The sequence below is a fragment of the Paracoccus lutimaris genome, assembly GCF_003337565.1.
In the GTDB taxonomy this organism is placed as follows: domain Bacteria; phylum Pseudomonadota; class Alphaproteobacteria; order Rhodobacterales; family Rhodobacteraceae; genus Paracoccus; species Paracoccus lutimaris.
On record NZ_QPJL01000009.1, the window covers coordinates 55,440 to 156,596 of the forward strand.

At 64.8% G+C, this 101,157-nt stretch carries 103 protein-coding genes, 2 tRNA genes and 1 riboswitch (1 of these 106 cut by a window edge); of the genes, 54 read left to right on the forward strand and 51 right to left on the reverse strand.

Annotation, left to right across the window (positions count from 1 at the left end):
- Positions 1 to 191 carry the end of an NAD(P)H-dependent flavin oxidoreductase gene (locus DFP89_RS09935; protein ID WP_114349234.1) on the forward strand. 877 nt of this gene lie to the left of the window's left edge, so 191 of the gene's 1,068 nt are visible here — the last part of the coding sequence; its start codon lies beyond the left edge, outside the window; the stop codon is at positions 189 to 191.
- Here DFP89_RS09935 and DFP89_RS09940 read toward each other — a convergent pair.
- From DFP89_RS09940 to DFP89_RS09965, 6 genes are all read right to left on the reverse strand, one after another.
- Positions 188 to 808 carry a glycosyltransferase family 29 protein gene (locus DFP89_RS09940; protein ID WP_114349235.1) on the reverse strand — a complete coding sequence of 207 codons (621 nt, stop codon included), beginning with the start codon at positions 806 to 808 and terminating at the stop codon, positions 188 to 190. The two genes, DFP89_RS09935 and DFP89_RS09940, sit on opposite strands and share 4 nt — an antisense overlap.
- Positions 805 to 1,851 (reverse strand): glycosyltransferase family 4 protein, encoded by a 1,047-nt coding sequence (locus DFP89_RS09945; protein ID WP_114349236.1) that lies wholly within the window; start codon positions 1,849 to 1,851, stop codon positions 805 to 807. Before DFP89_RS09945 ends, DFP89_RS09940 begins: the two co-directional genes overlap by 4 nt.
- On the reverse strand, positions 1,844 to 3,037 hold the full coding sequence (locus DFP89_RS09950) for an MFS transporter (RefSeq protein WP_114349237.1): 1,194 nt from the start codon (positions 3,035 to 3,037) through the stop codon (positions 1,844 to 1,846). The genes DFP89_RS09945 and DFP89_RS09950 overlap by 8 nt, the downstream gene beginning before the upstream one ends.
- 63 nt (positions 3,038 to 3,100) lie before the next feature.
- A complete protein-coding gene (locus DFP89_RS09955) occupies positions 3,101 to 4,021 on the reverse strand; it encodes a glycosyltransferase (protein WP_114349238.1) in 921 nt (306 codons plus the stop codon).
- A 108-nt stretch (positions 4,022 to 4,129) separates the two neighbouring features.
- Positions 4,130 to 4,912 carry a 5'-nucleotidase, lipoprotein e(P4) family gene (locus DFP89_RS09960; protein WP_114349239.1) on the reverse strand — a complete coding sequence of 261 codons (783 nt, stop codon included), beginning with the start codon at positions 4,910 to 4,912 and terminating at the stop codon, positions 4,130 to 4,132.
- An 86-nt stretch (positions 4,913 to 4,998) separates the two neighbouring features.
- A complete protein-coding gene (locus DFP89_RS09965; RefSeq protein ID WP_114349332.1) occupies positions 4,999 to 6,249 on the reverse strand; it encodes an MFS transporter in 1,251 nt (416 codons plus the stop codon).
- A gap of 126 nt (positions 6,250 to 6,375) precedes the next feature.
- On the opposite strand from DFP89_RS09965, the gene DFP89_RS09970 reads away from it, so the two are divergent.
- Positions 6,376 to 6,963: a glutathione S-transferase family protein gene (locus tag DFP89_RS09970; protein ID WP_114349333.1), complete on the forward strand. Its 588-nt coding sequence runs from the start codon at positions 6,376 to 6,378 to the stop codon at positions 6,961 to 6,963.
- On the opposite strand, the gene DFP89_RS09975 is transcribed toward DFP89_RS09970, so the two are convergent.
- From DFP89_RS09975 to DFP89_RS09995, 5 genes are all read right to left on the reverse strand, one after another.
- A complete protein-coding gene (locus DFP89_RS09975; protein WP_114349334.1) occupies positions 6,939 to 8,138 on the reverse strand; it encodes a BaiN/RdsA family NAD(P)/FAD-dependent oxidoreductase in 1,200 nt (399 codons plus the stop codon). The two genes, DFP89_RS09970 and DFP89_RS09975, sit on opposite strands and share 25 nt — an antisense overlap.
- A complete protein-coding gene (gene holA, locus DFP89_RS09980; protein WP_114349240.1) occupies positions 8,135 to 9,163 on the reverse strand; it encodes a DNA polymerase III subunit delta in 1,029 nt (342 codons plus the stop codon). The genes DFP89_RS09975 and holA overlap by 4 nt, the downstream gene beginning before the upstream one ends.
- Positions 9,160 to 9,648: an LPS assembly lipoprotein LptE gene (gene lptE, locus DFP89_RS09985; protein ID WP_114349241.1), complete on the reverse strand. Its 489-nt coding sequence runs from the start codon at positions 9,646 to 9,648 to the stop codon at positions 9,160 to 9,162. Before lptE ends, holA begins: the two co-directional genes overlap by 4 nt.
- Positions 9,635 to 12,172, reverse strand: a complete 2,538-nt coding sequence (gene leuS / locus DFP89_RS09990; RefSeq protein WP_114349242.1) for a leucine--tRNA ligase — start codon at positions 12,170 to 12,172, stop codon at positions 9,635 to 9,637. The genes lptE and leuS overlap by 14 nt, the downstream gene beginning before the upstream one ends.
- Before the next feature lie 65 nt (positions 12,173 to 12,237).
- Entirely contained in the window at positions 12,238 to 12,777 is a 540-nt protein-coding gene (locus DFP89_RS09995) for a DUF3576 domain-containing protein (protein ID WP_114349243.1), read from the reverse strand.
- A 325-nt stretch (positions 12,778 to 13,102) separates the two neighbouring features.
- Between DFP89_RS09995 and DFP89_RS10000 the strand changes: the two genes are divergently transcribed.
- From DFP89_RS10000 to rpsO, 4 genes are all read left to right on the forward strand, one after another.
- Entirely contained in the window at positions 13,103 to 14,089 is a 987-nt protein-coding gene (locus tag DFP89_RS10000) for a porin (RefSeq protein WP_114349244.1), read from the forward strand.
- A 75-nt stretch (positions 14,090 to 14,164) separates the two neighbouring features.
- Positions 14,165 to 14,818 carry a YggS family pyridoxal phosphate-dependent enzyme gene (locus tag DFP89_RS10005; RefSeq protein WP_114349245.1) on the forward strand — a complete coding sequence of 218 codons (654 nt, stop codon included), beginning with the start codon at positions 14,165 to 14,167 and terminating at the stop codon, positions 14,816 to 14,818.
- A gap of 234 nt (positions 14,819 to 15,052) precedes the next feature.
- Entirely contained in the window at positions 15,053 to 15,931 is an 879-nt protein-coding gene (locus tag DFP89_RS21025; protein WP_281271204.1) for a calcium-binding protein, read from the forward strand.
- Between the two features lie 143 nt (positions 15,932 to 16,074).
- The gene (rpsO, locus tag DFP89_RS10015) at positions 16,075 to 16,344 is read left to right on the forward strand and encodes a 30S ribosomal protein S15 (RefSeq protein ID WP_114349246.1); all 270 of its coding nucleotides are present in this window, start codon (positions 16,075 to 16,077) and stop codon (positions 16,342 to 16,344) included.
- Between the two features lie 203 nt (positions 16,345 to 16,547).
- On the opposite strand, the gene DFP89_RS10020 is transcribed toward rpsO, so the two are convergent.
- From DFP89_RS10020 to DFP89_RS10070, 11 genes are all read right to left on the reverse strand, one after another.
- A complete protein-coding gene (locus DFP89_RS10020; RefSeq protein WP_114349247.1) occupies positions 16,548 to 17,510 on the reverse strand; it encodes an NAD(P)H-dependent flavin oxidoreductase in 963 nt (320 codons plus the stop codon).
- An 87-nt stretch (positions 17,511 to 17,597) separates the two neighbouring features.
- Entirely contained in the window at positions 17,598 to 18,653 is a 1,056-nt protein-coding gene (locus DFP89_RS10025) for an aldo/keto reductase (protein WP_114349248.1), read from the reverse strand.
- 49 nt (positions 18,654 to 18,702) lie between these two features.
- Positions 18,703 to 18,798: transfer RNA gene (locus tag DFP89_RS10030), tRNA-Sec, on the reverse strand.
- Between the two features lie 132 nt (positions 18,799 to 18,930).
- Positions 18,931 to 20,892: a selenocysteine-specific translation elongation factor gene (selB, locus tag DFP89_RS10035; protein WP_114349249.1), complete on the reverse strand. Its 1,962-nt coding sequence runs from the start codon at positions 20,890 to 20,892 to the stop codon at positions 18,931 to 18,933.
- Positions 20,889 to 22,226 (reverse strand): L-seryl-tRNA(Sec) selenium transferase, encoded by a 1,338-nt coding sequence (selA, locus tag DFP89_RS10040; RefSeq protein ID WP_114349250.1) that lies wholly within the window; start codon positions 22,224 to 22,226, stop codon positions 20,889 to 20,891. The genes selB and selA overlap by 4 nt, the downstream gene beginning before the upstream one ends.
- Positions 22,226 to 23,134, reverse strand: a complete 909-nt coding sequence (fdhE, locus tag DFP89_RS10045; protein WP_114349251.1) for a formate dehydrogenase accessory protein FdhE — start codon at positions 23,132 to 23,134, stop codon at positions 22,226 to 22,228. The genes selA and fdhE overlap by 1 nt, the downstream gene beginning before the upstream one ends.
- Before the next feature lie 44 nt (positions 23,135 to 23,178).
- Entirely contained in the window at positions 23,179 to 23,865 is a 687-nt protein-coding gene (locus tag DFP89_RS10050; RefSeq protein WP_114349252.1) for a formate dehydrogenase subunit gamma, read from the reverse strand.
- Positions 23,865 to 24,854: a formate dehydrogenase subunit beta gene (gene fdxH / locus DFP89_RS10055; protein WP_114349253.1), complete on the reverse strand. Its 990-nt coding sequence runs from the start codon at positions 24,852 to 24,854 to the stop codon at positions 23,865 to 23,867. The genes DFP89_RS10050 and fdxH overlap by 1 nt, the downstream gene beginning before the upstream one ends.
- A complete protein-coding gene (fdnG, locus tag DFP89_RS10060; protein ID WP_114349254.1) occupies positions 24,851 to 27,934 on the reverse strand; it encodes a formate dehydrogenase-N subunit alpha in 3,084 nt (1,027 codons plus the stop codon). Before fdnG ends, fdxH begins: the two co-directional genes overlap by 4 nt.
- A 164-nt stretch (positions 27,935 to 28,098) precedes the next feature.
- Positions 28,099 to 29,175, reverse strand: a complete 1,077-nt coding sequence (locus DFP89_RS10065) for an FAD-binding oxidoreductase (protein WP_114349255.1) — start codon at positions 29,173 to 29,175, stop codon at positions 28,099 to 28,101.
- Positions 29,175 to 30,416, reverse strand: a complete 1,242-nt coding sequence (locus tag DFP89_RS10070) for an aromatic ring-hydroxylating oxygenase subunit alpha (protein WP_114349256.1) — start codon at positions 30,414 to 30,416, stop codon at positions 29,175 to 29,177. The genes DFP89_RS10065 and DFP89_RS10070 overlap by 1 nt, the downstream gene beginning before the upstream one ends.
- A 234-nt stretch (positions 30,417 to 30,650) precedes the next feature.
- On the opposite strand from DFP89_RS10070, the gene DFP89_RS10075 reads away from it, so the two are divergent.
- From DFP89_RS10075 to DFP89_RS10115, 9 genes are all read left to right on the forward strand, one after another.
- On the forward strand, positions 30,651 to 31,655 hold the full coding sequence (locus tag DFP89_RS10075) for a TAXI family TRAP transporter solute-binding subunit (RefSeq protein WP_114349257.1): 1,005 nt from the start codon (positions 30,651 to 30,653) through the stop codon (positions 31,653 to 31,655).
- A 57-nt stretch (positions 31,656 to 31,712) separates the two neighbouring features.
- Complete coding sequence (locus DFP89_RS10080) at positions 31,713 to 33,788, forward strand: TRAP transporter permease (protein ID WP_114349258.1); 2,076 nt, start codon at positions 31,713 to 31,715, stop codon at positions 33,786 to 33,788.
- Between the two features lie 380 nt (positions 33,789 to 34,168).
- Positions 34,169 to 34,615: a protoporphyrinogen oxidase HemJ gene (hemJ, locus tag DFP89_RS10085; RefSeq protein WP_114349259.1), complete on the forward strand. Its 447-nt coding sequence runs from the start codon at positions 34,169 to 34,171 to the stop codon at positions 34,613 to 34,615.
- A 133-nt stretch (positions 34,616 to 34,748) separates the two neighbouring features.
- Entirely contained in the window at positions 34,749 to 36,020 is a 1,272-nt protein-coding gene (gene rho, locus DFP89_RS10090; protein WP_114349260.1) for a transcription termination factor Rho, read from the forward strand.
- A gap of 16 nt (positions 36,021 to 36,036) precedes the next feature.
- Positions 36,037 to 37,296, forward strand: coding sequence for a tRNA uridine-5-carboxymethylaminomethyl(34) synthesis GTPase MnmE (mnmE, locus tag DFP89_RS10095; RefSeq protein ID WP_114349261.1), 1,260 nt, complete (start codon positions 36,037 to 36,039; stop codon positions 37,294 to 37,296).
- An 8-nt stretch (positions 37,297 to 37,304) separates the two neighbouring features.
- Positions 37,305 to 39,164 carry a tRNA uridine-5-carboxymethylaminomethyl(34) synthesis enzyme MnmG gene (gene mnmG / locus DFP89_RS10100; RefSeq protein WP_114349262.1) on the forward strand — a complete coding sequence of 620 codons (1,860 nt, stop codon included), beginning with the start codon at positions 37,305 to 37,307 and terminating at the stop codon, positions 39,162 to 39,164.
- Positions 39,161 to 39,745 (forward strand): 16S rRNA (guanine(527)-N(7))-methyltransferase RsmG, encoded by a 585-nt coding sequence (rsmG, locus tag DFP89_RS10105; RefSeq protein ID WP_114349263.1) that lies wholly within the window; start codon positions 39,161 to 39,163, stop codon positions 39,743 to 39,745. The genes mnmG and rsmG overlap by 4 nt, the downstream gene beginning before the upstream one ends.
- A complete protein-coding gene (locus DFP89_RS10110) occupies positions 39,738 to 40,514 on the forward strand; it encodes a ParA family protein (protein ID WP_114349264.1) in 777 nt (258 codons plus the stop codon). Before rsmG ends, DFP89_RS10110 begins: the two co-directional genes overlap by 8 nt.
- Before the next feature lie 9 nt (positions 40,515 to 40,523).
- Positions 40,524 to 41,399, forward strand: a complete 876-nt coding sequence (locus DFP89_RS10115; protein ID WP_114349265.1) for a ParB/RepB/Spo0J family partition protein — start codon at positions 40,524 to 40,526, stop codon at positions 41,397 to 41,399.
- 123 nt (positions 41,400 to 41,522) lie between these two features.
- Here DFP89_RS10115 and DFP89_RS10120 read toward each other — a convergent pair whose 3' ends face one another.
- Complete coding sequence (locus DFP89_RS10120; RefSeq protein WP_114349266.1) at positions 41,523 to 42,068, reverse strand: nucleotide exchange factor GrpE; 546 nt, start codon at positions 42,066 to 42,068, stop codon at positions 41,523 to 41,525.
- A 4-nt stretch (positions 42,069 to 42,072) separates the two neighbouring features.
- Positions 42,073 to 43,125, reverse strand: coding sequence for a heat-inducible transcriptional repressor HrcA (gene hrcA / locus DFP89_RS10125; protein ID WP_114349267.1), 1,053 nt, complete (start codon positions 43,123 to 43,125; stop codon positions 42,073 to 42,075).
- An 84-nt stretch (positions 43,126 to 43,209) separates the two neighbouring features.
- Here hrcA and rph point away from each other — a divergent pair, with 84 nt between their 5' ends.
- From rph to DFP89_RS10195, 14 genes are all read left to right on the forward strand, one after another.
- Positions 43,210 to 43,923 (forward strand): ribonuclease PH, encoded by a 714-nt coding sequence (rph, locus tag DFP89_RS10130; RefSeq protein ID WP_114349268.1) that lies wholly within the window; start codon positions 43,210 to 43,212, stop codon positions 43,921 to 43,923.
- On the forward strand, positions 43,920 to 44,525 hold the full coding sequence (rdgB, locus tag DFP89_RS10135) for an RdgB/HAM1 family non-canonical purine NTP pyrophosphatase (protein ID WP_114349269.1): 606 nt from the start codon (positions 43,920 to 43,922) through the stop codon (positions 44,523 to 44,525). The genes rph and rdgB overlap by 4 nt, the downstream gene beginning before the upstream one ends.
- Positions 44,518 to 44,892: a RidA family protein gene (locus tag DFP89_RS10140; protein WP_114349270.1), complete on the forward strand. Its 375-nt coding sequence runs from the start codon at positions 44,518 to 44,520 to the stop codon at positions 44,890 to 44,892. Before rdgB ends, DFP89_RS10140 begins: the two co-directional genes overlap by 8 nt.
- Complete coding sequence (gene hemW / locus DFP89_RS10145) at positions 44,893 to 46,077, forward strand: radical SAM family heme chaperone HemW (protein WP_114349271.1); 1,185 nt, start codon at positions 44,893 to 44,895, stop codon at positions 46,075 to 46,077. It begins immediately after the preceding gene.
- A gap of 4 nt (positions 46,078 to 46,081) precedes the next feature.
- Positions 46,082 to 46,435, forward strand: coding sequence for a YbaN family protein (locus DFP89_RS10150; RefSeq protein ID WP_114349272.1), 354 nt, complete (start codon positions 46,082 to 46,084; stop codon positions 46,433 to 46,435).
- A gap of 91 nt (positions 46,436 to 46,526) precedes the next feature.
- The gene (gene gfa, locus DFP89_RS10155; RefSeq protein ID WP_114349273.1) at positions 46,527 to 47,111 is read left to right on the forward strand and encodes an S-(hydroxymethyl)glutathione synthase; all 585 of its coding nucleotides are present in this window, start codon (positions 46,527 to 46,529) and stop codon (positions 47,109 to 47,111) included.
- Positions 47,112 to 47,222: 111 nt separating this feature from the next.
- Positions 47,223 to 48,350, forward strand: a complete 1,128-nt coding sequence (locus DFP89_RS10160; RefSeq protein ID WP_114349274.1) for an S-(hydroxymethyl)glutathione dehydrogenase/class III alcohol dehydrogenase — start codon at positions 47,223 to 47,225, stop codon at positions 48,348 to 48,350.
- A gap of 75 nt (positions 48,351 to 48,425) precedes the next feature.
- Positions 48,426 to 49,067 (forward strand): ATP-dependent Clp protease proteolytic subunit, encoded by a 642-nt coding sequence (locus DFP89_RS10165; protein WP_114349275.1) that lies wholly within the window; start codon positions 48,426 to 48,428, stop codon positions 49,065 to 49,067.
- Positions 49,064 to 49,582 carry a GNAT family N-acetyltransferase gene (locus DFP89_RS10170; RefSeq protein ID WP_114349276.1) on the forward strand — a complete coding sequence of 173 codons (519 nt, stop codon included), beginning with the start codon at positions 49,064 to 49,066 and terminating at the stop codon, positions 49,580 to 49,582. Before DFP89_RS10165 ends, DFP89_RS10170 begins: the two co-directional genes overlap by 4 nt.
- Before the next feature lie 2 nt (positions 49,583 to 49,584).
- Positions 49,585 to 50,424: an S-formylglutathione hydrolase gene (fghA, locus tag DFP89_RS10175; protein WP_114349277.1), complete on the forward strand. Its 840-nt coding sequence runs from the start codon at positions 49,585 to 49,587 to the stop codon at positions 50,422 to 50,424.
- 182 nt (positions 50,425 to 50,606) lie between these two features.
- Positions 50,607 to 52,424, forward strand: coding sequence for a methanol/ethanol family PQQ-dependent dehydrogenase (locus tag DFP89_RS10180; RefSeq protein WP_114349278.1), 1,818 nt, complete (start codon positions 50,607 to 50,609; stop codon positions 52,422 to 52,424).
- Between the two features lie 99 nt (positions 52,425 to 52,523).
- The gene (locus DFP89_RS10185) at positions 52,524 to 53,150 is read left to right on the forward strand and encodes a c-type cytochrome, methanol metabolism-related (protein ID WP_114349279.1); all 627 of its coding nucleotides are present in this window, start codon (positions 52,524 to 52,526) and stop codon (positions 53,148 to 53,150) included.
- Positions 53,147 to 53,968: a substrate-binding domain-containing protein gene (locus tag DFP89_RS10190; protein WP_114349280.1), complete on the forward strand. Its 822-nt coding sequence runs from the start codon at positions 53,147 to 53,149 to the stop codon at positions 53,966 to 53,968. Before DFP89_RS10185 ends, DFP89_RS10190 begins: the two co-directional genes overlap by 4 nt.
- On the forward strand, positions 53,965 to 54,495 hold the full coding sequence (locus DFP89_RS10195; protein WP_181870301.1) for a PQQ-dependent catabolism-associated CXXCW motif protein: 531 nt from the start codon (positions 53,965 to 53,967) through the stop codon (positions 54,493 to 54,495). Before DFP89_RS10190 ends, DFP89_RS10195 begins: the two co-directional genes overlap by 4 nt.
- A 30-nt stretch (positions 54,496 to 54,525) precedes the next feature.
- Here DFP89_RS10195 and DFP89_RS10200 read toward each other — a convergent pair whose 3' ends face one another.
- Positions 54,526 to 55,074, reverse strand: a complete 549-nt coding sequence (locus tag DFP89_RS10200) for an SRPBCC family protein (RefSeq protein WP_114349281.1) — start codon at positions 55,072 to 55,074, stop codon at positions 54,526 to 54,528.
- Positions 55,075 to 55,285: 211 nt separating this feature from the next.
- On the opposite strand from DFP89_RS10200, the gene DFP89_RS10205 reads away from it, so the two are divergent.
- From DFP89_RS10205 to mobA, 7 genes are read left to right on the forward strand one after another with little or no spacing between them, the layout of a single operon-like run.
- Entirely contained in the window at positions 55,286 to 56,443 is a 1,158-nt protein-coding gene (locus DFP89_RS10205; RefSeq protein ID WP_245948646.1) for an ABC transporter substrate-binding protein, read from the forward strand.
- Entirely contained in the window at positions 56,440 to 57,408 is a 969-nt protein-coding gene (locus DFP89_RS10210) for a YVTN family beta-propeller repeat protein (protein WP_114349283.1), read from the forward strand. The genes DFP89_RS10205 and DFP89_RS10210 overlap by 4 nt, the downstream gene beginning before the upstream one ends.
- A gap of 29 nt (positions 57,409 to 57,437) precedes the next feature.
- A complete protein-coding gene (locus DFP89_RS10215) occupies positions 57,438 to 57,917 on the forward strand; it encodes a cupredoxin domain-containing protein (RefSeq protein ID WP_114349284.1) in 480 nt (159 codons plus the stop codon).
- 5 nt (positions 57,918 to 57,922) lie between these two features.
- The gene (locus DFP89_RS10220) at positions 57,923 to 58,639 is read left to right on the forward strand and encodes an ABC transporter ATP-binding protein (protein WP_114349285.1); all 717 of its coding nucleotides are present in this window, start codon (positions 57,923 to 57,925) and stop codon (positions 58,637 to 58,639) included.
- The gene (locus tag DFP89_RS10225; protein ID WP_114349286.1) at positions 58,636 to 59,469 is read left to right on the forward strand and encodes an ABC transporter permease; all 834 of its coding nucleotides are present in this window, start codon (positions 58,636 to 58,638) and stop codon (positions 59,467 to 59,469) included. The genes DFP89_RS10220 and DFP89_RS10225 overlap by 4 nt, the downstream gene beginning before the upstream one ends.
- Positions 59,466 to 60,056: a hypothetical protein gene (locus DFP89_RS10230; protein ID WP_114349287.1), complete on the forward strand. Its 591-nt coding sequence runs from the start codon at positions 59,466 to 59,468 to the stop codon at positions 60,054 to 60,056. Before DFP89_RS10225 ends, DFP89_RS10230 begins: the two co-directional genes overlap by 4 nt.
- A gap of 12 nt (positions 60,057 to 60,068) precedes the next feature.
- On the forward strand, positions 60,069 to 60,674 hold the full coding sequence (mobA, locus tag DFP89_RS10235; RefSeq protein ID WP_114349288.1) for a molybdenum cofactor guanylyltransferase MobA: 606 nt from the start codon (positions 60,069 to 60,071) through the stop codon (positions 60,672 to 60,674).
- 9 nt (positions 60,675 to 60,683) lie between these two features.
- Here the strand turns inward: mobA and DFP89_RS10240 are convergent, their stop codons facing one another.
- The 19 genes from DFP89_RS10240 to DFP89_RS10330 all read right to left on the reverse strand — a co-directional run bounded on the left by DFP89_RS10240 (position 60,684) and on the right by DFP89_RS10330 (position 77,200).
- Positions 60,684 to 61,415, reverse strand: a complete 732-nt coding sequence (locus tag DFP89_RS10240; RefSeq protein ID WP_114349289.1) for an ABC transporter permease — start codon at positions 61,413 to 61,415, stop codon at positions 60,684 to 60,686.
- Positions 61,412 to 62,185: an ABC transporter ATP-binding protein gene (locus DFP89_RS10245; protein ID WP_114349290.1), complete on the reverse strand. Its 774-nt coding sequence runs from the start codon at positions 62,183 to 62,185 to the stop codon at positions 61,412 to 61,414. Before DFP89_RS10245 ends, DFP89_RS10240 begins: the two co-directional genes overlap by 4 nt.
- The gene (locus DFP89_RS10250) at positions 62,182 to 62,862 is read right to left on the reverse strand and encodes a TenA family protein (protein WP_114349291.1); all 681 of its coding nucleotides are present in this window, start codon (positions 62,860 to 62,862) and stop codon (positions 62,182 to 62,184) included. The genes DFP89_RS10245 and DFP89_RS10250 overlap by 4 nt, the downstream gene beginning before the upstream one ends.
- On the reverse strand, positions 62,859 to 63,797 hold the full coding sequence (locus DFP89_RS10255; protein ID WP_114349292.1) for an ABC transporter substrate-binding protein: 939 nt from the start codon (positions 63,795 to 63,797) through the stop codon (positions 62,859 to 62,861). The genes DFP89_RS10250 and DFP89_RS10255 overlap by 4 nt, the downstream gene beginning before the upstream one ends.
- Entirely contained in the window at positions 63,797 to 64,753 is a 957-nt protein-coding gene (locus DFP89_RS10260) for a HesA/MoeB/ThiF family protein (RefSeq protein ID WP_114349293.1), read from the reverse strand. Before DFP89_RS10260 ends, DFP89_RS10255 begins: the two co-directional genes overlap by 1 nt.
- Positions 64,750 to 65,346 (reverse strand): thiamine phosphate synthase, encoded by a 597-nt coding sequence (locus DFP89_RS10265; RefSeq protein WP_114349294.1) that lies wholly within the window; start codon positions 65,344 to 65,346, stop codon positions 64,750 to 64,752. Before DFP89_RS10265 ends, DFP89_RS10260 begins: the two co-directional genes overlap by 4 nt.
- Positions 65,343 to 66,122 (reverse strand): thiazole synthase, encoded by a 780-nt coding sequence (locus tag DFP89_RS10270; protein WP_114349295.1) that lies wholly within the window; start codon positions 66,120 to 66,122, stop codon positions 65,343 to 65,345. The genes DFP89_RS10265 and DFP89_RS10270 overlap by 4 nt, the downstream gene beginning before the upstream one ends.
- Position 66,123: 1 nt before the next feature.
- Complete coding sequence (gene thiS / locus DFP89_RS10275; protein WP_114349296.1) at positions 66,124 to 66,321, reverse strand: sulfur carrier protein ThiS; 198 nt, start codon at positions 66,319 to 66,321, stop codon at positions 66,124 to 66,126.
- A complete protein-coding gene (locus tag DFP89_RS10280) occupies positions 66,305 to 67,282 on the reverse strand; it encodes an FAD-dependent oxidoreductase (protein WP_114349297.1) in 978 nt (325 codons plus the stop codon). The genes thiS and DFP89_RS10280 overlap by 17 nt, the downstream gene beginning before the upstream one ends.
- On the reverse strand, positions 67,282 to 68,094 hold the full coding sequence (thiD, locus tag DFP89_RS10285; protein ID WP_114349298.1) for a bifunctional hydroxymethylpyrimidine kinase/phosphomethylpyrimidine kinase: 813 nt from the start codon (positions 68,092 to 68,094) through the stop codon (positions 67,282 to 67,284). The genes DFP89_RS10280 and thiD overlap by 1 nt, the downstream gene beginning before the upstream one ends.
- A 74-nt stretch (positions 68,095 to 68,168) precedes the next feature.
- A riboswitch (TPP riboswitch) is annotated at positions 68,169 to 68,272 on the reverse strand.
- A 44-nt stretch (positions 68,273 to 68,316) separates the two neighbouring features.
- Positions 68,317 to 69,315, reverse strand: coding sequence for an SDR family NAD(P)-dependent oxidoreductase (locus DFP89_RS10290; RefSeq protein ID WP_114349299.1), 999 nt, complete (start codon positions 69,313 to 69,315; stop codon positions 68,317 to 68,319).
- Positions 69,312 to 70,478 (reverse strand): nucleotide sugar dehydrogenase, encoded by a 1,167-nt coding sequence (locus tag DFP89_RS10295; protein WP_114349300.1) that lies wholly within the window; start codon positions 70,476 to 70,478, stop codon positions 69,312 to 69,314. The genes DFP89_RS10290 and DFP89_RS10295 overlap by 4 nt, the downstream gene beginning before the upstream one ends.
- 72 nt (positions 70,479 to 70,550) lie before the next feature.
- Positions 70,551 to 71,339, reverse strand: coding sequence for a creatininase family protein (locus tag DFP89_RS10300; protein WP_114349301.1), 789 nt, complete (start codon positions 71,337 to 71,339; stop codon positions 70,551 to 70,553).
- Between the two features lie 10 nt (positions 71,340 to 71,349).
- Entirely contained in the window at positions 71,350 to 71,952 is a 603-nt protein-coding gene (locus tag DFP89_RS10305) for an NAD(P)H-dependent oxidoreductase (protein ID WP_114349302.1), read from the reverse strand.
- Positions 71,952 to 73,340: an FAD-binding oxidoreductase gene (locus DFP89_RS10310; protein WP_114349303.1), complete on the reverse strand. Its 1,389-nt coding sequence runs from the start codon at positions 73,338 to 73,340 to the stop codon at positions 71,952 to 71,954. Before DFP89_RS10310 ends, DFP89_RS10305 begins: the two co-directional genes overlap by 1 nt.
- 3 nt (positions 73,341 to 73,343) lie before the next feature.
- Positions 73,344 to 74,615 (reverse strand): cytosine deaminase, encoded by a 1,272-nt coding sequence (locus DFP89_RS10315; protein WP_114349304.1) that lies wholly within the window; start codon positions 74,613 to 74,615, stop codon positions 73,344 to 73,346.
- Positions 74,616 to 74,619: 4 nt separating this feature from the next.
- A complete protein-coding gene (locus tag DFP89_RS10320) occupies positions 74,620 to 75,453 on the reverse strand; it encodes an ABC transporter permease (RefSeq protein WP_114349305.1) in 834 nt (277 codons plus the stop codon).
- The gene (locus DFP89_RS10325; protein WP_425452658.1) at positions 75,450 to 76,208 is read right to left on the reverse strand and encodes an ABC transporter ATP-binding protein; all 759 of its coding nucleotides are present in this window, start codon (positions 76,206 to 76,208) and stop codon (positions 75,450 to 75,452) included. Before DFP89_RS10325 ends, DFP89_RS10320 begins: the two co-directional genes overlap by 4 nt.
- A gap of 2 nt (positions 76,209 to 76,210) precedes the next feature.
- The gene (locus tag DFP89_RS10330; protein WP_181870302.1) at positions 76,211 to 77,200 is read right to left on the reverse strand and encodes an ABC transporter substrate-binding protein; all 990 of its coding nucleotides are present in this window, start codon (positions 77,198 to 77,200) and stop codon (positions 76,211 to 76,213) included.
- A 157-nt stretch (positions 77,201 to 77,357) separates the two neighbouring features.
- Between DFP89_RS10330 and DFP89_RS10335 the strand changes: the two genes are divergently transcribed.
- The 3 genes from DFP89_RS10335 to DFP89_RS20515 are packed head-to-tail and all read left to right on the forward strand — an operon-like array spanning position 77,358 to position 78,599.
- Positions 77,358 to 77,753: a RidA family protein gene (locus DFP89_RS10335; RefSeq protein ID WP_114349338.1), complete on the forward strand. Its 396-nt coding sequence runs from the start codon at positions 77,358 to 77,360 to the stop codon at positions 77,751 to 77,753.
- The gene (locus DFP89_RS10340; RefSeq protein WP_114349307.1) at positions 77,750 to 78,352 is read left to right on the forward strand and encodes an HAD family hydrolase; all 603 of its coding nucleotides are present in this window, start codon (positions 77,750 to 77,752) and stop codon (positions 78,350 to 78,352) included. Before DFP89_RS10335 ends, DFP89_RS10340 begins: the two co-directional genes overlap by 4 nt.
- A gap of 28 nt (positions 78,353 to 78,380) precedes the next feature.
- On the forward strand, positions 78,381 to 78,599 hold the full coding sequence (locus DFP89_RS20515; protein WP_147273302.1) for a hypothetical protein: 219 nt from the start codon (positions 78,381 to 78,383) through the stop codon (positions 78,597 to 78,599).
- A 600-nt stretch (positions 78,600 to 79,199) separates the two neighbouring features.
- Here DFP89_RS20515 and aroQ read toward each other — a convergent pair.
- Genes aroQ through DFP89_RS10365 form a run of 3 tightly spaced genes read right to left on the reverse strand, consistent with a single transcriptional unit; the run spans position 79,200 to position 82,232 of the window.
- Positions 79,200 to 79,634 carry a type II 3-dehydroquinate dehydratase gene (gene aroQ, locus DFP89_RS10355; protein WP_114349310.1) on the reverse strand — a complete coding sequence of 145 codons (435 nt, stop codon included), beginning with the start codon at positions 79,632 to 79,634 and terminating at the stop codon, positions 79,200 to 79,202.
- Positions 79,635 to 79,672: 38 nt separating this feature from the next.
- Positions 79,673 to 80,374, reverse strand: a complete 702-nt coding sequence (locus tag DFP89_RS10360; protein ID WP_114349311.1) for a response regulator transcription factor — start codon at positions 80,372 to 80,374, stop codon at positions 79,673 to 79,675.
- Positions 80,367 to 82,232 carry a PAS-domain containing protein gene (locus DFP89_RS10365; protein ID WP_114349312.1) on the reverse strand — a complete coding sequence of 622 codons (1,866 nt, stop codon included), beginning with the start codon at positions 82,230 to 82,232 and terminating at the stop codon, positions 80,367 to 80,369. Before DFP89_RS10365 ends, DFP89_RS10360 begins: the two co-directional genes overlap by 8 nt.
- 120 nt (positions 82,233 to 82,352) lie before the next feature.
- On the opposite strand from DFP89_RS10365, the gene DFP89_RS10370 reads away from it, so the two are divergent.
- The 8 genes from DFP89_RS10370 to DFP89_RS10405 all read left to right on the forward strand — a co-directional run bounded on the left by DFP89_RS10370 (position 82,353) and on the right by DFP89_RS10405 (position 92,649).
- Positions 82,353 to 84,329, forward strand: coding sequence for an AMP-binding protein (locus DFP89_RS10370; protein WP_114349313.1), 1,977 nt, complete (start codon positions 82,353 to 82,355; stop codon positions 84,327 to 84,329).
- 2 nt (positions 84,330 to 84,331) lie between these two features.
- Positions 84,332 to 85,141 carry an ABC transporter ATP-binding protein gene (locus DFP89_RS10375; protein WP_114349314.1) on the forward strand — a complete coding sequence of 270 codons (810 nt, stop codon included), beginning with the start codon at positions 84,332 to 84,334 and terminating at the stop codon, positions 85,139 to 85,141.
- 10 nt (positions 85,142 to 85,151) lie between these two features.
- Positions 85,152 to 86,132, forward strand: a complete 981-nt coding sequence (locus DFP89_RS10380) for a branched-chain amino acid ABC transporter permease (RefSeq protein WP_114349315.1) — start codon at positions 85,152 to 85,154, stop codon at positions 86,130 to 86,132.
- 182 nt (positions 86,133 to 86,314) lie between these two features.
- Positions 86,315 to 87,391, forward strand: coding sequence for a branched-chain amino acid ABC transporter permease (locus DFP89_RS10385; RefSeq protein ID WP_114349316.1), 1,077 nt, complete (start codon positions 86,315 to 86,317; stop codon positions 87,389 to 87,391).
- Positions 87,392 to 87,435: 44 nt separating this feature from the next.
- Positions 87,436 to 88,716 carry an ABC transporter substrate-binding protein gene (locus DFP89_RS10390; RefSeq protein ID WP_114349317.1) on the forward strand — a complete coding sequence of 427 codons (1,281 nt, stop codon included), beginning with the start codon at positions 87,436 to 87,438 and terminating at the stop codon, positions 88,714 to 88,716.
- A gap of 56 nt (positions 88,717 to 88,772) precedes the next feature.
- Complete coding sequence (locus tag DFP89_RS10395; RefSeq protein WP_114349318.1) at positions 88,773 to 89,597, forward strand: ABC transporter ATP-binding protein; 825 nt, start codon at positions 88,773 to 88,775, stop codon at positions 89,595 to 89,597.
- 37 nt (positions 89,598 to 89,634) lie between these two features.
- The gene (locus tag DFP89_RS10400) at positions 89,635 to 90,852 is read left to right on the forward strand and encodes a phenylacetate--CoA ligase family protein (RefSeq protein ID WP_114349319.1); all 1,218 of its coding nucleotides are present in this window, start codon (positions 89,635 to 89,637) and stop codon (positions 90,850 to 90,852) included.
- Positions 90,853 to 90,882: 30 nt separating this feature from the next.
- Positions 90,883 to 92,649: a peptidoglycan-binding protein gene (locus tag DFP89_RS10405; RefSeq protein WP_114349320.1), complete on the forward strand. Its 1,767-nt coding sequence runs from the start codon at positions 90,883 to 90,885 to the stop codon at positions 92,647 to 92,649.
- Between the two features lie 147 nt (positions 92,650 to 92,796).
- Here DFP89_RS10405 and ykgO read toward each other — a convergent pair whose 3' ends face one another.
- On the reverse strand, positions 92,797 to 92,922 hold the full coding sequence (ykgO, locus tag DFP89_RS10410; protein ID WP_017998967.1) for a type B 50S ribosomal protein L36: 126 nt from the start codon (positions 92,920 to 92,922) through the stop codon (positions 92,797 to 92,799).
- 81 nt (positions 92,923 to 93,003) lie between these two features.
- Positions 93,004 to 93,078, reverse strand: a tRNA-Val gene (locus tag DFP89_RS10415).
- 175 nt (positions 93,079 to 93,253) lie between these two features.
- Between DFP89_RS10415 and DFP89_RS10420 the strand changes: the two genes are divergently transcribed.
- The 4 genes from DFP89_RS10420 to DFP89_RS10435 are packed head-to-tail and all read left to right on the forward strand — an operon-like array spanning position 93,254 to position 95,690.
- Entirely contained in the window at positions 93,254 to 94,117 is an 864-nt protein-coding gene (locus DFP89_RS10420; protein WP_114349321.1) for an N-formylglutamate amidohydrolase, read from the forward strand.
- 18 nt (positions 94,118 to 94,135) lie between these two features.
- Positions 94,136 to 95,029: an SPFH domain-containing protein gene (locus tag DFP89_RS10425; protein WP_114349322.1), complete on the forward strand. Its 894-nt coding sequence runs from the start codon at positions 94,136 to 94,138 to the stop codon at positions 95,027 to 95,029.
- Positions 95,026 to 95,289 (forward strand): hypothetical protein, encoded by a 264-nt coding sequence (locus DFP89_RS10430; protein WP_114349323.1) that lies wholly within the window; start codon positions 95,026 to 95,028, stop codon positions 95,287 to 95,289. The genes DFP89_RS10425 and DFP89_RS10430 overlap by 4 nt, the downstream gene beginning before the upstream one ends.
- Positions 95,211 to 95,690: an NUDIX hydrolase gene (locus DFP89_RS10435; RefSeq protein ID WP_114349324.1), complete on the forward strand. Its 480-nt coding sequence runs from the start codon at positions 95,211 to 95,213 to the stop codon at positions 95,688 to 95,690. The genes DFP89_RS10430 and DFP89_RS10435 overlap by 79 nt, the downstream gene beginning before the upstream one ends.
- A 6-nt stretch (positions 95,691 to 95,696) precedes the next feature.
- Here DFP89_RS10435 and pyrF read toward each other — a convergent pair whose 3' ends face one another.
- Positions 95,697 to 96,389 (reverse strand): orotidine-5'-phosphate decarboxylase, encoded by a 693-nt coding sequence (pyrF, locus tag DFP89_RS10440; protein WP_181870303.1) that lies wholly within the window; start codon positions 96,387 to 96,389, stop codon positions 95,697 to 95,699.
- Positions 96,390 to 96,545: 156 nt separating this feature from the next.
- Here pyrF and clpB point away from each other — a divergent pair, with 156 nt between their 5' ends.
- The 3 genes from clpB (at position 96,546) to msrQ (ending at position 100,841) form a co-directional block, all read left to right on the forward strand.
- Positions 96,546 to 99,173, forward strand: coding sequence for an ATP-dependent chaperone ClpB (clpB, locus tag DFP89_RS10445; RefSeq protein WP_114349326.1), 2,628 nt, complete (start codon positions 96,546 to 96,548; stop codon positions 99,171 to 99,173).
- A 145-nt stretch (positions 99,174 to 99,318) separates the two neighbouring features.
- Positions 99,319 to 100,215 (forward strand): protein-methionine-sulfoxide reductase catalytic subunit MsrP, encoded by an 897-nt coding sequence (gene msrP / locus DFP89_RS10450; protein ID WP_114349327.1) that lies wholly within the window; start codon positions 99,319 to 99,321, stop codon positions 100,213 to 100,215.
- Positions 100,215 to 100,841, forward strand: coding sequence for a protein-methionine-sulfoxide reductase heme-binding subunit MsrQ (gene msrQ, locus DFP89_RS10455; protein WP_114349328.1), 627 nt, complete (start codon positions 100,215 to 100,217; stop codon positions 100,839 to 100,841). The genes msrP and msrQ overlap by 1 nt, the downstream gene beginning before the upstream one ends.
- A gap of 63 nt (positions 100,842 to 100,904) precedes the next feature.
- On the opposite strand, the gene DFP89_RS20520 is transcribed toward msrQ, so the two are convergent.
- On the reverse strand, positions 100,905 to 101,157 hold a 253-nt coding region (locus DFP89_RS20520; protein WP_220269828.1), incomplete at its 5' end, for a hypothetical protein.

Below are 101,157 nucleotides of genomic sequence, written 5' to 3' on the forward strand. Positions count from 1 at the left end.
ATGCGGTGGCCGGCTATCCCCGCGCCTATGATCTGGGCAAGGCGCTGAACGCGGCCGCCAAGGCGGCGGGACAGACCGGATATGGCGCGCAATGGTCGGGCATGGGGGCCGCGCGCGCCCGCGCGATGCCGGTGGACCGGCTGATGGCGGCCTTGGCCGATGAGCTTGGCGCGGCCAGATCCGCGCTTTAGTCGCGGTTCAGCTGCAGGCGCGGATCGGCATGGATCAGGGCGTCGGCCCATGCCGCCTCGGCGCCGAAATCATGGGGGACCTGATCGGCGGTCCTCCGGCCCGACAGGCTTTGACTGGCGAAAAAATCGAACCCGTAGAGGTCCAGCCGCGTCATCGCGGAGCGCGCCAGCAGGTCGATCAGCATCGCGCCGGTGGTGGGCGGCGCCGCCAGCCTGAGCTTCAGCGCCTGATAATCGGGCTGGGGATGCAGGTAAAAGCCGGGGCTGGTCGCGGTCTGCCAGTCCAGCCGCTTGCGCTTGGGCGACATCCACAAGACGCGACCGGGGTTGATCCGGTCGCGGTCGGCATCGCCCAGCCGGACCGCCAGTCCCAGCCAGTCGGTGCGGGTGCCGTGGCTGGTCGCGGCCGGCATCGGCGCGCGGTTGATGCGGATGACCAGATCGGCGGCGTCGATTTCCGTGCCATGCTCGGATTCCGTCAGCGCGCGGGCATTGCCGATCAGGGCGATGCGCTTGCCCGCCAGATCCGCGAGGATCTCGGATTGAGGCACCGAGAGGCTTTGCAGCGCCGTTTCGTCGCGCAGGGTGCGGGCGATCAGAAAGCCAAGGCGGGTCACGCCAGCAGCTTCCGATAGACCTCGACAATGGCGCGGGCCTCGCCCTCGATGGCGTGGTTGGTTGCGACATGCTCGCGGGCGGCGCGGCCGGCGGTCTCGCGCCCGGCGTCGTCGTCCAGCCAGCGCGCCAGCGCCGCCGTCAGGGCGTCGGCGTCGTCGCGGGGCACAAGGCTGCCGGTTTCCCCGTCGCGGATCAGGGTTTCATAGGCCCCGACCCGGGCGGCGACGGTCGGAACGCCGCAGGCCATGGCCTCGAGGGGTGTCAGGCCGAACCCCTCCCACCGCGCGGGGGCGGCGAACAGGTCCAGCGCCTGATAGGTGCGCACAACCTGCTCCCACGGGATTTCGCCAAGGAAACGGATGCGGTCCGAGAGGCCGGCGGCGGCGATTTTAGCCTGCAGATCGTCAAAGAACTGCTGGTTGTCCTGAGTGACGCGGCCGGTAAAGACCAGTTTCGCGCGCGGGCGATCGGGAAACAGGCGCAGGGCGGATTCGACCAGCAGATCGACGCCCTTTTGCGCCCGGATGCGGCCAAAGCAGCCGATGACGATGTCGTCAGGCTGATAGCCCAGCTCAGCGCGCAGCTCGGCGCGGTCGGCGGCGGGGTGAAAGACGCCCAGATCGACCCCGTGCAGGATGACCGTCGCCGGGCGCTCAAGATAGCTGGCGGCCTGCGGCGAGGTGGCGATCAGCGCGTCCTGCTGACGCACCAGCCAGCGGGTAAAGCCGGTATGGCGGCGCTGCGCGGCCGAGGTGAACAGCAGCCGATACCGCCGCCGCAGCACGCGCCGCAGGATCAGCCCCAGCGCCATTTCGGTATTGCGCCGCGCGTGCCAGACCCGCCAGCGGTCGCGCGGCAGGGTGGCGGCGCGGGTCAGCGGAATATGCGGCAGTTCCGGCGGCAGGCCGGGGCCGGTGGTGGTGATGCCGATCATCCGTGCCTGCACCGGGATCAGCCGCACCACGGTTGCCGTCACGCCCGACAGGCGGCGCTTCAGGTTCGGGGCGACGACCTCGATCTGGTCGGCGGAGGGATCAGGCATCAGGCGTCTCGGGCGTCAGGAAATACAGCACGAACCCCACCGTAAGCGGAATCAGGAAAAAGAGGAACAGGGTCGAATAGGCCTCGGGCGGGGGACCGCCGGCGCTGGCCGCGCGATAGATTGGCCGCGAGGCGAATTGCAGCACCGCCGCCCCGCCAATCGAGAACATGTTGAGGAAGGTGACCCCCCGTCCCACAAGATGCGGTGGCAAAAAGGCGCGACCATGGGCCAGAACCACGGTAAAGGAGGCGCCTGCCAGCCCGATCAGCGCCAGCATGGTGATCGCGGGAATGACGCCGGCATCGGGCGCCAGCCACAGCCCGGCCATGACCAGCACCGCCATGCCATTGACGATCAGCGCCAGCCGCCGGACCGAGCCGGCCAGCCGCGTCGCCGGGCCGACCAGAAAGCTGCCGATGACCATCGCCAGCCCCATCGCCAGCGTGGCATAGCCGATCAGCGTCTCGGAGGCGCCATAGACCTCGGCCATGTAGGGGCCGGCCCACAACCCGCGAATGGCGGCAGAGGCGGCGTAATTCACCGAAAACAACGGCAGGATGAACCACAGCGCCCGCAGCCGCAGGATCTCGACCAGCGAGCCGCGCGGGCCGGTGCTGCCCAGCCGCTCGGGGTCGCGCACGAAGATCAGGATGGCGATGGCAACCGCCAGCGTCGCGCCGGCCAGCACCCAGAGCGTCGGCCGCCAGCCGATGGCCGAGATCACCCAGACCAGCGGCGAGGCGCCAAGGATATTGCCCAGTGAGCCAAAGCCCACCACCGCACCGGTCAGCGCCCCGAAGGCCGAGGCCGGATAGTTCCGCGCAAAGATATACGAACTGCCCATCAGCGCCGGCGCGCAGCCAATGCCCATCAGCGTCATCGCGACATGCAGATGCCATGGCGCCTGCGCCAAGGCAAAGACCGCCGCCCCGCCCGCGCCGCCAAGCGCCAGCAGGGTCGAAACCGTGCGGCGCGGCCCGATCCGGTCGAACGCGGTTCCGATGGGCAATTGCATGGCGGCAAAGGCAAAGAACCAAAGCCCCGACGAAATCGCCAGATCGTCCGGTCCTGCGCCCAGTTCGGCCTGCAAGACCGGCGTCAGCACCGCCAGAAAGGCGCGGTAGAACTGGCTGAGCGTATAGGCCAGAATCAGGCTGACGATCCCCGCCGAGAGCAAGGCGCGCATGCGATCCCCTTGTGACATCAGGTTGCGCCGAGACTTGTCCATTCCCGGCGATGAAACAATCCCTTAGCTGCGTCCCATCAGGACCGCCAGCCACAGTGCCAGTTGCGACACCCGCCCCTGCCGGAAAAACCCGCCGCGCCGCATTGCTTTGACGCGGGTTGCAAGGCCGCCCTGCAGCCCGGCGAAATCCTGCAAAAGCGCGCGGTTTTCCGGGGTCAGGCGATGGTGCGACGCTTGCAGGGCAGCCAGATTGGTGCGGCTCCAGCCGCGATAGGTGCCATTGAGCATCCGTCGCAACCCGCCCAGACGCGAGCGCAGCCGCTGGTTGGCGCCGACCAGATTGGCGTCATGCTGGCGATAAAGCAGCGAGGGGAGCGAGTCATAGATCACCAGCCCGCCGGCCCCCGAAATCAATTGGTAAATCCACCAGTCATGCATGACCACCGGCCCGGCCTCGGCATGGGCGGCGGCGACCAGATCATAGGCCGGGCGGTTCAGCATCAGGGTATTGCCTTGCACGAGGTTCTGCATCAGCGCATGGCGAAACGATGGCGGATGACGCGGAATCGGCGACAGCGACAATTGGCGCAGATCGGCATCGCAATTGACGACGCGGCTGCACCAAAGCGCGGGCCGGTCGCCCGGCAGGGCGGCAATGCCAAGGGCCAGCTTGCCCTCGTCCCAGACATCGTCCTGATCGCAAAAGGCGACGTGGGTGGCGTCCGCCGGGACATAATCCAGCAGCGCGCGGAAATTTTCTGCCGCGCCCTGACGCGGGCCGGGCAGGACCCGGACCTGACCGGGGTTCAGCCCGGCTGCGAATGCCTCGATCAGCGCGGCGCTGCCATCGGTCGAGCCGTCATCCCCGGCGATCAGCCGCCAGTCGGCATGGGTCTGTCCGGCCAGGCTTTTCAGCTGGGCCGGCAGGTATTCGCGGCCCTGATAGACTGCCATCAGAATGGCGACATGCGCCTGATCGGCCATTCCCTGCCCCGGTTGGTCGGCGGCTTTGGCCCGCCCTGCTGATCCTCATAGCGCCGGGGGCCGGGCAGCGAAAGCCGCCCGGCGGTTTTTCGGGGTATGTTCGGCGGCTTACTTGACCACCAGTTCCGCGTCCCATGCGGTCAGGGGCGCCGTGCTCCAATCGCCATAGGTGGCGTTGGGGAAAACGATCCAGTCGGCGCCGAAATGCGCGGCATTCTTGTCCACCTCGGCGCGTTTCACATCGGTCGGGGCCTTGCGGAAGACGCCGTCGAAATCATGCAGCGTATCGCCCAGCAACAGGACGATCTGGTGATCCTTGCTGACCACCGCGCGGCGCTCGGCCTTGCTGGTGCCGTAAAGCAGCACATGATCGTCCGAGACCTGCGGGAAGCCCAGTTCCTTCAGCGTGGCGATGGTCGCGGCCTTGTTCTCGGGCTCGCCAAAACGGTCCGAGATGTAATAGATCGCCACCCCGGCCTTGTCGGCAAAGTCAAAGAAATCCAGCGCGCCGGGGATCGGGACGGGCTTGCCGCGCAGCTCCCAATCGCCCCATGTGTCCCATGTGTCATAGATGTGGCATTTCTGCATATCGCGCACCAGCAGCGCCGAATTGTCGATGGCGGTTTCGTCCAGATCGCTGACCACGGCCAGTTTCGACGGGTCGCCCGCCTTGGCAATCGCCGCCTGCAGATTGGCGCGGGCCAGCGCATAGGCCTGCAATTGCAGGGCGCGAACCTCGGCCGATTGCTGCTGATAGCGCAGCCCCATGGCGAATTCCTGAACCGGGCAGGTGGCGGCGGGGGCCGCATCCTGCGCCAGCGCGGGCGCGGTAAGGCTTAGCGTGGCGATGGCAAGGCTGATCGAGACTGCGGACCTGAATGCATTCGGCATCTGGCTCTCCCTTTGTGATGCCGGCGCGGGATGCGCCGGCAGGGAAGGCTAGTTTTTATTGATTGGCCGGTCAAAACAAAATGCGATCAAGCAGTTGCGACGCGGGCCGGGGCTTCGCGGATGGGCAGGTGGATCAGCGCGCTGAAGGCGCCGACGCCCACGCCGACCCACCAGACCAGCGTGTAATCGCCGTAGATGTCATACATCTTGCCGCCCAGCCACACGCCCAGAAACGACCCCAGCTGATGGCTGAGAAAGACGAAACCGTAAAGCGTGCCCATATAGCGCAGCCCGTAGATATAGGCGACCAGACCCGAGGTCAGCGGCACCGTGGCCAGCCACAGCCCGCCCATCACCAGCGAAAAGATGATGACGCTGGTCGGCGTGATCGGCATCAGGATGAACGCGGCCGAGGCGATGGTGCGCAGCGTATAGACCCCCGCCAGCAGGTATTTCTTGGTATAGCGCTTGCCCAGCCAGCCCGCAAAGATCGAGCCAGCGATATTCGCCATCCCGATCAGCGATATCGCCACCGCCCCCAGCGCCGAGGTGCTGGTGATGCCGATGCTGGCCAGCGTGCCCATGGGACTGATCGGCCCGCACATCTCGGTGATCATGGCCGGGAAATGCGCGGTGATGAAGGCCAGCTGATAACCGCAGGAGAAGAAGCCCGCAAAGATCATCAGGTATGAGGGGTCGGTAAAGGCGCGTTTCAGCACCGTGCCCATGCTTTCATCGAGCTCGCTTTTGCTGGCGGGCTTGGTGTCGCCCAGCATCGGCAGAAAGAACAGGCAGCTCAGCACGATCACGCCAAAGATGATGAAGACGGTCTGCCACGGGTAAAAGGCCAGCAGCCCCTCGGCCAGAGGTGCGCCAAAGACCTGCCCGGCCGAGCCGGCGGCAGTGGCGATCCCCAGCGCAAGACTGCGGTTTTCGTCGCTGCTCGCGCGGCCGATCACCGCAAGGATGACGCCGAAACCGGTGCCGGCGATGCCAAAGCCGACCATCACCTCAAGCATCTGCATGGTTTCGGGCGTGGTCGCATAGGCGGTCAGGATCAGCCCGGCGGAATAGAGGAACGCCCCGATGATGATCGACCAGCGGTCGCCCCAACGCTCGCCCAAAGCGCCGAATATCGGCTGGCCAATGCCCCATGCCAGGTTCTGGATGGCGATGGCCATGCTGAACTCGGCCCGTGGCCAGTCGAATTCGGCGGCAATCGGGATCTGAAAGACCCCGAAACTGGCCCGCAGGGCAAAGTTGATCAGCAAGATGATCGAGCCGCCGATCAGGATCGGGGTGAAAAGTGATGCGCGCGTTCCCTGACTTGCCGACATGACATGCCCCTCGTTGATCTCCGGCTGCAATTCCTGCGCCCGCCGACCGGCGGCGTCAATGGTGCCGATTGCCTGAATCGTGCCGGATCGCTAGCCTTGGGCGAAACGAAAAATGCGGGGGCACGCATGTATCAGGTGATCGGAACCGGCAAAAGCCGCGCATTGCGGGTGCTGTGGATGCTTGAGGAACTGGGCCAGCCCTATGAACATGTCGCCGTCAATCCGCATTCCGAAGGGGTGACGCCCTTCAACCCGGCGGGCAAGGTGCCGGTGCTGGTGGTGGACGGCACGCCCATCACCGATTCCACCGCAATCCTGACCTATCTGGCGGATCGCCACGGTGCCCTGACCCATCCCGCCGGCACGCTGGAGCGCGCGCGTCAGGACAGCCTGACCCAGCTCATCCTTGACGAATTCGACGCGGCTTTGTGGCTGGCGGCCCGCCACAGCTTCATCCTGCCCGAGGAAATGCGCCTTGCCGCGATCAAGAACACGCTGCGCTGGGAGTTCGAGCGCAGCCAGAAGACGCTGATCCATCGCATGGCCGAGGATGGCTTCCTGATGGGCGACATGATGACCGTGCCCGACATCATCCTGACCCATTGCCTGACATGGGCGCTGAATGCGCGCTTTCCGATCACCGAGCACCGGCTGACGGAATATCTGGACCTGATGCGCGCCCGCCCGGCCTATCTGCGCGCTTCGGCCAGATAGGCGGCGGCACCCTGCCCCGCCCGGTGCCCGGTGGCCAGACAGGCGGTCAGCAGATAGCCCCCCGTCGGCGCCTCCCAGTCCAGCATCTCGCCAGCGGCGAAAACCCCCGGCAGGGCGCGCAATTCCAGGGCCGGGGTCAGGCTTTCGGCCTCGATCCCCCCGGCCGAGGAAATCGCCCGCGCAATCCCGAACGGCCCCTGATGACGCAGCCGCAGGCCTTTGACGCGCATGGCCAGCCGCTCGGGCTCATTGGGCAGGGGCTGGCCCCATTCCATCAGCAGCGCCGCGCGCAGGGGATCGCCCAGCACGCGCCGCAGCCGGCTGCCGACCGACAGCTTCGCGGGCATCTGGGCAAAACGCCGCGCCAGTTCCTCACCGCCCAGATCGGGGGCCAGATCGACGAACACCTCGGCCCCGTCCCGAATGGCGCGGGCGACCTCATAGATGCCGCCGCCCTCGATCCCCTGCGCGGTGACGACCCATTCGCCCCGGCTGACCAGATCGCCCGCCTGCAGGGCGACGCCCTTGACCGCCTGCCCGAAATGCCGCGCCATCTGCACCGACCAGTTGACGCGAAAGCCCATATTCGCCGGCCGGAACGGCGCGATCCCGACGCCCTTTTCCACAAGCCACGGCGCCCAGGCGGCATCCGATCCCAGCCTTGGCCAACTCGCCCCGCCAAGCCCCAGCACCACCACGCGCGGCTGCAAGACCTCATCCCCGCCCGGCGTCTCAAAGCGCCAGCCCGCACCCTCAAACCCGCTCCAGCGCCAGCGGCTGAGCAGCTCAACCCCCTGCCCGGCCAATCGCGCCAGCCATGCCCGCAACAGGGGCGAGGCCTTCATCCCAACCGGAAACACCCGCCCGGTCGAGCCGGAAAACAGCTCAACCCCCAGCCCGCGCGCCCAGGCCATGACCTCGGCAGGTCCGAATTCTTTCATGTCCAAATATCCCGGGGGGGGCCGCAGGCCGGGGGCAGAGCCCCCATAATGCGCCTGAAACACCTCCCAGGGCTCGTCCTTGGTCAGGTTCAGCCCCGATTTCCCCGCCATCAGGAATTTTCGCGCCGGTGTCGGCATGGCCTCAGCCACCACCACCCGCGCCCCCTGCCCGGCCAGAACCTCGGCCGCCATCAGCCCCGCCGGTCCCGCGCCGATCACCAATGCCTCGGTCACCGGCCCCCCCTCGGCATCATGCACAGCCGCAAAAGCATCCGCTCCATCAGCGCCATGGCCGGCGCCCGAGAGGAGGATCGCAGCGTCAGGTCGGTCTCGATCAACTGGTGCATGGCGTCCTCCAGCGCGCGCATGCCCCAATCCTGCGCCTGCCGGATCATGCGGTCGCGGCGCGGGCCAAAGACCGGCGGGCGCAGCCGCGCAAACCCGGCCCCCGGCCCCCCGGGATCCGAGGCGCCGGAATGCAGCGCCCGGAAATGGCGCAGGGCGGCGATGCACAGGGTCACCGGCGCGATCCCCTGCCCCTCGATGCGCCGCATCAGCCCGCCGAAATCCTTGGCGCGGCCCTCGGCCACGCAGTCGATCAGGTCATCCACCTCGGCCTCGATGGTGGCGGGGGCAAGGGCTGCGATCTCGGTCGGCGTCAGGGGCGTGTCGTCGCCATGCTTGTAAAGCCCGATCTTTTCCACCGTCTGGCGAAAATCGCCCGGATCCAGTGCCCGGCTGAGCGTCAGCAGATCGCGCATCGCGTCGCGCGGCACCTCGCGCAGACCGGCATCGGCAAGCCAGCGGTTGATCTCATCCTCGCCGGGGGGATCGTCATAGATGGGGGCGGTAACGGCATTTGGGTGCGGCTCAAACAGCTTGCGCAGCGCCGATGATTTCGCCAGTCCCCCGGCGGCCACGACCACCACCGCATCGCCCGTCCGCCAGTCCTCAAGCGCAGCGGCAACGGCGGGCGCGGCCGCATCGGGCGCGTCATCGACCAGAACCACGCGCTGGCCGGGAAAGAAGCCGACCGCCTTGACCGCATCCAGAAGCTGCGCCGGGTCCTTCCTCAGATCGGAACCGGGCAGACGGGTCAGGCGCATTTCTTCCTCGGCGCCGGGTCCGACCAGCGCCTTGACCGCCTCGGCGCGTTTCAGCGCCACGCGCATCGCGTCCTGACCATAGATCAGCAGCGCGGGGCGCGTCGGGTCGGGACGCGCCAGATAGCGGGCGATCTCGGCGCCCTTCAGGATCATTGCAGGGTCGCGGGATCGATGGCCAGAAGCCGCGTCACCACCTGATCGGCCAGCATCCGCGCCAGCCGGTCATGCGCGTCCTGTTCGGCCGACATGGTGGCGATGGTCGTCCCCGTCGTCGAATATGAGGTAAAGGTGCTGACCTGCCCGCGCGTGACCTCGGCCCCCGAGGCGGTCTCGGTCAGCACGAAATCGGCGGTGCCGTTCAGCGAATAGCGGGTCGTGACTTCATCGGTGGTGATCGCCTGCGAGACCACCGCGATGCGCAGATTATAGGCCAGCGCAAAGCGCGCCTGCTGATCCGGTCCCAGCCGTTCGGCGATGCGGCCGGCAAAGGTGAACTCGTCCGGGGTCGTGGGCGTGGCGGTGCGGATCTGGCCAAATAGCTTGCCGCCCGTGCCCCCCGGCCCATAGACCGGGGTAAAGCCGCAAGCGGCCAGCGCCAGCGCGCCCGAGAGCAGGATCCCGCGCCTAGACCACGACATTGACGATCCGCCCCGGCACGACGATCAGCTTTTTCGGTGCCGCGCCCTCCATGAAGCGCTGCACGGTTTCGTCCGCCAGCACGATGGCCTCGATCTCTTCCTTGGACATGTCTTTGGGCACCTCGATTTCCGCGCGCCGCTTGCCGTTGATCTGGATCGGCAGCACCACGCTGTCCGAGACCAGCATCGCAGCGTCGGCCTTGGGCCATGCGGCATCGACCACCATGCCCTGCCCGCCGGATTTCGACCAGACCTCTTCGGCCAGATGCGGCACCATCGGCGCCATCAGCTGCGCGAGGATGCGCAGCACGGCGCGGCGCGATTCGCCGCCCGCGCGCGATTTGCCGATGGCATTGGCCAGCTCGTAAAGTTTCGCCACCGCCTTGTTGAAGGCGAATCCCTCGATCGCCTTGGTCACATCGGCAATGGCGCGATGGGCGGCACGGGTCAGATCGGGATCGTCGCCGCCCTCGGGCGCGTCATCCGCCAGACGCCAGAGGCGCGACAGGAACTTGTTCGCGGCCTCGGCCCCGGCGGCGGTCCATTCCACGTCGCGTTCGGGGGGGCTGTCCGACAGCATGAACCAGCGCGCGGTATCGGCGCCGAAATTGGCGACAATGTTCACCGGGTCGACGACGTTCTTCTTGGATTTCGACATCTTGGCCGAGGGGATGATCTCGACCGGGGTGCCGTCGGCCAGCTTGCCGTCCTGAACATGCTCGGGCAGGTGATAGACCGGGCGGCCGCGATCATCGCGGGTCATGTAGATCTCATGCGTGACCATGCCCTGCGTGAACAGCGCGTCAAAGGGCTCGCTGGCGGTTTCCGGCAGGTGGCCGGTCTTGACCATCGCCCGGGCAAAGAAGCGCGAATAAAGCAGATGCAGAATCGCATGCTCGATGCCGCCGATATACTGGTCGACATTCATCCAGTAATCGGCATCGGCGCGCACCGTGGGTGTCGCGGCATGGGGCGCGGTGAAGCGCGCGTAATACCAGGACGAGTCGACAAAGGTGTCCATCGTGTCGGTTTCCCGCAGGGCGGCGCCCCCGCATTGCGGGCAAGTGGTCTGGCGCCATGTCGGGTGGCGGTCCAGCGGGTTCCCCGGCACGTCGAAGCTGACATCCTGCGGCAGCAGGACGGGCAGGTTTTCCTTGGCCTCGGGCACGGTGCCGCAATTGTCGCAATGCACGACCGGAATCGGGCAGCCCCAATAGCGCTGGCGCGAAATGCCCCAGTCGCGCAGGCGGAATTTCGTGACGCCTTCGCCATAGCCTTTGGCCTCGGCATGGCTGATTGCGGCGATGACGGCATCCTCGCCGGTCTGGTCGGCGGGGCCGGCAAAGCCGCGCACATAGGTCACGATCTCGGACTTCATCGGCACATAGGGGGCTTTCGCCACCAGCGCGTCGGCCTGTTCCAGCGTCATGCCGCGTTCGCCAAAGGTGGCGCGGATCGGCAACCCGTATTTCATGGCGAATTCGTGGTCGCGCTCGTCATGGGCGGGGCTGCCGAAAATGGCGCCGGTGCCGTAATCCATCAGCACGAAATTCGCGATCCAGATCGGCAATTCCCATGCCGGATCAAGCGGATGGCGCACGGTCAACCCGGTGTCGAAGCCAAGCTTGGGCGCGGTCTCGATGGCCTCTTCGGTGGTGCCGATGCGGCGGCATTCCTCGACGAAAGCGGCGACCTTGGGATCGGTGGCGGCCAGTTGCCTGATCAGCGGGTGATCGGGCGAGAGCGCCGCGAAACTGGCCCCCATCAGCGTGTCGGGACGGGTCGTATAGACCTCGATCGCGTCGAAACTCTCGGGCGCGCCGACGGTGGTAAAGCTGAATTGCAGCCCGCGCGACTTGCCGATCCAGTTGGCCTGCATCAGCCGCACCTTGTCCGGCCAGCCGGTCAGCCCGTCCAGCGCCGACAACAGCTCATCGGAATATTCCGAGATGCGGAAGAACCATTGCGTCAGTTCCTTGCGCTCGACCGCCGCGCCGGAACGCCAGCCCTTGCCGTCGATCACCTGCTCATTGGCCAGCACGGTCATGTCGACCGGGTCCCAGTTCACCTGCGCCGATTTGCGGGTGATCAGCCCGGCGTCGAGGAAATCCAGAAACAGCGCCTGCTGCTGGGCGACGTAATCGTCGTCGCAGGTGGCGAATTCGCGGCTCCAGTCGATGCTGAGGCCCAGCGGCTTCAATTGCCCGCGCATGGTGGCGATATTGGCATAGGTCCAGTCGCGGGGATGGCCGCCCTGCTCCATCGCCGCATTCTCGGCCGGCATGCCAAAGGCGTCCCAGCCCATCGGATGCAGCACCGAAAACCCCTGCGCCCGTTTGAAGCGCGCGACCACGTCGCCCATCGTGTAATTGCGCACATGGCCCATATGGATGCGCCCCGAGGGATAGGGGAACATCTCAAGCACGTAATATTTGGGCCGCTCGTCCCGGATGGCGCGGAACGTGCCCGCATCGTCCCACGCTTTTTGCCAGCGCGGTTCGCTGATTGCGGGATCATAGGGCATGGAAACCTCCGGGCGTCAGATTGCCCGCAGGGTTTAGCCGTTGCGCCGGGACAGGTCCAGCGGTGTCAGAGGTTCTTGTCCTGAACGCGCAATTGCCGGGCGCGGGTCAGAATCGCATCCTCGACCGCGCGCACGGTGTCGGGGGCGACGGCGCTGCCGCCCGCACCCTGCAACGAGACTTTCAGCGCGCGCGCGTCCAGCGACGGATCGCTGACCTTGATCGTGGCGCGATAAGAGCGACCACCGCCGGGGGGCGTGCCGTAGCCGGTGACGATGACGCCGGTAAAGGGATCGACCGACTGCACCGGCAGGAAGTTCAGCACTTCAAGGCTGGCGTTCCACAGATAGCGGTTCACCGCCACGGTATCATTGGGGTCGCGGCGATTCGAGAACAGGTCCCAGAAGGACGACTGCTCGGCCAGTTGCCCGCCATTGGCCTGCGTCTGGGTTCCGGCCTGATTGCCGCCGCCGCTGCTGCCAAGGCCCGAACCTGCGGATCCCGCCGAGCCTGCGGACCCGGCCGATCCCATGCTGCCACCAGAACAGGCGGCAAGTCCCGCAGTAACAAGCAGGGCAGCGGTTAGCCGTGCGGCGCATCTGATCATCTGGTGTCCCCCGGATCGTCCTTGCGCGAGCCATAGCGCAATTTCGACCCGTGCGACAAGAGAGGCCGCGTTTTCAGCCTCGCCCCGGCGGTTTTATTGCCGAGAGTTTAGATATTGCTCGCGCGCGCAAGGGCCGTATTTCCGGGCTGGGGCGGCTCATATCGGGGCCTGCAGGCGGGTGTGGCTCATGTGCATCACAGTGATGCCGATACAGGCCAGCGGGGTGCGATTCCGTTGCATTGACGAAGGGAAAGCGCGACACACGGCTCATACCCCAACCCGGAGTGCCCGGATGGGGCACACGAGAGAGACAAGAGGGAAAACCATGAAAAAGGTTCTTTTCGCAACCAGCGCCCTGGTCCTGTCGGCGGGCTTCGCCTCCGCTGAAGTCGCCCTGTCGGGTGACGGCCGTATGGGTATCATTTATGACGGCAACGACGCGCAGTTCTCGAGCCGCGCCCGCGTTCGCTTCAACCTGTCGGGCGAGTCGGATGCCGGCCTGTCCTTCGGCGCTTCGTTCCGTGTTGACCACGAGAACTACAGCTCGAACGCTTACCGTTCGGCCGCTCGCGGCACCGCCGGCGCCATCTGGATTTCGGGCACCTACGGCAAACTGTCGATGGGCGACACCGTTTCGGCTTCCGAGCGTGCGATCGGTGACCTGTATGAAGTCGGCTACACCGACGGCACCTTCGGCGGTGACGTCGAAGAAATCTCGTACCTGACCGGTGACGGCGAGAACCTCGGCCAGGGTCCGAACATCCTGTACGAATACACCATCAACAACATCTCGCTGTATGCTTCGGCCTCGGACGGCGTGAACACCCCCTGGTTCGACACCCCCGGTGACACCACCGATACCGACGCCGATGGCAACCCGGTCGACAGCGCCGACGTTGCATGGTCGGTTGCCGGTAAATACGAAGCCGAAAACTGGTGGGTCGCTCTGGGCTACGGCAAGCACGACGACGCCAAAGAAGTCGTCCTCGGCGGTGAAGGCACCTTCAACGGCTTCTCGGTCAAAGGTATCTTCGCGAAATACGACGACCGCTTCACCGGCGGCGCCGACGCTGAAGAGCTGAAGCACACCTACGGTCTGGGCCTGGCCTACCAGTGGGATGCGATCCTGCTCGAAGGCTTCTACCGCAAAGACAAGTTCGACTACGAAGTTGCCGACAGCGAGAGCTATGACTCGTTCGGCATCGGTGCTGAATACGACCTGGGCGGCGGCGCCATCCTGGCCGGCGGCATTGTTGACACCGACTACCTCGACGACACCGTCGCCGACTTCGGTATCAAGTTCTCGTTCTGATCCTGACGGATCCGAATATCGGAACAAGAAAGAGCGGGCCTTGCGCCCGCTCTTTTCTTTTGGGAATCATGGCCCATGGGACTGAATGAGATCAGGCGCCGCATGCTTGCGGCCGAAACCGCCGCCGGACGCAGCCCCGGCGATGTGACGCTGATCGCGGTCAGCAAGGTGCAGCCGCCCGCCCGGGTCGAGGCGGTGCTGAAGGCCGGACAGCGCGTCTTTGGCGAGAATTACGTCCAGGAGGCCGCCGGCAAATGGCCCGGCTGGCGCGGGGAATTTCCGGGGACCCAATTGCACATGATCGGCCCCTTACAGACCAACAAGCTGAATGCGGCGCTGGATCTGTTTGACGCCATCCACACGCTGGACCGCCCCTCTCTGGCACAGAAGCTGGCGCGGCAGGTGCAGGCGCGCGGGCATTGCCCGCAGCTTTTCGTGCAGGTCAATACCGGCGCCGAGCCGCAAAAGGCCGGCATCCTGCCCGCGGCCACCGACGCCTTCATCGCCGATTGCCGGGCGCTCGGGCTGACGCTGTCCGGCCTGATGTGCATCCCGCCCGAGGATCAGGACCCGGTGCCGCATTTCCGCATCCTGCGCGGCCTTGCCGGGCGGAACGGGCTCAGCGGCCTGTCCATGGGCATGAGCGCCGATTTCGAAGCCGCCATTGCCGAGGGTGCAACCCATATCCGCGTCGGCAGCGCGATCTTTGGCGCCAGGGATTACGGCTAGGCCCGCAAGGTGGGCAGCCCGAGATCGGGGCCCACGCGAATTGCCGCGCCGGTGCGGCAATCGGTCACTCTACCCAAGGTTGATGTTTGTGCTGGAAAACATGGGCTTTTCCCGTTATCTCTCGGGTTTAATTACCAGGCGGGGGTTAACCCTCAATTAACATAACGGATGCCGAATCGCTGTCTGATCGCTATTGTTATCCTCAGGGTTGCATGAATTTTGTGAGTATCCCCAATGCTGATGCTGGGTAGTCTGATTGGTCTGCTGTTCATGGGGCTAGCGGTCGATACGACCGCCCTCGGTCGCACTTCTGACGAAGATGACGACGATGAGGGCGGCGAGGGCGGCGAACGAGGGCTGACGGTGGATGGCACCGAAGGCGCCGACTGGATCGGTGGCGAGGACACCGACGATGTGCTGACCGGGCATGGCGGCAATGACGACCTGCATGGCGGGCTGGGCGGCGACACGCTGCGCGGCGGCGCCGGCACCGACTGGATCTATGGCGACGGCGAATACGGCGTCGGCGGCAATGATTTCATCGATGGTGGCGCGGATCAGGACTCGCTGGCCGGGCAGGGCGGAAATGACACGATCCTTGGCGGTTCGGCCAATGACACCATGTTCGGTGGCGAAGGCGACGACCTGCTGGAGGGGGGCGCAGGTACCGACTGGATCTCGGGCAATTCCGGCAATGACACGCTGATCGCGGGGGCCGGCGAAGACGATCTGGACGCGGGCGAGGGCGACGATCTGCTTTACGGCTCGGAAGATGACGACTGCGCCTGGCTGCATGGCGACGAAGGCGATGACACGCTGGTCGGCGGCGCCGGGGATTTTGTCGAGGGCGGCATCGGCAAGGATCGCTTCGTACTGGACGAGCCCGGCACCGGCAGCGTGCCGACCATCGGCGATTACAATGGCTCGGACGATCAGATCGAACTGCGCTATGAGGATGACGGCAGCGGCGTCGAGCCGGTGATTTCGCTGGACCGCGATGCCGAGGGCGCCGCCGTGATCCGCATGGACGGCGTGGCGGTCGGACGGTTGCTGAACGCGCAGGAGCTGGACCTGCATGATATCATCCTGACCGCGATGCAGCCCGCCGCGTAACGCGCAGAAAACCGTTTCAATTCCGGGGAAACCCTGCTAAACGCGCGCATCCGCTGGGCCGAATCCCGGCGGATTCTCCATGGGCCTTGCTGGACGACATCCCGGCCTGCGCCATAACCCTCTGACTCTGAAAGGAGCCCCCGATGTCGATTACGGTTGAAGAAAAGAACCGCCTGATGACCGAATTCGCCACCAAGAAAGGCGATACCGGCTCGCCCGAGGTGCAGGTCGCGATCCTGTCCTCGCGCATTGCCACGCTGACCGAGCATTTCAAGACGCACAAGAAAGACAACCACTCGCGTCGCGGTCTGCTGATGATGGTCGCACAGCGCCGCAAGCTGCTGGACTATCTGAAGCGCAAGGACGAAGCCCGCTATACCGCGCTGATCGGCAAGCTGGGCCTGCGCCGCTAAGACCGGCCAAAGGCAGAACTGACAACGCCCGTGACGCAGGTCGCGGGCGTTTTTCATATCTTCCGGCGCTTTTCACGGACCGAACGCTTTCGATGAAATCGGGGATCCGCCTGGGCATGCACCGGGCGGGGCAGGGCCTATGTCCGGAACATGCGCTTCCCTCTTTCGGGCGTTCGAGGAGGCGTCAGGCCTTCGCCTTTTCCTTACATCGCCGCCACGGCTCTTTTCGCCTCGGCATATTCCGCGGCCAGCCGGTCCACCATCGTGCCAACCGGGACCACCTCATGCACGGCGCCGATGCCCTGGCCGCAGCCCCAGATCTGGCTCCAGGCCTTGGGCTTCGCGCTGTTGAAATCCATCGCCGAGGCGTCGGCTTTCTCCAGATTGTCGGGATCCAGACCGGCATTGCGGATCGAGGGCGCCAGATAATTCCCCGACACCCCGGTGAACAGCGACGAGGTCACGATATCCATGGCGCCGCTTTCGACGATCATGCGCTTGTAATCTGGCTGGGCATTGGCTTCCTCGGTCGCGATGAAGGGGCTGCCGATATAGGCCAGATCTGCGCCCATCACCTGCGCCGCCAGCACCGCGCGGCCGGTGGCGATTGCACCTGACAGCAACAGCGGACCGTCGAACCATTCGCGGATTTCCTGGATCAGCGCGAATGGCGATTGCGGGCCGGCATGGCCTCCCGCGCCAGCAGCGACCGCGATCAGCCCGTCCGCGCCCTTTTCGATGGCCTTTCTGGCAAAGGCGTTGTTGATGATGTCATGCAGCGCAATGCCGCCGCAATCATGGGCGGCGGCGTTCACCTCGGGGCGGGCGCCCAGCGAGGTGATCCAGATCGGAACCCTGTGGCGGTGGCAGATCTCGATATCCCGCTCAAGCCGCGCGTTCGAGCGGTGCACGATCTGGTTCACCGCGAAAGGTGCCGCCGGTCGGTCGGGATTGGCCTGATTGTGGCGGTCCAGTTCCTCGGTGATGCGGGTCAGCCATGCCTCCAGCATCGACGGCTCGCCATCCTTTTCGCGGGCGTTCAGCGCCGGAAAGCTGCCGACGATCCCGGCCTTGCACTGGGCGATGACCAGTTCCGGCCCCGAGACGATGAACATCGGCGAGGCGACGACGGGAATGCGCAGATTGGCAAGGATGGGCGGCAGCATGGGTTCTCCTCCGAACGGGTCGGGGGCAGATTGCATGCCGCGCGCTGTCCTGCCAATGCTTCCGTGACGTCGGCCCGGAGGGTTGGCTCAGTAGGGCATCGGATGGTCGCGGTGGAACTGGCGGACGCGGCGCAGGGCGTCTTCGGGCAGGTGATAATCCAGCCCGGCCAGCAGATGATCCAGCTGCGCCAGATCGGTCGCGCCGATGATCGGGATCACCGGGAAGGGCCGCTGTCGGGTGAAACTGATCGCGGCATGGACCGGGTCAAAGCGCAGCTCGGCCGCCAGCTTGTGCCATGCGGTGACGGCATCCTCGGCCCGGCGGGTGCGGCGGCCACCGATATCGCCCTTGCCGCCATTGGCGCGGTCCACGGCAGCGCGGCTGCCGGCGGGTTCGGCCCCGCGCAGATATTTCCCGGTCAAAAGACCCCCGGCCAGCGTCGAATAGGCCAAAAGGGTCACGTCCTCATTCACCGCCACCTCGGCCAGATCAGTGTCATAGGGGCGGTAAAGCAGCGAATATTCGTTCTGGACGCTCACGACACGCGGCGCACCCAGACGTTCGGCCGTGTCGATCCAGCGCAATGTGCCCCAGGCGGATTCGTTCGACAGGCCAAAGGCACGGATCTTGCCGGCCTTATGCGCCTCGGCGATGGCGTCCAGCACATCGGCCATGTGGTCCAGCGTCCGCGCCTTGTCCTGACGCGAGGGATCATAGGTCCAGTTCTGGCGAAAGGCATAGCCGCCGCGCACCGGCCAATGCAGCTGATAAAGGTCGATGTAATCGGTCTTGAGCCGCGACAGCGAGGCATCGATGGTCTGGCGCAGGATCCTGCCGTCAAAACCCTCGCGCCGCAGGATGTCGCCGGGGCCGGTCGCCTTGGTGGCGATCTGGACGCCCGCGCGCCCGCCGCGCGCCGCCAGCCAGTCGCCGACGATTTCCTCGCTGCGACCGGCAGTCTCGCGCCGGACGGGATTGACCGGATACATCTCGGCCGTGTCAAGGAATGTGATCCCGGCATCCAGCGCCCGGTCCATCTGGCGATGGGCGTCATCGGCGTTCGTCTGGTTGCCATAGGTCATGGTCCCCAGACAGATCGCACTGACCGAAACGCCGCTGTTCCCAAGCATCAGGCTTTGCATCGCTGTCCTTTCCCACGGGCCAGGATCGCGGCCCAAATCGTGACCAAAATGGCGGAAGAGAGTGGGAGTCGAACCCACCCGGGACAGGCTCGCTGCCCCAACCGGATTTGAAGTCCGGCCGCCCCACCGGGGACGAATCTCTTCCATAGTCCCATTGTTTACAACGGGTTGTCTTTCAAAGGCCAGTCTTGAGACCGGCTGTTCCGCATCGCCATCCTGGCGGGCAGGGCGCGATGGCGCCTGTTTAGCACGGGATTTCGGCCAAGCGGAACCGGGATCATGCACCGCCATCCGGGGTCGCGGCAATGTCCTGCCGGGGGGCTGTATCCTCGGGGCTGAACAGGTCGATCCGGTGGGGGTTCACCCGGCGCAGATCGCCCCGGCGCAGGGTCAGGCCCAGCCGGTCAAAGAAGTCCAGAATCTGGATCGCCACCTTGCGCCCGTTCTGGACCCGATCCCGAAACAAAGGCGCACTGAACCAGCCATCCGGGGCCTGTGCGCCCAGTTCGCGGATGATGCCGATCATTTCAAGCGTGGTGGCGCGGGCAAAGAAATGGTCATGCGCGATCTGGTCAAGGCGTCCCTGCCGCGCGGCCATGCGCATCATGCGGCGGACCTCTTTTTCGTCAGCGCCGAACTCATGAGCGAAATCGCGCACGCGCGGCGGGCGAAAGCGTTCATCGCCGCCCAGATGCGGGGTAATGCGGGTCAGCAGCGCCTCATCCTCGGGGGAAAGGCGGGGCAAGTGGCCGGGCAGGCGCAGGAATGCGCCGTCCAGCGCGATGCGGCCCGCCTCGGCCTCGGTGCGGATGAAGGCGGCAAAGACATCCTTGGGCAGGCGGGGTTCCAGCATCAGGCGCAGGCGTTCGCGGCCAAGCCCTTGCAGATCGGCGTTTTCTTCGTGAAATACCGCCAGCTGGTCCAGCATCGCCTGACGCAGCGCCTCCAGCCGGGCAGGGGCAAGGGCGTGGCGGGTGCCGGCGATGGTGGCAATGCCCGAATCCGCCACGGCGCGGTCCAGCTGCGCCCCGGACAGCGCCCGGTCACGGGAAAAGCCGTCCAGATCGACCAGCGCCTGATCTGCCAGCGCGGCCAGCGCCCGGACCGGACCCGGCAGGGCCATGGCGCGCAGCGTCTCCAGCCGGGCGGGCCTTGCGCGGTGCCGGGCCGGGGCACGCAGGTCGATGACATGGCCGCCGCCGATGGTGCGCCGGGCCGAGACGTCGCGCAGGATAAAGCGGTCGCCCATCGCCGCCGCCACCGGCGCATCCAGCACGATCTGCGCCAGCCCGGTTTCGCCCGGCGCCAGCGGGCCTTGCAGGGGCACGATGCGGGCGCCGACCTCGGCCGCGCCCAGATGCAGCCGGGCGGGAAACCATGTGGTCAGGGGCTTTGGTTCCGTGTCCAGCACCCGCAGGCCGATATCGATGCGCTGGCTGGGCGCGTGCAAAGCCGGGTCCAGCGCAACATCCCCGCGCGAGATCGCCTCGCGGGTGATGCCGTCGCCGGCAAGGTTCAGCGCGCAGCGCTGCCCGGCCAGCCCCTGATCGGCCTTGCGGTTCTGGGCATGAATGCCGCGCACCCGCGCCACCAGCCCCGAGGGGCTGATCGTGACCTGATCCCCCAGCGCGACCCGGCCCGAAATCACCGTGCCGGTGACCACGGTGCCGGTGCCGGCAAGGGTAAAGCTGCGGTCGATGACCAGCCGGAAACGGCCATCGCTGGCACGGGCGGTGGTTTCCGCCTCGGCCAAAGCCAGCGCGTCGCGCAATTCCGATATCCCCGCCCCGGTCAGCGCCGAGACCGGCATGACCGGCACCCCCGCCAGCGAGGTCGGGGCCAGCGCCGCCGCGATTTCGGCGCCAAGCGCGGCGATGCGGTCCGGCCCGGCCAGATCGGCCTTGGTCAGTGCCACGATCCCGCGCGAGACCCCCAGCAGGTCCAGAATGGCCAGATGTTCGCGGGTTTGCGGCATGATGCCGTCATCGGCGGCGACGACCAGCAGCGCCAGATCGATGCCGCCCGCGCCAGCCAGCATGGTATGGACGAATTTCTCGTGACCCGGCACATCGACAAAGCCCGTGATCGCGCCCGCACCCAGATCGGCATAGGCAAAGCCCAGATCGATGGTGATGCCGCGGGCCTTTTCCTCGGCCAGACGGTCAGCGTCGATCCCGGTCAGCGCCTTGACCAGCGCGGTCTTGCCATGGTCGATATGACCCGCCGTCCCGACGATCATCCGCGCAACGCATCCAGCAGCGCCGCGTCGCCCGGCAGGCAGCGCAGGTCAAGGATCAGCGCGCCGTCATGGATGCGGCCGATGATCGGGGTCGAAAGCCCGCGCAGCCTTTCGGCCAGCGCCTCGGGCGCGGGGGTCAGGGCCAGTGCGGCGCTGGGAATGGTTTCGGTCGGCAGCGCGCCCGAACCGATCTGGCTGGCACAGGGGATGACGCGGACCTGACAGCCCAGCAGCCCGGCAACCAAAGGCGCAAGGCGTTCGGCCTGCGCGCGGATCTCGGCCTCGGGGCGGGAGAGCATGCGCAGGGTGGGCAGACGCTCGGCCAGCCGGTCGGGGTCGCGATACAGCCGCAGGGTCGCCTCGGTCGCGGCGATGCGGATCTTGTCCATGCGCAGGGCGCGTTTCAGCGGGTTCTTGTTGATCTTCGCGATGATCTCGCGCCGGCCAACGATGAAGCCCGCCTGCGGACCGCCCAGCAGCTTGTCGCCCGAGAATGTCACCACATCGGCGCCCTCGGCCACGGCCTCAGCCACGGTGGGTTCGGGCGAAAGGCCCCAGCGGCGCAGATCGACCAGCGTGCCCGAACCAAGGTCATTGACCATGGGCAACCCTGCCTCATGCGCGATGCCGGCAAGTTCGGGGGCGGGGACCTCCTTGGTGAAGCCTTCGATGCGGTAATTCGAGGTATGAACCTTCATCAGCAGGCCGGTCTCAGGGCCGATCGCCTCGCGGTAGTCCTTGGCGTGGGTGCGGTTGGTGGTCCCCACCTCGCGCAGGTGGCAGCCGGCCTGTTCCATGATCGCGGGCATGCGGAAGGCGCCGCCGATCTCGATCAGCTCGCCGCGCGAAACCACGGCCTCGCGCCCCCGGGCCAATGTGTTCAGGACGATCAGCACCGCCGAGGCGTTGTTGTTCACGACCGTCGCGTCCTCGGCCCCGGTCAGTTCGCACAAAAGGCCGCGCAGATGGCTGTCGCGTTCGCCGCGCCCGCCGCTGTCCAGATCGAATTCCAGCGCCGCCGGGGCCTGCATGGCGGCGACGGCGGCGGAAATCGCCTCATCCGCCAGCAGCGCGCGGCCCAGATTGGTATGCAGGACGGTGCCGGTCAGGTTCAGCACCGGGCGCAGGGCCGAGCGCGCCTGATCGGCCAGCACATTGCCGACCGCGCGCAGGATCGCGCTCGCGTCGGGCAGGGGCTGGGGTGGATCGCGCCGGATCTCGGCCAGCGCAGTCCGCAGCGCCTCGGTCACCGAGGCGCGGCCATGGGCGTCGATCAGCGCCCCGCATTCGCCCAAAAGGCGATCCACCGAGGGAAGCGCGCGCAGGCCGGACATCAATAGCCCGCAAGAAAGGGGTTAAAGCCGCCGCGCGCCCATTCGGTGTCGCGCATCATCAGGTCAAGGCCAAGGCTGGCGACATCGTCCGCGATGGGCTCCAGCGTCGGATTCTTGTTTTGATACATGATCTTGACCCATTTGCCGCATTCGCGGCAGCATTCGGCCTTGATCGTCGCCTCGCCGGTTTCGACCGAGCGATAGGTGATGCCCTTGGTCGAACCGCAGCAGGTGCATTTCACCCGCACCTCGTTCCAGAGCGTCTGGCAGGTGGCGCAGGAACAATAGCGCGCGCCCTCGGCCCCCATGTTCTCGGTCACCATCGAGGCGGCAGGGCGTCCGCCGCAGGCCGGACAGGTGCCGATGCGGATCGGGACCAGACGGTCGGCCGGCAAGGTCGCGGCCAGCATCGCGGCATGAACCTGTAGCGCGGCGGCGGCGAAAAGATGCGGGGCGACGCTGTCCTCGGGGATGGTGTCGGTCAGGACATTGGTCATCACCCAGTCGCGATCCGCAGGCGCGGCCTCGCGCAGCGCGGCCAGCGCCAGTCGCGCGGGTTCTGGCATCTCAAGACCCGCCAGCTTTTCGATAAGCCGGTCCAGCGCCGGCGCAAGACCCGCGCGCATGGCATTGCGGTCCATGGGCGGCATGCGGTTGGCGCGGGCCAGTTCGATCCGGTCGGCGGGCACCGGATCAGGCGCGGGCAATTCCCGGACCAGCGCGTCCTGCGCACGGCAGATACCAGCCAGAAAGCGCAGATAGGGCGCCAGATTGGCGTTATAGCCGGCCAGAAACTCAAGGCGTCCGGCGCGGGTGGCAAAGATGGTCCCCGGATCGGGCAGGCGCGCCAAGGGAACCTTGGCGATCCCGCCGATCATCGAGGGGTCGGGTTGCAGTGTCGTGGACATGACTTCCTTATGGGCCGAACCGGCCACCTGAGCTGGTTTTGAGGCTACTCTGCCGGGTCGCGCCGTTCACGTCCAGCCAGTTCGCGCAGCCATTTGCGATGGTGCCGCCAGGCCCAGCCGCCGGTCACCGTGCCCCGGGTCATGGCGCTGATCGTGCCTCGGGTCCAGATCGCCGCGTAGACATGCAGGATAAAGACCAGGATGATCGCCACCGCCGCCAGCGAATGCGCCAGCACCGCCCAGCGTCGAGCCGGGATCGAGACCAGATCCGGGAAATACTGCTGCCAGATCATCACGCCGGAAACGACCAGCGCCACGATCAGCCCCGACATCGCCCAAAAGACGAATTTCTGCCCGGCATTGTATTTGCCAAGTTCGGGCAGCTTTTCCTCATCCCCCTTGACCACGTCGCCGATCTTTTCGACCCAGGTCACATCCTCGGGCTTGGGCAGGTTCAGCCGCCAAAGCTGCAAGAACAGCACCAGGAAGCTGAAGAACAGCAACACCCCCAGGAAGGGATGCAGCCAGCGCGTCGTCTGGCCGCCCCCGAAAAGCCCGGTCAGGAAATAGAGATAGGGCGAAAACAGCGCCATCCCCGACAGCAGCAGCGCAATCAGGCTGAAAGCGGTCAGCCAGTGATTGGCCCGGGTAAAGCCGCGATAGCGGCTGACGACAACCGGATTGAACTCCTTGATCCGGTCGCCCGGTTGCGAATAGTAGCGCTTGCTCATCACGCCTCCTTGTCTTGCGCGGGCAGGCTGGGCTCGACCAGTTCCTTGGCCTCGCGGTCATCCTCGGCGGTGACCCTGTTGCCGCGCGACAAAAGCCCGTGCAGGACCGAACCGACCGCGGCCAGACCGATGGCGGCAAGGCCGACGGTCTTGGTCACGCCCTTCCAGCTTTCCACCACGCCCGAGATCTTGGGATCGGCGGGAAGGTTGGAATAAAGCTGCGGCTTGTCGGCATGTTGCAGCACATAGAAGACATGCGTGCCGCCGACGCCCTGCGGATCATAGATGCCGGCTTTGTCATAGCCGCGCGATTTCAGATCCTCGACCCGGGCATTGGCATGGGTGACCATGTCCTCCTTGGTGCCAAAGACGATGGCTTGGGTCGGGCAGGCCTTGGCGCAGGCCGGGCCCTGTCCCACCGCCACGCGGTCCGAACACAGCGTGCATTTCTTGCTGACATGCTGGGTCGGACTGATGCGCGGGATGTCGAAGGGACAGCCGGTGACGCAATAGCCGCAGCCGATGCAATTGTCGGAAATGAAATCCACGATGCCGTTGGAATACTGCACGATGGCGCCGGGTGCCGGGCAGGCCTTGAGGCAGCCCGGATCCTCGCAATGCATGCAGCCATCCTTGCGGATCAGCCATTCGAAATCCCCGGTCTCGGGGTTTTCGTATTCGTTGAACCGCATCAGCGTGAACATCTGGTCCGACAGGTCGGCCGGGTTCTGATACGAGCCGGTGTTGAAGCCGATCTCGGGATGGGTGTCGTTCCATTCGGCGCAGGCCGACTGGCAGGCCTTGCAGCCGATGCATTTGCTGACATCGATCAGTTTGGCCACCGGCGTCAGCTCGCGCGTGGGCGCCGGCAAGTCGGGCATGGCCGATGCGCGGACGACATCGCCCGGCCCCAGATTGACCGGCATCGGCTGGATCGGCGGGTTGGAAACCGCCGTGCGCGGGCTGTCCAGATTGGGATCCGTGGTCACGATACCGCCTCCCCCTTGATGGGTTCGATATTGACGAGGAACGCCTTGAATTCCGGCGTTTCCACGTTCGCGTCACCGACAAAGGGCGTCAGGCTGTTCGGCCCCCAGCCCTTGCGGGCCGCGCCCATGAAGCCCCAATGCAGCGGGATGCCGATGCAATGGACGGTCTTGTCGCCGCATTGCATGGGCTTGATCCGCCCGGTGACCAGCGCCTTGGCCTTGACCGATCCGCGCTTGGACCAGACCCGCACCCAGCCACCCTTTTCGATGCCCTTTTCCGCCGCCAGCTCGGCACTGAGTTCGACGAAGAATTCGGGCTGCAAGGCCGAGTTGATGCGGTTGTGCTTGGTCCAATAGTGGAAATGCTCGGTCAGGCGATACGAGGTCGCGACGAACGGGAATTCGTCGCTGGTCGCGAATTGCGCCAGATCGTCGGCAAAGACCCGCGCCACCGGGTTGCCGCGCAGTTCCGGGTTGAAGACGTTCGCGATCGGGGATTCGAACGGCTCCATATGCGTCGGGAACGGCCCGTCGCGCATCATGCCCCGCGTGAACAGCCGCGAGGTGCCCTCGGGGTTCATGATGAAGGGGCCGACTTCTTCGGGTTTCGCGGTGGGCGAAATGTCGGGGACGTCATAGCCCGTCCATTTCTCGCCGTTCCACTCGATCAGCTTGCGGGTCGGATCCCAGGGCTTGCCCTGCATGTCGGCCGAGGCGCGGTTATACAGGATCCGCCGGTTCATCGGCCAGGCATAGGTCCAGCCCAGATAGGCGCCGGTCTCGTCCGGGTCGGCATTGTCCCGGCGCGCCATCATGTTGCCATCCTCGTTCCACGACCCCGAGAAGATCCAGCACCCGGCCATGGTCGAGCCATCGTCGCGCAGCTGGCTGAAATTCGCCACCTGCTTGCCCTTGGCCGCCAGAAGCTTGGTCGGATCCTTGAGGTCATAGACATCTTCCAGCGCCCGGCCGTTGAGTTCCTTGGCCAGCTCCTCGGCCGAGGGCTCATGCGGGTCGGCATAGTTCCAGGTCAGGTTCAGGATCGCGTCGGGGAAGGGCCCGCCCTCGTCCTGATAAAGCTTCTTCACGCGGTTGAAGATGCCCGACATGATCCAGGTGTCGCGCTGCGCCTGACCGGGAGGGGTCCCGGCGGCCCAGTGCCACTGCATCCAGCGGCCCGAATTCACCAGCGAGCCGTCATCCTCGGCAAAGCTGGTGGTGGGCAGCTCGATCACCTCGGTCTGGATCGAGGCCGTGTCCACGTCGTTATGTTCGCCGTGGTTTTCCCAGAAATGCGCCGTCTCGGTCTCAAGCGGGTCCATGACGACCAGCAGTTTCAGCTTGCTGAGCGCCGAGGTCAGCTTGCCCCGGTTGGGGAAGGACAGAAGCGGGTTGAAGCCCTGGCAGAAATACAGGTTCACCTGCCCCTTATCCATCATCTCGAACATGCGCAGGATGTCGTAATTGGCCACGTCGAGCTTGGGCAGATAGTCGAAGGCCCAGTCATTCCCGGCCGTGGCGGCATCGCCCCACATCGCTTTCAGGAAGCTGACCATGAACTTCTGGTAGTTCTGCCAATAGCTGGTCTGGCCGGGCCGCAATGGCTTGAAGCCCTTCTTGCTCATATAGGTGGCCCAGTCGGAATCCTTTTCCGTCGGCATGTTCAGATAGCCGGGGATCAGGTTCGACATCAGCCCGACATCGGTCAGGCCCTGGATGTTGGAATGCCCGCGCAGCGCGTTCATGCCGCCGCCCCGCACCCCGATATTGCCCAGGATCAGCTGCAGCATCGCCATGCCGCGGATGTTCTGCGAGCCCTTGGAATGCTGGGTCCAGCCAAGCGCATACATCGAGGTCATGGTCTTGTCGGGGGCCGAGCATTCGCCGATCATTCCGGCGATATGCAGGAACCTGTCCCTGGGCGTGCCGCAGACCTGTTCCACCAGTTCCGGCGTATAGCGCGAGACATGCTCTTTCAGCAGGTTCCAGACGCAGCGGGGATGGCTCAGCGTCATGTCAACCTGGGCAAAGCCGTCCTCGCCCACGACATATTCCCAGCTCGACTTGTCATAGTCGCGCTTTTCGGCGTCATAGCCCGAGAACAGCCCCTCGCTCCAACCGAATTCGTCCTTCACAATGAAGGCGGCATTGGTGAAGTTCTTGACGTATTCCCACTGCACCTTGTCGTTCTGGATCATCCAGTTGATCGTCGCCATCAGGAAGACGATGTCCGAGCCGGGCCGGATATGCGCATAGTAATCCGAAACGGCGGCGGTCCGCGTGAAGCGGGGATCCACCACGATCAGCTTGGCGCCACGATGCGCCTTGGCCTCGGTCACCCATTTGAAGCCGCAGGGATGTGCCTCGGCCGCATTGCCACCCATGACGATGACAAGGTCAGTATTCCGGATGTCGGTCCAGGAGTTGGTCATCGCGCCGCGACCGAACGTTGGGGCCAGACTGGCCACCGTGGGTCCGTGTCAAACGCGTGCCTGGTTGTCGAAGCCGACGATCCCCATGGAGCGGACCACCTTGTAGGTCAGCCATGCGGTTTCGTTTGTCGTGGCCGAGGCCGCCAGAAAGCCGGTGCTGGTCCAGCGGTTGACGGTGACGCCCGCCTCGTTCTTCTGGATCAGGTTGGCGTCGCGGTCATCCTTGAGGGCGCGGGCAATCTTGTCCAGCGCCTCCTCCCAGGTGATTTCCTCGAACTTGTCCGAGCCGGGACGGCGGATGCGCGGCTGGGTCAGCCGGGTCTGCGAATGCACCGTATCTTTCAGCGCCGCGCCCTTGGGGCACAGCGAGCCGCGGTTGGTCGGATGGTCCGCGTCGCCCTCGATATGAACGATCTCGGCGGTCTCGCCGGCAGCAAGATCGCCCTTGGAATAGATCAGGATGCCGCAAGCGACCGAACAATAGGTACAAGTGTTGCGCGTCTCGGTCGTCGAGGCCAGCTTGAAGGCGCGCACATGCGCCTGCTCCGCCGCCTCGGCCCCGCCGAAGCCCATGGCCCCCAGCGATGTTGCCGCAACACCCGCGCCGGCCAGCCTTAGAAAGCCCCGACGCGAGAGGTCGATATTCATGATCCCCTCCTGCTGCCTGTCGAATAGATAGGTGACGAAAGAATGCGCTTGGCAGCGCCATCCTGTCAAGCTGGCAGGTCGGGGTTGTAACTACTTGGTAGCGCCACAACCCCCGGAATTGTTTTCGTTTTTACCGGATTTCGCCCTTGGCGGGGGAATGCCGGTCAGACCTCGACCGAAACCGCCCCGATCGGATGCGAGCAGCAGGCAAGGATATAGCCCTCTTCGATGTCATCGTCCGAGATGCCGCCGTTATGGACCATATGCACCTCGCCCTTGGTCTTGCGGATCTTGCAGGTGCCGCACAATCCAAAGGTGCAGCCCGAGGGAATGTTCAACCCATTGGCCTTGGCCACCGCCAGCACGGTGTCGGTTTCGTGGCATTTCGCCGTCACGCCCGAGCTTTCAAAGGTGATCTCGGCGCCCGTCGCCTCGTCGGGGATGACGTCGTCGATCACCGGGGCGTCGGCCTCGTTGCGGACCGGGGCGCCAAAGCTCTCCTGATGATAGCGCTCCATGTCGTAGCCCAGCGCCACCAGCATGTCGCGCACGGCCTGCATGAAGGGCTCGGGTCCGCAGCAGAACACCTCGCGGTCCAGGTAGTCGGGCGCCATCAGGCCCAGCATGATCTGGTTCAGCCGGCCGCGATAGCCGTGCCAGGTGCGGAACGGGTCGGATTCCTCGACCGAAAAGCGCAATTGCAGGCCCGGCACGCGATCGGCCATGCCCTCAAGCCGCTGGCGAAAGATGATGTCGCTGGGGCTGCGCGCGGCATGGACAAAGACGATGTCCGGCATTTCGCCCGAATCCCAGGCCCATGTGGTCATGGACATCAGGGGCGTGACCCCCGACCCGGCCGAGATGAACAGGTATTTCGGCGCCTCGTGCCGCAGGAAGCTGAAGATCCCGGCGGGGCCGTAAGCTTTCAGCCGCATGCCGGGGCGCAGATGGTCGATCATCCAGCGCCCGCCGGTGCTGCCCGGCTGGGCCTTGACCGTGACCGAGATCGACAGCGGCCGCGAGGGGCTGGAGCTGATCGTATAGGTGCGCTGGACGTTGCCGCCCGGCACCGGCAGGTCCAGCGTGACGAACTGGCCGGGCTGATAGTCGAACCACGCCCCCGAAGGCGCGCGAAAGGTGAATGTGGCGGTGTCCGAGGTTTCGGGCACCACCATCGCGCATTCCAGCGGCTCGTCATCCTTCCACGGCGTGTCGCCGAATGCCTTGATCAGCGTCGCCATTATTCCGCCGCCATGGCCGGACGCGGGGACAGCCGGTCGCGCATGGTGCGGACATACCAGTCGACGAAATGGATCACGCCCTCTTCCTGATTGGGGGAATAGGGGCCGGGCTCATAGGCGGGGGACAGGATGCCTTTCTGGTTTTCCTCGACCACGCGGCGGTCTTCGTCATTGGTGTTCAGCCAGACCTCGGTCAGGGCCTTCAGGTCGTAATCCTTGCCCTCGACCGCGTCCTTGTGGACCAGCCATTTGCTGGTGACCTCGGTTTCGGTCGGGCTGATCGGCAGCAGGCGGAAAACGATGGCATGGTCGGGCAGGAAGTGGTTCCAGCTCGACGGGAAGTGATAGAACATCAGGCTGCCGGCGTCGTTCCACGGGATCGTGCCCATGCGCCGGTTCACCGCCGCCTTGGTTGACATGGTGAAGCTTTCGGCATTGTTCAAAAGCGGCACGCGGGCGAACCGCCACTGCATCCCCGGATCGTTGACGAAACGCGCCGGCAGGCCCGCCTTGTCGCAGCGGTCCCAATGGGCAAGGATCTCGGGCGAGGCGGCATTCGGCCCCTCCATCACCGTCATCAGCGGATTGTCGGAATAGGTCCGGCAAAGCGAGGGGTGGCTGCCGCCGCAATGATAGCATTCGCGGTTGTTCTCGATCACCAGCTTCCAGTTGCCGTTCTCGACGATGGTCGAGGTAAAGGCGACCTTGGCATTGCTGACCAGATCCGAGGCACCGACATAGTCGTTCATGAAGCCGCCCAGACGGCTGAACTCCGGCGGCGTGTCGGCCAGGCAGATATAGACCAGCCCGCCATCGCTGCGGCAATGCACCGGCTTGAGGCTGAATTTCGAGGCGTCGAAATCCGCCCCCATGTCGCGCGCGAACAACAGCCGGCCGTCAAGGTCATAGGTCCATTGGTGATAGGGGCAGACCAGTTTCGGCGACGAGCCGTTTTCCTTGGGGCAGAGTTTCTGGCCGCGATGGCGGCAGACATTGTGGAATGCCCGGATCTGGCCATCGGCGCCGCGCACCACGAGGATCGGATATTCGCCGATCTGCAGGGTGGCGTGGTTGCCGGTCTTGGGGATGTCGCAGGCCGGGATCGCAAAGACCCATTCACGATACCACAGGTTTTCCAGATCGGCCCGATAGACGCCTTCGTCGCAGTAAAGGTCGTGGCTGAGCGAATAATCTTTCCGCCTTTGGTCAAGCTCGTTCAGGATTTCGGCTGTGTTCAGCATGGCTGGGATTCCGGTGGCTGGCATGATGGCTGTCCGGGCCAGAATTGCACGGGTTTCGCGAAAAGCAATTCATCAAATGCGACCACCCGATGACGGAATCTGACGCCGGCGCTTCACGCCGATGCGAGCGGGCAGCGCCGGGATACGTGGAATTGCCTAGACATAGAACGGTTGTCTAACCGGCTTTGCTGCGTCTAACCTCGACCAAGAACAACCATATCTAGGGGAGTATCCATGTTCACCAAACGCATTCTGGGTCTTGCGACCGCAATTGCGGTGACCGTCGGCGGCTTTGCCGGCGCGCAGGAGATGAGCTTTTTCCGTATCGGCACCGGCGGCACGGCAGGCACATATTACCCGATCGGCGGGTTGCTCGCGAACGCGATCTCGGCCCCGCCCGGATCGCGCGCCTGCGAGGATGGCGGCGCCTGCGGGGTGCCGGGGCTGGTCGCCTCGGCCCTGGCCTCGAACGGATCGGTCGCCAACGTGAACGCCATCGAGGGCGGCACGCTGGAATCCGGCTTTGTCCAGGGCGACGTGGCCGCCTGGGCGCAGACCGGCACCGGCATCTGGGACGGCAAGCCCGCCGCCGCCAAGCTGCGCGCCATCGCCAACCTCTATCCTGAATCGATCCACCTGATCGCCAGCAAGGATTCCGGCATTGCCTCGGTCGCGGATCTCAAGGGCAAGCGCGTCTCGCTGGACGAGCCGGGTTCGGGCACGCTGGTCGATGCGCAGATCATTCTGGACGGCGCCGGTCTGGGCGAGGCCGACATCACCCCCGAATATCTGAAACCCGATCAGGCCGCCGACCGCATGAAGGACGGCGCCATGGACGCCTTCTTCTTTGTCGGCGGCTATCCGGCCGGCGCCATCGCCGAGCTGGCCAGCCAGCACGAGGTGGTGATCGTCCCGATCGACGGCGAACTGGCCGACAAGATCACCGCGGACTACAAGTTCTTTGCCAAGGACGTGGTCCCGGCCGGCACCTATGAAGGTCAGGCGGCCGATGTCGCCACCATCTCGGTCGGCGCGCAGTGGATCACCTCGGCCGACCAGCCCGAAGAGCTGATCTATGGCATCACCAAGGCGCTGTGGAACGACAATACCCGCAAGCAGCTTGATGCCGGCCATGCCAAGGGCAAGGCCATCGTCAAGGAAAACGCCCTGAACGGACTGGGCCTGCCCCTGCATCCGGGGGCCGAGCGCTTCTACAAGGAAGCCGGGCTTCTGAAATAAGACCAAACGGGGCGCGGAGATGATCCGCGCCCTTTGCTTCAGCAGGGACGAAAAAGAATGACCGACAACAAGCGACCCGAACATTATGACGAGCCGGACCTGCTGACCGCCGATCAGCTGCAGGAAATCGAGGAGAAATTTGACCCCGAACTGCGGTTCAGGGATCTGTTGCGCCCGGTGGCCATTCTGGCCGGTATCCTGCTGTTTCTTCTGTCCTGTTATCACTATTACACCGCCGGTTTCGGGATTCCGCAGGCCGTCGTCCATCGCGGGCTGCATATGGCAGTGACGCTGTTCGTGGTCTTTCTGGCCTTTGCCGCCTGGGGCAAGGGCGAGGTCGCGCGCGGCCCGCTGGCCTTTCTGGGCCTGCCTTTGGTCGATTGGGTACTGGCCTTTGCCGGGGCGATCACGGCGCTTTATGTGCCCTGGATCTATGACGAACTGGCCTTTCGCGTCGGCAATCCGCTGACCATCGACGTGGTCATGGGCACGATCCTGATCGTGGTCCTGCTTGAGGCGGTGCGCCGTTCCATGGGCTGGCCGCTGCCGGTCATTGCCATCCTGTTCATGGCCTATGCCTATTTCGGGCAGTACATGCCCAGCATCTTCGTCCATCCGGGCGCCAGCTGGACCAATATCGTCAACCACCTGTATCTGACCAGCCAGGGCATCTATGGCACCGCGCTGGGGGTGATCGCGACCTATGTGTTCCATTTCGTGCTGTTCGGCGTCATGGCGACGCGGATCGGTCTGGGGCAGCTGTTCATCGACGTGGCCAGCGCCGCTGCCGGGCGCTATGCGGGGGGGCCGGCCAAGGTCTCGGTCCTGTCCTCGGCGCTTCTGGGGTCGATCTCGGGGTCCTCGATCGCCAATACGGTCACGACCGGCGCGCTGACCATCCCGGCGATGATCCGCGTCGGTTACCCGCGCCATTTCGCCGCCGCGGTCGAGGCCGCCTCGTCCACCGGGGGACAGATCACCCCGCCGGTCATGGGCGCCGTGGCTTTCCTGATGATCGAATATCTGGGCGTGCCACTGACCACGATCCTGACCGCCGCGCTGGTCCCGGCCTTCATGCATTTCTTTGGCGTGCTGGTTCAGGTCCATCTTGAGGCCAAGCGCCTTGGCCTGCGCGGGCTGCACCCCAGCGAGCTGCCCAATGCCTGGAAGGTGTTCAAGGCCGGCTGGCTGTCGGTCCTGCCGCTGATCATCTTGATCGGGGTGCTGGTCTCGGGGCGCACACCCTTTGCCGCCGCGTTCTGGTCGATCACCGCCTGTACCGCCGTCCTGATCATCCAGGAGGTCCGCGCCCGCGGCATCCCCGAGGGGCTGAAGGCCACCGCCCATGGCGTCTATGAGGGCTTTGTGCTGGGTGCCAAGCAATCGCTGTCGGTGACCGCCGCCGCCGCGCTGGTCGGCGTGGTGATCGGCGTGGTGACGCTGACCGGCGTCGGCTTCAAGATCGCCTATATGGTGACAGGTCTGGCCGCCGGCTGGGCGGAATCGGTCCATGCCGCGCTGGCTTTCCTGCCCTTTGAGGTGATGACGGTGCCCAGCTGGACGCTGCTGTTCACCCTGCTGCTGACGGCGGTGGTCTGCGTGCTGATGGGCTGCGGCATTCCGACGACCGCGAACTATATCATCATGGTCGCGGTGGCGGCGCCGATCCTTGGCCTGCTGGGCGTGCAGGACATCGTCGCGCATTTCTTCGTCTTTTATTACGGCGTGCTGGCGGATGTGACCCCGCCCGTGGCGCTGGCGGCCTATGCCGCGGCGGGGATCGCGAATGCCAATGCCTTCAACGCCGGCAATACCGCCTTCCGGCTGTCCATGGGCAAGGCGCTGGTGCCCTTTGTCTTTGCCTTCCAGCCGGCGCTGCTGCTGGTGACGGACGGCTTTACCTGGCCCGCCTTTTTCCTGGCGGCAGGGGGCGCGATGCTGGGTATCTGGGCGCTGTCCTCGGCCATCACCGGCTGGCTTTTCGGCCCGCTCTGGCGGATCGAGCGCGCGCTTCTGGTCATTGCCGCCATCCTGCTGGTGGCGCCGCATCTGATCGCGACGCTAATCGGCATCGCCATCATGGCGCCCATCGCGGCGCGCCAGCTGATCGCAAGGGGCAGCGCCACGGCATAACTCTGTGGATAAGACCGGGCGACTCAGGGGGCGGGATCTGTGGGGATCCCGCCCCCTTTTTCATGCCTGTGGATCAGACCCGTGAACAGGTCAGGAACGCTGACAATTTCTCCACATGTCGACAAGCCGAGCGATCTTGCCCACAGCCTGTGAGCGAATCCGCTTTCCACAAATTCATCCACAGGGATCATTCGTGCAAACATCTACAAAAAAACGAAAAATCGAGATTCTGGATTATTTCGGAAATTTATGCACAGCAGGGCCGGCTTGGGGATTTTTGCCGTGAAACACGGTTTTCCCGTCATCCACAGGCCCTACCACAACATCATCCTTCTTTATCTTCATCTTATTTTAAGAGAAGTACGGCACAGAGGTGCCCGATGACTGACTTTCTGAGCCTTGCTTACCCTTGGGTGAAATCCTTGCATGTGATGGCGGTGATTTCCTGGATGGCAGGGCTGTTCTATCTGCCCAGATTGTTCGTCTATCACGCCGAACGCGGCCAGAATGGCGGCGAGCCGGCGCAATCCTTCCAGATCATGGAAGAAAAGCTGCTGCGCATGATCATGAACCCGGCCATGGTCGTGACATGGCTTGCGGGTCTGGCATTGGTCCTGACGCCCGGAGTCGTGGTCTGGAGCGATCTCTGGCCCTGGAGCAAGGCAGCGGGCGTGCTGGGCATGACCTGGTTTCACATGTGGCTGGCCGGGCAGCGCAAGGCCTTGGCGCGCGGGCAGGGGCTGACGGGGCGGCGCTATCGGATGATGAACGAATTGCCGACGCTGCTTATGGTCGTGATCGTGGTTTCGGTGATCCTGCGGTTCTGAAAACCGGGCGGGAATTGACTCGCAGGGGAAAACTGCCTATGTCAGCCGCACCCGCCGTCCGGCGGGAATTTTCCTGATACAGTTTCCCCACGCGCCCCGACCCTGTCGGCGTGCCGCGTCCATAGGGCCAAGTATGACCGAAGAACGCCTTAACCTGTCCGATCTGAAAGCCAAAAGCCCGGCCGACCTGCTCTCCATGGCCGAGGAATGGGAAATCGAGAACGCCTCGACCATGCGCAAGGGCGAGATGATGTTCTCGCTCTTGAAAGAACACGCCGAGGACGGCTGGGATATCGGCGGCGATGGCGTGCTTGAGGTGGTTCAGGACGGTTTCGGCTTTCTCCGCTCGCCCGAGGCGAACTATCTGCCCGGTCCCGACGACATCTATGTCAGCCCCGACATGATCCGCCAGCACAGCCTGCGCACCGGCGACACGGTCGAGGGCGTGATCCGCGCACCCGGCGAAAATGAGCGCTATTTCGCCTTGACCAAGGTCGAAAAGATCAATTTCGAGGACCCGGACAAGGCCCGTCATAAGGTCGCCTTTGACAACCTGACGCCGCTTTACCCCAATGAGCGGCTGAAAATGGAAATCGAGGATCCGACGATCAAGGACCGCTCGGCCCGGATCATCGATCTGGTCGCGCCGATCGGCAAAGGCCAGCGTTCGCTGATCGTGGCGCCGCCGCGCACCGGCAAGACGGTGCTTTTGCAAAACATCGCGCATTCGATCGAAAAGAACCATCCCGAATGCTATCTGATCGTTCTGCTGATTGACGAACGCCCGGAAGAGGTCACCGACATGCAGCGCTCGGTCAAGGGTGAGGTGATTTCCTCGACCTTTGACGAACCGGCGAGCCGCCACGTCGCCGTGTCGGAAATGGTAATCGAAAAGGCCAAGCGTCTGGTCGAGCACAAACGAGATGTTGTGATCCTTCTTGATTCGATCACAAGACTTGGTAGGGCCTTCAACACTGTGGTGCCCAGCTCGGGTAAGGTGCTGACGGGTGGTGTCGATGCCAATGCCTTGCAGCGTCCGAAGCGCTTCTTTGGTGCCGCGCGGAATATCGAAGAGGGTGGTTCGCTGACCATCATCGCTACGGCGCTGATCGATACCGGTTCGCGCATGGACGAGGTGATCTTTGAAGAATTCAAGGGCACCGGCAACAGCGAGATCGTGCTGGACCGCAAGGTCGCTGACAAGCGTGTCTTCCCGGCTATGGATATCCTGAAATCCGGCACCCGCAAGGAAGAGCTGCTGGTCGATGCCAAGGATCTGCAAAAGACCTATCTGCTGCGCCGCATCCTGAACCCGATGGGCACGACCGATGCGATCGAGTTCCTGATCTCGAAGCTGAAGCAGACCAAGACCAATTCCGAGTTCTTCGATTCGATGAACGCCTGACGGCGCGGGGGATGCGGTGGACACGATCTTTGCCGAGGCTACGCCCCCCGGCCGCGGGGGTGTTTCCGTCATTCGCCTGAGCGGATCCAGGGCGCGCAGCGCCCTGGAATCCCTAGCTGGTGTGATTTCTGAACCGCGCAAGGCCTATTTGCGTGCCTTGCGGGACGGCGATGACCTGATCGACCGTGCCTTGGTGATCTGGTTCCCGGAAGGGGGCAGCTATACCGGGGAAGAGGTGGCTGAGCTGCATCTGCATGGTGCTCCGGTCATTGCTAATCGTCTGACAGAAGCCTTGTTGGCACGCGGTTTGCGCCGTGCTGAAGCTGGGGAATTCACCCGCCGGGCTTTTTTGAACGGGCGCATGGATCTGGCTGAGGCCGAGGGTCTGGCCGATCTGCTTTCTGCCGAGACCGAGGCGCAGCGCAAGCTGGCAATGCGCGCGACAGAGGGGGAATTGGGTCGTAAATCTGACGCATTGCGGGCAAAGCTTGTCCGGGCCGGAGCCCTGGTTGAGGCCAGCATCGATTTCGCCGACGAAGAAGTTCCTGAAGACGTTCCCGACGAGGTCTTCGCACTGATTGAAGAGGTTCGTAGCGAAATTCTAGGTATGCTGGCCAGCTATCCGGCAACGGAGCGGCTGCGGCACGGCTATGAGGTCGCGATCATCGGCCCCCCAAATGCCGGAAAGTCCAGCCTTCTCAATCGGATCGGTCAGCGAGAGATCGCGCTGGTGACTAACATCGCCGGCACGACACGCGATGTTCTTGAACTGCGGACTGACCTGCGCGGCCTTCCCGTGACATTCCTTGACACGGCCGGATTGCGCGATAGTGACGATCCCGTGGAATCCATGGGCATCCAACGCGCGCGGGAACGTGCGGAATCCGCCGATTTACGCATACATCTGGCTGAAAACGGCATGAGCGCCGAGCCGGTCAGGGATGGTGATATCCTTGTCCGTTCCAAGGCGGATCTGATTTCCGGGTCGGGGATTTCCGTTTCGGCACGGACTGGGGAAGGGGTCGCCGAGCTTCTGGATATGGTCTATGATCGCCTTCGTGTCCGGGCTGCCGATTCTGGTCTTGTCGGGCACAAAAGGCAGGCTGAGGCTTTGGTGCGGGCCGCGGCAGCGCTACAGGTGGATCGTCAGCTGCCACCGGAATTTCTTGCTGAATCCTTGCGTCAGGCGGCGCAATCTTTGGCGGTGATGGTGGGGCGGATTGGCGCCGAGGATTATCTGGACGAGATCTTTGCCTCGTTCTGTATCGGGAAATAGGGTTTCACGTGAAACATTACGACGTAATCGTGATTGGCGGAGGCCATGCTGGGCTTGAGGCCGCGATGGCTTCGGCCCGCATGGGCGCGGAAACTGCGTTGATCACGCTGAATGCAGCTGATCTGGGCACGATGTCGTGCAATCCGGCTATTGGCGGGTTGGGCAAGGGTCATCTGGTGCGCGAAATCGATGCACTGGATGGCGTCATGGGGCGCCTTGCCGATAGCGCCGGCATTCAGTTTCGCCTGCTGAACCGGCGCAAAGGCCCTGCAGTACAGGGTCCGCGCGCACAAGCTGACCGCAACCTCTATCGCGCCGCTGCCCAAAGGGCAATGGCGGCGCAGCCGGGCATCACTCTGATTATCGGCGAAGCTGCAGAACTCCTGCAAGACCAGGGCCAGATCACAGGTTTGATCCTTGCGGACGGCGCGGAAATTGCGTCGCGCCAGATCATCCTGACAACTGGGACCTTTCTGAACGGGCTGATCCATATCGGAGAGGTCACGCGGCGGGCAGGGCGTTGGGGAAATGATGCCTCAGTCCGGCTGGCAGAGTCGTTGCGACCGCTAAACCTGCCGCTTGGACGTCTGAAAACTGGCACGCCGCCGCGCATCTTGCGAGCAAGCATCGACTGGGACGGCCTTGAGCAGCAGCCCGGTGATGAACAGCCCGCGATGTTCTCATACCTGAATACAGGGCCCGAAGCCGCGCAGGTCAGCTGTGCGATCACCTATACGAACGCGGAAACCCACCGCATTATTCGCGATAATCTGGGTCGTTCGGCAATGTATGGCGGCCGGATCGACGGCATCGGCCCGCGCTATTGTCCCTCGATCGAGGATAAGATTGTACGTTTTGCCGATAAGGAATCGCACCAGATTTTCCTTGAACCTGAAGGGCTTGACAGCGATCTGGTCTATCCGAATGGCATTTCGACGTCGCTTCCGGAAGACGTGCAACTGGATTATGTGCGCTCCATCAGGGGCCTGGAGGAGGCGCAGATCATTCAACCTGGCTACGCGGTGGAATATGACTATGTCGATCCACGCGCGCTGACACCTGCGCTGGAGGTCAAGACATTGTCTGGGCTTTTCCTTGCCGGGCAGATCAATGGCACGACAGGATATGAAGAGGCAGCTGCGCAGGGGCTTGTCGCTGGTCTGAACGCCGCATTGCGTGCGCAGGGTAGGGCGGCGGTCCATTTCAGCCGCTCGCAAAGCTATATCGGTGTGATGATCGACGATCTGATTACGCGCGGGGTAAGCGAGCCTTATCGGATGTTTACCTCGCGCGCCGAGTTCCGGCTGTCGTTGCGCGCTGACAATGCAGATCAACGCCTGACTCCCTTTGGTATTGAATTGGGATGCATTGGGACACAGCGAGTTGAAGCCTTTGCAGACAAGATGCGAAAGTATCACGCCGCCCGAGATCGGGCCGAGACAACGAGCTTCACTCCGCGTGAACTTGAGCGTGTCGGCATTGACGTTCGGCAGGACGGAACCCGCCGCAGTCTGTTCGCGCTTTTGGCACAGCAGGATATTTCCCGCGAAACAGTGCTGTCCTTGGATGAGGTTCTGGCCGGGTTTGATGCAGAAACCATCAATCAGTTGTCTATCGATGCGCTCTATCATCAATATACAGATCGCCAGTCGAAGGATGCCGAGTTGCTGCGCAAGGAAGAGGCCGTCGCGATCCCAGCGGATTTCGATTATGGCGCGCTGTCCGGACTGTCTAACGAGCTGAAATCCAAGCTTAACCAGCATCGTCCGGCGACCATAGCGGCGGCCTCGGTTATCGAAGGCATGACTCCGGCGGCGCTGACACTGCTTCTTGCGATGATCCGCGCCGGAAAGCGCCGCTCAGCATGAGCGATGTTTCACGTGAAACAGAGGCGCTAGCCGGCTATGCCGCGCTGTTGCGCAAATGGAACCCGGCCATAAACTTGGTCTCGCCCACCACGCTGGACGAAATCGAATCGCGCCATATCGCCGACAGTCGGGCGCTGGTTGATCTTGCCGCCGATGCAACCGGCAGCTGGGTTGATTTGGGTAGCGGAGGGGGGTTTCCGGGTCTTGTCGTGGCGATCTGCCGTCCCGATCTGAGTGTTTCGTTGATCGAAAGCGACCAGCGCAAGGCAAGCTTCCTGCGTTCAGTGATTCGAGAGATGTCGCTGAAGAATGCCACGGTGATCGCGAAGCGGATCGAGGCTGTGGATCGGCTGGATGCCGCAAATGTCAGCGCCCGCGCGCTTGCCTCGCTTCCGCAGCTCATGGCATATGTTGAACGACATCTTAATGCGGCTGGAAGGGCGTGGCTGATGAAAGGCCGGAACTGGCAGAATGAAGTTGCCGAGGCCCGTCGCGATTGGTCCTTCGACCTCAAAGCGCATCCCAGCAACACTGATTCCGACGCGGCTGTTCTGGAAATTACGGGGATTACTCATGTCTGAGACAAGGATCATTGCCGTCGCCAACCAGAAAGGCGGGGTCGGAAAGACCACGACAGCCATCAATCTGGGTGCGGCGCTTGCCGAGGAGGGACATAAGGTTGTTGTCATCGACTTGGATCCGCAGGGAAATGCCTCGACCGGCCTAGGTGTGCCGCCCGAAGCGCGCAAGCTGACGTCGTATGACCTTCTTGCCGGCGATCAAGGGTTGATGGAATCTCTGCAAGACACGGCAATTGCCAATCTGCGCATCGTGCCGTCGAACAGTGATCTGTCCTCGGCCGATTTTCAATTGGCCAATCGGCCTGGCCGAACCCAGCTTTTGCGCCGCAAGCTCGCCGATCAGACGGCCATCGATTATATCCTGATCGACTGCCCGCCGGCGCTTGGTCTGCTGACGCTGAATGCGATGGTGGCGGCAGATAGCGTGTTGGTGCCCTTGCAAGCTGAATTCTATGCCCTTGAGGGACTTTCACAGCTTTTGATGACCGTGCGGGAAGTGCGGCAAAGCGCAAACCCGGATCTGCGTATCGAGGGTGTGCTGCTGACCATGGCTGACAATCGCAATAATCTGTCGCAGCAGGTCGAGGCAGACGCCCGCAACACCTTGTCCGGATTGGTTTATCGCACCGTCATTCCGCGAAATGTCCGCCTGTCCGAGGCGCCGTCGCATGCCATGCCGGTGCTGCAATACGATTCGAATTCCAAGGGCAGCGCCGCATATCGCGAACTGGCGAAAGAGTTCCTTTCGCGTCAATCCGTGGCCGCGTAGGGGGGAAACATGTCTGACAATAAACTGGAAAAACGCGGTCTGGGTCGTGGCCTTTCGGCGCTTATGGCGGATGTGGATCTGATCCCCTCGGAACGCCCCGCGCCGCGCCAGATCCTGCCGGTCGAGCAGTTGACCCCGAATCCCGATCAGCCGCGCCGGCATTTCGCCCCCGAGGCGTTGCAAGAGCTGGCCGATTCGCTCAAGGGTCGGGGCATGCTGCAGCCGCTGATCGTGCGCCCGCACCCCAGCGATCGCGGCCTTTACCAGATCGTCGCCGGCGAACGCCGCTGGCGCGCGGCACAGATCGCGCAGTTGCACGAAGTTCCGGTCATCGTTCGCGAGCTCAGCGACACCGAGGTGCTGGAAGTTGCGATTGTTGAAAACATCCAGCGCGCCGACCTGAATGCGATCGAGGAGGCCGCCTCATATCGTCAGCTGATGGACCGTTTCGGCCATACGCAGGAAAGGCTTGCCGATGCGCTGAACAAAAGCCGCAGCCATATTGCCAACCTTCTGCGGCTTCTGAACCTGCCCGAACAGGTTCAGGCCTGGTTGAAAGAGGGCAAGCTGACCGCTGGCCATGCACGGGCACTGATCACCGTCCCGAATGCTGTCGAACTGGCGCGCAAAGTCATCGAAAAGAACCTGTCGGTGCGCGAGACCGAGGAACTGGTGCGCCGTCTGGCCGAGCCCAAGACCGCGAAACCGGCAAAGCCGCGCACCGAAAAGGATGCCGATACCCGCGCGCTCGAGGGAGATCTGACTGCCCATCTCAAGATGAAAGTGGCGATCAATCATGCCGGGCAGGATGGCGGACAGCTGGTCGTGACCTATCGCGATCTGGATCAGCTTGATCGGTTGTGCAGCATTCTTGCCGGGAATTGATCGCAATATCTGGTGGAAGCAGATCTACAGACCACCATAATTAGTAGAATGCCCATCCATCAGCCAAAGAAAAACCCCGGAGAATTTCCGGGGTTTCTTCATATCCAGACCAGTTCTTGCTGGTCAGCTTGCCGGCATCGAGCTGACACCGACTTTGGCCGGGCGCAGCAGCCGGTCATGCAGCATGAACCCATTGTCCATCACCTGAATGATGCTGCCGGCGACGGTGCCGGGGACGGGGGCCTCGAACATCGCCTCATGGCGCTGGGGGTCGAATTTCTCGCCCAGTTCGGGGGTGATGACGGTGATGCCGTGCTTGGTAAAGACGTTCTTCAGCTCGCGCAGGGTCAGCTCGACCCCCTCGATCAGGGCTGCGGCGGCGGCGCGCTGGTCGTCGCCGGCACTGTCCAGCGCCCGGCTCAGCGCGTCATAGACCGGCAGCAGATCGCGGGCCAGGCGCGAGCCGCCATATTGCTCGGCGTCGCGGCGGTCCTTGTCGGCACGCTTGCGGGCGTTCTCGGCATCGGCCAGCGCGCGCATGAAGCGGTCGCGATACTCGTCCCGCTCGGCGATGATGGCTTCGATCTCGGGCGAGGCGGCGTCATCCGCCAGCGGATCAATGAATTCCTCGTCGTCCAGCGGGCTGCCGCTCGGGTTATTCCTGGTCATGTCCTCATCCTTTCCGGCCGGAGATCATCCGGCCGACCAGCTGCGCGGTGTAATCGACAATCGGCACGATGCGCCCGTAATTGAGCCGCGTCGGACCAATGACGCCAACCGCGCCTACAATCTTTCGGTCGGCATTCATATAGGGTGAAACCACCAGAGAGGAACCCGAAAGTGAAAAAAGCTTATTCTCGGACCCGATGAAAATCCGTACGCCTTCGCCTTGCTCGGTCAGTTCCAGAAACTCCGCGATATCGCGCTTGCGCTCAAGATCGTCAAACAGCGTGCGGATACGGTCCAGATCGGCCAGCTCATCCGCCAGCAGATTGGCGCGGCCGCGAACGATCAGCCGGTCGTTCGATTCGCCATCCCACATTGCCAGACCCGAGGCGATCAGCGCTGCCGCCACATCATCCAGCTGACGGCGCGCGGCGCGGACCTCATGGCTGATGCGCCCCCGCAGATCGGCCAGGGTGCGCCCCTCGGCCATGGCGTTCAGGAAATTCGCCGCCTCGCGCATGGAGCTGGCGGTATGGCCGGGGGGCGGGGTAAAGACCCGGTTCTCAACCCGGCCATCGGCAAAGACCAGCACCACCAGCGCGCGGTCGGGGGCAAGGCCGACGAATTCGATATGGCGCAGCGGCGCCTCTTGCTTGGGCATCAATACCAGCGAGGCGCCATGCGTCAGCGCCGACAGCGCCGTGCTGACCCGGTCCATCATTGCGCCGGTATCGCCGCTGTCCCGGCCCAGCGTCTCGTCGATCATCTCGCGGTCAGTGGCGGAAACCGGCCCGGCCTCCATTAGCCCGTCCACGAACAGCCGCAGTCCCAGCTGCGTCGGCATCCGCCCGGCCGAGACATGCGGGTGATCCAGCAGGCCCAGATGTTCAAGATCCTGCATGACGTTGCGGATGGTGGCGGCGCTGACCTTTTCGGTCATGTCACGGGTCAGGGTGCGCGAGCCGACCGGCTCACCCGTGGACAGATAGGCCTCGACCACGCGGCGAAACACCTCGCGTGAGCGGTCGTTCAGATCGGAAAGCTGGGCGTTCTCGGACATCGGCGCTCGTGCGGGCACTCTCGGGTTGCGAAAAGGGGTCTTGCACCTGTATCTGGACGGCAAAACCCCGGAAAGGAATGAATGATGCGCCCCTCTGGCCGGAATTTAAGTGATATGCGCCCGATTTCAATCGAAACGGGCGTGATGCGCCATGCCGAGGGCTCTTGCCTGATCGTTTGTGGCGATACCCGCGTGCTGTGCTCGGCCACCATCGAGGACAAGGCGCCGCCCTTTCTGAAAGGCTCGGGGCAGGGCTGGGTGACGGCGGAATACGGCATGCTGCCCCGCGCCACCAACACCCGCAACCGGCGCGAGGCTGCGGCGGGCAAGCAATCGGGCCGCACGCAGGAAATCCAGCGCCTGATCGGCCGTGCGCTGCGCGCCGGCGTCGATCGCCGCGCTCTGGGCGAACGTCAGATCGTCGTCGATTGCGACGTGATCCAGGCCGATGGCGGCACCCGCTGCGCCTCGATCACCGGCGGCTGGGTCGCGCTGCGCCTGGCGGTGAACAAGCTCTTGAAGGCCGGGATCATCAGCACCGACCCGATCATGGACCATGTCGCTGCGGTCTCCTGCGGCATCTATGCCGGCCAGCCGGTGCTGGATCTGGACTATGCCGAGGATAGCGAGGCCGGCACCGACGGCAATTTCATCATGACCGGTGCGGGCCGCCTGATTGAGGTGCAGATGTCGGCCGAAGGTGCGACCTTCTCGCGCGCCGAGATGAACCAGCTTCTGGATCTGGCCGAGGGCGGGATCGCCGAGCTGGTCCGCGCCCAGAAAGCCGCCACCACATGAGGAAGTTCACCGAAAGGCGGCTGCTGGTTGCCACGCATAACGCCGGCAAACTTGATGAGATTCGCGCGATGCTGGCGCCCCATGGCATCGAGGTCACTTCGGCTGGCGAAATGGGCCTGCCCGAGCCGGTCGAGACCGAAGACAGCTTTATCGGCAATGCCCGCATCAAGGCCCGCGCCGCCATGCTGGCGACCGGGCTGCCGGTGCTGGCCGATGATAGCGGCATTACCGTGGACGGGCTGGACGGCGCGCCCGGCGTCTATACCGCCGACTGGGCGGAAACGCCGAATGGCCGCGATTTCATGCAGGCCATGACCCGCACCTGGTCCGAACTGGAGGCGCGCAATGCGCCCGAGCCCCGCACCGCCCAGTTCCGCGCCACGCTGATCCTGATGTGGCCCGACGGGCATGAGGAAATCTTCGAAGGGGTCGCGCCGGGCCATCTGGTCTGGCCGCCGCGCGGGGCGCTGGGTCACGGCTATGACCCGATCTTTGTTCCCGAAGGCCATGACGTGACCTATGCCCAGATGCAGCCTTCGCAAAAGAATGCGATCAGCCATCGCGCCCGCGCCTTTCAAAAGCTTGAGGCCGCCTTTGCGTAGAATCTCGACCGGATCTCCCTTTGAAACTGCGCTGAGTTACAGCCGGGCCGTGGTCAAGGGTCCGTGGTGCTTTGTCTCGGGCACCACGGGTTATGATTATGCGGCGATGACCATGCCCGACAGCGCCGCTGATCAGGCCCGGAACGCATTCTCCACCATCTTCGCCACGCTGGCTGATGCTGGCTTTGCGCCCGGGGATATCGTCCGGGTGCAGTACACCATCACCGACCCGGCGCTGCTGGATGAGATCACGCCGGTTCTGGGTGACGCGATGAAAGATGCGTTACCAGCAGCCACGATGGTTGTCGCGGGCCTGATCCGACCCGAAATGAAGGTCGAGATCGAAGTCACCGCATTCAGGGAATAGATGCCCAACCAGCCCAGCCCCACCGCCGCCCTGACCGATGACTGGCGGGCAGGGGGATTCGCGCTTTACGTCCACTGGCCGTTCTGCGCCGCGAAATGCCCCTATTGCGACTTCAACAGCCATGTCGCGGCGAATATCGACCAGCCGCGCTGGCTGGCCGCCTATCGCGCCGAGATTGCCCGGCTAGGGGCGGAATTGCCGGGCCGGGTGCTAAACAGCATCTTTTTTGGCGGCGGTACGCCCAGCCTGATGGCACCCGAAACCGTCGCCGCCGTGATCGAGGCGGCGCGGGCGCAATGGCCCTTTGCCAATGACATCGAAATCACGCTTGAGGCCAATCCGACCAGCATCGAAACCGGCCGCTTTCGCGCCTATGCCGATGGCGGCGTCAACCGTGTCTCGATGGGGATGCAGGCGCTGAACGACGACGATCTGCGCCGGCTGGGCCGCATGCACAGCGTGGCCGAGGGGCGCGCCGCATTCGACATCGCGCGGGATTGTTTCACACGGGTCAGCTTTGACCTGATCTATGCCCGCCAGGATCAGGATCGCGTTCATTGGCGGCGCGAGTTGACCGAGGCGCTGGCCATGGCTGTCGATCACCTTTCGGCCTATCAACTGACCATCGAGCCGGGCACCGCCTTTGGCGCCCGCCACGAGAAAGGCGGTCTCAAAGGTCTGCCCGATGACGATATCTCGGCCGACATGTATCTGGACACGCAAGAGATCTGCGCAGCGGCCGGCATGCCCACCTATGAGATCTCGAACCACGCCCGGCCCGGTGCCGAAAGCCGCCACAATCTGGTCTATTGGCGGCAGGGCGACTGGGCCGCCGTGGGGCCGGGCGCCCATGGCCGGCTAAGCCTGCCGAATGGCCGCTGGGCGACCGAGGCGCATCGCGCCCCCGGCGAATGGCTGGCGGCGGTCGAGGCGCGCGGCAATGGCGACAGCCTGCGCGAGGTGCTGACGCTTTCGGACCGGGCGATGGAATATCTGCTGATGTCCATGCGCCTGACCGAGGGGATGGAGGTCGCGCGCTATCTTGCCCATGGCCCGGAATTGCCGCAGGGTCGCGTGACGGATCTGATCGGGCTGGGGCTGGTCACGCAGGCGGGGGGGCGGCTGGCTGCGACCGCGACGGGACGCCCGGTGCTGAATGCGATCCTGCGGGATCTGGTGGATTAGTAAGATGCAGTTGTTCTGGTTGATCCTCGGCTGGGTGGCGGCGATTCTGGGCGCCATCGGGCTGTTCCTGCCGGTGGTGCCGACCGTGCCCTTCCTGCTGGTCGCGGTTTTTGCATTTACCCGCTCATCGCCGCGGCTGGCGGCGAAAATCATGCGCCATCCGAAATTCGGCCCGCCGATCCGCGCCTGGCGCAAGCGCGGCGTGATCGGGCGCGGCGCCAAGATCTGGTCGGTCACCGCCATGGCGGCGGGGGTCGGCTGGGCCTTCTGGCTGGGGCTGGACCCGCGCATCATCGCCGTTCAGGCGCTGACCTGCACCGCCATCGGCGCCTGGCTTGTGACCCGCCCCGAGGCGTGAAAGCCCGCGATAATACAACCTTTTGCCCACTTGTGTGCCCAAGGCCCCGGCGCGACCCTTGGCCATCGGTCGTCTATGGGGAGGCATGACCATGGCAGATACATCCGGGGTAAAGATTCATCCCGCCGTCGATAACGGCATCGCGGCAGGCCAGTCCGGCTTTGCCGGCGGCACGCTGCACTGCCTGTGCAGCAGCAATCCGGTGCGCGTGACGCTGAAAGGGCAGACCGCGCATAACCATGTCTGCGGCTGCACCAAATGCTGGAAACCCGCCGGCGCCGTCTTCAGCCAGGTCGCGGTGATCTCGCGCGATGCGGTCGAGGTGACGCAGGGCGCCGAAAAGCTTGAGGTGGTGAACCGTGACGCGCCGATCCAGCGCCATCGCTGCCGCGATTGCGGCACGCATATGTATGGCCGGATCGAGAACAAGGACCATCCGTTCTACGGCCTTGATTTCGTCCATACGGAACTGTCGGACGATACCGGCTGGTCGGCGCCGGAATTCGCGGCCTTCGTCAGCTCGGTCATCGAATCGGGCGTCGATCCGTCGCGCATGGACGGCATCCGCGCCCGGCTGCGCCAATTGGGGCTCGAGCCCTATGACGCGCTGTCGCCGCCCTTGATGGACGCGATCGCGACGCATATCGCCAAGCGAACTGGCGCATTGCCGGCTTGACCTTGCGGCGCGGAACGGCATCACCTTGGGGGCCGGGAAACCGGCCCCCGTTGGCATGAACCCAGCAAATGACTCCGGGCCGCGCGCCCGACCCAGCTAAGGAGAAAGCAGATGAGAACACGCGCCGCCGTCGCCCTTGAGGCCGGAAAACCGCTGGAGGTCATGGAGGTCAACCTTGAGGGGCCGAAGGCCGGCGAAGTCCTGGTCGAGATCAAGGCCACCGGCATTTGCCATACCGACGAATTCACCCGCTCGGGCGCCGATCCCGAGGGGCTGTTCCCCGCCATTCTGGGCCATGAGGGCGCGGGCGTGGTGGTCGAGGTCGGCCCCGGCGTGACCTCGGTGAAGCCGGGCGACCATGTGATCCCGCTTTACACGCCGGAATGCCGGCAATGCGCGTCGTGCCTCTCGGGCAAGACCAACCTGTGTACGGCGATCCGCGCCACGCAGGGGCAGGGGCTGATGCCGGACGGGACCAGCCGCTTCAGCATGCTGGATGGCACGCCGATCCACCATTACATGGGCTGCTCGACCTTCTCGAACTATACCGTGCTGCCGGAAATCGCCGTGGCCAAGGTGCGCCCTGACGCGCCTTTCGACAAGATCTGCTATATCGGCTGCGGCGTGACCACCGGCATCGGCGCGGTCATCAACACCGCCAAGGTGGAGATCGGCGCGAAAGCCGTGGTCTTTGGCCTTGGCGGCATCGGGCTGAACGTCATTCAGGGCCTGCGTCTGGCCGGCGCCGACATGATCATCGGCGTTGACCTGAACGACGACAAGAAACCCATGGCCGAACGTTTCGGCATGACCCATTTCATCAATCCCAGGAACGTCGAGAATGTCGTGCAGGAAATCGTCAATATGACGAAGACCCCCTTCGACCAGATCGGCGGCGCGGATTACAGCTTTGACGCCACCGGCAACACCAAGGTCATGCGCGACGCCTTGGAATGCACCCATCGCGGCTGGGGCCAGTCGATCATCATCGGCGTGGCTGCGGCGGGCGCGGAAATCAGCACCCGTCCGTTCCAGCTCGTCACCGGCCGGATCTGGAAGGGTACGGCCTTTGGCGGCGCGCGCGGCCGCACCGATGTGCCCCGGATTGTCGACTGGTACATGGACGGCAAGATCGAGATCGACCCGATGATCACCCACACCATGCCGCTTGAGGATATCAACAAGGGTTTCGATCTGATGCATTCGGGCGAGTCTATTCGCTCGGTCGTCCTTTACTGATCGTAAACGCCTGCTTAGTTAAAAGGACGGCGGGGACGGGCAACCGTTTCCGCCGTCAACCTGAAAGGACCGTTTATGGCTAAGCATTTTCACCTGGACGACGATGACGATGACGACGATGACGCGCCCGGCCGTCCGGACTCGCCCAAGGAAGAGGGGCTTGGCCTTCCCGAAGGGGACAAGATCGGCAAGCTCTACTTCAAGTCGCGCACGGTGATCGTCGCCGGTGCCATCAACGACAAGCTGGCGCAGCGCACCGTCGCCCATCTTCTGGCTTTGGCCGAGGACAGCGACGCGCCGATCAACATGCTGATCTCCTCGCCCGGCGGGCATGTGGAATCGGGCGACATGATCCATGACGTGATCAAGTTCATCCGCCCGACCGTGCGCACCATCGGCTCGGGCTGGGTGGCATCGGCCGGCGCGCTGATCTTTGTCGGCGCCGAGAAAGAGAACCGCTACTGCCTGCCCAATACCCGCTTTCTGCTGCATCAGCCCTCGGGCGGGATCGGCGGCACCTCGACCGACATGATGATCCAGGCCGAGCAGGTGCGCCAGATGCGCGACCGGCTGAACCAGATCTTTGCCGAGGCCACCGGCCAGCCGATCGAGCGGATCGAGGCCGACACCCAGCGCGACTTCTGGCTGAACACGCAAGAGGCGCTGGATTACGGCCTGCTGGGCAAGGTTATCCGTTCCGTGGACGAGCTGAAATGACCGGCGGCGGGACGAGCGATATCCTGATCCGTCCCGCCACGCCTGCGGATCATCCGGCGATCTGGGCGATCCTTGAACCCGTCTACCGCGCGGGCGAGACCTATTGCATCCCGCCCGACATTTCCCGTGACGAGGCGCTGGCGGACTGGTTCGCCGCGCCCTTCACCGCCTTTGCCGCCGAACTCGATGGCCGGGTGCTGGGCATCAGCCATGTCGGCCGCAACCGGCCCGGCCCGGCGTCCCATGTCGCCAATGCAAGCTTTGCCACGCATACGGATGCGCGCGGCAAGGGCATTGCCCGGGCGCTTGTCACCCATGCCAAGGACTGGGCGCGGGATCAGGGCTTTCGGGCCATGCAGTTCAATTTCGTCGTCTCGACCAATGCCGACGCGGTGCATTCCTGGCAAAAGGCCGGGTTCGACATCGTCGGCCGCCTGCCGGGCGCGTTCCTGCATCCGGTCCAGGGCTATGTCGATGCGCTGGTGATGTTTCACGATCTGACCAAGGGGGAATAGCCATGGTGCTGGCCTATGAGACCGTTTCCGAAAACCGCAGCTTTGGCGGTGTGCAGGGCGTCTATCGCCACCAGTCGCAGGCCACCGGCACGCCGATGACCTTTGCCATCTACCTGCCGCCCGATGCGGCACATCGCAAGGTGCCGGTGCTGTGGTATCTGTCGGGCCTGACCTGCACGCATGAAAACGCCATGGTCAAGGCCGGCGCGCAGGAATGGGCGGCCGAGGCCGGCATCGCGGTGATCTTTCCCGACACCTCGCCCCGTGGCGAGGGCGTCGCCGATGACGAAGCCTATGATCTGGGGCAGGGCGCCGGCTTTTACGTCGATGCGACCCAGGCGCCCTGGGCGCCGCATTTCAAGATGTGGCATTACATCACCCATGAACTGCCCGAGCTGGTCTTTGGCAATTTCGCGCTGGACCGCGAGGCGCAGGGCATCACCGGCCATTCCATGGGCGGCCACGGGGCGCTGACCATCGCCATGACCTTTCCGCAGCGTTACAAGTCGGTCTCGGCCTTTGCGCCGATTGCCAACCCTTCGGAATCCGACTGGGGCCGCAAGCAGCTCACCGCCTATCTGGGCGAGGACCGTGCCGCATGGGCGGGTCATGACGCCACGCTTCTGATGCGCGAAAAAGGCTATCCGGGCGAGGTCCTGATCGATCAGGGGACCAGCGACCAGTTCCTGAACCTGCTCAAGCCCGAGGCGCTGGCCCATGCCATGGCCGAGCGCCGTCAGCCCGGCGTGTTCCGCATGCAGCAAGGCTATGATCACAGTTATTTCTTTGTCCAGACCTTCATGGGCGACCACATCCACTGGCACGCCGAACGGCTGGGCTGAGAGCGGTTTTCGGAATGCGGCGGGATCGGGGAAATAATCCCATACCTATTGCCGAGTTATCCTAAGACTTTAGTCCCAAGGCCGGGCCGGTTGCGTTGACGCATATCCGGCCCGGCCCGAACCTTTCCCCGAGGATGACGGTGCGTCACGAGTCGCGCCTGTCCACGGGTGGGAGGAAGATCATGAAAAATCTGCTAAAGGGCGCCGGGATCGTATTGCTGTTGTCCGGTGGTTCGGCCTTGGCCAATGACAGCGTTCTGGCCGAAATCGCCAAGCCGCAGCAATGGGCGATCCAGACCGGCGACTATGCCAATTCTCGTTATTCGACGCTGGACCAGATCAACAAGGACAACGTCAAGGACCTGCGCGTGGCCTGGACCTTCTCGACCGGGGTGCTGCGCGGGCATGAGGGCTCGCCCCTGGTGATCGGCGATGTGATGTATGTCCATACACCGTTTCCGAACAATGTTTTCGCGCTGGACCTGAATGACAGCGGCAAGATCCTGTGGCGCTATGCGCCCCAGCAGGACCCGAACGTCATCGCGGTCATGTGCTGCGACACGGTGAACCGGGGTCTGGCCTATGCGGATGGCATGATCCTGATGCATCAGGCCGACACGACGCTGGTGGCGCTGGATGCCAAGACCGGCGCGGTGAAATGGTCGGTCAAGACCGGCGATCCCGCCATCGGCGAAACGAACACCGCGACCGTGCTGCCGGTCAAGGACAAGGTCATCGTCGGCGTCTCGGGCGGTGAATATGGCGTGCGGGGCCGGGTGACTGCCTATGCGCTGGCCGACGGCAAGGAAGTGTGGAAGGCCTATTCCACCGGCCCGGATGCCGAAATGCTGGTCGATCCCGAAAAGACCATGGTGCTGGGCAAGCCGATCGGCGCCGACAGCTCGCTGAAAAGCTGGGAGGGCGACCAGTGGAAGATCGGCGGCGGCACCACCTGGGGCTGGTATTCCTATGACCCCGACCTGAACCTGATCTATTACGGCACCGGCAACCCCTCGACCTGGAACCCGTCGCAGCGTCCGGGCGACAACAAATGGTCGATGACCATCATGGCCCGCGACGCCGATACCGGCATGGCAAAATGGTTCTATCAGATGACGCCCCATGACGAATGGGATTATGACGGCATCAACGAGATGATCCTGACCAACCAGCAGATCGACGGCAAGGACCGCAAGCTGTTGACCCATTTCGACCGCAACGGCCTTGGCTATACGCTGGACCGCGAAACGGGTGAGTTGCTGGTCGCCGAAAAATTCGATCCCAAGGTGAACTGGACCACCGGTGTCGACATGGACCCGGCCTCGGAAACCTATGGCCGTCCGGCCGTGGTGGCGCAATACTCGACCCAGCAAAACGGCGAGGATGAGAACTCGACCGGGATCTGCCCGGCGGCTCTGGGCTCCAAGGACCAGCAGCCGGCGGCCTTCTCGCCCAAGACCGGGCTGTTCTACGTGCCGACAAACCACGTCTGCATGGATTATGAGCCGTTCCGCGTCGCCTATACCGCCGGCCAGCCCTATGTGGGCGCCACGCTGTCGATGTTCCCGGCGCCGGACAGCCATGGCGGCATGGGCAACTTCATCGCCTGGGACAACACCACCGGCACCATCAAATGGTCGCTGCCCGAGCAGTTCTCGGTCTGGTCGGGGGCGCTGGCCACGGCGGGCGACGTGGTCTTCTATGGCACGCTTGAGGGCTATCTGAAGGCGGTCGATGCCAATACCGGGGCCGAGCTTTACAAGTTCAAGACCCCCTCGGGCATCATCGGCAACGTCATGACCTATGAGCATGGCGGCAAGCAGTATGTCGGCATCCTGTCGGGCGTCGGCGGCTGGGCCGGGATCGGTCTGGCGGCCGGTCTGACCAACCCCAATGACGGGCTTGGCGCCGTGGGCGGCTATGCGGCGCTCAGCGACTATACCGAGCTTGGCGGCCAGCTGACGGTCTTTGAACTGCCGGGCGCGCCCAGCGGCGGTTAATACTTTCGGCCCATAATCGCAAAACAACACAAGGAAAGAGCCGCCCCAGCGATAGACTGGGGCGGTTCTGTCTGAGGAAACGAGCAGCGGAGGAAAAATATGAAAGCCATCACCAGCCTTGCAGCGCTGAGCATCTGCGCCTGCATGGCCGGCGCAGCCATTGCGCAGGATCAGGCCAAGCCCGACATCCCGACCCCCGGGGTCGAAGAGGGCAGCGTCCCCGCGCCGACCGAGGTCACGCCCGGCGCCGAGGTCACTGCGGGCGGCAACAGCATCCTGCCCAACGGCATGGACACCACCGCCGACTATATGGAGAACGGCCGCTGGTATAACGCGGACGGCATCCCGACCTTCAAGATCGACGATGGCGTGGTCGATTACGCCGTATTCTCGGGCTATCGACGCTATCACGCCGAATGCCATGTCTGCCACGGCCCGGATGGCGAGGGCTCGACCTATGCCCCCGCGCTCAAGGATTCGGTGCTGCGGATCGACTATTACGAATTCCAGCGGGTCGTCGCCTCGGGCAAGCAGAACGTCAACGCGGCGGCCAATCAGGTGATGCCGGCCTTTGGCACCAACAAGAACGTCTGGTGCTATATCGACGACATCTATGTCTATCTGCTGGTGCGCGGCACCGATTCCGTCGCCCGCGGCCGCCCGGCGAAAAAGGCGTCCAAGTCCGACGAGTTCATGGCGCAGGAGAAATCCTGCATGGAAGGATGATCCGTCCTCTGGCCCTTGCCGCCGCCCTGACCTGCATGGCCGGGGCGGGTGCGGCGCAGGTCGCCGATCTGCGCGCGCATGACGCGCTGCGGGTCTGTGCCGATCCGGCCGCCGCGCCGATGTCGATGGAGGACGGCAGCGGGTTTGAAAACCGCATCGCCGAACTGATCGGGCAAAAGCTGGGCCTGCCGGTGCGTTATACTTGGTTTCCGCAAGGCACGGGCTTTATCCGCAAGACCCTGCGCGCGGGCGCCTGCGACGTGGTGATCGGCTATGCCCAGGGCGATGAGATGGTTCAGAACACGAACCATTATTATACCTCGGCTTACGGCATCGTGACGCGCAAGGATGGGCCGCTGGCCGGGGTCGATACGCTGTCCGATCCGGCGCTGAAGGATCAGCCGATTGGCGTCGTCGCCGGCACGCCCCCCGCGACCAACCTTGCCCGCGCCGGACTGGCCAAGAACATGCGCGGCTGGGACCTGTTCGTGGATCGCCGGGTGGAAAACCCGGTCGGCGACATGCTGGCGCAGGTGAAATCGGGCGATCTGGGTGCCGCCGTGATCTGGGGGCCGCTGGCCGGCCCGCTGGTCAAGCCGGACCCAGAACTGCAATTCACGCCCCTGCTGAAAGAGGCCGAGGGGCCGCGCATGTTCTTTCGCATCACCATGGGCGTGCGTCCCGATGAACAGGAATGGAAGCGGCAGTTGAACAGCCTGATCCGCCGTCATCAGGACGAAATCGACGCCATCCTGCACGATGCGGGCGTGCCTCTGATCGACGATTACGGCAAGGCGCTGAAGGAGGCGGGGGGATGATCCTGCGCCTTGCCCTGCTGGCCCTGATGCTGGCGGGCAGCGCCGGCGCCCAGCCCGTGCCCGAGCCGGACGGTTTTCGCGGCGAACCCTATCGCGCGCCGGTGCCCGAAACGCTGCAAGGCGCCGTGGTGATTGGCCCCGCGCAGGCCGTGGCGCTGCACCAGCAGGGCGTGCCCTTTCTTGACGCGATGCCGCGCCAGAAGCGCCCCGAGGGTCTGCCCGCAGGCACGATCTGGAATGCCAAGGCGCATCACACCATCCCCGGCGCTGTCTGGCTTTACGACACCGGCTATGACCGCATCTCGGCCGAGGAGCAGGACCGGCTGGCGCTGGGCCTGAGTCGCGCCACAGGCGGCGACAAGGCGGCGCCCGTGGTGTTCTTCTGCAAGGCCGAATGCTGGATGAGCTGGAACGCCGCCAAGCGCGCCGTCGCGCTGGGATATACCGGCGTGAACTGGTTTCCCGAAGGCAGCGACGGCTGGATTGCGGTCGGCGGCGAACTGGTCACCGCCGAACCGGCGCAATGACTCTCGCCGAACCGGCGCAATGATCCCGGTCTATTCGGCCTTGCCGAAACGTTCGGCCAGCGCGTCCAGCCCGGCCTGATAGACGCCGGTGACGGCGGCATTCGCCGCTGCATCATCCTGACCGGCGGGCGGCTCGTTATTGGGATAGCCGCGATAAAAGCCGCCCTTCCAGCTGACCAGCGCCTTGCCGCCCTCGTCCTTGACGCAGATCGTCGAGGCATAGTTCGAGACCGGCAGCACCGTCACCTCGACCTGCGAGATGTAATAGCCATAGCAGCGTTTCTCTGGCTGCAGCTTTGACAGCACCTCGGTGATGGTCGGATCGCCCGCATCGGCCTTGAGATGCAGGACGCGGGTGGATTTCTCAAGCTGATCGACCGAGCCGTCGCCGGTGATTTCCGTCTTTGCGACGGCGGGATGCCAGTTCATGTCCTCGAACTTGCCGATCACGGCCCAGACCTCGTCGGGGGTGGCGTTCAGCTTTTGCGTCAGCTCGACCTTCAGGCGCGGCGGGCCATGGGCAAATGCGGCGGTGGCCATGGCCAGCGTTGCTGCCAGAGCTGCGGTCAGTATCTTCATCCTTGCTCTCTCCTGCGCGGTGCGGGGCTGATGCAGACCATGCGCCGCGCCGCCCGGCACGTCCATCATACTAAGGTCGCGGGTGATTTGCCCCGGGTCCACCCGGGACCTTTGTCGGGTTGGCGACAGCGTATTTGCTCGCCATGATGGCCAGCGGGGGAGGGACGCGATGATCCGCATATTCACGATATTTCTCGCGGGGTTCTGCGCGATGGCCGGCACGGCGATGGCCCAGCAGGCACCCCAGACCACTGTGCGCGCCGCCGTCCTGCGCGTCGATCCGCCCAGCCTGCCGCCGATTTCGCGTCTGGATGCGCGTCCCGGCGATCTGGGCTTTGCCGGCGCGCGGCTGGCCATTCAGGACAATGACACCACCGGCCGCTTCATGGGTCAGGATTTCGAGGCGATCGAGGTCGCCGCCACCCCCGAAACCGCCGGCCCCGAGCTGCAAAAGCTGCTGGGTCAGGGCATCCCCTTCATCGTCGTGCTGGCCGACGAGGCGCAGACGCTGGCGCTGGCCGATCAGGCCGGCGATGCGGCGCTGATCCTGAACGCGCAGGCGCGGGGCGACAATCTGCGCGGTGCCGATTGCCGCGCTAATACCATCCATGTCGCGCCCAGCCATGCCATGCTGGCCGATGCGCTGGCGCAGTTCCTGATGTGGAAACGCTGGCCCGACTGGTTCCTGGTCGAGGGCAGCCACCCGCAGGACATCGCGCTGGCCGGTGCCTATCGCCGCGCGGCGGTGAAATTCGGCGCCAGGATCGTCGAGGAACGCACCTATGAGGATACCGGCGGCGGCCGGCGCACCGATACCGGCCATGTGCAGGTGCAGGCGCAGATGCCGGTCTTTACCCAGCGCGCGGCCGAACATGACGTGTTGATCGCCGCCGATGAGGCGGGGGTCTTCGCGCTGTGGCTGCCCTATCAGACCTGGGACGCGCGGCCGGTCGCGGGTTCCGCCGGGCTGGTCCCGCGCAGCTGGCACCCCGCGCTTGAGGCCTGGGGGGCGACCCAGTTCCAGAACCGTTTCGAGGAACTGGCGATCCGCCCCATGCGCGAAGAGGATTACCAGACCTGGCTTGCCCTGCGCATGATCGGCGAGGCGGCGACGCGCACCCAAAGCGCCGATCCCGCCAAGCTGCGCGAATTTCTGCTGTCCCCGGCCTTCGAGATCGCGGGCTTCAAGGGCCAGAAACTGACCCTGCGCGACTGGGACCACCAGTTGCGCCAGCCGATCCTTTTGACCACCGGGTCGGTCACCGTCTCGGTCAGCCCGCAGGACCAGTATCTGCATCAAAGCTCGGCGCTGGACACGCTGGGCATCGACCGCCCCGAAACCGAATGCAAATTCCGAGGCCAAGGATGATAGACCGCATTGCCCTTTCGACCCTTGCGCTGCTGGTGGCGGCGTCGCCCGCGGCCGCGAACCGCGTCTTTGTCAGCAATGAACGCGGCAATGACGTGACCGTGCTGGACAGCGAGACGCTGGAGGTGATCGGCACCTATCCGGTCGGCGCCCGCCCGCGCGGCATCACCATCAGCCCCGATGGCAAGGAATTGTATGTCTGCGCCTCGGATGACGATCTGGTGCGGGTTTTCGACCCCGAAACCATGCAGGAAACCCATACGCTGCCCTCGGGGCCGGACCCGGAACTGTTCGTGCTGCACCCCTCGGGCAACCCGCTTTACATCGCCAATGAGGACGACAATCTGGTCACCGTGGTCGACACCAAGACCCACAAGATGCTGGCCGAGATCCCCGTGGGGGTTGAGCCCGAGGGCATGGGCATCAGCCCCGATGGCAAGGTGGTGATCAACACCAGCGAAACCACCAATATGGCGCATTTCATCAACTCGGAGACCTTTGAAATCTTTGCCAATGTTCTGGTGGACAGCCGTCCGCGCTTTGCCCAGTTCAACGATCAGGGCAGCAAGCTTTACGTCAGCTCGGAAATCGGCGGCTCGGTCAGCGTGATCGACCCGGCGACGCAGGCGATCACCAAGAAGATCACCTTCCAGATCCCCGGCGTCCTGCCCGAGGCGATCCAGCCGGTCGGCGTGCGCGTGACCCGCGACGGCAGCCGCGTCTTTGTGGCGCTGGGTCCGGCGAACCGCGTCGCAGTGATCGACGGCGCCACCGATGAGGTGCTGGACTATCTGCTGGTCGGCCAGCGCGTCTGGCAGATGGGCTTTACCCCCGACGACAAGTTCCTGTTCACCACCAATGGCAATTCGAACGACGTTTCGGTGATCGATGTCGCCGCGATGAAGGTGGTGAAATCCGTGCCCGTGGGCCAGCAGCCCTGGGGCGTGGTCGTGGCCCCGAACTGATGCCGAACTGACCCCTGAAAGGAATGAACATGACCCGTTTGCTGATTGCCCTGACGATGGCCCTTGGTCTGGCCTTTCCCGCATGGGCCGATGATGACGACGCGGCCAAGGCCGGTGTCCACGAGGCTGGCGCCAAGTTCGATTACGGCTTTTCGGGGATGCTGGCGCGCGACAACCGCACCCAGTTGGCGGCCCTGACGCTGGCTTCCGGCAAGCCGGTGGCCAGCGCCGAATACAAGCTGAAATCGGGCGGCTATTACCGCATCGACATCAATGCCGATGGCAGTCAGGAACTGGCGCTGTCGGGGGGCGATTTCTTTCGCGCGGTCTGGATCGACGAGGTGATCATCAACGATATCGAGATCCGCCCCACCGGCATGCACAGCATCGAATTCGACGATGCCGGCACCGCCTCGGTCAGCTTTGTCGCCATCGTGCCGGGGCGCTATACGCTGTCGGTTCCGGGCAGCTCGGGGGAAACCCAGCAGGCGGTGTTCAACATCCAGTAACCGCGATGGGCGCCGCGCTTGAGATCGACCATGTCAGCCACAGTTTTGGTGGCTTTCAGGCGCTGTCCGATGTGTCGCTGTCGGTGCCGCGCGGCAGCTTCACCGCGCTGCTGGGTGTGAACGGCGCGGGCAAGACGACGCTGTTTTCGCTGATCACCCGGCTTTACAACAACACGTCGGGGCGGATCAGCGTCGCGGGGCATGACCTGCGCCGCCAGCCCGGCGCGGCGCTGGCGCGGCTGGGCGTGGTCTTTCAAAGCCGGGCGCTGGATGCCGATCTGACCGTGGCCCAGAACCTGACCTATCACGCCGCGCTGCATGGCATCCCCCGGCGTCAGGCGCTGATCCGCGCCGCCGAGGTGCTGGCGCAGGTCGGGCTGTCGGACCGGCTGCATGCCCGCGTCTCGGCGCTGTCGGGGGGCCAAAGCCGCCGGGCCGAGATCGCCCGTGCCCTGATCCATCGCCCGGAAATCCTGCTGCTGGATGAGCCGACCGTGGGCCTTGACGTGAAATCCCGGGCCGAGGTCGTGGCCCTGACCCGCGATCTGACCGCGCAGGGGGTCTCGGCGCTGTGGGCCACGCATATTCTGGACGAGATCCGCCCCGAGGATGGGCTGGTCATCCTGCATCAGGGCCGGGTGCTGGCCGATGGCACAGCCGCCCGGATCGGCGGTGGCGACCTGACGCGCCGTTTTCTGGACCTGACGGGGGACGCGGCATGAGCGACCGCCATAGCCCCCAGATTCTGACGCCGCGCATGTGGCTGACCGCCTTCATGGGCATCACCCGGCGCGAGGCGCTGCGCTTTGTCAATCAGCGCGGCCGGTTTCTGGCGGCGCTGGTGCGGCCCTTGGTCTGGCTTTTCATCTTTGCCGCCGGGTTTCGCGCCGTGCTGGGCCTGTCGATCACGCCGCCCTATCAGACCTATGTCCTCTACGAGGTCTATGTAACACCCGGCCTTTGCGCGATGATCCAGCTCTTCAACGGCATGCAATCCTCGCTTTCCATGGTCTATGACCGCGAGACAGGGGCGATGCGCACGCTGCTGGTCAGCCCGTTCCCGCGCTGGTTCCTGCTGGGGTCGAAACTGGTGGCGGGGGTGATCGTGTCGATCATCCAGGTCTATGTGTTTCTGGCCATCGCCTGGTTCTGGGGCGTCGATCCGCCGCTGTTCGGTTACATCACCGTGCTGCCGGCGCTGGTCCTGTCGGGGCTGATGCTGGGGGCGATGGGGTTGTTCCTGTCATCGGCCATCCGGCAGCTTGAAAACTTTGCCGGGGTGATGAATTTTGTCATCTTCCCGATGTTTTTCGCCTCAAGCGCGCTTTATCCGCTGTGGCGCATGGCCGAAAGCTCGACCCTTTTGCATGACATCTGCGCGGCCAATCCCTTTACCCATGCGGTGGAACTGATCCGCTTTGCCCTTTACGGCCAGATCAATCCCCTGTCTCTTGCAGCGGTGACGGGCTGTCTGATCCTGTTCTTTGCGGGTGCGGTCTTCATGTATGATCCGTCCAAGGGGCTCTGGGCCCGGCGAAAGGGGGGCGCGTGAGATATCTTCTTGTGGCATTCGGCCTGCTGGCCGGCGCGGCCCATGCCGAGGGGGGCGCCGATCCCGACTGGCCCTGCATCCAGCGCAAGCAGCCGCATCTGTCCTTGGGCCAGATGTGGACCGGCCCCGCGCCGGACGATGCGGTGCGCGAACTGGCCCGCAAGCCCGAGCTGGCCGCGCTGGCCGACCGGCTGGAGCAGCGCCGCCTGCCGCTGCCGCAGGCCGAGGCCGAGATCGCCGATTACGCGAAATCCGCCGACAACCAGCATCTGACCGCGCTGATGCTGGCGATCTTTGACCGGATCGAGCCGCATCGCGCCGCCCTGATGGACGGAATCGCCCGCTATGGCCGCAAGCAGGTCGATCTGGCCGCCCGGATCGAGGGGCACCGCCATGAGATGGCCCGGCTTGAGGCCATAGATCCCCCCGATTTCGACGCCATCGACGCGCAAGAGCAAAAGCTGGATTGGGACATGCGGATCTTTCAGGACCGCCAGCAGGCGCTGACCTATGTCTGTGAAACCCCGGTCATTCTGGAGCAGCGGGTCTTTGCGCTGGGGCGCGCGATCGCGGCCGGTCTGAAATGAGGCGGGCCTGAAATGCGGCGGGTTCCGGCGATCATTCTGGCTGGCGGGCTGTCGACGCGCATGGGCGGCGGCAACAAGGCTCTGCGGATGCTGGGGGGCGAGACCTTGCTGACCCATGTCATCCGCCGCCTGCAGCCGCAATGCGACCGGCTGGCGATCAATGCCAATGGCGAGGCCGATCAGTTCGACGATTACCGCCTGCCGGTGGTGCCTGACGATTTTGCCGGTTTCGCCGGACCGCTGGCCGGAGTTCTGGCCGGAATGGGCTGGGCCGCGACCGAGGGGGCGACAAGCGTCGTCAGCGTCAGCGTGGATACGCCCTTTATCCCCCATGACCTGCTGCACCGGCTGGGTGAGGCGCGGGGCCGCTCGGGTCTGGCGGTGGCGGCCAGTGCCGATCCGGTGACCGGCCTGCTGCGCGATCATCCGACCTGCGCGCTTTGGCCGGTGGCGCTGGCGGATCAGCTGCGGGCGGCGCTGGAATCGGGGCTGCACCGGATCGGGCAATTCGCCGCCGCCTATGACCCGGGGCGTGCGGTCTTTGACAGCCAGCCCTTTGACCCGTTCCTGAACCTGAACACGCCCGAGGATCTGGCCCGCGCGGCCCGGTTGGTCTAGCGGTCTGGTCTAGACGCCGTAGCGGCGCCAGATCCGGCTGAGCGCGACCGAGACCAGCCGCGCAAAGATCACCGTCATCACCGACAGGACCAGCAGGGCGGCAAAGACCAGATCGGTCTTCATGCGGCCATTGGCGTGGATCATCAGCGCGCCAAGGCCGCGCGCGCCGCCGACCCATTCGCCGATCACCGCGCCGATGGGCGCATAGACCGCCGCCAGCCGCAGCCCGGTCGCCAGATGCGGCAGCGCCGCCGGGATGCGCAGATGGCGCATGATCCGCCCGCGCGAGGCGCCCATGACCTGTGCCAGATCCAGCGCCGCCTGCGGCGTGCGGCCAAGCCCGTCCAGAAAGGCCGCCGCGACCGGGAAAAAGACGATCAGCACGGTCATGGCGATCTTGGGCGCCATGCCGAAGCCCAGCCACAGGGTCAGGATCGGCGCCAGCGCAAAGACTGGGATGGTCTGGCTGAAGGTCAGGATCGGGCGCAGGATGCCGGTCAGCCGCGCGGAAAAGCCCATGGCGACGGCCAGCGCCGCGCCGATGACCGATCCCAGCGTGAAGCCCAGCACCACCTCGGTCAGGGTGAAACCGGCATTGCGGGCGATCTCGATGCGGTTGAGCCAGAGCGCCTCGGCCACGGCTGCGGGGGCGGGCAGCAGAAAGGGCGGCATGCCGGCCAGCCAGATCAGCCCTTGCCACAGCGCAAGGACGGTCAGGATCAGGGCAAGGACGGTCTTCATGCCATCATGCCCCGCATCAGATCGGCTTGCAGCGCCAGCACCTCGGGCGCGTCATAGGGGCGGGCGGCGCCTGTGGGGCGCGGCGGCGGCGCGGGCCATTCGGTCAGCCCCTCTTCGCGCAGCAAAAGGATGCGGTCGCCCAGGCGCGCGGCCTCGGCCGGATCATGGGTGACCAGCAGCACGGTGCGATTCGCGAGCAGTCGGGCGGAAAGATCCTGCATCTGCGCCCGGGTCCGCGCGTCCAGCGCCGAGAAGGGTTCGTCCAGCAGGACCAGCGGCCGGTCCTCGAACAGGGTGCGGGCCAGGGCCACGCGCTGGCGCTGGCCGCCGGACAGGCTGTCTGGGCGGTGATGGGCGCGGTCGGTCAGGCCGACGGCCTCGATCAGGGCGGCGGCGCGGGAGGCCGGGTTGGCGGTGGGGGGCTCTGCCCCCGGCCCTTGCGGGCCCCCCCCGGGATATTTGGACATGAAAGAAGGGCTGAGCGTGCCGCGAAGGCGGGCGCCCAGCGTGACATTTTCGGTCACGTCGAGCCAGGGGATCAGGCCGGGGTCCTGCGCCATCAGGGCCACGGGCAGGTTGCGGGTGATGGTGCCCTGAAAGCTGACGCCGGTGTCGAGGCCGGCGACCAGCCGCAGCATGGTCGATTTGCCGACCCCCGAGGGGCCAAGCAGGCAGGTCCAGCCGCCCATCGCCAGCGCAAGGTCGACCGGGGCGAAGAGGGGCATCCCGTCGACCCAGGCGCGGCCTTGCAGGCGGGCGGCAAGCGTCATGCCTGCCCAAGTCCCCAGAAGCCCACCTCGAGCCGGGTGGCGGTGGCGAAGCGGTTGCCGAGCATGGCCCAGCGGGGGCTGGTTTCAGGCTCTGGTCCAAGGCGTTTCAGGATGGCGCTGTCCATGAGTTCCCCCGCAGCACGGCATGCCGCTTGATACTCGGGTCCCGCATAGCTGTCGATCCAGTCGCGATAGGGCGTGTCCGGTCCCGCCTCATGGGCAAGGCGCGCGCCGATTTCGCCGTAGCCCAGCACGCAGGGCATCAGTGCCGCCAGCAGATCGAGGAAATCGCCCGAATACCCGGCCTCGAGCACATAGCGCGTATAGGCGAGGTTGGCGCCCGCCTCGGGCGTGGCCTGCATCGTGGCAAGGTCGATTCCGGCCTTGGCGCAGGTCTGGATATGCAGCGACATCTCGTGATCCAGAAGCGTATGCACGGTGGCCGAGCAGGTGCGCATCTCGTCCAGATCGCCAGCCTTGACCACCGCAAGCGCCCAGGCGCGGGCGAAATGGATCAGGAACAGGTAATCCTGCACCAGATATTTCAGATAGGCGGCATGGGGCAGGGTGCCGTAACGCATCCCCTCGACAAAGCTGTGGCGGGTATAGGCGTCCCAGTCGGGGGCCGCCTGCCGCCAGCGGCTAAAGGCGTGGCCGTAGTCCGGATCGCTGCTCATTTCGCACCCAGATCGATGGCGAGGGCCGAGACGGGCAGGATCTCGTCGATCAGGCCTGCCTCTTTCAGGAAGGTCTCGAACCGGGCATAGCGGCCCTGATCCAGCGCCGCCGGGCTTTGCGAAAACCGGGGCAGGGTGTCCTTCCACGCCGCCGCGTTCAATTCGTCCTGAAGATCGGGCGCGGTGCCGGAGAACAGCTTCCATGCCTCGTCGGGATGGTTGACCATATATTGCGCGCCGCGTTCCACCGCATGCAGGAAGCGGCGGTTGGTGTCGGCGTCCATGTTTGCGGGGTTGGCGACGAAGATCAGCTCGTCATAGGTCGGAACACCCTGTTCCTCGACGAAGAAGCAGCGGCCCTCGGCCCCTTCCAGCCGCATCTGGGTCAGCTCGAAATTGCGATAGGCGCCGATGGTGGCATCGACCTGACCGGCGATCAGTGCGGGCGACAGCGACCAGTTCACGTTCACCATCTCGACATCCGCCATCGTCAGCCCGGCGGTTTTCAGCATGGCCGAGATCAGCGCGTCCTCGACCCCGGAAACCGAATAGCCGATCTTTTTGCCCTTGAGGTCGGAAAGCTGCTGCACCGGCCCGTCGGCCTTGACCATCAGGCAGTTCAGCGGCGTCGCGATCAGCGTGCCGATGCGTTTCAGGGGCAGGCCCTCATGCACCTGAAGATGCAATTGCGGCTGATAGGTGATCGCCAGATCGGCCTGACCGGCGGCGACCAGCTTGGGCGGGTCCGAGGGATCGGCGGGGGCGACGACCTCGACCTCGAGGCCTGCCTCGGTGAAGAAGCCCTTTTCCTGCGCGACGATGATCGGGGCATGGTCGGGGTTCACGAACCAGTCAAGGATCAGCGTCAGCTTGTCGGCGGCCAGCACCGGCTGCGCCATCAGGGCGAAGGCGGCGGCAAGGGTCAGGTGTTTCATCAATCGTCTCCGAGAGCCAGAAGGGTGATTTCGCCGGGCCAGCGCTGGGCCAGCGCCGCCGCCGCGCGCCATGAGCGCAGGCCGGAACGGCAGGCCAGAACCGCGCGCTGGCCGGGCTGCGGCAAGGGGCCGGCGGCGCCATAGGCGGGGATGCGCAGGGCCTCGGGCGTGGCCTTGCGCGGCGCCTCAGATGCCGGGCGCAGGTCGATGACCAGATCGCCGGGGGTGATATCCTCGCGCGCGATGAAACGGGGGCCGGGGGTTTCCGGCGCGCCGTCAAAGCGGAACTGGGTAAAGCGGCCGGCCTCATAGCGGGTGAATTGCCCAAGCGGCGAGGGGGTCAGTTCAAGGATCGTCTCAAGCGCCATCTGCGCCTGCAGACAGCCCAGCATGCCGACGACCGGCCCCATGACCCCGGCGCTGGCGCAGGTCTGGCCGCTGTCGGGCGGGTAGGGAAACAGCGCGCGCAGGCTGGGCGCGCCGCCGCAAAAGCCGCCGACATAGCCCGCAAGCCCCAGAGCCGAGGCCGAGATCAGCGGCTTTCCCGCCGCCAGACAGGCATCCGACAGTGTATAGCTGGCGGCATAGCTGTCGGCGCAATCCAGCACCAGATCGGCGCGGCGGATCAGGCCGGGCGCGTTCGCCGGGGTCAGCCGGTCGGGCAAAGCCAGCATCTCGACGCCGGGGTTGAGGCGCGCGACGGCCTGCGCGCTGGCGCGGACCTTGAGGCGGCCGATATCCTTCATGCGATAGGCGGGCTGGCGGTGCAGGTTGGTGTCCTCGACCCGGTCGGGGTCGATCAGGGTGATCGCGCCGATGCCGGCGCCGGCCAGATATTGCAGCACCGGCACGCCCAGGCCCCCGGCGCCGACGACCAGCACATGCGCGGCCTCGATCCGGTCCTGGCCATCAGTGCCGATCTGCGGCAGCACCATCTGGCGGATATAGCGGCTCATGCGGTCACCCTGAGCCAGTCGCGGATGCGGCTTTCGGGGTCGGGGTTCAGGGTGATGTCGGTCACCACTGAAGCGATATCGGCCCCGGCCGCGAAGGCCTCAAGCGCGCGTTCGGGCGTGACGCCGCCGATGGCGACCAAGGGCGTCGCACCGACCAGCCGACGCCATTCGCTGACCCGCTCCAGCCCCTGCTGTTCCCATTTCATCTTTTTCAGGATCGTCGGCCAGACCGGACCCAGCGCGATATAATCCGGGCCAAGCGCCATGGCGCGGTCCAGTTCCGCATGATCATGGGTCGAGATCCCCAGCCGCAGCCCGGCCTTGCGGATCGCGGGCAGGTCGGCCGTGTCCAGATCCTCTTGCCCCAGATGGATGAAATCGCAATCCAGATCCATCGCCGCCTGCCAGTGGTCGTTCACGACCAGCGTGGCGCCATGGTCGTGACACAGCGCCCGGCACAGGGCCAACTCGCCCAGCAGGCGGTCGGGCGGCAGGTCCTTGAGCCGGATCTGTACCAGCCGCACGCCCAAGGGCAGGGCGCGGCGCAGCCAGTCGGCGCTGTCGAAAATGGGATAAAAGCGCGGAAATGTCATGCCATGCCCCCTTGTCCCAGCGCCGCCATGCCAAAGACCGGGGTCGAGGGCGCGGCCATGTCGCGGGCCTCGATCGGGGTGGCTTGGTGGGCAAGCCGGCCGGCCTCGATCGCCAGCGCCATGGCGCGGGCCATCGCCACCGGATCGCCCGCCTTGGCGACGGCGGTGTTCAGAAGCACCCCGTCATAGCCCAGCTCCATCGCCTGCGCGGCGTGGCTGGGCAGGCCGATCCCGGCATCGACGACCAGCGGGATATCCGGGAAATGCGCCCGGACCGAGCGCAGACCATAGACATTGTTCAGCCCCCGGCCCGAGCCGATGGGCGCCCCCCAGGGCATCAGCACCCGGCAACCCGCATCGACCAGCCGGCCGCAGACCGACAGGTCCTCGGTGCAATAGGGAAAGACCTGAAAGCCGTCATCAGAGAGGATCCGCGCCGCCTCGACCAGCGCCACCACATCGGGGCAAAGCGTGTCGTCGTCGCGGATGATTTCCAGCTTGATCCACGGGGTTTCAAACAGCTCGCGCGCCATTTGCGCGGTGGTCACCGCCTCGCGCACGGAATGGCAGCCGGCGGTATTGGGCAGGACGGGGATGTTCAGGCCCTTGATCAGCTTGTGAAAATCCTGTCCTGCACCGCCTTCGCGGCGCAGGGATACGGTGGCGATGCCGGCCTGGGCGGCGTGAAACGCCTGCGCCATGATCGCGGGCGAGGGGTATTGCGCCGTTCCCAGCATCAGGGCGCTGTCGATCTGCGTGTCGTAATATACCGGCATCTCAGCCCCCCTGCATGGGGGCCACGACTTCCAATGCGTCGCCCTCGTTCAACGTGGTGGTGGCGCGGGCGGCGGCGGGCAGGAAGCTGCCGTTCAGGGCCGTCGCGACCTTGGCCGTGCCCAGCCCGATCTGGATCAGCGCGTCGGAGACGCTGGGCCCGGCCAGATCGCGGGCTTCGCCGTTAAGGGTGATCTTCATCCATGAACTCCGGTTTCTTGCCCGTGGTCAGGTAATCAGCGGTCATGCGGGCCAGGGCGGGGGCCAGCAGATAGCCGTGGCGGTAAAGTCCGTTTGCGAAAAGCGTGCTCCCGCGCCGGCGCAGGCGCGGCAGGTTGTCGGGAAAGGCGGGCCGCGCGTCCGAGCCAAGCTCAAGGATCTCGGCCTCGGCGAAGCCGGGATGCAGGGCATAGGCTGCGTTCAGCATCTCGACCGCGGAACGGGCGGTGACGCGGTATTTGCCGCCGGTTTCCAGCATCGTGGCGCCGATCATGTATATCCCATCCCCACGACCCACAACATATAGTGGTATGCGGGGATGCAGCAGCCGCACGGTGCGGGTCAGGTTCACCTCGGGGCAGCGCAGGACCAGCATTTCGCCGCGCACGCCGCGCAGGTCCGGCAACTGGTCGCGGGCGGCATATCCGCGTGCGTCGATGACCAGACCGCTGGGCGTGCCCTCGGTCTCGATCTGGATGCCCTGTTCGGCCAGCCGGTCGCGCAGGGTCAAAAGCGCGGCGCGCGGGTTCAGGTGCGCCTCGGTCGCGTAAAACAGCCCGCGCGAGAAGCGGCCTTCAAGCTCGGGTTCCAGTTCGGCGATGCCTGCGGCGTCAAGCGCGCTGTGGCTTTCGGTCAGCCGGGCAAAGCGGTCCAGTTCCGCCCGGTCGCGCGAGGGGGCAAGGACCAGCGTGCCGCGCCGGATGACCTCGGTCCCTTGGGCCTGCCACCAGTCGGCGGCGTCACGGCCAAGGCGCAGGACCACGGGTTCGGCGCTTTCACCCTCGCAATAGGGGGCCAGCATGCCGCCAGCGCGCCAGCTGCAGGCATGCGATCCGGGCTTGCCCGCCGGGTCGATGATCCGGGGCCGGATCCCGCGCGAGGTCAGTTCGGTCGCGATGGCAAGGCCCATCACGCCAGCACCAAGGATAGTAGTTTCAGTCATTATCTATCCCATATATTGTGGAAATGATGCACGGGACCATGGCCCAGCCCGACCGACAGATCGTCGGCGGCGGCAATGGCGCCCTGCAGCCAGTGATGCGCGCAGTTGACCGCCTGCGTCACATGCATGCCCTGCGCCAGCCCCGCCGCGATGGCCGAGGAGAGCGAGCATCCCGTGCCATGGGTGTTGCGGGTCTGCTGGCGCGGCGCGGTCAGGGTCAGGGGTTCCGGGCCGATCAGCAGGTCGGTGCAGATATCGCCGGCAGCGTGACCGCCCTTCATCAGCACATGCGTGGCACCAAGCGCCCGCAGCGCCTGACCCTGCTCGGCCATGTCCTCGGGGGTCTGGGCCGGATCGCAGCCCAGCAGGCGCGCGGCCTCGGGCAGGTTGGGGGTCAGGATGGTGGCCAAGGGCAAAAGCTCGGACCGCATCGCCTCCATGGCGTCATCGGCCAGAAGCGCATCGCCCGATTTCGCCACCATCACCGGGTCCAGCACCACCGCCAGCGGCCGCAGGGCAACGACCCGGCGGAGATGCCGGGAGACGGTTGTGATCACATCGACGCCGCCGACCATGCCGATCTTGACCGCGCGGATGTCCAGATCGTCGAATACCGCGTCGATCTGGGCCGCGACCATGGCCGGGCTGACCAGTTCGACGGCGGTGACGGCGCGGGTATTCTGGGCGGTGACCGCTGTGATCACAGAGGCGCCATAGACCCCCAGCGCCGAAAAGCTTTTCAGATCGGCCTGAATGCCGGCCCCACCGCCGCTGTCGGAGCCGGCGATGGTCAGGGCGATAGGGTGGGACATGGCCGGCCTTTCGTTGCGGGCGGGCCAGTCGGCTTTGGGGGGATGGGTGGCGGCCTGAGGGGGGCGTCCCGGGGCCGTGACACTCTACCCTTCCCTACGCCGGTATGACCCGGATCAGGTTCTATGGGTCGGTGCCTGGCACCTCTCAGCCCCGTACGAGGCCCCCCAAGTGTATGAGTTCTTATGCGTCAACTATGCCGGAAGGCCGGCATATGCAAGCGATTACAGATAGTAGCTGCGGAACCAGTCCACATATTCCGCGACGCCCTCGGGGACGCGGGTCTGCGGCGCATAGCCGGTCAAAGCGCGCAAAAGCGTGGTGTCGGCCCAGGTTGCGGGCACGTCGCCGGGCTGCATGGGCAGCATCTGCTTGATCGCCGGTTTGCCGGTCGCGGTCTCGATCGCGGCGATGAAGTCCAGCAGCTCGACCGGGGCGCCATTGCCGATATTGACGACGCGAAAGGGCGCGACGGGGGACAGGCTGTCCTCGGCAGCCACAGGCGCATCGCCCGGCACCGCGTCCATCAGCAACCGGATCGCGCGCACGAGGTCGGTCACATAGGTGAAGTCGCGGCGCATGTCGCCATGGTTGAAGACCTTGATCGGCTGGCCGGCCATGATCGCGCTGGTGAACAGCCACGGCGCCATGTCGGGCCGCCCCCATGGGCCATAGACGGTAAAGAACCTAAACATCGTCACCGGCAGGCCGAACAGATGCGCATAGCTATGCGCCATCGCCTCGGTCGATTTTTTGGTCGCGGCGTAAAAGGACATCTGGGCATCGGCCTTGTCCGTCTCGCGATAGGGCATTTCGGTATTGGCGCCGTAGGCCGAGCTGGTCGAGGCCAGCAGCATGTGCCGGGGCGGATGGGCGCGGGCGGCCTCAAGCAGCTCGAACGTGCCGATCAGGTTCGATTCCAGATAGGCGCGGGGGTTGTCGATGGAATAGCGCACGCCCGCCTGCGCAGCCAGATGCACGACGATATCGGGCTTGTGCTGCTCGAAGATCCCGGCCAGCACGCCCGGTTCCTCGACCCGCGCGCGGATCGGGGTGAAGTTCGGATGCGGGCGCAGGCGGGCTTCGCGCGCCTCTTTCAGGGCCGGGTCGTAATAGGCGTCATGGGCGTCCAGACCGATGACCTTGGCGCCCTCGGCCAGCAAAAGCTTGCACAGGTGATAGCCGATGAAGCCCGCCGATCCGGTGACAAGGACTCGCATCAGTCCACCCCGAACAGGTCGCGGGTGAACAGCTTGTCGGCCACGTCATCCAGTTCCGGCGTGCGGCGGTTGGTGATGATCAGGTCGGCCTGCTGCTTGAACTCGTTCAGGTCGCGGATGACCGGGCTGTGAAAGAAATGATCCTCGGTCAGCACGGGTTCATAGACGATGCAGGGGATGCCCTTGGCCTTGATCCGCTTCATGATGCCCTGGATCGAGCTGTCGCGGAAATTGTCCGAGCCCGCCTTCATCACCAGTCGATAGACGCCGACCAGTCTGGGCTGGCGGGCGATGATCTGGTCGGCGATGAAATCCTTGCGGGTGCGGTTCGATTCCACCACCGCCGCGATCAGCTGCTGGGGCACCTCGTTATAGTTGGCCAGCAACTGCTTGGTGTCCTTGGGCAGGCAATAGCCGCCATAGCCAAAGCTGGGATTGTTGTAATGCTCGCCGATCCGGGGGTCGAGGCCGACGCCGTCGATGATCTCGCGCGTGTTCAGCCCGCGCGCCACGGAATAGCTGTCCAGCTCGTTGAAATAGGCGACGCGCATGGCAAGGTAGGTGTTGGAAAACAGCTTGATCGCCTCGGCCTCGACCGGGCCGGTGAACAGGATGGGCATGTCCTTGCGGATCGCGCCCTCGGTCAGCAGTTCGGCCAGACGTTTTGCCGCCGGGCCATGGTCGCCGACCACGATCCGCGAGGGGTAGAGGTTGTCGTAAAGTGCGCGCCCCTCGCGCAGGAATTCGGGCGAGAACAGGATGCCGTCATAGCCGGTCTCGGCGCGCATGCGTTCGACAAAGCCCACCGGCACGGTCGATTTCACCACGATGGTGGCGTCGGGCGCGTATTGCCGGGCCTGCCGGATCACTGTCTCGACGCTGGAAGTGTCAAAGCGGTTCGAGCGCGCGTCGTAATTCGTCGGCGTGGCGACGATGACGAATTCGGCGCCGGTCAGGGCCTCAGCCGCGTCCTGGGTGGCGCGCAGGTTCAGGCTTTGCTCGGCCAGCCATTTCGAGATTTCGGCATCCTCGATGGGCGAGCGGCGGGCATTCACCTGCGCGACGCGCGTGGCGTTCACATCCAGCGCCACGACCTCATTGTGCTGCGCCAGCAGCACCGCGATGGACATGCCGACATAACCCAGCCCTGCAACAGCAATCGTCATGTGATACCTGCCAATTCTTTACGGTTCCGCCCGGCTTAGCATGGCTTTTGCGGCGGCAGAAGCGTCGAGGCGCTATTTCCAGCCGCTGGGCGCCTGCGGGATCGCCGCGTCCCGCACCTGCCTGAGCAGCGCGATCAGCCCCGCGACCTGATGCGTGGCGGTCATGCGGCCCTTTTCGGCAGAGGCCAGATGCGCCTCGCCCACGGTGCCGGCGGGGTTCAGGTCCGAGGATATCCAGCCATAGCTGACCGGCCCGGTAGGCGCGATCGCCGCCCCCTCGGCCGAAGATCGGAAATCGCGCGCGGCGCTCATGTCCACGCAACCCGGCTGAAACTCCAGCATCAGCGAGGTTTCGACATCGCCGCCATGGATGCCGAAATCGCGTTCCTGCGCGGAATAGATGCCGTCGGGCAGGCCAAAGCCCATCCATTGGCATTTGACCGCCAACATTCCCGCCTGCACCCGAAGCTCGCGGGTCAGGATCGAGACCAGATCCAGATTGCCGCCATGGCTGTTGACGATGACGATCTTGCGGATCCCGGCGCGGGCGACCGACAGCCCGATCTGGGTCCATGCCGCCAGCGCGGTCGGCGCATCCAGCGTCAGCGTGCCGGCGGCCCAGAGATGTTCGGTCGATTTGCCCACCGCCTGCACCGGCAGGATGCGGATATCCAGATCCTCGGGGCAGTCGCGGCGCAGGGTGGCCAGCATGCCTTCGGCGATCATGGTGTCGGTGCCGACGGGCAGGTGTGGCCCGTGCTGTTCGATCGCTGCCGTGGGCAGGATGGCGATGATCCGCGCCGGATCGATCCCGGCATATTCCGGGGCGCGGTACTGGGCCCAGTCCAGGCGGCGTGTCATGGGTGTCCTTTCACAGCGGCGCCAGCAGCCGGTCCATCTTGCGGTCGACATGGTCCAGATGCTGCGCCCGGCTTTTGGGGGTCGAGCTGTCCATCAGGTAATGCGCGGCAAAGACGCTGCGCCGGTTCGGCGAACACAGATAACCCACCCCGCGCAGCAAGGTGCGCTTGCCCGGCGCCCCGACCAGCGAGGTCAGCAAGAAGCTGGCGCCGCAGGTGGTAAAGACGCCCAGCCGGGTGATGTGCTGCAAGCCGGGGCGGATGTTCGTGCTTTGCGCATCGGGCATCAGAAAGGCCACCTCGGGCACCATCACCCGGTCCAGCCAGCCTTTCAGCATGGCGGGCGGGCCATACCACCAGGTCGGATAGACAAAGATCAGCGTATTGCACCAGCGCAGCGTCTCGACATCCCACGTGACCGGCAGGGTGTTGCGGGCCGGGTCCAGATAATCGTGCCATTCCTGCTGGCTCAGCACGGGCTGGAAATTCTCGGCGTAAAGGTTGCGCAGGCGCAGCTCGGCACCCGCCTCGCGCAGCTTGGCGCAGACAAGGCTGCAGATCGCCGCGTTGAAGCTGCCGGGTTCGGGGTGGCAATAGACGACCAGCGCACGCATCAGTGTCGCATCCTCGCATAATCATAGGCGCGGGAATAATCCCAGTCCGGCACGTCCCAGGCGATCATCTTGCCGGGATTGAGCAGCCCCTTGGGGTCGGCCTGCCGCTTGAAGTCCAGTTGCCGGGCATCGACGGTCTGGCGGCCGCCCTCCTCAAGCGTATAGCGATGCGGGTTGAAGACCATGCAGCCCATGTCCTCGTGGATGCGGATGATCTCGTCCAGCCGCGCCTCGGTCGAAAAGCGCACGAGGGTCAGGCCGGCCGCGGTCATCACGCCGGTTTCGCGCAGGAATTCCAGATGCTGGATCAGCTCATCGCCGAAACGGGCACGGATGGCACCCACCTTGTCCAGAAGGTCCGGCCCGGCATAGCGCACCTGCAGATAGGTGATCGAGGGATCCACCTTCAGCGCCCGCAGGGTGGTGTGGTTCCAGCCATATTCATAGGCCGGGCCGGGGTCGCGCGCCCAGTCATGGGCGTCAGAGCGATAGATCAGCCTTGCCCCCGGTTCATGGGACAGGAATGACAGGAAACCGTCCATGGAATGGGGCGCGACCATCAGCGCGATGACGCTGTCGGTGTCAGAGACATGGCCCCGGAAGCGCTGGAAATACCGCGCGGCGACCGGCGCCTCGCAGACCGTGGCCAGTTTCAGCAGGATGCCGTCCTGCAAGGCCAGCGCATGGGTCAGCGCGGCGGCGTGGGTGAAATCGTCCAGCGTCAGAAAGACATGCACCCAGTCATAGGCGGGCGCCAGCGGCATCTCGATTTCCGTCACCACGCCATTGGTGCCGTAGGCGTGGCTGACGCGGGCCAGATCCCTGCCGGTGAAGTCAAGGATGCGGGGCCGGGCCTCCATCGTGGCGACGCGGATGCGCAGGATATTGCCGTAATCGCGCAGCATCCCCCAGCGGACCGAGCCGACGCCCCCCGACCCCCCGCAGATGAAGCCGCCAATCGTCGCCGTCCCGGCGGTCGAGGGGAACATGCGCAGTTCCTGCCCAGACTGGTCGCGGGTGATGCGGTCCAGCTCGCGGATGATGGTGCCGGGCTGGGTCACGACGCGGCCGGGACTGATTTCCAGCACCTTGTCCATGTTCTGCATATGCAGGACGCAGCCCCCGGCCAGCGGCATGGCCTGCCCGTAATTCCCGGTCCCCGAGCCGCGCACCGTCACCGGCACGTCATGGGCGTGGCAGGCGGCCAGAACCTCGATCACCTCGTCCTGGGTTTTCGGCATGACCACGAAATCCGCGCTGAGATGGTCCAGCCGATCCTTGAGAACCGGCGAATACCAGAAGAAATCGCGGCTTTTCGCCCGCACGGCGGCGGGATTGTCGTCCAGATCAAGATGCATCAAAGCGGCCTTGGCGGCGGCGATATCCATGGGTCACCTCATCAGGTGGTCAAGCTCAGTATAGTCGGGCAGGTCTCGGTCGATCTGGCGCCCGGCGCGCAGCACGATCCGGTCGGATTGCGGGCGGGCGAACAGCTCGGACCAGTTCCGGGCGCGGCAGATCACCAGATCGGCGGGCGCGCCGGGGGCAAAGCCGGGCGCGGCAAATCCGCAGGCGCGGGCCGGGTTGGTCAGGAACGCGTTGGGCCAGTTGGCGCGGGAATGGTCCAGATGTGCGATGCGGGTCGCCTCGCGCATCACCTCAAGCATGTCCAGATCGCCGTAGGCATAGAACGGATCGCGGGTATTGTCCGAGGCAAAGCTGACATTGATCCCGCGCGCCGCCATTTCATGGACCAAGGTAATACCGCGCCAGCGCGGGGTGCGTCCGGCCTGACGGTCCTGCAGATACAGGTTGCACAGCGGCAGGCTGACGACATGGATCCCGGCGCGGGCGACCAGATCCAGCGTATGCAGCCATTCCGCATCCGGCTGCACCGCCAGCGAACAGCAATGCCCGACCGTGACCGGCGCGTCAAAGCCGGTCTCCAGCACGGTTTCGGCGATGACGCGCAGGCTGGCGGCCTCGGGGTCGCCTGTCTCATCGACATGGAAATCGGCATCGAGGCCCCGTTTTCCGGCATGGGCAAAGAAGGCCCGCAGCCGGTCGCGCAGCCGCGTATCGGGAAATGTCACGCAGCCCAGCACGCCCCGGCTTTCGGCGACCAGATCGGCCAGATCGGCGAATTCGCCGCCCCCCTCCGGGTCGATGCGGTCGATCAGCGTCAGGCAGGCGGCCTGCAGCTCGATCCGGCCGGCCCATTCGTCGCGCAACCGGGTAAATTCGGGAAAGCTGATCCGGCCCTGCAATGCGATGCTGTCCAGATGCGTGCGGATGGCGCTGGTGCCATGGGCATAGGCGCAGCGCAGGGCGAAATCCATCCGTGCGCGCACATCCGGGCCGGACCAATTGGCGGCCCGGTCGGCCTCGACCGTCGACAGCGCGCCGTCGAATGTGCCATCGGGATTGGGCGCGCGGGGCCAGATATGACCCTTGTCCAGATGGGTATGCATGTCGATGAAGGTCGGAAAGACCATCGCCCCGGCCATGTCGAGCTGCGGCAGATCGGGCGCGGGTGCGGCGATGCGCCCGCCGCGCAGGCTGATCGAGATGGTTTGCAGATCGCCCGTTTCCCCGATCAGGCAGGCCGGGGTGGTCAGGTTGGTCAGGGTCAGGTCGCCGCTGGGCAGAACGCGAAAATCCAAGCCGTCAACTTTCCCGCTTCAACGCGCTTTCGTGCCAGTGCCGCAGCGCCAGATGCGAAATCAGCGACAGCACGGCGAAAATCAGCACCCCCAAAGCGGCGATCAGCGCAAGGGCCGCGAACATGCGCGGGATGTTCAGGCGATACCCGGCCTCAAGGATGCGAAAGGCCAGCCCGGTGCCGATCCCGGCTGTGCCCGCGACATATTCCGCCACCACCGCGCCGATCAGCGACAGCCCGCCCGCGATCCGCAGGCCGCCAAGGAAATAGGGCAGGGCCGAGGGCAGTTGCAGATGGATCAGCCTTTGCCAGCGGCTGGCACCATAGATGTGGTAAAGATCGGCCAGATTGCGATCGACCGAGCGCAGCCCCAGCGAGGTATTGGACAGGATCGGGAAAAACGCCACAATCCATGCGCAAAGCAGCAGGCCGACGGTGCGGTTCTCGACATAGATGAAGATCAGGGGCGCAATCGCCACCACCGGCGTTACCTGCAAGACCACCGCAAAGGGATAGAATGACATCTCGGCCCAGCGTGACAGGCTGAAGATCACGGCAAGGCCGACGCCGCCGATCACCGCGACGCTCAGCGCCATCATGGCGATTTTCAGCGTGACCCAGGTGGCCGGGCCAAGGATCGCCCAGTCCTTGACCAGCGTCTGCGCCACCAGACCGGGGCCGGGCAGGATGTAATGCGGGATCTGGTTCCAGACCACGATCCGGTCCCAGATCACCAGCGCCGCGACGATGGTCAGGGCCGGCATCAGCCAGCGGCCGATGCGTTCGGCGCGGGCGCGGCGCAGGCGGGCGGTTTCCTCGGTGTCCAAAGCTTCGGTCATGCGTCACCTGTGGCGCGGGACAAGGCGGCCGAAACCGCGCGGCATTGCGCGGCATAATCGGCCGAGGTGCGGAATTCCTCGTCCCGGCGGGGGGCGGGGACGGTCAGTTCCTCGGCCACGCGGCCGGGGCGGGGGGCCATGACCACGATGCGGTCCGACAGATAGACGCTTTCAAAGACCGAATGGGTGACAAAGATTACCGTGCAGCCCAGCCGGTCGCGCAGCGCCAGCAGGTCGTCGTTCATCTTGTTGCGGGTGATTTCGTCCAGTGCCGCAAAGGGCTCGTCCATCAGGATCAGCCGGGGCTGCGTGACCAGCGCCCGGGCGATGGAGACGCGCATCTTCATCCCGCCCGACAGCTCGCGCGGATAGGCATTGGCGAAGCTGCCCAGACCCACCATCTCCAGCGCCTGCGCGATGCGGGGGCGGGCGTCGGGCAGGCTTTCGCCCCTTAGCCGCAGCGGCAGCCAGACGTTCTTTTCCACCGTCGCCCAAGGCATCAGCGTCGGTTCCTGAAAGACCACGCCCAGATCGCCGCTGTCATGCTTGCCCTGCCAGCTGACCTTGCCGGTAGTGGGCTGCATCAAGCCGGCGATCAGCCGCAGCGCTGTCGATTTCCCGCAGCCCGACGGCCCGAGAAGCGAGACGAACTCGCCCGTGGCCACCCGCAGGTTCATGCCCGAAAGTGCGGTGACGCCGCCGGCAAAGACCTTGCCGACGCCGTCCATCCGCAACAGATCGGACCCTTCTGTCACGCTTATTTCTTCATCTCCATGCCGACGCCCTTGCCGACGAAATCCAGCGTATAGGCCTTGGAATAATCCAGATCGGGCGAGATGGCGCCCGCCTCGGCCATGTCCTTGAAGAAGCCGTCGATATGTTCCTTGGTCATCACCCCGATGCCCTTTTCCAGCGCGTCGCCGGAATCGACGATGCCGTAGGCCTTCATCTGCTCGCGCGCGAAGGCCAGTTGTTCGTCGGTGATTTCGGGGTTGTCGGCCTTGATCCGGGCATCGGCCTTGCTGGCATCGCCGTAAAGGTAATTGTACCAGCCCTTGGCCGAGCCATCGACAAAGCATTGCACCACCTCGGGGCGGGTGGCGACGGTATCGGCCATGGTCTCGATCAGGGTGGAATAGGTGCCGTAACCCGCATCGGCCAGCAAAAGCGAGTCGGGCGTCCAGCCGGCCTCTTTCTGGACCATCAGCGGCTCGGACGAGACATAGCCCTGAATGGCGGTGTTCTCGTCAGCGATAAAGGGGGCCATGTTGAACGTATAGACCTCGCGCTGTTCGTCGGTGAAACCATGCGCGGATTTCATCCACAGGTAATACGAGGCAAAGCCCTCGTCGCTGACATAGATTTTCAGCTTTTTCAGGTCGTCAAAGGTCTTGCCCTTGCCGGGATGGGTCAGAAAGACCTGCGGTTCCTTTTGAAAGGTGGCGGCGACGGCGACGACCGGCACGCCTTCGGCGGCGGCGTTGAAGGTGGACAGCAGGTTGCCGGCCATGTTGAAGTCGATCTTGCCGGCCAGCATCATGGCGCGGTTGTTCACCTGCGGGCCGCCGGGCACGATGGTGACGTCAAGGCCGCATTCCTTGTAGGAGCCGTCCTCGACCGCCTGATAATAGCCGCCGTGTTCGCCCTGGGCGACCCAGTTGGTGCCGAAGCTGACTGCGGTCTGGGCCATGGCCGCGGGCGCAAGGCCAGAACCGGCCAAGGCAGACAGAATCAGGATGCGTTTCATGGTAACTCCTGTTGGGGCGCTGGAATTCCTGTTTGCTTTCGGGGGCATGGTGCATGGCCAATGGCCATTGCGCAACGAAAGCTTTCGCAGAATTGAGTCTTTTCAGCATGATCTGCCCATCTTGACCGTATCGGAGTGCTGGATCAGGATCGCGGCCATGCAGGCCCTGAACCCCAAAACCATCGCGGCGCCCTTTGGCCGCTATTCGCATGGCGTCACGACCCGAGGCGGCGGACGGCTGGTCCTGACCTCGGGGCAGTTGGGGTTGCGCCCGGACGGGGTGGTGCCCACGGGCGCGCTGGATCAGGCGCGGCAGTGTTTTGCCAATTGCGCCGCCATTCTGGCCGAGGCCGGTCTGGGTCCCGGCGACGTTCTGCGCATCAATGCCTTTGTCACCGACAGGGCGCATTTTCCCGACTATATGGCGGCGCGGGATGAATTCCTGACCGGGATCGAGGTGCTGCCCGCCTCGACCCTGGTGATCGTTTCGGGCTTTACCCGGCCGGAATTTCTGGTCGAGGTGGAATTGACGGCAATGGAAAGGCCCCGATGAAGAACGTGATTTTCGACCTTGGCGCGGTGCTGATCGAATGGGATCCGGCCTTCGCTTTCGCCGATATCTTCACCACCCGCGAGGCCGCCGAGGCCTGGCTTGAGCGCGTCGATTTCGACAGCTGGAACCGTTTTCAGGATGGTGGGCGCAGCTTTGATGACGGCGTGGCCGTCGCCCGCGCCGCCCATGGCGACGAGGCCCGCCACCTTGAGGGCTATCTGGACGCCTATCCTCTGACCATCCAGACGCCCGTGCCCGGCAGCTGGGAAATCGCCGAGGCGCTGCTGGCGCGGGGCGTGCCGCTTTATGCGATCACCAACTGGTCGGCCGAGACATGGCCGCATGCGCTGGCGCTTTATCCCCGGCTTGAGGCGATCTTCAACGACATCGTCGTTTCGGGGCAGGTCAAGCAGTTGAAGCCGGCAGCGGCGATCTATCGGCTGCTGATGGACCGCAACGGGCTGGAGGCCAGGGATTGCATCTTCATCGACGACAGCATGGCTAATGTCGAAGGCGCCCGCGCGGTCGGCATGGATGCGATCCATTTCACCGGCGCCGAGGCGCTGGGCCGGGAACTGGCGGCGCGCGGGGTATTTTGATGGCTGCAATGATTTGGGCTTCACGCATTTGATCGACGACGATTCAGTGCTGACAGGTGAGCTTGCGAACTGGCCTACGAAATCCGCACTGGCCGAGATCTTCAGGTCGGACGGATATCTGGTCGCATTCTCGCGCCGCGTGTCAAAAAACCTTGCCAATGCCGGGCTGAGACATCGTCTTGAGATATATTCCGGGACCGGTGAACTGGTCGCCGATCTGCATCACGATTGGCCGAAAGACTGGTAGGCTTGCGGTAAAACCGGCCAAAATCACCAGCGGGCGCAGATATTTTACCTTCACGCGCCCGGATTCACGTCCCAGTCACAGCGCGATCACGCCCCTTGTGGCAGAATCAATTCACGACGCGGCGAAAGGCACAGCCGCAGGGCCAGTTCTTCAGCCAGCGCGTCGGGTCTTTGGTTCATGAGGTGCGACGATGGTAACGAGTTTCCACAAGCCGACCTTCAGGGACGGGCAAGGGGCCGCGGCAGTCAGCCATGACCCCCTTGGTATCCCCGAGCCGATCAGCATCGGGCGCGATCGTCTTGCCGCGCTGGATGCGGCCTTCTGGGCACGTCCTGTCCGGGGCCGCGTCGTGAATGTCGATCTGCTCCGCCCGTCCCTGCCGGGGGCACAAAGCAATTTGAACAGCTATTTCAGCAACCGACGAGGCATGCTTCATCCGCCGTCGCCGGGGTGAGCGGGGAACGATATTTCATCCCCTTCGCGGATCAGGGCGCCCGGGGCCCGATGGCTCCTCAGTCCCCCCTCCCGGCAGATCCGGCCCGGGGCTCTGCGATCCGCCAAGCCATGCCGCCGCGCCCAGCAGGGCCGGCGGCATGCGCATTATGCCACCAGCTTCGCCGCGTGGCGCAGCGCCAGCTGATAGCCATGGGTGCCGAACCCGGCCATGACCGCATCGGCGCGCAGGCTGACATAGGAATGGTGGCGAAAGCTTTCACGCTTGTGGACATTCGAGATATGCACCTCGATCACCGGCCCGTCAAAGGTGTTCAGCGCATCCAGAACCGCGACCGAGGTATGGGTCAAGGCGGCCGGGTTGATGATGATCGCCTGCGCGTTCTGCCGCGCCTCGTGAATCATGTCGATGATCGCGCCCTCGTGGTTCGACTGGAAGAAGACGATTTCAACGCCCAGCTCCTGCGCCAGCGCGCGGCAATCGGCCTCGACATCGGCAAGGGTGGTGCTGCCATAGATTTCCGGCTGGCGCTGGCCCAGCAGGTTCAGGTTGGGGCCGTTCAGGATATAGACCGTGGGCATCGTATTCTCCGCAGATGTTGCGCGCAGCCTAGCGCGGGCTAGTCCAGTTCGGCCAGAAAGATATAGCCGGCGCCGTAGATGGTCTTGATCAGGCGCGGGTTCTTGGGGTCCTCGCCAAGCTTGGTCCGCAGGCGCGAGATGCGCACATCCATTGCCCGGTCAAAGCTTTCGCCGGCCGTGCCGCCCAGCGTCTCAAGCATCTGCGTGCGCGAGATCAGGCGGCGGGGATTGTCCAGAAACATCCGCAGGACCTCGGCCTCGGCATGGCTGATCGGGGTTTCCACCCCCTCGGGCGAGGTCAGCGAATAGCGGTCGAAATCTGCCGACCAGCCGGCGAAACGCACGCGCTGGCGGCCGGTATCGCTGTCGCGCTGGGGTTTGCGCAGCCGGGCGCGGATGCGGGCCACGACCTCGGCCGGCTCAAAGGGCTTGGTGATATAGTCGTCGGCGCCCAGCTCGAGGCCCGTGACCCGGTCCTGCACCTGCGCCCGCCCCGAGATGATGATGATCGCCGCGCCGGATTCGCGCGCCAGCCGGTGAACCAGCGCCAGCCCGTCGCGGTCGGGCAGGCCCAGATCGATCAGGCAGGCATCGGGCTGGATGCGGCGCAGCGCCGCCTCGAATTCGGTGGCGCGGGCGAATGCGGTGGTGCGAAAGCCGGCCTCCTCCAGCGCGGCGGAGAGCAGCCGGCGGATTTCCGGCTCGTCATCCAGAATGGCGATCAGGGGCGCGTCAGTCATCGGTCCTTGCCATGGCCGCAGCCAGTTCGATGTCGTCAAAGGGCTTGGTCAGGACCGGACAGTCAAGCCCCGACCTGCGCGCATCGCCGGGAGGCAATGCCGTCATCAGGATGCCCGGCAGGCCCAGCCCCAGCAGTTCCGTACCCGAGCCGTCGCCCAGCTGCAGGTCCGACAGGATCAGCGTCAGGCCGGGCAGATCGGTCAGGCCGCGCGCCTCGGCCACGGATGCCGCCTCGATCACCGAATGGCCCTGTGCGGTCAGCATCTCGCGGATATGAGTGCGGATGGCGTCGTCATCCTCGGCCAGAAGCACCAGATGCGGGCGCGCGGCGCGCAGCGGCAGGCGGATGGTGACCTGCGCGCCATGCCCGGTATTCGACAGCCGCAGGGTGCCGCCGGCCAGCTTGATCTGGTCATAGACCATGGGCAGGCCCAGCCCGGTGCCCTGACTGCCCTTGGTGGAATAAAACGGCTCGGTCGCGCGGGTCAGGGCCTCGGGCGAAAAGCCGGGGCCGGTATCGCTGACCGCGATTTCGAGCCAGCGCCCGGCGGGGCGGGCCTCGACGGTGATGCGGCCCGCGCCCTGCATGGCGTCGCGGGCGTTCAGGACCAGGTTCAACAGCGCGTCCTGCAAGGCGCCGGGGTCCAGCATGATCCGGCCCGGCAGTCCCTCGGCGCGGGTGGCCAGCCGGATGTTCATGCCCAGCGTCGGCTGGGTCATGGCCGCCAGCTCGTCCAGAGCCGCGCCCAGATCGACCGGCTGCGGGTGATATTCGCGCCGGCCGGTCAGCGCGGCGATCCCGTCCAGCAGCGTGACCCCGCGCCGGGCGGCGGCCAGCGTCGCCTGCACATCCTCGGCCTGTTCCGGCGCAAGGCCGGCGCGCGCCAGCCGCCCCTGCAGGCCAAGGATGATGGTCAGCAGATTGCCGAAATCATGCGCCATGCCGGAGGTGACCTGCGCCGCCACGGCGCGCTTTGCGGCATGGGTCAGGGCCTCGCGCGCCTGTACCTCGGCGGTGACATCGGTGGACAGGATATAGGCGCCCCGCCCGGCCTGATCGGGGGTCAGCGCGATGCGGATGCGCCGGCCCGAAGGCGGGTGGGTGATTTCAAACACCTGCGGCTGGCCGGCAAAGGCGCGGTCCATATGCGGGCGGATGCGGTCAAAGGTATCCCGCCCCAGCACGCATTCGGCGGTCTGGCCGACGATATCGGCGGCGACGCCCGGAAAGACCGCGAAAAGCTGGTTGTTGGAGAACGTATAGCGATAGTCGCGGTCCATATGGGCGATATGGGCGGGGACCATGGCGGTGACTTGCCGGGTGCGGGCCTCGGATTCGGTCAGGATGCGCTTGGCTTCCTCCAGCGCGGCATTGGTCGAGGCCAGCGCGCGGTTGGCGGCGGCCAGCCGTTCGGCATGGTCCAGCGCCAGTTCGGAAAGCTCTTCGGAGCGGGCGCGCAGCAGCTGTTCCTGACGCTTGATCTGGGTGATGTCGGTATAGACCGCGACCCAGCCGCCCTGCGACAGCGGCGCCCCCTCGACCGAGATCCAGCGGCCATCGGGGCGTTTTCGTTCCATGTAATGGGGCTGGAAGGTGCGGGCCTGTTCGACGCGCTCGCGCACGGCGGCCTCGGGATAGGCTTGCGGCCCGTATTCGCCGCGCCGGACCAGATAGCGGATCGTGTCCTCGAATGTGGCGCCGGGACGGGTCAGTTCGTCCGGCAGGTCGAACATCGCCTGATAGGGCCGATTGACCACCGCCAGCCGCAGATCCGCATCGAAAATCGAGATTGCCTGCTGAATCAGGTTCAGCCCGGAGCGGGTCAATGCGGTGTGCCGGTCGTCAGCCATGGCCATGATTAACATTGCCTCGCGGTTGTAACAATTCGTAGGATTCGGGAAAAACTGGCGCAAGGATTGCCGCGCTAATCTGCGCTTGCCGAGGGAAAGAGGAGCCCGCCGGCCAGGGGAGGTGACATGCAGAACCCGCAGGCGGCCGAGGCCGGATTGCAGTCGATTCCGGCGCTTCTGGCGCGCAATGCCGATCGCTTCGGCAATATGCCCGCTTACCGCGAAAAGGAATTCGGCATCTGGCAAAGCTGGACCTGGTTCGACGCCGCGCGGCAGATCCGCGATCTGGCGCTGGGGTTTCTGGTGCTGGGGCTGCGGCCGGGCGATCATATCGCCATCATTGGCCGCAACCGCCCGGCGCATTACTGGTCCATGGTCGCCGCCCAGATGTGCGGCGCGGTTCCGGTGCCGCTGTATCAGGACGCCGTGGCCGACGAGATGGCCTATGTGCTGGAAAACTGCGGCGCGCGTTTCGTCGTCTGCGGCGATCAGGAACAGGTGGACAAGGTGCTTGAGGTGGGCGAGCGCGCCCCCGGCGTCGAACACATCATCTATACCGACAAGCGCGGGATGCGGAAATACGACCATACCCGCATGAACGCCCTTGCCCATGTTCAGGCCGAGGGCCGCGCCGCCGAACCGCGTCTTGGCGCGGAACTGGACGCCCTGACCGCCGGTCTGGGCTACGACGATACCTGCGTGATGCTTTATACCAGCGGCACCACCGGCAAGCCCAAGGGCGTGGTGCTGTCGAACCGCAACATCATCGAGACCGCCCGCAACACCGCCGGTTTCGACAAGCTGCAGCAGCGCGAGGAAGTGCTGGCCTATCTGCCCATGGCCTGGGTCGGCGATTTCATCTTTTCGGTCGGGCAGGCCTATTGGGCCGGCTTTACCGTGAACTGCCCCGAGGGCGCGCAGACCATGATGACCGACCTGCGCGAGATCGGTCCCACCTATTTCTTTGCCCCGCCCCGCGTCTTTGAAGGCCAGCTGACCAATGTCATGATCCGCATGGAGGATGCCGGCGCCATCAAGCGCTGGCTGTTTCGCCATTACATGGATCTGGCCCGCCGCATCGGCCCGCAGATCCTTGAGGGCAAGCCGGTCGGGCTGCTGAACCGCATGCGCTATGCGGTGGGCGATCTGCTGATCTATGGCCCGCTGAAAAACACCCTAGGCTATTCGCGCATCCGCGTCGGCTATACGGCGGGCGAGGCCATCGGCCCGGAAATCTTTGATTTCTATCGCAGTCTGGGCATCAACCTGAAACAGCTTTACGGCCAGACCGAGGCTTCGGTCTTTATCACCCAGCAGCCGGACGGTCAGGTGCGCTCGGATACGGTCGGCGTGCCCTCTCCGGGGGTCGAGGTCCGCATCGCCGAGAATGGCGAGGTCTTTTACCGCAGCCCCGGCACCTTCGTCGAATATTTCCGCAATCCCGACAGCACCGCCTCGACCAAGGACGCGCAGGGCTGGGTGGCGACGGGCGATGCCGGTTTCTTCGAGGAAGCGACCGGGCATCTGCGCATCATCGACCGCGCCAAGGATGTCGGCAAGATGGCCGATGGCCGGATGTTCGCGCCCAAATATGTCGAGAACAAGCTGAAATTCTATCCCAATATCCTTGAGGCGGTGGTCTTTGGCGCCGGGCGGGATTTCTGCACCGCCTTCATCAATATCGACCTGACCGCGGTCGGCAACTGGGCCGAGCGCAACAACATCGCCTATGCCAGCTATCAGGAACTGGCCGGCCATCCGCAGGTCTATGAGACGATCCGCGAGCATGTCGAGGCGGTGAACGAATCCGTCGCCGCCGACCCGATGCTGTCGGGCTGCCAGATCAGCCGCTTTCTGGTCCTGCACAAGGAACTGGACCCCGATGATGGCGAGATGACCCGCACCCGCAAGGTCCGCCGCAACATCATCGCCGAGAAATACGCCGACCTGATCGCCGCGCTTTACGATGGCCGCGACAGCGTCAGCACCCGCACCGAGGTCACCTATGAAGATGGCCGCAAGGGCGAGATCCGGGCGACCCTGCGGCTTGAGGATGCGCGGGTGATCCCGACGCAAGCAATGCACAGGGTGGCGGCGGAATGAGCATGCAGGACGGCTACACCACCCCCGACGGCCGCCAGATCGGCCCCGTGCTTCTGGATCTGAAGAACATCACCCTGCGCTTTGGCGGCGTCGAGGCGATCAAGAACATCAGCTTCGACATCCGCGAGGGCGAGATCCGGGCGATCATCGGCCCGAACGGCGCAGGCAAATCCTCGATGCTGAACGTGATCTCGGGCTTTTATGTCCCGCAAGAGGGCGAGATCTGGTTCAAGGGCCATCGCCGCGGCCCGATGAAACCCTATGAGGTGGCACGGCTGGGGCTGGCGCGCACCTTCCAGAACATCGCGCTGTTCGACGGCATGTCGGTTCTGGACAATATCATGACCGGGCGGATGAACATGATGAAGGCCTCGCTGTTCAGCCAGGCGCTGTGGTGGGGCAAGGCCGAGCGCGAGGAAACCGCCAATCGCGAACAGGTCGAAAAGATCATCGACTTTCTGGAAATCCAGAACATCCGCAAGACTCCGGTCGGGCGCCTGCCTTACGGGTTGAAAAAGCGCGTGGAACTGGCCCGCGCCCTTGCGGCCGAACCGCGCATCCTGCTGCTCGATGAGCCGATGGCCGGCATGAATGTCGAGGAAAAAGAGGACATGTGCCGCTTTATCCTTGATGTGAATGACGAATTCGGCACGACGATTGCCCTGATCGAACATGACATGGGCGTGGTCATGGATCTGTCGGACCGGGTGGTGGTGATGGATTACGGCCGCAAGATCGGCGACGGCACCCCCGACGAGGTGCGCAACAATCCCGAAGTCATCAGCGCCTATCTGGGCGTGGCGCACGAATAGGGGGCGGGCGATGGAGTTTCTTTACGCAAGCGAGGTGCTCGTCAACGGCCTGATGGCCGGGGTGATGTATTCGCTGGTCGCGCTGGGTTTCGTGCTGATCTACAAGGCCTCGGGCGTCTTCAACTATGCTCAGGGGGTGATGGCGCTGTTCGCCGCCATGACGCTGGTGGGCATCATGGAGGGGCGGGTCCCCTTTGCCCATATGATCAACGCGGCCTTTGGCGTGCATGTCGAGAATTTCGGCTGGACGGTGCCGGGGCTGCTGGCGATCCTTCTGACTGCGCTGGTCATGGTGGGCCTTGCCATCGCCATCGAAAAGCTGGTGCTGAAACATCTGGTCGGGCAAGAGCCGATCATCCTGTTCATGGCGACCATCGGTCTGGCCTGGTTCCTCGAAGGGCTGGGCGACGTGATGTGGGGCGCCGATGTGAAGGTGCTGGATGTGGGCCTGCCGCAGGGCATTTCCGAAACCGTCGAGACGGTGACCAACAACTGGCTGGGATACGGCTTCTTCATCGACCGGCTGGACATCTGGGCGGCGGTGATCGCGGCGGTGCTGGTCGCGGCATTGGTCGGGTTTTCGCAATATACCAAGCAGGGCCGGGCCATGCGCGCGGTCGCGGACGACCATCAGGCGGCGCTGTCGGTGGGCATCAGCCTGCAATTCATCTGGATCATGGTCTGGTCCATCGCCGGTTTCGTGGCGCTGGTCGCGGGCATCATGTGGGGCACGAAATCGGGGGTGCAGTTCAGCCTGTCGCTGATCGCGCTGAAGGCACTGCCGGTCCTGATGCTGGGTGGCTTCACCTCGATTCCCGGCGCCATCGTCGGCGGGCTGATCATCGGCATGGGCGAGAAGCTGTTCGAATACTTCGTCGGCCCCATGGTCGGCGGCGCGACCGAAAACTGGTTCGCCTATGTGCTGGCGCTGATCTTCCTCGTCTTCAGGCCGCAGGGCCTGTTTGGCGAGCGCATCATCGAGCGGGTCTGAGAATGAAAAGATTCTATGCCTCCGGCGGGGATATTTGGACATGGAAGATGAGGGGCGCTGCTTTCCATCTTTCATGGGGAAATATCCCGCGGGGTTGCCGATTGGTTCGCCACCGGTTCGAGAAACATATCGGCAACGGGGGCGCGAAGCCCCCACGGCTAGCGTGATCGGCGGAGGGAACGATGTTCTATCGTGAGGCGGGCGACTTCAAGACAAGCTATCGCGACGATGGCCAGACATTCCCGATCCGTCTGGATCGCTGGGGCTATTACGCCGTCCTTGCCGTGGCCTTTCTGGTCGTGCCCTTCGTCATCGACAGCTATTGGGCCAATGCGGTTCTGGTCCCTTTCCTGATCTATGCCATCGCGGCCATCGGGCTGAACATCCTGACTGGCTATGCAGGGCAGGTTAGTCTGGGGACTGGCGGCTTCATGGCGGTGGGGGCCTATGCGGTCTACAAGCTGATGACCGCCTTTCCGGGCGTGCCGATCGTCATCCATATCGTTCTGGCCGGCGCCATCACCGCCATCGTGGGCGTGCTGTTCGGCCTGCCCAGCCTGCGGATCAAGGGTTTTTATCTGGCCGTGGCCACGCTGGCCGCGCAGTTCTTTCTGGTCTGGCTTTTCAACAAGGTGCCGTGGTTTTACAACTATTCGGCATCCGGCCAGATCACCGCGCCCGAGCGCACGATCCTGGGCTGGGCGGTGACGGGGCCTGCAACGACCGCTTCGGCCAAATACCTGATCTGCCTGACATTCGCCGTCGTTTTGGCCTGGATCGCGCGCAACCTGACGCGCGGCATGGTCGGGCGCAAGTGGATGGCCATCCGCGATATGGACATCGCCGCCGAGATCATCGGCGTGAACCCTCTGACCGCGAAGCTCTCGGCCTTTGCCGTATCCAGCTTTTTCGTCGGCATCGCGGGGGCGCTGCTTTTCTCGGTCTATCTGGGCGCGGCCGAGGCCAGCGAGGCATTCGGCATCAACAAGAGCTTCCTGGTCCTGTTCATGATCATCATCGGCGGGCTGGGCAGCATCTTCGGCAGCTTCGCCGGCGCGGCATTTCTGGTCCTGCTGCCGGTCCTGCTGAAAAACCTGCTGGTCGTGCAGCTTGGCTGGCCCACCGATCTGGCCGCCCATATCGAGCTGATGATCGTGGGCGCGCTGATCATCTTTTTCCTGATCGTCGAGCCGCATGGCCTCGCCCGGCTGTGGGCGCTGACGAAAGAGAAACTGCGGCTCTGGCCGTTCCCGCATTGAAAGACCGGCTAACCGGCACATCACCCTTGGGGAGGAGAACCAGGATGAAACTGAAACTTGCAACTGTCGCATTCGGCGCGCTGATGGCGGCGGGTCCGGCCATGGCCGATCTGGTCGTGCCGAACCTGTCCTATCGCACCGGCCCTTACGGCGCGAACGGCACGCAATATGCCGACGGGTTCAACGACTATTTCACCCTGCTCAATGAACGCGATGGCGGCATCGGCGGGGAAAAGGTCCAGACCCCGGAATGCGAGACCGCCTATAACACCGAAAAAGGCGTCGAATGCTACGAATCGACCAAGGGTTCGGGCGCGCTGGTCTATAACCCCTTGTCCACCGGCATCACCTATCAGCTGATCCCCAAGGTCTCGGCCGACAAGATCCCGCTTTACACGCCGGGCTATGGGCGCACCTCGGCCAAGAACGGCAAGGTGTTCGAATGGGTCTTCAACGCGCCGGCGAACTATTGGGACGGCGCCTCGGTCGCGGTGAAATACCTGCTGGACCAGAATGGCGGCGACCTGAACGGCAAGAAGATCGCGCTGGTCTATCACAACAGCGCCTATGGCAAGGAGCCGATCCGCACCCTGCAGGAACTGTCCAAGAAGCACGGCTTTACCCTGACCGAACTGCCCATCGACCCGCCGGGGCAGGAGCAGAAAAGCCAGTGGCTGCAGATCCGCCGCGACAAGCCCGACTATGTCATCATGTGGGGCTGGGGCGTGATGAACCAGACCGCCATTCAGGAAGCAGCCAATATCCGCTTCCCGATGGAAAACTTCATCGGCATCTGGTGGTCCGGCTCCGAGGTGGACGTGAAACCCGTGGGCGAGGCCGCCAATGGCTACAAGGCGCTGACCTTCCACGGCGTCGGCATGGACTATCCGATCTATGACGACATGAAGAAATTCGTCATCGAGCCGGGCAAGGCCTCGCAGGGCGGGCCGCATGTCGGCTCGGTGTTGTATTCGCGCGGCATGTATGCGGCGGTCGTCATCGCCGAAGCCATCAAGAAGGCGCAGGAACTTTCGGGCACCTCGGCGATCACCGCCGCGCAGCTGCGCGACGGGTTCGAGGCGCTGGACATCACGCCTGCGCGTCTGGCCGAGCTGGGCCTGCCGGACTTTGGCCCCGAGATCAAGATGACCTGCGACAACCACGGCGGCAGCGGCATGTCCCGCGTCCAGCAATGGGACGCCGCCGCCGGCAAATGGAACCTGATCACCGACTTTACCGAGCCGGACCAGGAAATCCTGACCCCGCTGATCACCGAAGACAGCGAGGCCTTTGCGAAGGAAGCCGGCATCACGCCGCGCTGCTGACGCGACTGCCCCGGCGGCGCCATACCCGCCGGGGCCTTTATCCAGGGGGACCGCCCATGTTCGACGCCATGCCCGACCGCGAGACCTTGCTTGAGGTCAACAATATCGAGGTGATCTACAATCACGTCATTCTGGTCCTGAAGGGCGTCAGCCTGTCGGTGCCCAAGGGCGGCATCACCGCGCTTTTGGGCGGCAATGGCGCGGGCAAGACCACGACGCTGAAGGCGATTTCGAACCTCTTGCACTCCGAACGCGGCGAGGTGACCAAGGGTGCGATCAGCTATCGCGGCGAGCCGATCCAGAACATGGACCCGGCCACGCTGGTCCGCAAAGGCGTCATTCAGGTGATGGAGGGCCGCCATTGCTTTGAGCACCTGACCATCGAGGAAAACCTGCTGACCGGCGCCTATACCCGCAAGGACGGCGCCGCCGCGATCCGGCAGGACCTCGAGATGGTCTATAACTACTTTCCGCGCCTGAAAGAGCGGCGCAGGTCACAGGCTGGCTATACCTCGGGCGGGGAACAGCAGATGTGCGCCATGGGCCGCGCGCTGATGTCGCGTCCCGAGACGATCCTGCTGGACGAGCCCTCGATGGGGCTTGCCCCGCAGCTGGTCGAGCAGATCTTCGAGATCGTGAAAGCGGTCAATGAGGGCGAGGGGGTGACCTTCCTTCTGGCCGAGCAGAACACCAATATCGCGCTGCGCTATGCCCATTACGGCTACATTCTGGAAAGCGGCCGGGTGGTGATGGACGGCCCCGCCGAGGCGCTGCGCGAGAACCCCGACGTCAAGGAATTCTATCTGGGCATGTCCGATCAGGGCCGCAAAAGCTTTCGCGACGTGCGCAGCTATCGCCGCCGCAAGCGGTGGCTGGCGTGATCGGGTGGCGGGACAGCGGGTGGTTAAGAGGAATCCCATGGCATTTTACGACGATCTGGAAACCCGCAGCGCCGATGAACGCGCCGACGACCTGAGGCGCGATCTGCCCGGGGCGATCGCGCGGGCCAAGACCGCGCCAGCCTTGGCGTGGATCCTGCAAGCCATCGACCCCGAGGCGATCACCACGCGCGAGGCGCTGGCGGGCCTGCCGGTGATCCGCAAGTCCGAGCTGTCAGAGGCACAGAAAAAGGCGCCGCCCTTTGGCGGTTTCGCCACCCGCCGCCCGCATGAATTCGAGCATGTCTTCCAGAGCCCCGGCCCGATCTATGAACCGGGCATGCGCGGGGCGGACTGGTGGCGGCTGGGACGGTTCCTGTTCGCGGCCGGGGTCGGCTCGGGCGATATCGTGCAGAACTGCTTTGGCTATCACCTGACGCCGGCGGGGATGATGTTCGAATCCGCCGCCCGCGCCGTCGATGCCGCCGTGCTGCCCGCCGGCACCGGCCAGACCGAATTGCAGGTCCGCGCCGCCGCCGATATCGGCACCACCGTCTATGCGGGCACGCCCGATTACCTCAAGCTGATCCTCGACAAGGCCGATGAGATGGGCGAGCGGCTGGCGCTGACGCGCGCCACGGTCTCGGGCGGGGCGCTGTTTCCGGCGCTGCGTCAGGCCTATGCCGATCGCGGCATCGCCACCACGCAATGCTATGCCACCGCCGATCTGGGGCTGATCGCCTACGAATCCCCGGCGATGCAGGGGATGATCGTGGACGAAGGCGTGATCGTCGAAATCGTCCGCCCCGGCACCGGCACTCCGGTCCCAGAGGGCGAGGTGGGCGAGGTCGTCGTCACCACGCTGAACGGCGACTATCCCCTGGTCCGCTTTGCCACCGGCGATCTGTCGGCGGTGCTGCCCGGCACCAGCCCCTGCGGGCGCACCAACCTGCGCATCAAGGGCTGGATGGGCCGCGCCGACCAGACCACCAAGATCAAGGGCATGTTCGTCCGGCCCGAACAGGTCGCGGCCCTGATCGCCCGTCACCCCGAGATCTCACGCGCTCGTGTCGTCGCCGACCGGGCCGGCGACATGGATGTGATGACGGTTCAACTGGAAACCGACGCCCAAGATGCGGCAAGATACGAGGGAACGGTGTTTGACGCACTGAAACTTCGCGGCCGGGTGGAACTGGTGGCGCCGGGTTCGCTGCCCAATGATGGCAAGGTGATCGAGGACCGGCGCCGCTACGACTGATCCCGGCGGCCCTTGCCGTGGGACTTTCCGATGCGCCTTGCCCTTGCCCTGACCGCCAGCCTGATCGCGGCCCTGACTGCCGCCTTGCCTGCGGTGGCCGAGAAACGCGCGGTGGTGATCGGCAATTCCGACTATCGCCACGCGCCGGATCTGGCCGGGGCCGATATGCGCCCGCTGGCCGAGGGGCTGGGCGCGGCGGGCTTTCGCACCGGCGACGGCACCGATCTGGATGCGGCGGGCCTTCGCACCTATCTGGGCACGCTGACCAATGCCGACCCGCAGCCGGGGGCGCGGATCGTGGTGCTGAACGGCCGTTTCCTGCACGATTCCGGCGAGACATGGTTTCTGGGCACCGAGGCGCAAGAGACTGGGCTGCTCAGCGCCGGGCTTCAGGGCGTGCCGCTGTCGCTGGTGATGCGGCTGATCTCGGACGGGCAACCGGGCGCGGTGCTGATGCTCGGGACGGATGGCCAGCAGATGCCGGCGCAGGCGGGGCTGGACAGCGGCGTCGGCCGGCTGGTGCCGCCGCAAGGCGTCGCTGTCATTACCGGCACGCCCGAGGCGATTGCCCGTGGCGCGGCCGAGCTGATGCGGGGCATGTCGGTGACGCGGGCGGTCGCGGTCGATCCGGCACTGCGGCTGGTCGCTGGCAGCCCGGGCGATCTGGTGGCGGTGCCGCGGAACACGACGCCCGCGACCGACGATCCGCTGCGCGACGACCGCGATGCCTGGGCCGCGGCTGCGGCTGCGGACAGCGTCAGCGCCTATGACCGCTATCTTGAACGCCATCCGCGCGGCATCTATTCCGCCGCCGCGCGCGAACGTCTGGCCCGGCTGAAAGCCTCGCCCGATACCAGCGATTCCGACCGCGAGGCCTGGGCGGCTGCGGCGGCTGCGGATACGGTCCCGGCCTATATGGGCTATCTGGGACGCTTCCCCTCGGGGCAATATGCGGCGGCGGCAAGGGCGCGGCTCGAGGATGGGCGGATCTCACCCGCGCCGCCGCAGATCCGTCCGCAACTGCCGCCAGCCCCCCCCGGATCCGAGGTCGAACGCGACATGGCGCTCAACAGCACCGAACGCGCCATGCTTCAGCGCGAATTGTCGCGGCTTGGATATGGTGCGGGGGCGGCGGACGGGGTCTTTGGCCAGCGCACGCGCGCGGCCATCGCGGCATGGCAAAGGGCCAACAAGCAGCCGGTGACCGGCTTTCTGACCCCGGCGCAGCGGCGCATCATCGGCCAGCAGGTTGCCCATCTCGATGGCGACAATGGCAGCCGCGACCGCGCCTATTGGCAGGAAACCGGCGCGCGCGGCGATGCCAGGGGTCTGCGCGCCTATCTGCGCCGCTATCCCAACGGATTGCAGGCCAAGACCGCGCGCCGGATGCTGGACGAGGTGACGGGCAGCGTGACGCCCGACCTGCCGCAGGGCGATCAGGCGACCTGGCGATGGGCGCGCCAGCAAGGTTCGGCCGCCGCCTATGAGACCTATCTGGAACGCTATCCGCGTGGCCAATATGCGGGCGATGCGCGCGACCATCTGCAAACCATGCGCGCCACGACCGAGGCCGCCCGCCGCGAAGAGGCCAATCTGCGCCTCGACACCACGACCCGCCGCCTGGTCGAGGAACGCCTGCGCATCGCCGGCATGCGCCCCGGCGCGGTCGATGGCGAATTCAGCGACCAGACCCGCGCGGCGCTGCGCCGCTATCAGGGCGCGCGCAACCTGCGCGTCACCGGCTTTGTCACCCAGGAAACCGTCTCAAGCCTTCTGGCCGACGTGCTCCTGCGCTGACGCACCGGCGCATTCTTTCATGCGCAAATATCCACGGGGGCCCGGGGGCAGTCAGCCCCCGGTGTCCTGATCCCGAAACTTCGCAGCCCTGAAAATGAAAAACGCCCGCATTGCGGGCGCCTTCGGGTCATCTGACTTGCCGGTCTCTCAGCCCTGACGGGCCTTGAAGCGCGGGTTGGTCTTGTTGATGACATAGATGCGGCCTTTACGGCGCACGATCTGGCAATCGCGGTGGCGGCTCTTGAGCGAGCGGAGCGAATTGCGAACCTTCATCGGTCTTCTCCTATCGCGGCGCATCGCAAGTCGCGCCTTGAAAACTAAATGCCCCCGGTTTAGCCCCGGGGGCGCGAATCATGGTGGGCGGTACTGGGATCGAACCAGTGGCCACTACGATGTCAACGTAGTGCTCTACCGCTGAGCTAACCGCCCACTGCCTGGTGATTCGACCGGCAAATACCGCCCGATCCCCGTGGTCGGCGTGTCTATATCCACGTCTTCCGGGGGTTTCAAGCCTCATTCGACTTGGTTCCGGGCCGCGATGGTTTATAAATCAGTAAGCCCTATTTGCCATGTCGCGGGCCCCCCCGCCGCAGCGGAGCGCGCAATGACGCTGGAAGAGCAGACCTTCGATCTGATCCGGCCCCCCGAATGGAAGGGCGGGGTGATTTTTGCGTCCCCGCATTCCGGCCGGCACTATCCGGCGTGGTTTCTGGCCGAATCGCGGCTGGATCCGCTGCTTTTGCGCTCATCCGAAGACGCTTTCATGGACCGGCTGATCGCCTCGGCGCCCGATCATGGCGCGGCGCTTCTGACGGCGCGGGTGCCGCGCTGCGTGATCGACCTCAATCGCGGCCCCGAGGAAATCGACCCGCTGGTGGTCAGCTGCGCCCCGCCCGTGGCGCTCAGCCCGCGAATCATGGCCGGGCTGGGGGTGATTCCCCGCGTCGTCTCGCAGGGGCGGGCGATCTATGACGGCCCTATGTCGCAGACCGAGGCCGAGCGGCGCATCGCCTGCTTCTGGCAGCCCTATCATCGCGCGCTGGCCGGCCTGATCGACGAGGCGGTGGCACGCTTTGGCGGCGCCATCCTGATCGACATGCATTCCATGCCGCGTGACGCGCTCGCGCATCTGCCGCGCCCGCGCCCGGATCTGGTCCTTGGGGATCGCAACGGCACCTCGGCCTCGCCCCGGATCACGGCGGGGGTGGCGGATGCCGTCATGGCCGAGGGATTCCGCCTGCGCCGCAACTCGCCCTTCTCCGGCGCCTATATCGCCGCAGCCTATGGCCGGCCGCGCGAAAATGTGCATGTCGTGCAGCTGGAACTGGACCGCTCGCTTTACATGGACGAACGGCGGATCCGCGAGCGCCCGGATTTCGAGCAATTCGCCGGCCGGTTCGCGGGCGTTATCGCCCGGCTGGCCCGGCTGCGCCCCGATCTGGGCGAGCGGGCGATTGCTGCGGAATGAGTGACGAAAGGAATTTGAATGCCCCCTGAAATTTCCGAGCTGCTGGGCCAGAACATCGCGCTGATCGTTCTGGCGGTGGTGATCTTTCTTGCCGTTCGCAGCGCCGTCCGCATCGTGCCGCAATCGGAAAAATACGTGGTCGAACGCTTTGGCCGGCTGCGCGCCGTGCTGGGGCCGGGGATCAACTTCATCGTGCCCTTCCTCGACCGGGTGGCGCATAAGATCTCGGTGCTGGAACGGCAGCTGCCGACCTCGCGGCAGGATGCGATCACGGCCGACAACGTGCTGGTGCAGGTCGAAACCAGCGTATTCTATCGCATCATCGAGCCGGAAAAGACCGTTTACCGCATCCGCGACGTGGATGCGGCGATCGCCACCACCGTCGCGGGCATCGTGCGTTCGGAAATCGGCACGATGGAGCTGGATCAGGTCCAGTCGAACCGCGCCCATCTGATCGAACGCATCCGCGAATCGTTGGCCAATGTCGTCGATGACTGGGGGATCGAGGTGACACGGGCGGAAATCCTTGACGTCAATCTGGACGAGGCCACCCGCGCCGCCATGCTGCAACAGCTGAACGCCGAACGCGCCCGCCGCGCCCAGGTCACCGAGGCCGAGGGCCGCAAGCGCGCGGTCGAGCTGGCCGCTGACGGCGATCTTTACGCCGCCGAACAGCAGGCCAAGGCCAAGCGCGTGCTGGCCGATGCCGAGGCCTATGCCACCAATGCCATCGCCGTGGCCATCCGCGACGGCGGCATCGAGGCGGCGCAATATCAGGTCGCCATGCGTCAGGTCGAGGTCCTGACCGAGGTCGGCAAGGGGCAGGGCAAGCAGACCATCGTGCTGCCCGCCTCGGCCATCGAGGCCTTTGGCGATGCCTTCAAGCTGTTTCGGGGCTTGAAGGCGGGATGAGCGGCTGGATATGGATCATCGCCGCGCTGGTTCTGGCGGCGCTGGAACTGGCGCTGCCCGGCTGGTTCTTCCTGGGCGCGGCCATCGCGGTCCTGCTGATGGGGTTGGCGCTGCTCTTGGGTCTGTGGACCGGGGGCCTGCCGATGGCGCTGGTTGTCACCGCGATCCTGACCGGGCTGGCATGGCTGGTCCTGCGCCGCATCTTTGGCGCCAATCGCGGCGAGGTGACGATCTGGGACCGCGACATCAACGACAACTAGGCTTTATCGGCGCCAAGCTGGTCCTGACCCATCGGGGCCGGCTGCTGACCTGTCTGCGCGACGATTACGACTGGATCCCGTTTCCCGCCCATTGGGACCTGCCCGGCGGCGGCGCCGAACCCGGCGAAACGCCGGAGGATTGTGCGCTGCGCGAGCTGGCCGAGGAATTTGGCCTGTCCCTTGCCCCCGGGCGCCTGACCGGCCACGTCTTTCCGGGCTGGCACGATCCGGCGCGGGCATCCTGGTTATTCGCGGGCCGGATCACGGCGGCGGAAATCGCCGCCATCCGTTTCGGCGATGAGGGGCAGGAATGGCGGATGATGCCGGTGGGCGAATTCATCGCCCATCCGCGTGCCGTGCCGCATTTCCGCGACCGGGTGCGGCAGGTGCTGACGGCCTAGCGCCCTTTAGGCCCCGGCCAGTTCCGCCTGAATCGCCAGCGCGGCGGCGCGGGGGTCGGCGGCCTTCCAGATCGGGCGGCCGACGACGATATGGTCGGCGCCATTGGCGATGGCGGTGGCGGGGGTCTCGATCCGTTTCTGGTCGCCCGCATCGCTGCCTGCCGGGCGCACGCCGGGGGTGACGATCAGCCGGCCCTCGGCCTCGGGCAGGGCGCGGATCAGGCGCGCCTCGCGCGGGCTGGCGATGACGCCATCGGCCCCGGCCTCAAGCGCGCGGGCGGCGCGGGTGGTGACGATCTCGGTCACGTCGCCCGGCACGATCAGCCCGGCATCCAGATCGGCCCGGTCCAGCGAGGTCAGGATGGTCACAGCAAGGATTTTCAGCCCCGAACCCGCCGCGCCCTGTTTGGCGGCGCGCACGACATGGGGGTCGCCATGCACGGTCAGGAAATCCAGATCATACTGGGCGATGCCCTTGACCGCCGCCTCGACCGTGGCGCCGATGTCAAAGAACTTCATGTCCAGAAAGATGCGCTTGCCGTGTTCCTGCTTCAGCTCATTGGCCAGCGCAAGGCCGCCGCCGGTCAGCATGCCAAGGCCGATCTTGTAAAAGCTGGCGGCGTCGCCGATCTTTTCGGCCAGTTCCAGCCCGGCCAGTGCGTTCGGCACATCCAGCGCCACGATCAGACGGTCGTTCATTTTTCCACCTCTGGACCTGCGACAAACGGCGCGCTTATATGCAGGAACCGGGCGTCTTGAAACCCCGTTTCTTCCTGCCCATCTGATACGCCGGACCCGAACCGGGCCGTGCCGATACGGGCGGTCCATTGCGGGGGCTGAGGAAAGGAATTTCATATGAATATGGAAAAATTCACGGAACGGTCGCGTGGCTTCGTGCAGGCGGCACAGACCATCGCGATCCGCGAGGAAAACCAGCGCGTGATGCCCGAGCATCTGCTGAAGGCGCTGATGGATGACGAACAGGGCTTTGCCAGCAACCTGATCAGCCGCGCCGGGGGCGATCCCGCCGCCGTGCGGCAGGCCGTCGATCAGGCCGTGGCCAAGCAGCCCAAGGTGTCTGGCGGGCAGGGGCAGGTCTATATCGACCCCAGCATGGTCCGCGTGCTGGACGAGGCCGAAAAGCTGGCCAAGAAGGCCGGCGACAGCTTTGTGCCCGCGGAACGGCTGCTGACCGCCCTGGCGGTCGCCAATACCAATGCGCGCGATGCGCTGACCGCCGGCGGTGTGACCGCGCAGGCGTTGAATGCGGCCATCAACGACATTCGCAAGGGCCGCACGGCGGACAGTGCCAGCGCCGAGGACAGCTATGAAGCGCTGCAGAAATACGCCCGCAACCTGACCGAGGCAGCGGCTGCCGGCAAGATCGACCCGATCATCGGCCGGGATGAGGAAATCCGCCGCGCCATGCAGGTTCTGTCGCGCCGCACCAAGAACAACCCCGTCCTGATCGGTGAGCCCGGCGTCGGCAAGACCGCCATTGCCGAGGGGCTGGCCCTGCGCATCATTGATGGCGACGTGCCGGAATCCCTGCGCAACAAGCAGCTTTGGGCGCTGGACATGGGCGCCTTGATCGCCGGGGCGAAATATCGCGGCGAATTCGAGGAACGTCTGAAGGCGATCCTGAAGGAAATCGAGGATGCCGCCGGTGAGGTCATCCTGTTCATCGACGAGATGCATGTGCTGGTTGGCGCCGGCAAGACCGATGGCGCCATGGATGCCGCGAACCTGATCAAGCCTGCGCTTGCCCGGGGTGAATTGCATTGCGTCGGCGCGACCACGCTGGACGAATACCGCAAGTATATCGAAAAGGATGCCGCACTTGCCCGGCGCTTCCAGCCGGTCATGGTCGAGGAACCGACGGTTCAGGACACGATCAGCATTCTGCGCGGCATCAAGGAAAAATACGAACTGCATCACGGTGTCCGCATCAGCGACGCCGCGCTAGTGGCTGCCGCGACCCTGTCGAACCGCTACATCACCGACCGCTTCCTGCCCGACAAGGCCATCGACCTGGTCGATGAGGCCGCAAGCCGTCTGCGCATGGAGGTGGACAGCAAGCCCGAAGAGCTGGACGCGCTGGATCGCCAGATCCTGCAAATGCAGATCGAGGCCGAGGCCCTGAAGAAAGAGGACGACGCCGCCAGCAAGGACCGTCTGGAAAAGCTGGAAAAGCAGCTTTCCGAGCTGCAAGAGAAGTCGGCGACCATGACCGCCCGCTGGCAGGCCGAACGCGACAAGCTGGAAGGCTCGCGCCATCTGAAAGAGCAGCTTGACCGCGCCCGCGCCGAGCTGGATCAGGCCAAGCGCGAAGGCAACCTCGCCCGCGCGGGTGAGCTGTCCTATGGCATCATTCCGGGGCTTGAGAAAAAGCTTTCGGAATCCGAGGGCAATGATGACGGCCCCATGGTCGAAGAGGCCGTCCGCCCCGAGCAGATCGCCGAGGTGGTCGAGCGCTGGACCGGCATCCCCACCAGCAAGATGCTGGAGGGCGAGCGCGAAAAGCTGCTGAAGATGGAAGAGGTCCTTGGCAAGCGCGTCATCGGCCAGTCCGAGGCGGTGACCGCGATCTCGAACGCGGTGCGCCGTGCGCGGGCCGGGCTGAACGACGAAAAGCGGCCTTTGGGCAGCTTCCTGTTCCTTGGCCCGACCGGCGTCGGCAAGACCGAACTGACCAAGGCCATCGCCGAATACATGTTCGACGACGACAGCGCGATGACCCGCATCGACATGTCCGAGTTCATGGAAAAGCACTCGGTCAGCCGCCTGATCGGCGCGCCTCCGGGCTATGTCGGCTATGACGAGGGCGGCGTCCTGACCGAGGCCGTGCGTCGGCGCCCCTATCAGGTGATCCTGTTCGACGAGGTCGAAAAGGCGCATCCCGATGTCTTCAACGTGCTGCTGCAGGTGCTGGATGACGGGCAGTTGACGGACGGGCAGGGCCGGACGGTGGATTTCAAGCAGACGCTGATCATCCTGACCTCGAACCTTGGGGCGCAGGCATTGTCGGCGCTGCCGGATGGCGCGGACAGCTCTCAGGCGCGGACGCAGGTCATGGACGCGGTGCGGGCGCATTTCCGCCCCGAGTTCCTGAACCGTCTGGATGAGATCATCATCTTCCACCGCCTGACGCGGGAAAACATGGACGGCATCGTCAAGATCCAGCTGTGGCTGCTGGAACAGCGTCTGGCGCAGCGCAATATCTCGCTGGATCTGGACGAGGCGGCGATGAAATGGCTGGCCGACGAAGGCTATGATCCGGTCTTTGGCGCAAGGCCGCTGAAACGGGTGATCCAGCGCAGCCTGCAGAACCCGCTGGCCGAGATGATCCTGGCGGGCGAGGTGCTGGACGGCCAGACCGTTCATGTCAGCGCCGGTCCCGACGGGCTGATCGTCGGCAACCGCGTCTCGGGCGCGCATCTGGGCGATGCGGGCGAAAAGGGGCCGCGTGTGCCGCTGCACTAAGCCCGGTCAGAGCTGGGGGAAATTGATCGGGGCGGGTGAAAAACACCCGCCCCGATTTCGTTACACGGTTTGGAATCACAAGTAATTTCATATGTCTGTAGCGCCGTTCATGGCATAGTTCCCGAATGCGAAGGGGGAAATGCACATGAAGCTGAACTGGTCCGATGTCACGCCCGAGGTGGATTATCTGAGCCGCCGGAGCTTTATCGCCGCCGGCATGGCCGCGCTGGCGACGCCGGCACTGGGGCTCAGCGGGGCGCCTTCGGGGTTTTCGACGGATGAGGCACCCAATAGCTTCGAGGAAATCACCAATTACAACAATTTCTATGAGTTCGGGACCGGCAAGACCGACCCGGCCAATTATTCGGGCAGCCTGAAGACCTCGCCCTGGTCGGTGACGATTGACGGTCTGGTCGAGCGGCCCGGCAGCTACGGCGTCGAGGATCTGGCCCCCGAAAGCGCGCTTGAGGAACGCATCTATCGCCTGCGCTGCGTCGAAGCCTGGTCGATGGTGATTCCCTGGCTGGGCGTGCCGCTGGCCAGCATTCTGGCCAAGGCGGGCGTGCGGCCCGGCGCGAAATACGTGGCCTTCCGCACGCTTGAGGACCCCGAACAGATGCCCGGCCAGCACGCCCGCGTCATCGACTGGCCCTATCGCGAGGGGCTGCGGCTGGATGAGGCCATGCATCCGCTGACCATCATGGCGACCGGACTTTACGGGCGGGTGCTGCCGAACCAGAACGGCGCGCCGATCCGGCTGGTGGTGCCGTGGAAATATGGCTTCAAGTCGATCAAGTCGATCGTCTCGATCACCCTGACCGACAGGCAGCCCGAAACCAGCTGGGAAATGCTGCAACCCAACGAATACGGCTTCTATGCCAATGTGAACCCGCAGGTGGACCATCCCCGCTGGAGCCAGGCGACCGAACGGCGGGTTGGCGCGGGCCTGCTGGCCGGACGGCAAGAGACGCTGATGTTCAATGGCTACGCCGATCAGGTGGCCGGACTTTATGCCGGCATGGATCTGGCGAAGCATTACTGATGGTGCAGGGGCTGAACCGCGCACTGCGCCGCCTGCCGGTCTGGGCGGTCTGGCTGGCGGGGATGATCCCGCTGGCGCTGCTGGTCTGGGATACGGTGCAGGGCCATCTGGGCGTCGATCCGGTGCGCGACATCGAACACCGTCTGGGCCGGACCGCGATCTATTTCCTGATTGCCACCCTGACGGTCACGCCGCTGTTGCGGCTGACGCGGCTGAACCTGATGCGGTTCCGGCAGGCGCTGGGGCTGATCTGCTTTACCTATCTGCTCTGCCATCTCGCGGCATGGATCGCCTTCGACATGGGCTTTCTATGGGCGCAGATCGTCAAGGACGTCATCAAGCGCCCCTATCTGATCTTTGGCATGATCGCCTTTCTGATGCTGCTGGCGCTGGCCGTGACCTCGAACCGCTGGTCGATCCGGCGGATGGGGGCGGGTTGGCGGCGTCTGCACCGGCTGATCTATCCGGCCGCGATTCTGGCGGCGGTGCATTGGCTTTGGGCGCTGAAGGTCTGGGAATCATGGCCGCTGATGATTCTGTCAGTGATTCTGACGCTTCTGGCCCTGCGTTTGCTGGGAAAAACCGGATTTCGGCGCCCGGCTGCGGGTCTGCCGGGGCGGGGTTGATTCCCCGCCGCAAGCGGCCCGCCAGCCCCGACCAGCAGATCCGATGCTGAAAAAATAACGTATTTACAGTGAGTTGCAAGTTTTCGTCATTTTTATGAATTTTCGCTCTTGCGGGTCCCGGCGTCGGGGCCTAGATACCTGCTCACCGAAACGGCGAAACGCTGAAACGGGACGGAACGAAGCGCTGGAAACGGTGGTTAGCTCCGGAAAAATCGGGAAGTTTGATGGCTTGACGGCGCCACGAAGGAAATGGCGCGGTTCAGGTTGTTTTGTTTCCCCTGCTTTTTGACATTGCGAGATATCTGAAGAGATATGT

Bases quoted from the DNA above. Each gene is read 5' to 3' on its own strand.
- DFP89_RS09945 (WP_114349236.1), bottom strand. From the start codon at position 1,851: ATGCCTGATCCCTCCGCCGACCAGATCGAGGTCGTCGCCCCGAACCTG.
- DFP89_RS09950 (WP_114349237.1), bottom strand. From the start codon at position 3,037: ATGCGCGCCTTGCTCTCGGCGGGGATCGTCAGCCTGATTCTGGCCTAT.
- DFP89_RS09955 (WP_114349238.1), bottom strand. From the start codon at position 4,021: ATGGCCGATCAGGCGCATGTCGCCATTCTGATGGCAGTCTATCAGGGC.
- DFP89_RS09960 (WP_114349239.1), bottom strand. From the start codon at position 4,912: ATGCCGAATGCATTCAGGTCCGCAGTCTCGATCAGCCTTGCCATCGCC.
- DFP89_RS09965 (WP_114349332.1), bottom strand. From the start codon at position 6,249: ATGTCGGCAAGTCAGGGAACGCGCGCATCACTTTTCACCCCGATCCTG.
- DFP89_RS09970 (WP_114349333.1), top strand. From the start codon at position 6,376: ATGTATCAGGTGATCGGAACCGGCAAAAGCCGCGCATTGCGGGTGCTG.
- holA (WP_114349240.1), bottom strand. From the start codon at position 9,163: ATGATCCTGAAGGGCGCCGAGATCGCCCGCTATCTGGCGCGTCCCGAC.
- lptE (WP_114349241.1), bottom strand. From the start codon at position 9,648: ATGTCGTGGTCTAGGCGCGGGATCCTGCTCTCGGGCGCGCTGGCGCTG.
- leuS (WP_114349242.1), bottom strand. From the start codon at position 12,172: ATGCCCTATGATCCCGCAATCAGCGAACCGCGCTGGCAAAAAGCGTGG.
- DFP89_RS09995 (WP_114349243.1), bottom strand. From the start codon at position 12,777: ATGATCAGATGCGCCGCACGGCTAACCGCTGCCCTGCTTGTTACTGCG.
- DFP89_RS10000 (WP_114349244.1), top strand. From the start codon at position 13,103: ATGAAAAAGGTTCTTTTCGCAACCAGCGCCCTGGTCCTGTCGGCGGGC.
- DFP89_RS10005 (WP_114349245.1), top strand. From the start codon at position 14,165: ATGGGACTGAATGAGATCAGGCGCCGCATGCTTGCGGCCGAAACCGCC.
- DFP89_RS21025 (WP_281271204.1), top strand. From the start codon at position 15,053: ATGCTGATGCTGGGTAGTCTGATTGGTCTGCTGTTCATGGGGCTAGCG.
- rpsO (WP_114349246.1), top strand. From the start codon at position 16,075: ATGTCGATTACGGTTGAAGAAAAGAACCGCCTGATGACCGAATTCGCC.
- DFP89_RS10020 (WP_114349247.1), bottom strand. From the start codon at position 17,510: ATGCTGCCGCCCATCCTTGCCAATCTGCGCATTCCCGTCGTCGCCTCG.
- DFP89_RS10025 (WP_114349248.1), bottom strand. From the start codon at position 18,653: ATGCAAAGCCTGATGCTTGGGAACAGCGGCGTTTCGGTCAGTGCGATC.
- selB (WP_114349249.1), bottom strand. From the start codon at position 20,892: ATGATCGTCGGGACGGCGGGTCATATCGACCATGGCAAGACCGCGCTG.
- selA (WP_114349250.1), bottom strand. From the start codon at position 22,226: ATGTCCGGCCTGCGCGCGCTTCCCTCGGTGGATCGCCTTTTGGGCGAA.
- fdhE (WP_114349251.1), bottom strand. From the start codon at position 23,134: ATGTCCACGACACTGCAACCCGACCCCTCGATGATCGGCGGGATCGCC.
- DFP89_RS10050 (WP_114349252.1), bottom strand. From the start codon at position 23,865: ATGAGCAAGCGCTACTATTCGCAACCGGGCGACCGGATCAAGGAGTTC.
- DFP89_RS10065 (WP_114349255.1), bottom strand. From the start codon at position 29,175: ATGGCGACGCTGATCAAGGCATTCGGCGACACGCCGTGGAAGGATGAC.
- DFP89_RS10070 (WP_114349256.1), bottom strand. From the start codon at position 30,416: ATGCTGAACACAGCCGAAATCCTGAACGAGCTTGACCAAAGGCGGAAA.
- DFP89_RS10075 (WP_114349257.1), top strand. From the start codon at position 30,651: ATGTTCACCAAACGCATTCTGGGTCTTGCGACCGCAATTGCGGTGACC.
- DFP89_RS10080 (WP_114349258.1), top strand. From the start codon at position 31,713: ATGACCGACAACAAGCGACCCGAACATTATGACGAGCCGGACCTGCTG.
- hemJ (WP_114349259.1), top strand. From the start codon at position 34,169: ATGACTGACTTTCTGAGCCTTGCTTACCCTTGGGTGAAATCCTTGCAT.
- rho (WP_114349260.1), top strand. From the start codon at position 34,749: ATGACCGAAGAACGCCTTAACCTGTCCGATCTGAAAGCCAAAAGCCCG.
- rsmG (WP_114349263.1), top strand. From the start codon at position 39,161: ATGAGCGATGTTTCACGTGAAACAGAGGCGCTAGCCGGCTATGCCGCG.
- DFP89_RS10110 (WP_114349264.1), top strand. From the start codon at position 39,738: ATGTCTGAGACAAGGATCATTGCCGTCGCCAACCAGAAAGGCGGGGTC.
- DFP89_RS10115 (WP_114349265.1), top strand. From the start codon at position 40,524: ATGTCTGACAATAAACTGGAAAAACGCGGTCTGGGTCGTGGCCTTTCG.
- DFP89_RS10120 (WP_114349266.1), bottom strand. From the start codon at position 42,068: ATGACCAGGAATAACCCGAGCGGCAGCCCGCTGGACGACGAGGAATTC.
- hrcA (WP_114349267.1), bottom strand. From the start codon at position 43,125: ATGTCCGAGAACGCCCAGCTTTCCGATCTGAACGACCGCTCACGCGAG.
- rph (WP_114349268.1), top strand. From the start codon at position 43,210: ATGCGCCCCTCTGGCCGGAATTTAAGTGATATGCGCCCGATTTCAATC.
- rdgB (WP_114349269.1), top strand. From the start codon at position 43,920: ATGAGGAAGTTCACCGAAAGGCGGCTGCTGGTTGCCACGCATAACGCC.
- hemW (WP_114349271.1), top strand. From the start codon at position 44,893: ATGCCCAACCAGCCCAGCCCCACCGCCGCCCTGACCGATGACTGGCGG.
- DFP89_RS10150 (WP_114349272.1), top strand. From the start codon at position 46,082: ATGCAGTTGTTCTGGTTGATCCTCGGCTGGGTGGCGGCGATTCTGGGC.
- gfa (WP_114349273.1), top strand. From the start codon at position 46,527: ATGGCAGATACATCCGGGGTAAAGATTCATCCCGCCGTCGATAACGGC.
- DFP89_RS10160 (WP_114349274.1), top strand. From the start codon at position 47,223: ATGAGAACACGCGCCGCCGTCGCCCTTGAGGCCGGAAAACCGCTGGAG.
- DFP89_RS10165 (WP_114349275.1), top strand. From the start codon at position 48,426: ATGGCTAAGCATTTTCACCTGGACGACGATGACGATGACGACGATGAC.
- DFP89_RS10170 (WP_114349276.1), top strand. From the start codon at position 49,064: ATGACCGGCGGCGGGACGAGCGATATCCTGATCCGTCCCGCCACGCCT.
- fghA (WP_114349277.1), top strand. From the start codon at position 49,585: ATGGTGCTGGCCTATGAGACCGTTTCCGAAAACCGCAGCTTTGGCGGT.
- DFP89_RS10180 (WP_114349278.1), top strand. From the start codon at position 50,607: ATGAAAAATCTGCTAAAGGGCGCCGGGATCGTATTGCTGTTGTCCGGT.
- DFP89_RS10185 (WP_114349279.1), top strand. From the start codon at position 52,524: ATGAAAGCCATCACCAGCCTTGCAGCGCTGAGCATCTGCGCCTGCATG.
- DFP89_RS10190 (WP_114349280.1), top strand. From the start codon at position 53,147: ATGATCCGTCCTCTGGCCCTTGCCGCCGCCCTGACCTGCATGGCCGGG.
- DFP89_RS10195 (WP_181870301.1), top strand. From the start codon at position 53,965: ATGATCCTGCGCCTTGCCCTGCTGGCCCTGATGCTGGCGGGCAGCGCC.
- DFP89_RS10200 (WP_114349281.1), bottom strand. From the start codon at position 55,074: ATGAAGATACTGACCGCAGCTCTGGCAGCAACGCTGGCCATGGCCACC.
- DFP89_RS10205 (WP_245948646.1), top strand. From the start codon at position 55,286: ATGGCCGGCACGGCGATGGCCCAGCAGGCACCCCAGACCACTGTGCGC.
- DFP89_RS10210 (WP_114349283.1), top strand. From the start codon at position 56,440: ATGATAGACCGCATTGCCCTTTCGACCCTTGCGCTGCTGGTGGCGGCG.
- DFP89_RS10215 (WP_114349284.1), top strand. From the start codon at position 57,438: ATGACCCGTTTGCTGATTGCCCTGACGATGGCCCTTGGTCTGGCCTTT.
- DFP89_RS10220 (WP_114349285.1), top strand. From the start codon at position 57,923: ATGGGCGCCGCGCTTGAGATCGACCATGTCAGCCACAGTTTTGGTGGC.
- DFP89_RS10225 (WP_114349286.1), top strand. From the start codon at position 58,636: ATGAGCGACCGCCATAGCCCCCAGATTCTGACGCCGCGCATGTGGCTG.
- mobA (WP_114349288.1), top strand. From the start codon at position 60,069: ATGCGGCGGGTTCCGGCGATCATTCTGGCTGGCGGGCTGTCGACGCGC.
- DFP89_RS10240 (WP_114349289.1), bottom strand. From the start codon at position 61,415: ATGAAGACCGTCCTTGCCCTGATCCTGACCGTCCTTGCGCTGTGGCAA.
- DFP89_RS10245 (WP_114349290.1), bottom strand. From the start codon at position 62,185: ATGACGCTTGCCGCCCGCCTGCAAGGCCGCGCCTGGGTCGACGGGATG.
- DFP89_RS10250 (WP_114349291.1), bottom strand. From the start codon at position 62,862: ATGAGCAGCGATCCGGACTACGGCCACGCCTTTAGCCGCTGGCGGCAG.
- DFP89_RS10255 (WP_114349292.1), bottom strand. From the start codon at position 63,797: ATGAAACACCTGACCCTTGCCGCCGCCTTCGCCCTGATGGCGCAGCCG.
- DFP89_RS10260 (WP_114349293.1), bottom strand. From the start codon at position 64,753: ATGAGCCGCTATATCCGCCAGATGGTGCTGCCGCAGATCGGCACTGAT.
- DFP89_RS10265 (WP_114349294.1), bottom strand. From the start codon at position 65,346: ATGACATTTCCGCGCTTTTATCCCATTTTCGACAGCGCCGACTGGCTG.
- DFP89_RS10270 (WP_114349295.1), bottom strand. From the start codon at position 66,122: ATGCCGGTATATTACGACACGCAGATCGACAGCGCCCTGATGCTGGGA.
- thiS (WP_114349296.1), bottom strand. From the start codon at position 66,321: ATGAAGATCACCCTTAACGGCGAAGCCCGCGATCTGGCCGGGCCCAGC.
- DFP89_RS10280 (WP_114349297.1), bottom strand. From the start codon at position 67,282: ATGACTGAAACTACTATCCTTGGTGCTGGCGTGATGGGCCTTGCCATC.
- thiD (WP_114349298.1), bottom strand. From the start codon at position 68,094: ATGTCCCACCCTATCGCCCTGACCATCGCCGGCTCCGACAGCGGCGGT.
- DFP89_RS10295 (WP_114349300.1), bottom strand. From the start codon at position 70,478: ATGACGATTGCTGTTGCAGGGCTGGGTTATGTCGGCATGTCCATCGCG.
- DFP89_RS10300 (WP_114349301.1), bottom strand. From the start codon at position 71,339: ATGACACGCCGCCTGGACTGGGCCCAGTACCGCGCCCCGGAATATGCC.
- DFP89_RS10305 (WP_114349302.1), bottom strand. From the start codon at position 71,952: ATGCGTGCGCTGGTCGTCTATTGCCACCCCGAACCCGGCAGCTTCAAC.
- DFP89_RS10310 (WP_114349303.1), bottom strand. From the start codon at position 73,340: ATGGATATCGCCGCCGCCAAGGCCGCTTTGATGCATCTTGATCTGGAC.
- DFP89_RS10320 (WP_114349305.1), bottom strand. From the start codon at position 75,453: ATGACCGAAGCTTTGGACACCGAGGAAACCGCCCGCCTGCGCCGCGCC.
- DFP89_RS10330 (WP_181870302.1), bottom strand. From the start codon at position 77,200: ATGAAACGCATCCTGATTCTGTCTGCCTTGGCCGGTTCTGGCCTTGCG.
- DFP89_RS10335 (WP_114349338.1), top strand. From the start codon at position 77,358: ATGCAGGCCCTGAACCCCAAAACCATCGCGGCGCCCTTTGGCCGCTAT.
- DFP89_RS10340 (WP_114349307.1), top strand. From the start codon at position 77,750: ATGAAGAACGTGATTTTCGACCTTGGCGCGGTGCTGATCGAATGGGAT.
- aroQ (WP_114349310.1), bottom strand. From the start codon at position 79,634: ATGCCCACGGTCTATATCCTGAACGGCCCCAACCTGAACCTGCTGGGC.
- DFP89_RS10360 (WP_114349311.1), bottom strand. From the start codon at position 80,374: ATGACTGACGCGCCCCTGATCGCCATTCTGGATGACGAGCCGGAAATC.
- DFP89_RS10365 (WP_114349312.1), bottom strand. From the start codon at position 82,232: ATGGCCATGGCTGACGACCGGCACACCGCATTGACCCGCTCCGGGCTG.
- DFP89_RS10370 (WP_114349313.1), top strand. From the start codon at position 82,353: ATGCAGAACCCGCAGGCGGCCGAGGCCGGATTGCAGTCGATTCCGGCG.
- DFP89_RS10375 (WP_114349314.1), top strand. From the start codon at position 84,332: ATGCAGGACGGCTACACCACCCCCGACGGCCGCCAGATCGGCCCCGTG.
- DFP89_RS10380 (WP_114349315.1), top strand. From the start codon at position 85,152: ATGGAGTTTCTTTACGCAAGCGAGGTGCTCGTCAACGGCCTGATGGCC.
- DFP89_RS10385 (WP_114349316.1), top strand. From the start codon at position 86,315: ATGTTCTATCGTGAGGCGGGCGACTTCAAGACAAGCTATCGCGACGAT.
- DFP89_RS10390 (WP_114349317.1), top strand. From the start codon at position 87,436: ATGAAACTGAAACTTGCAACTGTCGCATTCGGCGCGCTGATGGCGGCG.
- DFP89_RS10395 (WP_114349318.1), top strand. From the start codon at position 88,773: ATGTTCGACGCCATGCCCGACCGCGAGACCTTGCTTGAGGTCAACAAT.
- DFP89_RS10400 (WP_114349319.1), top strand. From the start codon at position 89,635: ATGGCATTTTACGACGATCTGGAAACCCGCAGCGCCGATGAACGCGCC.
- DFP89_RS10405 (WP_114349320.1), top strand. From the start codon at position 90,883: ATGCGCCTTGCCCTTGCCCTGACCGCCAGCCTGATCGCGGCCCTGACT.
- ykgO (WP_017998967.1), bottom strand. From the start codon at position 92,922: ATGAAGGTTCGCAATTCGCTCCGCTCGCTCAAGAGCCGCCACCGCGAT.
- DFP89_RS10420 (WP_114349321.1), top strand. From the start codon at position 93,254: ATGACGCTGGAAGAGCAGACCTTCGATCTGATCCGGCCCCCCGAATGG.
- DFP89_RS10425 (WP_114349322.1), top strand. From the start codon at position 94,136: ATGCCCCCTGAAATTTCCGAGCTGCTGGGCCAGAACATCGCGCTGATC.
- DFP89_RS10430 (WP_114349323.1), top strand. From the start codon at position 95,026: ATGAGCGGCTGGATATGGATCATCGCCGCGCTGGTTCTGGCGGCGCTG.
- DFP89_RS10435 (WP_114349324.1), top strand. From the start codon at position 95,211: ATGGCTGGTCCTGCGCCGCATCTTTGGCGCCAATCGCGGCGAGGTGAC.
- pyrF (WP_181870303.1), bottom strand. From the start codon at position 96,389: ATGAACGACCGTCTGATCGTGGCGCTGGATGTGCCGAACGCACTGGCC.
- clpB (WP_114349326.1), top strand. From the start codon at position 96,546: ATGAATATGGAAAAATTCACGGAACGGTCGCGTGGCTTCGTGCAGGCG.
- msrP (WP_114349327.1), top strand. From the start codon at position 99,319: ATGAAGCTGAACTGGTCCGATGTCACGCCCGAGGTGGATTATCTGAGC.
- msrQ (WP_114349328.1), top strand. From the start codon at position 100,215: ATGGTGCAGGGGCTGAACCGCGCACTGCGCCGCCTGCCGGTCTGGGCG.